The sequence below is a fragment of the Streptomyces termitum genome, from assembly GCF_014650175.1.
Classification (GTDB): domain Bacteria; phylum Actinomycetota; class Actinomycetes; order Streptomycetales; family Streptomycetaceae; genus Streptomyces; species Streptomyces termitum.
Window position 1 is genome coordinate 1 of the sequence record NZ_BMUL01000002.1, and the last position, 113,422, is coordinate 113,422.

Genomic DNA, 113,422 nt, shown 5'->3' on the forward strand with positions numbered 1-113,422 from the left:
AAGACCGCCCAGTCCTACGAAGCAGCCGTCACTCTCGCATCACTCCTGATGTGGGCGTGACATTTGACGACAGAACCTAGGGCCTGTCCGGCGGATCTTCGCGGGCCCGCGACGCCCGGCACGCCCTCTCGCCGCACGCCCGGACCGCCCGAGTACGTCCAGTACGAGGGCGACCCGGGCGCACGCCGAGAGCACGCACCGGACGCCGCGGGCTGATCCACGAAGATCCGCCGGACAGGCCCTAGAGTCGCGGGGTGCCGAACGACCACCGGATTCCCGCGCCCCGTGTCCTGACCACCGCCGCCGTCCTCGTCTGCTCCGCCGTGCTCGCGGGCTGCGGGGCGGGCTCCGGAGCCGCGCAGGGCTCCCCGGGGCCGTCCGCGGCCACCTCCACCACCGCGTCCTCCCCGGCGCCCGCGCCCGCGTCCGCCTCCCCGGCCGCCGCCACCGCCACCGCCGCGAAGCCGCTCGCGGGCCGCACCGTCGTCGTCGACCCCGGGCACAACCCCGGGAACTTCGGGCACGGCCGGGAGATCGCGCGCCCGGTGGACGTCGGCACCCACCGCAAGGAGTGCGACACCACCGGCACCTCCACCGACGCGACCGGCGGGCGGCCCGCGTACACGGAGGCCGCGTACACGCTCGACGTCTCGCACCGGCTGCGGGACCTGCTGGAGGCCCGGGGCGCGAAGGTCGTCCTGACGCACGACGCGGACCGGCCGTACGGCCCCTGCGTCGACGAGCGGGCCCGGATCGGGAACAGGGCGGCGGCCGACGCCGTCGTCTCCGTGCACGCGGACGGCTCCGCGGTGGGGAACCGCGGCTTCCACGTGATCGTCCCCGCGAAGGTGAAGGAGGGGGCGGCCGACACCTCCCCGATCGTCGCCCCGTCGCGTACCCTCGGCGAGCGGATCGTCACCGCCTTCCGCCGGGCGACCGGCACCTCGCCCGCCAACTACCTCGGCGGGGGTACGGGGTTGGACGTCCGCTCGGATCTCGGCGGACTGAATCTCTCGACCGTGCCCAAGGTCTTCGTCGAATGCGGCAATATGCGTGATCCGAAGGACGCCGCACTGCTGACGTCCGGACCGTGGCGGCAGAAGGCGGCCCAGGGCATCGCCGACGGCATCGTGACCTACCTCCAGGGGTAGAACCCGCGAGCGATAGATTCGCTCCGTACGATGGGGCCGCCCCCGTGCCGAGAACCGGCGCCTGCCCGACACGACGACGACCCGACGAAGGACTTCTCACGTGAATATCCGCTCCCTCACCCGAGGCGATGGCGTGCTGATCGGCGCTGCGGTGGTGCTGTTCATCGCCTCGTTCCTGAACCTCTACAGCTGCGACGGCGGCGGTTGCTCCACGTTCGCGTGGGAGGACTCCCCGGTCGGCTGGGGTTCCTTCCTCCTGGGCATCGCGGGGGCCGCGCTCGTCGTCTTCGCCCGCAGCCAGCCGCAGCCCCGCAAGGTCGTGGGCCTGGAGCTCGGCCAGGTCGGCGCCTCCTTCGCGATCGCCTCGGCGTGGACCCTGCTCATGGCGGTCTTCGAGGCCTTCAGCCCCGGCGCGGGCCTGATCCTCGGTGTGATCGCCGCGCTGGTGCTGGCCGCCGCCGCGGTGGCCGGTCCGATGGTCCCGGCCCTCCAGGCCCCGCTCCTCAGCGCTCCCCAGCCGGCGGCCCCGCAGCCGTACGGCGCGCAGCCCGGCCAGCCCGGCGTCCCCGGCGGCTACGGCTACCCGGGCGCGGGCGCCCCGCAGCCCTACCCGGGCCCGCAGCAGGACGCCTCGCAGGGCGGCCAGGGCTTCGGCCAGCAGCCGGCCCCGCAGCCGTCGGCGGCGCAGGCGGCCCCGGCGGCCGACTTCGCCCCGTTCTGGTTCGCGGTCCCGGCCGCGCGCCCGCTGTACGCGGAGGACAACCCCGGCGCGCAGATCGCCGAACTGGCCCCCGGCACCTGGTACCTGGCCGTCGAGCAGCGCGGCCAGGCGCTGGTGGCGCAGACGCAGGACGGGCGCCGCGGCGTCCTCCAGGACTCCACGGGCATCCAGCGCGGCTGATCCCGCGGCCCCGCGCACGGCGGCCCCCCGACCGGAAGCCTTCCGGTCGGGGGGCCGCTGCCGTACAGTCCCGGAAACCGAACTGACACACCGTCAGAAAGGGGTCCGGACCATGCGCCTGGGACTCGCGCTCGGCTACTGGGGCCGCGGCCCCTCCCCCGCCCACCTGGAACTCGCCCGCGAGGCCGAACGGCTCGGCTACGGCTCCGTGTGGACGGCCGAGGCGTGGGGCTCCGACGCCTTCACCGCCCTCACCTGGATCGCCGCCCACACCTCCCGCATCGGCCTCGGCACCGCCGTCGCGCAGATGGCGGCCCGCACCCCGACCGCGACCGCGATGCACGCCCTCACCCTGGACCACCTGTCGGGCGGCCGGCTCCGCCTGGGCCTCGGGCTCTCCGGGCCGCAGGTCGTCGAGGGCTGGTACGGCCGCCCCTTCCCCCGCTCCCCGCTCACCGCCACCCGCGAGTACGTGGACGTCGTCCGGCAGGTGCTGCGCCGCGAGGCCCCCGTCACCCTCGCCGGCCGCCACCACCGCCTGCCGTACGCGGGCGAGGACGGCACCGGCCTCGGCCGGCCCCTGAAGCCGATCACCCACCCGCTCCGCGCCGACCTGCCGGTCCTGCTCGGCGCCGAGGGGCCGAAGAACATCGCGCAGACCCTGGAGATCGCCGACGGCTGGCTTCCTCTCTACTGGTCGCCCGAGCGCTGGCGCGAGGTCTACGCCCTCCCGGAGCGGCTGCCCGCCGGCTTCCTCGTCGCCCCGCTGGTCCGCGCCCGCGTCTGCGACGACGTGGCCGAGGGGCTGCTGCCGGTCAAGGCCATGCTCGGCTTCTACATCGGCGGCATGGGCCACGCCACCCGCAACTTCCACGCCGACCTGATGGCCCGCATGGGATACGGCGCCGAGGCCCGGCGCGTCCAGGAGCTCTTCGCGGAGGGCCGCCGCGAGGAGGCCGTCCTCGCCGTCCCCGACGCCTTCGCCGACGAGATCTCCCTCGTCGGCCCGCGCGCGCGGATCGCGGAGCGGCTCGACCGGTGGCGGACGGGCCCGGTGACGGACCTGCTGGTCACGGCACCGGACCCGGAGACGCTGCGCGTCCTGGCCGAGCTGAACTCCTGACGGCCGGGGTCCGGCCGGTCAGCCGCCGCTGAGCTGGGAGGCCGAGGGGACCTTGTCCTTCACCTCGGCGCCGGCGCTCTTGCCCGCGTCCTTGAGGTCGTTGATGACGCCCTCCAGGCCCTTGACCTCCGCGTCACCGACCTCGCCCTTGCGGAGCTTGGTGCCCAGCTCCTTCAGGGAGTCGATGCCGGAGGAGAGCGGCGCCACCGCCTTCGACAGCAGCGGGTCGCCCTTGGCGTTCTCCACCGCCGCCTTCAGCCGGTTGTAGGTGAAGGCACCCGCCAGGCCCGCCTTCACCAGGGCGAAGGTCCGGCCGTCCGCGCCCTTCTTGAACGTGCCCGCCCTGTACGGCTTCACGATCCACTGGTACGCGGCCCCCGCCGCCAGGCCCGCGTTCGCCACGAAGCGGGTCTTCGCCAGCTTCTGGCGCTCGGCGGACGCCGACGCGGACGGGGACGGCGCGGCGGCGGTCACGGCCGCCGCGGAACCGGTGGTCAGGCTCTGCGTGCTGTCGGCGCCGCACGCCGCGGTGGTGAGGAGCAGGCTGCCGGAGAGCAGCAGCGCGGCGGCGCCGCGACGGAGGGTTCTGGACACAGCGGGACCTTCCTGGGAGTGGTCCCGCCAGCCTCGCCCCGGGCCCCGGGCCCCGCCAGCCGGACGGCCCGTACGGGTGCGGCCCCGAGGCCCGCCCCGGCATCCCTCCTTCCCCCGGCCGCATCGGCGTCTTCGCAGGTCAGAACCGTGGGACGTCCCTCCGCGTCCCTGGGACGACGGCACCTCTGGCACCGGCCCGGGGCCGGGTCGGACAGTGGTGCCGGGGAGCCGGGACGGCTCCGGGCGAGGAGCGGGGGCGGGGAGAGCGATGGTCAGACACCGGGTGTGCTCGGGGGGCGGTCGGTGCGAGTGGTTCATCGGCGAGCCGGACGCCCGGCTGCGCGGCGCCGTCCGGCCGTACCGCGGCTTTCGCGCGCGGGCGGGCGTGCCGCAGGAGCGGCTCGTCGTGCCCAGCGGGCGGGTCTCCCTCCTGATCGGCTTCGGCGGCGAGCTGCGGGTGGGCGGGCCGGGGCCCGGCGCCGCGCGGCACACCTCCGTCGTGTCGGGGCTGCACAGCCGCGCCCGGGTGCTGGGGCACGGCGGGCGGCTGCACGGGGTGGAGCTGGCGCTCGCCCCGTGGGCGGCGTACCGGCTCCTCGGCGGGGGCTCCCTCGCGGACCTCGGCGACGTCCTGACCGACCCGGAGGACGTGCTGGGCGGCCGGTGCCGGGTGCTGGGCGAGCGGCTGGCCGAGGCGCCCGGCTGGGCGGAGCGCTTCGCGCTGCTCGACGAGGCGCTGCTGGCCTGGACGGCGGCGGCGGACCCCGCGCACACGGTCGCGCCGGTGGTCATGGAGGCGTGGCGGCTGCTCCACCGGGCCCAGGGGCACCTGCGGATACGGGAGCTGGCGGACCGGACCGGGTGGAGCACCCGGCACCTGGAGAACCGGTTCCGGGAGCAGATCGGGATCACGCCCAAGCGGCTGGCCCGGGTGCTGCGGCTGCGGCGGGCCGTCGGGGAGCTGACGGCGGGGCGGGGCGCGGCGGAGACCGCCGCCGTGTGCGGCTTCTACGACCAGCCGCACCTGAGCCGGGAGTTCAAGGACCTGACGGGGCTGCCGCCGGGGCGGTTCCTGGCGGCGGCGGGGACGGCGGACGCCGCCTGGATCACCGGCTGACCCGGCGGTGCGCTTTCGTCCAAGACGGGCCGGGGCGGCGGCTGCGACGCTGGCACCGCCGCACGCGCCCGGGACGGGGCCGGGCCCCGGTGCCACAGGGGAGCACCGGACCCCGGTCCCGCCGGACAGGGCCTAGGCCCTGTCCGGCGGATCTTCGCGGATCAGCCCGCGGCGTCCGGTGCGTTCTCTCGGCGTGCGCCCGGGTCGCCCTCGTACTGGACGTACTCGGGCGATCCGGGCGTGCGGCGAGAGGACGTGCCAGNGGGCGTGCGGCGAGAGGACGTGCCAGACGTCGCGGGCCCGCGAAGATCCGCCGGACAGGGCCTAGGGTGCCTGGGCCGCTTCCCGGCTCGGGATGAAGCGGCCGGTGCAGGTGGGCGCGGTGTCCTGGCCGTTCTTCCCGGGCAGGGCGGCGCAGGCGAAGACCGAGCCGTCGTCGGGGGCCGCGACCAGGGGTGTGTAGACGTCCCGGTCGTAGTGGACGACGTCGGCCTGGGCGGCGCCGTCGGAGTTGTTGACGACGACGGTGGCGCCGACCTCCGCGAAGGAGATCCGGCCCCAGGCGGCCTTGCAGGCGCGGCTGTAGCGGAGCTCGATGACGAGGTCCTTGGGGATGGACCCGGTACGGACGGTGACCGCGTCGGCGCCGCAGTTCATCTTCTTGGGGTCGCGGCCCTCGCAGGCGGCGAGGGTGCAGCCGGCGGCCGGGCCCACCACCTTCACGCTCGGCAGCGGCCGGGCGGCGGGCGGCGGGCCGTCGTCGGAGCCGGTGAAGGAGGCGACGGCGTACGTGCCCGCGCCGGCCACCAGGAGGACGGCGAGGACGAGGGCGGCCCACAGGCCGCGGCGCGACGGCCTCGGCAGCGGGGAGGCGGTGGTCCCGTCCCCCTCGCCGGCCCCGCCGGTCCTGTCGGCCTCTCCGGTCCCACCGGTCCCACCGGTCCTGCCTGCCCCACCGGTCCTGCCTGCCCCACCGGTCCTGCCTGCCCCACCGGCCTCTCTGGTCCCGTCGGCCCCCTCGGCCACTTCGGTCCCGTCGGCCACTTCGGCCCCGTCGGCCGGTTCGGTCCCGGTGCGGTCCGTCTGGCGGGTGCGGCGGGCGTCCTCCTCGGCCCAGAGGGCGAGCAGCGGGCCCGGGTCGGTGCCGCAGAGCCTCGCGAGGCTCTCGACGGCGTCGCGGGGCGGGAACTGTTTGCCGTTGACCCACCGCTCCCAGGAGGATTTGGCGTAGTGGGTCTTCTCGCTGAGCTGGGCGAAGCTCGATCCCGACGCCTTCTTCAGCGCGAGCAGCTCGCCCGCGAGGCCAAGGTCTCTGTCCGACCCCGCACCGTCCATCGCGCCCTTTTCCCCTTGCTGTGCGTGCCCATGCCTGTCGTGGGCACGCACATCCTAAAGCGCCCGGTCACCGGGGGTTCACGTGCGTCTCGCGGCGGTCAGCCGCAGCAGTCGGGCTCCAGGCCGCGGGGCAGCCGCTCGCCGCCGAAGACGGCGGTGGTCGCCTCCTCGCCGCCGAGCGCGGCCACCGCGAGCAGCAGCGAGCCCGCGGTCCAGGTGGTCTGCTCCTCCGGCCAGACCGCCCGGTCGCCCTCGAAGACGTACCCCGTCCAGTAGTTGCCGTTCGCGGCCCGCAGGTGGCCGAGGGAGGTGAGGATCTCCAGGGCCCGGTCGGACTCTCCCATCACCCAGAGGGTGAGGGCGAGTTCGCAGCTCTCGCCGCCGGTGACCCAGGGGTTGGGCAGGACGCAGCGGACGCCGAGGCCGGGCACGACGAAGTCGTCCCAGCGGGCGTCGATGCGGGCCTTCGCCTCCGGTCCGGTGACCGCGCCGCCGAGCACCGGGTAGTACCAGTCCATCGAGTAGCGGGACTTGTCGAGGAAGCGCTCCGGGTGGGCGCGTACGGCGTGGCCGAGGGCACCGGCCGCCAGCTCCCAGTCGGGCTGCGGCTCCTCGCGCTCCTCGGCGAGGGCGAGGGCGCAGCGCAGGGCCTGGTGGATCGAGGAGCAGCCGGTGAGCAGCGCGTCGGTGACGGGGGTCCCGTCGGGCTCGCGCTTCCAGCCGATCTGGCCGCCGGGCCGCTGGAGGCCGAGGACGAATCCGACGGCCGCGCGGACCACCGGCCACATGCGGTCGAGGAAGGTGTCGTCGCCGGTGGAGAGGTAGTGGTGCCAGACGCCGACGGCGACGTACGCGGTGAAGTTGGACTCCTTGCCGCGGTCGGTGACGTCGTCGGGGTCGCCGTCGCGGTAGGCGGCGTACCAGGAGCCGTCCGGGTTCTGGTGGCGGGCCAGCCAGTCGTACGCCCGCCGGGCGGCGTCGTGCTCGCCCGCGGTGTCGAGGGCCATGGCGGCCTCGGTGTGGTCCCACGGGTCGAGGTGGTGGCCCCGGAACCACGGGATGGCGCCGTCCTCGCGCTGGACGGCGAGGATGCCGGCGACGGTCTCGGCGGCCTGTTCGGCGGTGAGGACGCCGGGGAGGACGAGGTGCTCGGCGATCCGCTCGGGCGAGGTCACTGGGCGTCGGCCTCGGCCGGGCCGGTGCGGGGCAGGTGCGGCTTGGTGGCGTAGGCGACGAAGCTCTTGCCGACGACCGGGTTGAGCAGCTGCTCGGTGATCCGGGTCAGGGCGGGCTTCTTCATGATGTCCCAGACCAGGAGCTTGTGGTAGGCGCGGACCGGGAGCGCCTTGTCGTTGTCGACGCCGAAGGCGCACTTGAGCCACCAGTAGGGGGCGTGCAGGGCGTGCGCGTGGTGGGTGCCGTACGGGCGCAGGCCGGCCTGGCGGATCCTGGCGAGGAGTTCGTCCGCCTTGTAGATGCGGATGTGGCCGCCCTCGACCTCGTGGTAGGCGTCGGAGAGGGCCCAGCAGACCTTCTCGGGGCCGTAGCGCGGGACGGTGATCGCGATGCGGCCGCCGGGCTTGAGGACGCGGACCATCTCGGCGAGGACGCCCTTGTCGTCCGGGATGTGCTCCATGACCTCGGAGATGATGACGACGTCGAAGGACTCGTCGGGGAAGGGCAGGTTGAGGGCGTCGCCCTCCATGGCGGTGGCGGTGGCGCCGGCCGGGGCCTCACCGGCCTCCTTCATGGCGGCGAACCACTTGGCGACCTCGCGGATCTCCTCGCCGTTCTGGTCGAGGGCGACGACCTGGGCGCCGCGCCGGTAGCACTCGAAGGCGTGCCGGCCCGCACCGCAGCCCAGGTCGAGCACGCGGTCGCCGGGGGCGAGCGGGAAGCGGGTGAAGTCGACGGTCAGCACGGGGTCTGCCCTTCCGAGTGGCGGGGGGTACGGGTGGTGCGGGAGGCGGGGGCGGGTCAGCGCCGGGCCGCGCCCTGGCGGGCCAGGGCCTCCCGGTACAGCTCGGCGGTGCCCTGGGCCGCGCGGGCCCAGGTGAAGCGGTCCAGGACGCGGGCGCGGCCGGCCGCGCCGAGCCGGGCCCGCAGCCCGGGGTCGCCGAACATCCGGCCGAGGGCGGCGGCGAGGGCCCCGGCGTCGCCGGTGGGGACCGCGAGGCAGGTCTCGCCGTCGGGTCCGGCGACCTCGGGGATGGCGCCGCCGGTGGTGGCGACGAGCGGGGTGCCGGTGGCCATGCCCTCGGCGGCGGGCAGCGAGAAGCCCTCGTAGAGGGAGGGGACGCAGGCGACCTGGGCGGAGCGGTAGAGGTCGACGAGTTCGGCGTCGGTGACGCCCTTGACGAACTCGACGGCGCCGGCGAGGCCGTACCGCTCGATGGCCTGGGCGACGGGGCCGTCCTCGGCGCGCTTGCCGACGACGACGAGGTGGGCGGCGGGGTGCTCGGTGCGGAGCTTGGCGAGCGCCTCGATCAGGAAGACGAGGCCCTTGAGGGGGACGTCGGCGCTGGAGGTGGTGACGATCCGGCCGGGGACCTCGGCGACGGACGGGTCGGGGGACCACAGGTCGGTGTCGGCGCCGATGTGGACGACGCGGACGCGGTCCTCGCGGACGCCGAGGTGCTCGACGATCTCCCGGCGGCTGGTGCCGGAGACGGTGAGGACGGAGGGCAGTCGGCGGGCGACCCGCTTCTGCATGCGGGTGAAGCCGTACCAGCGGCGGACGGAGGCGCGGCGCTTCCAGTCGGCGGCGGCGTCGAGGTCGAGCCGGCGGTCGACGGTGATGGGGTGGTGGATCGTGGTGACCAGCGGGGCGCCGAGCGCGCGGGGGCCGCCGAGGAGCCCGTAACCGAGGGTCTGGTTGTCGTGGACGACGTCGAAGTCGCCGCGGCGGGCGGCGAGGGTCCGGCGGGCGCGCAGCGAGAAGGTCAGCGGCTCGGGGAAGCCGCCGGTCCACATGGTGGCGACCTCCAGGGCGTCGATCCAGTCCCGGTACTCCTCGCGCTTCGGGGTCCGGAAGGGGTCCGGGGAGCGGTAGAGGTCGAGGCTGGCGATCTCGGTGAGGGAGAGTCCGCGCAGTTCCTCGCCCTCGTCGAGGACGGGGTAGGGCTGGGAGCCGATGACCTCGACGGTGTGGCCGAGGCGGACCAGTTCGCGGGAGAGGTGGCGGACGTAGACGCCCTGGCCGCCGCAGAAGGGGTTGCCCTTGTACGTGAGGAGAGCGATCCGCAACGGACCGTCACCGGATGCCGTGACGCCCTGTCGGGGGCTTGCCTCTACGGCCTCAGCGGTCATGCGCGACCCCCTTCGAGCGTGCGTTTCGCGGGAGCGTAACCGCTCGCGCTAATGTAGAACAAGTTACAGACTTGATCGTTCTCGATCGTTCGGGAACCACAGAATCTACCGGCAGGTAGCTCGGGCGCGAGCGCCGGAACAGGTGATTCGCACCACGGCCGCGCGGGTTCGCACCGCGCCCGTCCTCCGCCATACTGACGCTCCCCACCGCACGGAACGGGACCTCGATGACCGCAGAGAGCAGAGCGGACCACAGACCCGCCACGCCGCCCCTGACGGAACGGCAGGAGGCGCGCCGCCGCCGCATCCTGGACGCCAGCGCCCGGCTGGCCGCCCGGGGCGGCTTCGACGCCGTGCAGATGCGGGAGGTGGCCGAGGCCGCCGGGGTCGCCCTCGGCACCCTCTACCGCTACTTCCCCTCCAAGATCCACCTGCTGGTCGCGACCATGCAGGACCAGCTCCAGCACATGCACACCACGCTGCGGAAGCGGCCCCCGGCGGGCGCCGACCCGGCCACCCGGGTCGCGGAGACGCTGATGCGCGCCTTCCGCGCCCTCCAGCGCGAGCCGCAGCTCGCCGACGCGATGGTCCGGGCGCTCACCTTCGCCGACCGGGGCGTCAGCCCCGAGGTGGACACCGTGTCGCGGCTGACCACGGCGATCATCCTGGACGCGATGGGCGCCGAGCAGCCCACCCCGGCCCAGCTCTCGGCCGTCCGGGTGATCGAGCACACCTGGCACTCGGCCCTGATCACCTGGCTCTCGGGGCGCGCCTCGATCGCCCAGGTGAAGATCGACATCGAGACGGTCTGCCGCCTGATCGACCTGACGGCCCCGGAGCGGCCCCACCGCTGAGGCCCGGCCCGGCCCGGTCAGGGGCCGACGGCGTCCTCGCCGTACATCGTCTCCAGGTCCTGCTCGCTGAACTGCGCCATGCACGCGTCCTCCGTGGCGTTGAGGGAGATCGCGTCCATCTTCAGGGCCTTCGGCGAGGTGTGCCGGGCGTACAGCGTCCACCCCTCCTTCTTGAACGTGGCCCCGACCACGGTGCCGACCTCGTCGGACGTCTCCTCGATCCGCTGTCCCGGCTCCTTCCACCCCGCCCCGGCCAGCGCGGTGAGCGCCTTGTCGAAGCCCGCCCGCGAACCCGCCACGACCGGACCGGTGTACTGCCACCCGGCGGCGCACCCGGTGGCCTTCGCGAGCAGCCGCTCGCGCGGTGCGGTCGGGGTCGCGGAGGGGGTGGCCTCCCCCGGGCCCGGCAGCCCCGACTCCGGCAGCCCGGACGCGGCGACGACCCCGAGGATCTCCTCGTGCACGGCCTTCCGGTCGAAGCCGGCCGTGCTCCGGACGTCCGCCCCGCCTCCGCCCCCGCAGCCCGCCGCCCCGAACACGACCAGTCCGGCCAGCGCCGCGGCGGCGGCCCCTCGCTTCCTCCGCATGTGCGCCCTTCTCCCTGGTCACGGGCCCGTTCGTCCCGTGATCGAGGTAGGAGTGTGTCACGGGAGGGGGCTACTCCTCCGGTGGGTACACGGGCTCCCCGCCGTCGGCGAGGGTGATCAGGATGGCCTCGACGGGGCAGCCCTCGGCCGCCGCGAGGAGGCGTTCGCCCGCGTCGGCCTCCGGGGCGACGGGGTGGGACTGGCGGGCGGTGTCCAGGCGGAAGCCGTCCGGGGCGTGGTTCACGCACATGCCGGAGCCGATGCAGACGCCCCGGTCCACCTCCACGCGCCAGCGGTCGCCCATCACCGGCCCCCGTACCCGGCCGGCAGGTGGATCATCTTGTGCTCCAGGTACTCGGAGAAGCCCTCGGGGCCGAACTCGCGGCCCAGGCCGGAGTTCTTGTAGCCGCCGAAGGGGCCGAGCATGTCGAGGCTGAAGGTGTTGACGCCGAAGGTGCCGGTGCGGATCCGCCGGGCCACGTCGACGCCGTGCTCGGCGTCCCCGGTCCAGACGCTGCCGCTGAGGCCGTACTCGGAGTCGTTCGCGATCCGCAGCGCCTCGTCCTCGTCCCCGTACGGCAGGAGGCAGACGACCGGGCCGAAGATCTCCTCGCGGGCGATCCGCATGGAGTTGTCGACGTCGCCGAAGAGCGTCGGCTCCACGTACCAGCCCCGGTCGAGGGCGGCCGGGCGGCCGCCGCCCGTCAGGACCTTGGCGCCCTCCTGGCGGCCGATGTCGATGTAGTCGAGGGAGCGGCGCTGCTGGCGGCGGGCGACCAGCGGGCCGATCTGGGTGGCCGGGTCGAGCGGGTCGCCGACGGTGAGGGCGGCGGCCGCGGCGGCGAAGCCCTCGGCGAACTCGTCGTAGCGGGAGCGGGGCACCAGGATGCGGGTCTGGGCGACGCACGCCTGCCCGTTGTTCATCCAGGCGGCGGGGACGATCCCGGCGACGGCGGTGGCCGCGTCGGCGTCGGGCAGGACGATCGCGGCGGACTTGCCGCCGAGTTCGAGGGTGACCCGGGTGAGGTTGCGGGAGGCGACCTCCATGACCCGGCGGCCGGCCGCGACGGAGCCGGTGAAGGAGACCTTGTCGACGCCGGGGTGGCCGACCAGGTACTCGCTGACCTCGCGGTCGGCGGGCAGGATCGACAGGACGCCCTCCGGCAGCCCGGCCCCGGCGGCGATCTCGCCGAGCAGGTACGAGTCGAGCGGCGACTCCGGCGACGGCTTGAGGACCACCGCGCAGCCGGCCAGCAGCGCCGGGCCGAGCTTGGCGGCGGCGGTGAACTGCGGCACGTTCCAGGGGACGACGGCCGCGACCACCCCGACCGGCTCCCGGCGCACCAGCAGCGGCCCGAGCGCCCCGTCCCGCCGCTCCTCGAAGACGAAGCCGCGGGCGACGGTGATCGCCGCGTCCCAGACCATCATGGCGCCGAGGGCCTGCGCGAGGACGGACCAGGAGTACGGGGAGCCGTTCTGCGCGCTGATGGAGCGGCCGATCTCCTCGTACCGGGCGGCGATCGCGTCCTTGATCCGGGTGACGACCGCGATCCGCTCCTCCAGCGACGCCCGCGGCCAGGGCCCCTCGTCGAACGCCCGCCGGGCGGCGGCCACGGCCCGGTCCACGTCGGCCTCGGAGGCGTGCGGCACCCGGCCGATGACCTCCTCGGTGTGCGGGGAGACCACCTCGATGAAGGCGTCACCGAGAGGATCGGTCAACTCCCCCCCGATGTACAGCTTTCCGTGCTCCACAAGCTCGGCCATGCCCGTCGCCTCCCGAGGAACAGCAATTCTCTGACGATGTGTCAGAACTGATACCAGTTCTCGTTATAGTGGGCAACGGTCCCGCCGGTACCCAGAGATGAGGACGCCCATGAACCAGGTGACCGAGCACGGCGGTGGCGTCTGGTCGCTGCGGGTGCCGATTCCCGACAATCCGCTCGGCCACACCCTCGTCCACGTCCTCGACACCGACCGCGGGCCCGTGCTCGTGGACACCGGGTGGGACGACCCCGGGTCCTGGACGGAGCTCATCGGCGGGCTGGGGGCGCTGGGGATCGGGATCGGGGACGTGCACGGGGTCGTCATCACCCACCACCACCCCGACCACCACGGGCTCTCCGGCCGGGTGCGGGAGGAGTCCGGGGCCTGGATCGCCATGCACGCCGCCGACACCGCCGTGGTGCGCCGCACCCGCGAGTCCGACCCCGGCACCTGGCTCGACTACCTCGCCCGCAAGCTCGCCGCCGCCGGGGCCCCCGAGGAGCACCTGGCGCCGCTGCGGGCCGCGCGGTCCGGGGGCCGGACGGGGACCCTGCCCGGCCTCGGCGCGGCCCTGCCCGACCGGGAGATCGTCCCCGGCGAACTGCTCGACCTGGCCGGCCGGCGGCTCCGCGCGGTCTGGACGCCCGGCCACACCCCCGGCCACGTCTGCCTCCACCTGGAGGAGGAGCACCCGGCCGGACTGCCCGGCCGGGGCCGGCTCTTCTCCGGCGACCACCTGCTGCCCGGCATCTCCCCGCACATCGGCCTGTACGAGGACCCCGACGACCAGACGGTCACCGACCCCCTCGGCGACTACCTCGACTCCCTGGAGCGGATCGGCCGGCTCGGCGTCGCCGAGGTGCTCCCCGCCCACCAGCACGCCTTCACCGACTCCGCCGGGCGGGTCCGCGAGCTCCTCGACCACCACGAGGAGCGGCTCACCGGGCTGCTCGCCCTGCTCGCCGTGCCGCTCACCCCGTGGCAGCTCGCCGAGCGCATGGAGTGGAACCGGCCCTGGGACCGCATCCCGTACGGCTCGCGCAACATCGCCGTCAGCGAGGCCGAGGCGCACCTGCGGCGGCTGGTGAAGCTGGGCCGCGCGGAGGCCGTGGCGGGGACGGAGCCGGTGACCTTCGTCGCCGTGTAGGGACACTCCGCGCACGCCCGGCGGGGGCGGTGTGACGCGGCTCGCACGGCCGGGGGGAGGCCGTGGCGGGCCGGTAGAGTGGCCCGGTCGTCTTCATGCCCGAGTGGGGGAAAGCCGGTGCGAATCCGGCGCTGACCCTCCCCCTGTTTCTCGACTTCGCTCGAAGAGGGGGCACCCCCGACCGTGACGTGCCTCCCCGGCACGGAGCCGGAACGCCCCGCTCGGGACGTGAGCGCCGGCACCGTCGAGGAATACGGCGCCGGACGCGGGCCCCGCGGGGCGCCGGTGTCCGGTGCCCGCACGAGAGGCAACCATGATCAGCGTCCGCCGCGCCGCCGCCGCGCTCACCGCCGCCGCGGCCGTGCTCAGCACCGCCGCCACCGGCACGGCGTCCGCCGCGCCCTCGCCGAGCGCGTCCGCCGCCGCGCTCCCGCCCGGCCTGTACGGCACCGGCGACCCGACGTACGACGGCGTCTGGCGGCAGTCGCTCGCCTTCCTCGCCCAGCGCGCCACCGGCTACCAGCCGGCCGACTCCGCGGTGGACTGGCTGCTCGGCCAGCAGTGCGCCGACGGCTCCTTCGCCTCCTACCGGCCCGACCCGGCGAAGCCCTGCGACGGCACGACGCTGCGGGACTCCAACGCCACCGCCGTCGCCGTCCAGGCGCTCGGCGCGGTCCGCCGCGAGGCCGCCGACCCGGCAAAGATCGACGCCGCGGTCAAGGGCGGCCTCGGCTGGCTGCGCGGCGTGCAGAACAAGGACGGCGGCTGGAGCTACACCCCCGGCGGCCCCAGCGACGCCAACTCGACCTCCATCGTCGTCAGCGCCGTCGCCGCCTCCAACACCAAGCCCGGCTCGTTCACCTCCGCCGAGGGCCGCACCCCCTACGACGCGCTGCTCGCGCTCGCGCTGCCCTGCACCGACGAGGAGGGGCCGGGCGCCTTCGCGTACCAGCCCGACAAGGACGGCAAGCTGGCCGCCAACGCCGACGCCACCGCCGCGGCGGTCCTGGCCGGCCTCGGCAAGGGCATCACCGCCGTGAAGGCCGGCCCCGCGCAGGCCCCCACCTGCACCGACCTCGACGAGCCGACCGTCGAGCGGGCCGCCCTCAACGGCGCCTCCTACCTGGCCAAGGCGCTGGTGAAGAACGGCCACCTGTCGACGCCGCCGATGCCCGGCGCCGCCGACACCGCCGAGCAGCCCGACTTCGGCAACACCGCCGACGCCGTCGTCGCCCTCGCCGCCGCCGGCACCTCCCGGCTCGCCGAGCCCTCCCTCCAGTGGCTGGAGCAGAACGCGGAGCCGTGGGCCCGCAAGACCGGCCCCGCCGCCTACGCGCAGCTGATCCTGGCCGCCCGCGCGATGGAGGCCGACCCGCGCGACTTCGGCAAGAAGACCGACCTGGTCGAGCGGCTCAACGCGACCGGACCTGCGCCCAAGACCCCCGACACCTCCGCCGCCTCCACCGACGACGAGGAGGAGGAGTCGTTCCTCGGCTTCGACGTGTGGTGGATCATCGGCATCGGCATGGTCGCCGGCGTCGGCATCGGCTTCCTCGTGAGCGGCCGCAAGAAGTGAGCCGCAACGGAAGGGGCCGGGCCGGAAGGGGCCCGACCGGCGCGCTGGCGGCCGGCGCGGCGGGCCTGCTGCTCGCCCTCGGCACCGCCTCCCCCGCCCAGGCCGCCGGCTACCGGTACTGGTCGTTCTGGGAGTCCGGCGCGGGGACGTGGACGTACGCCACCCAGGGCCCGGCGACCGCCCGGCCCGCCGACGGCGACACCGTCGGCTTCCGCTTCGCGCTCAGCGAGGACTCGGCGAACGCCGCGAAGCCGACCGTCGCCCCCGACTTCGCCGCGCTCTGCGCCGGCGTCCCGGAGAAGCCCGGCGTCAAGCGGATCGCGGTCGTCGTCGACTTCGGCACCGCGAAGGACGCGCCGGCCGGCGAGACCCCGCCGAAGACCGCCCCGACGACCGGCTGCGCCGTCGTCACCGGGAACGGCACCGCCGCCGACGCCCTCGCCGCCGTCGCCAAGCCGCTGCGCTACGACTCCTCCGCCATGCTCTGCGGCATCGCGGGCTATCCGGCGCGCGGCTGCGGCGAGGCCGTCGGCGGCACCGGCCCCGCCACCACCGGCCCCGACTTCACCGCCGACGCCGCTCCCTCGCCCGCCGCGAAGGACGACGGCGGCGGGGGCCCGTCGCTCGGCCTCCTCGTCGGCGGCGGGGCCGTCCTGCTGCTGGGCGCCGCGGCCGTCTGGAAGTCCCGCCGCCGCGCATGACCCCGCCGAGCCAGAACCCGGCGGCCCGGGGCCGGGCCGCCGCCGGCCGCGCCGGTCCGGGCGCGCGGCTGCTCGCCCCGGTCGCCGACCGGGGCAACGCGCTGCACCCGGGGGCCTGGTGGCTGTGGGCGCTCGGGCTCGCCGTCGCCGCCTCCCGGACCACCAACCCGCTGCTGCTCGGGCTGATCGTCGGCGTCGCCGGGTACGTGGTGGCGGCCCGGCGCACCGACGCGCCCTGGGCCCGCTCGTACGGGGCCTTCGTCAAGCTCGGCCTGTTCGTCGTCGCCCTGCGGATCGTCTTCTCGGTGGTCCTCGGCTCGCCGCTGCCCGGCTCCGTGGAGCTGTTCACGCTGCCCGAGCTGCCGCTGCCCGACTGGGCGCAGGGCATCAGGATCGGCGGCCGGGTCACCGCCGAGCAGCTCGTCTTCGCCCTGTACGACGGCCTCAAGCTGGCCGCCCTGCTGATCTGCGTGGGCGCCGCGAACGCGCTCGCCAACCCGGCGCGGCTGCTGAAGTCGCTGCCGGGCGCGCTGTACGAGGCCGGGGTCGCGGTCGTCGTCGCGATGACCTTCGCCCCGAACCTCGTCGCGGACGTGGTCCGGCTGCGCACCGCCCGGCGGCTGCGCGGCCGGTCCACCGGCGGGGTGCGGGCCGTGCTCCGGATCGGGCTGCCCGTCCTGGAGGGCGCGCTGGAGCGGTCGGTGGCGGTCGCCGCCTCGATGGACGCGCGGGGCTACGGCCGCACCGCCGAGGTCCCGCCGGCCGTGCGCCGCACCACGAACGTCCTCACCCTCGGCGGTCTGCTGGGGGTGTGCGCGGGCACGTACGGGCTGCTCGCCGCCGAGGGCGCCGGATACGGGCTGCCGCTGCTCGGCGCCGGGCTCGCGGCGGCGGTCGCCGGGCTGCGGCTGGGCGGGCGCCGCAGCGTCCGCACCCGCTACCGGCCGGACCGCTTCGGTCCCCGGTCCTGGCTGGTCGCCGCCTCGGGCGTCGCGGTGGCCGTCCTGATGATCCGGGCCAATGCCTACGCGCCGGACGCCCTGCACCCGGGGGTGGTGCCGCTGGTGGCGCCCGCGCTGCCGCTGTGGCCGGCGCTGTCGGTGCTGCCCGGCCTGCTGCCCGCCCTGGTCGCCCCGGTCCCACCCGGCCCGGCCCCGTCCGACCCCACTCCACCCGGCCCGGTCCCGTCCGACCCCGCTGCGCCCTCCCCCGCTCCGCCCGACCCCGTTCCGTCCGACCCCGCGAAGGAGCCGTCCGCGTGATCCGCTTCGAGAACGTCTCCGTGACGTACGAGGACGCCGCGGGACCCACCCTCCAGGGGGTGGACCTCACGGTCCCGGAGGGCGAGCTGGTGCTGCTCGTCGGCCCCTCGGGCGTCGGCAAGTCGACCCTGCTGGGCGCGGTCTCCGGGCTCGTCCCGCACTTCACCGGCGGCACCCTGCGCGGCCGGGTCACGGTCGGCGGCCGGGACACCCGCACCCACCACCCGCGCGAGCTGGCCGACCTCGTCGGCACGGTCGGCCAGGACCCGCTGGCCCACTTCGTCACGGACACCGTGGAGGACGAGCTCGCCTACGGCATGGAGTCGCTGGGGCTCGCCCCGGCGGTGATGCGGCGGCGCGTCGAGGAGACCCTCGACCTGCTGGGCCTCGCCGAGCTGCGCGACCGGCCGATCGCGACCCTCTCCGGCGGCCAGCAGCAGCGCGTGGCCATCGGCTCCGTCCTCACCACCCACCCCCGGGTCCTCGTCCTCGACGAGCCGACCTCCGCCCTGGACCCGTCGGCGGCGGAGGACGTCCTCGCCGTGCTCCAGCGCCTCGTCCACGACCTGGGCACCACGGTCCTCCTGGCCGAGCACCGGCTGGAACGGGTCGTGCAGTACGCGGACCGGGTGCTGCTCCTGCCCGACGCGGTCCTCGGCACCCCCGCCGAGATCATGGCCGTCTCCCCCGTCCACCCCCCGGTGGTGGCCCTGGGCCGGCTGGCGGGCTGGGACCCGCTGCCGCTGACGGTCCGCGACGCGCGCCGCCGGGCGGACGGGCTGCGGGAGCGGCTGGACGGGCGGGAGGGAGGGACGGGGACCGCCCGCGCCGGAACCCGGCCGCTCCCCTCTTCTCCTTCTCCCCTCTCTCCCCTTTCCGGGGAGCGGCCCGGCGGGAGGCCCTCCCTCTTCTCCCGGCTGCGCCGCGCCCGCCCCGCCGCGCCCGTGCCCGCCCCCGATCCCGGTGCCCCGCTGCTCGCCGTCGACCGGCTCGCCGTGCGGCGCGGCCGGGTGGAGGCCCTGCGCGGGGTCGGGCTGCGGGTCGCGCCGGGCGAGACCGTCGCCCTCATGGGCCGTAACGGGGCGGGCAAGTCCACCCTGCTGGGCGCCCTGGTCGGCATGGTCCCGCCCACCTCCGGCTCGGTGCGGGTCGCGGGGCTCGTCCCGCACACCACCGACCCCCGGGAGCTGATCCGGCGGGTCGGCCTGGTGCCGCAGGAGCCCCGGGACCTGCTCTACGCGGAGACCGTCGCCGAGGAGTGCGCGGCGGCCGACGCGGACGCGGGCGCGGCGCCCGGCACCTGCCGGGAGCTGGTGGCGGAGCTGGTGCCGGGCGTGGCGGACGGGACCCATCCCCGGGACCTGTCCGAGGGGCAGCGGCTGGCGCTGGCGCTGGCCGTGGTGCTGACCGCCCGGCCGCCGCTGGTGCTGCTCGACGAGCCGACCCGGGGCCTGGACTACGTGGCGAAGGCGCGGCTGGTGGCCCGGCTGCGGGCGCTGGCCGCCGAGGGGCACGCCGTCGTGCTGGCCACGCACGACGTGGAGCTGGCGGCGGAGCTGGTGGACCGGGTGGTGGTGATCGCGGGCGGCGAGGTGGTCGCGGACGGTCCGACGGCCGAGGTCGTCGTCTCGTCGCCGGCCTTCGCCCCGCAGGTGGCGAAGGTGCTGGCGCCCCGGCCGTGGCTCACGGTCGAGCAGGTGGAGGAGGCGCTGCGCGCGTGAGGAACCGTCCCGTCCGGCTGGGGCCGCGCTCGGTCGCGGCCCTCGTCCTGGTCTCCCTGGTGGGGCTGGCCGGCATCGGCTGGCCGCTGTTCGCGGACGCCGGGTCCGCGGTCACCGATCACGCGGCGGACGCGCCGTGGCTCTTCGCCCTGATCCTTCCGCTGCTCATCGCGGTGGTGGTGGCGACGATCGCGGACTGCGGCCTGGACGCGAAGGCGGTGGCGATGCTGGGGGTGCTGGCCGCCGTGGGGGCGGCGCTGCGCCCGCTGGGGGCGGGGACGGCGGGGCTTGAGCCGATGTTCTTCCTGATGGTGCTGAGCGGGCGGGTGCTGGGGCCGGGGTTCGGCTTCGTGCTCGGGGCGGTGACGATGTTCGCGTCGGCGCTGCTCACGGGCGGGGTGGGGCCGTGGATGCCGACGCAGATGCTGGCGATGGGCTGGTTCTCGATGGGGGCGGGGCTGCTGCCTGCGGCGGTGCGGGGGCTGCCGGAGCGGCTGATGCTCGCCGGGTACGGCTTCCTGGCGGCGTTCGCGTACGGCACGGTCACCAATCTGTACGGGTGGGTGACGGTGGGCGGCATGGCGCAGGCGGTGTCGTTCGCGCCGGGGGCGCCGCTCGGGGAGAACCTGGTCCGGTTCCTGGCCTATGTCCTGGCCACGTCGCTCGGCTGGGACCTGGGGCGGGCGGTGCTGACCGTGGTGCTGACCCTGACGGTCGGCGGGCCGCTGCTGCGGGCGCTGCGGAGGGCCACCCGGAGGGCCAACTTCGAGGCCCAGGTCACATTCGAGGGGTCCGAGAAGGGGTCCGCGGGTGAGGCGCCTCATAGGACCCACGTCACGTACGAGGCGAAATAGTAGAGCGGTACGCGTCGGGCGAAACGCCCATCGCCGGGCGTGACCTGCGGAAACGTCCGGAGGGCGGGGAGGGGGCGCGGGGGCGGGAGTCCGATGCTCCCTCGTACCCGGGGGCATTGCACCGATCCGCCGGATTTGTTTCTGTAGTGGACGTCGCCAGGCGGCAGTGCCCACCGGCACAGCGCCTCACACACCGGATCTTCCAGATTCCCGGGTTCCCCCGGGGCCTGGTTCCGGCATGCCGAAACCGGCAGGAGACGCCCGGCGCGCCCCAAGTCCCCGACGTTAGGTACACGTTTTGTTCCGCTCGATCGCCACTCGCGCCGTTGCCCGCAAGAAGTCCATCGCCGCCTCCGCAGCCGTGCTGCTCGGCGCCTCGGGTGCGGTCCTCGGCACGACGGGCTCGGCCTCGGCCGCCAGCCCGCAGGAGCTCGCCCGGCAGATCGTCCCCGCCTCGCAGTACTCCGCCTTCAGCAAGATCGTGTCGCACGAGTCCGGCTGGAACCACAAGGCGACCAACTCCTCGTCCGGCGCCTACGGCCTCGTCCAGGCCCTGCCGGCCTCGAAGATGTCCTCCGCCGGTTCCGACTGGAAGACCAACCCGGCCACCCAGATCAAGTGGGGCCTGAACTACATGAACGAGCGCTACGGCTCCCCGAACGCCGCCTGGGCGTTCTGGCAGGCCAACGGCTGGTACTAAGAGTCACCACGCCGCCTCCCGCGCACCCGCAAGGCCCCGCCCTCCACTCGGAGGGGCGGGGCCTGCGGCGTTCCCCCGTGCGGTACGGCCCCGGTCCCGCACGGCATCGGAGCCGTACGGGACCGGAGTCGTACGGGATCAGAGTCGTACGGGATCGGGGTCGTACCGGATCGAGCCGTCCGGGGTCAGAGGCGCTGGATGATCGTGCCCGTCGCCAGCGCGCCGCCCGCGCACATGGTGACGAGGGCGAACTCCTTGTCGGTCCGCTCCAGCTCGTGCAGGGCGGTGGCGATCAGCCGGGCGCCGGTGGCCCCGACGGGGTGGCCGAGGGCGATGGCGCCGCCGTTGACGTTGACCTTCTCCAGGCCGTCGAGGTCCTTCTCGAAGACCTGGGCCCAGCTGAGGACGACCGAGGCGAACGCCTCGTTGATCTCGACGACGTCGATGTCCCGCAGCGACATGCCCGCCTTGCCGAGGACGGTCCGGGTCGCGTCGATCGGCCCGTCGAGGTGGTAGTGCGGGTCGGCGCCGACGAGGGCCTGGGCGACGATCCGGGCCCGGGGCCGCAGTTTCAGCGCGCGGGCCATCCGCTTGGAGGCCCACATCACGGCGGAGGCCCCGTCGGAGATCTGGGAGGAGTTCCCGGCGGTGTGGACCGCGGTGGGCAGCACCGGCTTGAGGCCGCCGAGCCCCTCCATGGTGGTGTCGCGCAGCCCCTCGTCGCGGTCGACCAGGCGCCACATGCCCTGTCCGGCGCGCTGCTCGTCCTCGGTGGTGGGGACCTGCACGGCGAAGGTCTCGCGCTTGAACCGCTCCTCGGCCCAGGCGGTGGCGGCCCGCTCCTGGGAGAGCAGGCCGAGGGAGTCGACGCGCTCGCGGGTGAGGCCGCGGCGGCGGGCGATCCGCTCGGCCGCCTCGAACTGGTTGGGCAGGTCGACGTTCCACTCGTCGGGGAAGGGCTTGCCGGGCCCGTGCTTGGAGCCGGAGCCGAGCGGCACGCGGGACATGGCCTCGACGCCGCAGGAGATGCCGACGTCGATGACGCCGGCGGCGATCATGTTGGCGACCATGTGGCTGGCCTGCTGCGAGGAGCCGCACTGGCAGTCGACGGTGGTGGCGGCGGTCTCGTAGGGCAGTCCCATGGTGAGCCAGGCGGTGCGCGCCGGGTTCATGGACTGCTCCCCGGCGTGGGTGACGGTGCCGCCGACGACCTGCTCGACGCAGTCGGCGGGGATGCCGGTGCGGCCGAGGAGTTCGCGGTAGGTCTCGCCCAGGAGGTAGGCGGGGTGGAGGTTGGCGAGCGCGCCTCCGCGCTTGCCGATGGGGGTGCGTACGGCTTCGACGATGACGGGTTCCGCGGCCATGAGCTCGGTCCTCTCCTCGACGGGCGGGGTGTCCCGGCACTCCGCCGGCCGGCGTCACGGGAGAACTAGTACGCGTTCTAGTTCTGGATGCAGTCTTATGACTGCTACCGCCGGTACGCAAGGGTCCGGAAGGCAGCAGTTCCACCGCCGGGCGACTCGGGGCGCCCGGAGCGGACCCCTCAAGCCCCTTCTTTCACACCGGAGTTCGCATTCCAGAGGGGGCGCGGGGGACGAGTTCCGTCCGCGCCCCTTGCGACTTGTAGAACTCGTTACTAACTTTCCCGGCAACTTCTGATGGTCCATCAGATATGGAGCGTGCTGCCGATGACCTGCCCCCATCTCCCCGACGGATTCGACGCCACCGACCCCGACCTGCTGCGCAGTCGCGTCCCGCTCCCGGAGTTCGCGCGGCTGCGGGAGACCGCCCCGGTCTGGTGGTGCGCCCAGCCGCGCGGCGTCACCGGTTTCGACGACGAGGGGTACTGGGCGGTGACCCGCCACGCGGACGTCAAGTACGTCTCCACCCACCCCGAGCTGTTCTCCTCGCACGAGAACACCGCCGTGATCCGCTTCAACGAGCACATCGACCGCGACCAGATCGACGTCCAGAAGCTGATCATGCTGAACATGGACCCGCCGGAGCACACCCGGGTCCGCCAGATCGTCCAGCGCGGCTTCACCCCGCGCGCCGTCCGCAGCCTGGAGACCGTGCTGCGCACCCGGGCCCGCGCCATCGCCGAGGAGGCCCGCGCCGCCGCGGCCGAGGACCCGGACGGCACCTTCGACTTCGTCACCCGGGTCGCCGTCGAACTCCCCCTCCAGGCCATCGCCGAACTCATCGGCGTGCCCCAGGAGGACCGCTCCCGGATCTTCGACTGGTCCAACAAGATGGTGGCGTACGACGATCCCGAGTACGCCATCACCGAGGAGGTCGGCGTCGAGGCCGCCATGGAACTCATCGGCTACGCGATGAACATGGCCGCCGCGCGCAAGGAGTGCCCCGCCCGGGACATCGTGTCCCAGCTCGTCGCCGCCGAGGGCCAGGGCAACCTCTCCTCCGACGAGTTCGGCTTCTTCGTGCTGCTGCTCGCCGTCGCCGGGAACGAGACCACCCGCAACGCGATCAGCCACGGCATGCACGCCTTCCTCACCCACCCCGACCAGTGGGAGCTGTACAAGCGGGAGCGCCCGGCGACCACCGCCGAGGAGATCGTCCGCTGGGCCAGCCCGGTCGTCTCCTTCCAGCGCACCGCCACCCAGGACACCGAACTCGGCGGGCAGACCATCCGGAAGGGCGACCGGGTCGGCCTCTTCTACTCCTCCGCCAACCACGACCCCGAGGTCTTCGAGGACCCCGGCCGCTTCGACATCACCCGCGACCCCAACCCGCACCTCGGCTTCGGCGGCGGCGGACCCCACTTCTGCCTCGGCAAGTCCCTCGCCGTGAAGGAGATCGAGCTGATCTTCGACGCCCTCGCGGACGTCCTGCCGGACCTCACCCTCGCCGCCGAACCCCGCCGGCTGCGCGCGGCCTGGCTCAACGGCGTCAAGGAACTCCGGGTCCGCGCCGGCTGACGGCCCCCGGCGCGCCCTGACGGTACGGCCCCGGGACCGCGCCTCCGGGACCGGGGCCGTACCGCCGGAACCGTATCGCCGGAGCCGTATCGCCGGAACCGGAAGGAGCCCCCGTACGTCCGACCGGGCATGCGGGGGACCACACACAGAATCCTGACCACGCTGGCCGCGCTGCTCGCGCTCCAGCTCGGCTCGCTCGTCGCACCGGCCTGGGCCTGCGGCTGCGGGGCCATGATCCCGGACGAGGACCGGCGGATCGGCGTCGACCGGGAGGAGTCCGCCGTCCGCTGGGACGGCCGGACCGAGACCGTCGTCATGCGCTTCCGCGTGCACGGGAACGCCGAACGGGCCGCCTGGATCATGCCCGTGCCGGACCGCGCCGACGTCACCCTCGGCGATCCGGAACTCTTCGACGCGCTGGAGGAGCTGGCCGCGCCCGAGCGGCGCGACCGCACCTACTTCTGGCCCCGCGAGGACGACTGGCCCTTCGACGCCGGGCGCGGCGACGGGGCCTCGGCCGGGGCCGCCCCCGGCGGCCGGGTCGGCGTCGTCGGCCGCGAGCGGCTCGGCCCCTTCGACGTCGCCCGGCTGACCGCCACCGACCCCGACGCGCTCGGCGACTGGCTGCGCGCCAACGGCTTCGCGCTGCCCGACCGGCTCACCCCCGAACTCCGGCCCTACGTCGAGCGGAAGTGGGAGTACGTCGCCGTCCGCCTCGCACCCGAGGAGCGCGGCGCGCCGCTGTACGGGGAGCTGACCCCGCTGCGGATCACCTTCGCCTCCACCGAACTCGTCTACCCCATGCGGCTCTCCCGGCTCGCCGCCCAGCGCCAGACCCTCGGCCTGTCGATCCTCGCCGACCACCGGATGGAGCCCCGCTCCGCGATCGGCGGTGCCCGCCCCGAGGTCGCCTTCTCCGGCCGGATCGACCGCCCGGAGGGCCCGGTCGCCGCGCTCACCGGCGGCGCGCCCGCCCATCTCACGGTCCTGGAGCAGGAGTTCCCCGAGCCGTCCCGCATCGACGACGACCACGTCCTGCGGACCGTCGCCGACACCCCGTACCGCCGGGTCGTCTACACCGACCGGATCGCCACCGTCGCCGGTATCCCGGCCTGGCTGCTCGCGACGGGCGGCGGCGCGGCCCTGGTCGCGGCGGCCGCCGTGCTGACCGCGCGGGCGCGCCGCCGCCGGGTACCGTCGGCCGCATGACACACCCTCAGCCGAACCCCCGGTGGGACGAAGTCGACTCCTACCTCACCGACCTGCTGGTCCCCGCCGACGAGGCGCTGACCGCCGCGCTCGCCGACTCGGCGGCGGCCGGACTCCCCGAGATCGCCGTCGCCCCCAACCAGGGCAAGCTCCTGAACCTGCTGGCCCAGGTGCAGGGCGCCCGCCGCATCCTGGAGATCGGCACCCTCGGCGGCTACAGCACCATCTGGCTGGCCCGCGCGCTGCCCGCCGACGGCCGGCTGATCAGCCTGGAGTACGAGCCCCGGCACGCCGAGGTGGCGCGCGCCAACCTCGCCCGCGCGGGCCTGGCCGACCGCGTCGAGGTCCGCACCGGGCCCGCCCTGGACAGCCTCCCCCGGCTGGCGGAGGAGGGCGCGGGCCCCTTCGACCTGGTCTTCGTCGACGCCGACAAGGCGAACAATCCGCACTACGTGGCCTGGGCTCTGAAGCTCTCCCGCCCGGGCACCCTGCTCGTCGTCGACAACGTGGTGCGCGGCGGGCGGGTCGCCACCGAGGACCCGGCGGACCCGGCGATCACCGGCACCCGGGCCATGTTCGACCTCGTCGCGCGCGAGCCCCGGCTGGACGCCACCGCGATCCAGACGGTCGGCTCGAAGGGCCACGACGGCCTCCTCGTCGCCCGCGTCACGAACTGACCGCCCGCCGCCGGACCGACCGTCGGGCCGACCGTCGGCGCGGGCCGGCCGCCGGCCAGGCGGCCGGCCCGGCACGGCGCGGCCCGGGGGTCAGCCGGCCCGCCACCCCGTGAAGAGCGGCAGCCGCCCCTCGGCGTCGAGGACGACGACGCCGAAGGGGCGGTCGAAGGCGATCCGCTCCACCGGCGCGGGCCGGGCCGCGCTGCGGGTCATCACGACCTGGGTGACGGCCGCCGCCTCCACCCCCTCCTCCGCGACCTCCAGCACCGCCTCCTGGAGCGCCTCGGTGACGTGCAGCGGCTCGGGCGAGAGGCCGGAGAAGTCGGCACCGGGACGGAGCGGGGCGGTCACCCCGAGGGAGGCCAGCAGGGACAGGACGTCGGTGCGCCCGCGCAGCGTGAAGCGGGGCAGCGCCAGTTCGACGGCCCCGGCCCGCACCGGCTCCCGCCCGCCCTCCGCCCAGGCCAGCGGCACCACGGCGGCGGGCCCGGCCCCCTCGGGCCCGAGCACGAAGCGCACCAGCGGCGCCCGCTCCCCCGCGCAGGGCAGCTCCACCACGGTCCCGCCGCCGACCCGCCAGGCGCGGTCGGCGGGCAGCCCGCGGTGCATCGTCGGCACCCCGGTGACGGTCCCGCGCCCGTCGGTGAAGGGCGCGGGCCGGGTCGCGGACCGCGCGAACGCCTCCCGCCAGCGCGCGGCCAGCGCCACCACCCCCACCAGGACCAGGTCCGCCCCGCCGTCCAGGGCGGCGGGCAGCCGCGCGATCCGCCCGCCGGTGGCCCCGGCGACCCACGCGTCCAGCTCCGCCGCCGTCCCCGGCCCCAGCCCGCCGAAGCCGATCCCGGGCAGCGCGTCCCGGTAGGCGGCGTACACCGGCACCCGGCTGCGCACCGAGGTCCCGCACGCGACGCCGCCGGTCCGGGCGAGGAGCGCGTCCATCCCGGCGACGGCCGGTCCGGCCTCCTCCCCGGCGGTCCCGAGCAGCCCCCGCAGCTCCTCGGCCGTCCGCCCGCGCGCCCCGGCCGCGACGGCGGCGAGCGCCGTCCACAGCCCGGCCGGGGAGCCCGCCCAGTCCGCCGCCGGATCGTCCGGCAGCGCCCACTCGGCCAGCTCCCGCACCGCACCCGCCCGTCCCGCGCCCCTGTCGCCGGTCATATCCTGCCTTTCATGAGCATCGTGAAGATCAACGTCCTGACCGTGCCCGCCGAGCAGCGGGAGGTCCTGGAGCGGCGGTTCGCCTCGCGGGCCGGGGCCGTGGAGGGGTCCGACGGCTTCGAGTGGTTCGAGCTGCTGCGTCCGGTCGAGGGCACCGACCAGTACCTGGTGTACACCCGCTGGCGCAGCGAGGAGGACTTCCAGAACTGGATGAACGGTTCCATGAAGGCCGCCCACCAGGGCGCCGCCGGCGGCGAGGGCGGGGAGCGCCCGAAGCCCGCCGCGAGCGGTTCGACGCTGTGGTCCTTCGAGGTCGTGCAGCAGGCCGCGCCCCCGGCGTAGCCGCACCGTTTATCCGGAGGCGGCGGGGGCGGGGCGGGCCGCAGAATGGCGGCCATGACCTGGAGCCTCGCCCCCGAAGCCGTCGACACCCCGGACGCCACCGCCCTGCGCCGCGCCTACTACGGCGACGTCGCCGGGCGGTACTGGGGCCGTCCGGCGACGGAGGCGGAGGTCGACGAGGGGCTCGCGGACGACGGGGTGGCGGCGCTCGCCGCGCCCACCGGGGCCTTCCTGGTCGCCCGGTACGGGGGCGAGGCGGCGGGCTGCGGCGGGCTGCTCCTGCTGGACGGCGGGCGGGCCGAGCTGACCCGCGTCTTCCTGCGGCACGCCTTCCGGGGCCGGGGCGGCGCCGATCTGCTGATGGCCGGTCTGGAGGACGCGGCCCGCGCGCTCGGCGCCCGCCGGACGGTCCTCAACACCCGTCTCGACCTGGTGGAGGCGCGGGCGCTGTACGTCCGGCACGGGTACGGGGAGATCCCGGCGTACTGCTCGGGGCCGTACATGGAGATCTGGTACGGCAAGGAGCTCTGACCCCGCCGGCCGGGCCCCGCCGGGGTGCCGTCAGGCCCGGTGGTCGCGGGGCGGTTCCGGGCCCTGGGGGTGCTCCTGGTCCGAGCCGCACAGTTCGGCGTTGAGCTCCTCGACCAGCCGGACCAGGTCGGTGGGCCGGTCGGGGCCCCACCAGTCGCCGAGGAGTTCGGCGAGGGACTCCTCGCGGGCCGCGGCGAGGCGGGTGGCGGTGGCCACGCCGTCCTCGGTGAGCATCAGCTGGACGCCCTCGCGCGCGACCATGCGCCGTTCCTCGATCTCGCGGGCCGCCTCGGTGACGACCCGTACCGGCAGGGGCACGGTCTCGGCGAGCCGGGCGGGTTCGACGGCCCCGTGGCGGCGGATGCGGAGCAGCAACCAGCCGGCGGCGGGCGACAGGTCGAGCCCGGCGCGGGCGGTGATCTTCTCGTAGATCCGCTTGCGGCCCTCGCGGGAGCCGAGCACGGACAGGGCGCGGGCGGCCTCGTCGCGCGAGGAGCGCTCGACGGGGTTGGCGCCGAGGGTCTGGCCCGCGTCGGGCGCGGTGACGGAGGCCCGGAGCGGGTCCTCCCTGAGGAACCAGGAGACGGCGAAGGCGAGGAGGACGACCGGCGCCGCGTACAGGAACACGTCCGTGATGGAGGTGGCGTACGCGTGCAGCACCTCGGGCCGCAGTTCGGGCGGGAGGTGGGCGGCGGCGCGCGGGTCGGCGGCGACCCGGCCGGCGTCGGTGCCGGGCGGGACCGGGAGGCCTGCCGCGGCGGCGCGGGCGAAGACGTCCTCCAGTTCGCCGGTGAGCCGGTCGGTGAAGAGGGTGCCGAAGACGGCGACGCCGAAGGAGGCGCCGATGGAGCGGAAGAAGGTGGCGCCCGAGGTGGCGACGCCGAGGTCCTCGTATCCGACGGCGTTCTGCACGACGAGGACGAGGACCTGCATGACCAGGCCGAGGCCGGCGCCGAAGACGAAGAAGTACAGGCTCATCTCCCAGGTGGGGCTGGTCTCGGTGAGCCCGTGCAGGAGGAGCAGGCCGATCGTGGTGACGGCGGTGCCCGCGATCGGGAAGACCTTCCACCGGCCGGTCCTCGACACGATCTGGCCGGAGGCGGTGGAGGTGAGCAGCAGGCCGAGGACCATCGGCAGCATGTGGACGCCGGACATGGTGGGCGTGACGCCCTGGACGACCTGGAGGAAGGTCGGCAGGTAGGTCATGGCGCCGAACATCGCGAAGCCGATGACGAAGCTGATGACCGAGACCAGGGTGAAGGTCCTGACCCGGAAGAGGCGGAGCGGGAGGACCGGTTCGGCGGCCCGCCGCTCCACCGCCACGAAGCAGACCAGGAGGACGGCGCCGAGCACGGCGAGGCCGATGATCTGCGGCGAGCCCCAGTCCCAGGTGGTGCCGCCGAGGGAGGCGACCAGGACGAGGCAGGTGGCGACCGAGGCGATGAGGAAGGTGCCGAGGTAGTCGATGGTGTGCCGGGTGGAGCGGACCGGGATGTGCAGCACGGCGGCGATGACGAAGAGGGCGACGACGCCGATGGGGAGGTTGACGTAGAAGACCCAGCGCCAGGAGAGGTGCTGGGTGAGGAGGCCGCCGAGGAGCGGTCCGAGGACGCTGGTGGCGCCGAAGACGGCGCCGAAGAGGCCCTGGTAGCGGCCGCGCTCGCGGGGCGGGACGAGGTCGCCGACGATCGCCATGGACAGCACCATGAGGCCGCCGCCGCCGAGGCCCTGGACGGCGCGGAAGGCGATCAGCTCCGGCATGTTCCGGGCCAGGCCGCAGAGGGCGGAGCCGATGAGGAAGAGGACGATCGCGCCCTGGAAGAGCTTCTTGCGGCCGTACTGGTCGCCGAGCTTGCCCCACAGGGGCGTGGCGGCGGTGGAGGCCAGCAGGTAGGCGGTGACCACCCAGGAGAGGTGCTCCATGCCGCCGAGTTCGCTGACGATCGTCGGCAGCGCGGTGGAGACGATCGTCTGGTCGAGGGCGGCGAGCAGCATGCCGAGCAGCAGCGCGCCGATCGCGACGAGGACGGTGCGGCGGCTCTGTCCCTCCCCGGGCGCCGGGGCCGCTTTTCCGCCAGGTGGGGACGGGCTGGTCTCCTGCGCCATGGGCCTCTCCTCCCGAGTCCCCTCCATCCTGAGTCGTATGTCCGGATATGGCCCGCCGAGGGGCACATCTGTTCCCCCATGGGAAAGATCCGGGCTGCATAATCACTGCCAGTTGCTTGGGGAGGGACACATCATGACCGGACACGCATGTCCTGAATGCGGTGGTCGGAGACCGGGCTGCGCCTGCGCCCGCGCGGAGCGGGCGGCGGCCGAGGACTTCGACCCGCTGCGCATCAGGCCGTACGTGACGCTGGAGGCGCACGACGTCCAGGACCTCCCCGACGGGGCGGGCGACCCGCCCACGGCCCGGCTCGCCGCGATCCGCCCGGACCCGGCCCCCGGCGGGGCCGGTGCGACGCACGGGGGACACGAGGGGTACGGGCCGGACGCGGGGCACGGGAGGGACGCGGCGCATGGGAGGGACGCGGCGTACGGGACGGCGTACGGCTCCGAGGCCGCGCACGGCTCCGAGGCCGCGTACGGCCCCGGCGCGGGCGCCCCGTACGACGCGGGCGTCCCCTATGACTCCACCGTCCCCTACGGCTCCGGCGCCCCGCACGACTCCGGCGCGCCGTACGACTCCGGCGCTCCCGCTCCGTACGGGCACGGCGGCGGGGGTCCGGAGACGGCGCCGCTGCTCCTCGACGGGACCGGCGGCGAGGCGCCCGGACGGGAGCGGGCGCGCCGGCGGCGCGGCGCGGTCGTCGCGGTCGTCGCGGCGGCGGCCGTGGTCGGCACGGCCGCCCTGGCGGCGGCGGTCTTCGGCGGCGAGGAGCCGGAGGACCGGGCGGCCGTCCCCGAGGTGACCACCAGCGCCTCCCTGAACCTCGCCGTGTCGGAGGCCCCGTCCCCCTCCTCGTCCTCCCCCACGCCGACCCGCTCCCCGTCCGCCACGCCCTCGCGGCGCACCTCCTCGGCCTCCCCGACGGCCTCGGCGACGGCGTCCGCGGAACCGACGGCGACGGGCTCGCCGACGGCGACCGGCGGGGCGGGCCCCACCGGGGGCGCGTCCACGGCGGCGACGCCCACGCCCGGCCGCACGACCGCGCCGGTGGCCCCGGTCGCACCGACCCCCACGGACGCGCCGGAGGGGGCGACCCTGCGCCTCGGGGACACCGGACCGGCGGTACGGGACCTCCAGGCCCGGCTGAAGTTCCTGTGGGCCTACACGGGCAAGGTCGACGGCGTCTACGGCAAGGACGTGCGGGCCGCGGTGGCGGACTTCCAGAACCGGTTCTGGCCGATGGAGGACCCGCGGGGCGTGTACGGCCCGTACACGCGGCAGCGGCTGGAGTACGAGAGCGACTGGCGCGGCTACGGGGACTGACGGGGCCGCCGGCCCCTTTGGCGCGGGGCCGGGTGGCCAAGACGCCCCCCGGTTTTGTATCGTGGAAAAACAAAGTGGCCCCGCCCGTATTCCCTGACCGGCGGGCGGGACCGCTTCGTTCTCCGCACCACCCCCCTGGAGACCTCATGGCCGCCACCCCGGCAACGCTCACCGCCCGCGCCCTCCTGCTCGACATGGACGGCACCCTGGTCAACTCGGACGCCGTCGTGGAACGCTGCTGGCGCCGCTGGGCCGACCGCCAGGGGCTCGACGCCGGGGCCGTCCTCAAGGTCGTGCACGGCCGCCAGGGGTACGCCACGATGGCGGTCCTCCTCCCCGACCGCCCGATGGCCGAGAACCACGCCGACAACGCGCTGATGCTCGCCGAGGAGACCGCCGACCTGGACGGGGTCGTACCGGTCGACGGCGCCCCCGCCTTCATGGACGCCCTCGCGGACCTCCCGCACGCCCTCGTCACCTCGGCGGACCTGGCGCTCGCCACGGCCCGGATGGGCGCGGCGGGGCTGCGGATGCCGGAGGTCCGGGTCACCGCCGAACAGGTCGGCGCGAGCAAGCCGGACCCGGAGGGCTTCCTCAAGGGCGCGGCCGAGCTGGGCGTGGACCCGGCGGAGTGCGTGTCCTTCGAGGACTCCGAGGCCGGCATCCAGGCGGCGCGGGCGGCCGGGACGCGCGTGGTGGGCGTCGGCCCGCGCGCGGCGGCCTTCGCGCCGGACGTCCACGTGGCGGACCTGACCGCGCTGCGGGTGGAGCGCTCCGCCGATGGCGGGATCGTGCTCACCGTCCTGCCCGACTGACCGTCAACCCCCTTGCGCACCAAGGGAATCGGCCCCCGTATCGAACGTGATACGGGGGCCGTTCTCCGTCGCGCGCACGCGCCGGCTTCGCTACCCTCCCTACCTCAGCAGTTCGGCAGGCGACGGGAGGGTCCTGCGGTGGCCCAGGTAACAATCAATGAAGGCGTCTTGTGGGTGGGCGGCGAGGCGTATCCGCTCCGCAACATATCCCACGTCGGACAGCGCCGGCTGGCCGTCGACCAGGGGGCGGCCTGGAAGACGTTCATCCTCCGGACGATCGGCTGGCTGATCGTCGGCGGCATCATCGCCGCGGTCGGCGACACGGTGGGGACGCTCGTCCTCCTCGCCGTCGAGGGCCTGTTGATCTGGAGGCTGGTCGCGGCCCTCCAGAAGCCCCCGCTGTACGGCCTGGTCCTCAACACCTCCGGCACCCAGCGCGAGGCCATCTGGTCCACGCGGCAGGAGGAGATCCAGCAGCTGATCTACGAGATCACCAAGGCGATCGGCAATCCGGAGGTCGCGCAGATCGTCATCAACGTCGAGCACGCGGTCCACGGCGACCTGATCAAGCAGTACGGCCCGGGCAGCATCGGCAAGGCCCACCACAGCGGAAGCGGGGACATCCGGACATGACGAGCGGCGACCACATCGAACAGCACGGCGCGGGCAGCATCGGCAAGGCCGAGCACACCGGGTCCGGAGACATCGTGGCCGGCGGCAAGACCGTCGGCGCCACCACGGGAGGGCCTGCGCTGGAGGCCCTGCTGCGGGAGATCGAGAAGCTCCGCCCGCACCTGGACGAGAGCGACCGGGCGGAGGTGGACGCGGCGGCCGACTCGATCGCCGCCGAGACCTCCCCGGACCGGCGGCGCGGCCTGGTGCAGCGCATCACCGGCATCGCGGCCCTGCTCGGCGAGGTCGGCGTCCCGGTCATCGCGGCGGCGAGGGCCCTCCTGACCGGCTGACCCGCCCCGCCCACGGGCGGACCCCACGACCGAGGGGCGCGCCCCGGCCCGCCCGGAACGCGCCCCTCGGCCACACCCGACCCCGAACGGACCCCGCCCCGCCTCTTCACCCCCTATCCCCAACTCCTCACCACCCGGCGGAATCCGACGCTCCGTCAGGGTTCCGCGCACCCCTTGATGTGACGTGCCCATGTCGCCACTCTGTTACCTGGCGCACGCCGCAGCGACATCCGGCGCCGTCACGATGGCCGGGCACCCGCCCGGCACCGCACGGGACCGGACGCATCGCCGAGGTCCCCTCGAACCAAGGGAGTTCCCCCATGCCCGTCGGCAAGGTCTACGCGCGTCGAGCCGCTGTGCTCGCCTCCTCCGCCGCCCTCGCCCTCACCGGCCTGGCGACCGCCGCGCCCTCCGCGCAGGCCGCGATGCCCACCCCCGTCAGCGCCGCCACCGCCCGCACCTACCTCGCCTCCCTCACGGTCAAGGCGGAAGGTTCCCTCAGCGGCTACAGCCGCGACCTCTTCCCGCACTGGATCACCCAGTCCGGCACCTGCAACACCCGCGAGACGGTGCTCAAGCGCGACGGCTCCAACGTCGTCACCGACTCCGCCTGCGCCTCGGTGAGCGGGAGTTGGTACTCGCCGTACGACGGCGCGACCTGGACCGCCGCCTCGGACCTCGACATCGACCACCTCGTCCCGCTCGCCGAGGCGTGGCGCTCGGGGGCCAACTCCTGGACGACCGCCCAGCGCCAGGGCCTCGCCAACGACCTGACGCGGCCGCAGCTCATAGCCGTGACCGACAACGTCAACCAGTCCAAGGGCGACCAGGACCCGGCCAGCTGGCTGCCGTCGCGCACGGCGTACCGCTGCACCTACGTCCGCGCCTGGGTCCAGGTGAAGTACTACTACAAACTCAGCGTCGACTCCGCCGAGAAGAGCGCCCTCCAGTCGGTCCTCAACGGCTGCTGAACAAACGGTTCGGCACGCGCCGGCGATCGTGCGGGAACGGCGCGAGAACGGCGTGAAATCGGCGCGTCGGTGGTCCAGACCATAGGGAACTCTATGACCACCGGCGCGCCGCTCCTCATCGACATGCTTGAACTTGCAAGTACAAGTGAGGGTCACCTAACCTTGCGACGTCCGGCGGCACCCCCACACCCGCCCCCACCCAGGGCGGACCAGCCGAAGGAGTCCCCCTCATGAACCAGTTGACCCCTCGTCTCCAGCAGGCGCAGCCGTACGCGCTCGGCCTGTTCCGGATCGTCGTCGGCCTGCTCTTCGCCTGCCACGGCGCCGCCTCCCTCTTCGGCGTCCTCGGCGGCGCGATGGGCGGCGGCACCATACCCGCCGGCACCTGGCCCGGCTGGTACGCGGCGGTGATCCAGCTCGTCTGCGGCGCCCTGGTCCTGCTCGGCCTCGGCACCCGCGGCGCGGCCCTCCTCGCCTCGGGCTCCATGGCGTACGCGTACTTCTGGGTGCACCAGTCCCACGCCCTCTTCCCGCTCCAGAACGGCGGCGAGACCGCCGCGCTGTTCTCCTGGACCTTCGCCCTGCTGATCTTCACCGGCCCCGGCGCCCTCTCCCTCGGCACCCTCTTCGGCCCGAAGGCACCGGCCGCCGCGTCGGACACCCGGACCGGCCGGGGCCCGGCGGGCACCGAGAGCGCGCCGGGCGGCGAGAAGCGGGGCGCGACGATGGCCGCCTGAGGCCCCGCCCTCTCCCCTCTCCTCTCCGCGAGCCCCCGCCGGCACCCGCCCGGCGGGGGCTCGGGCGTCGCCGCGTAGGCTCTGGCCCTGTGAATCTGCTCGACGACATGGGCTCGCTGAGGTCGCTGGCCGCGGGCCCGTGGATCTATCCGGTGGTGGCGACGTCGATCCTGCTCGACGTCTTCCTCCCCGTGCTGCCGAGCGGCTTCCTCGTGATCTCCGCCGCCACGGCCGCCTCCGCCGCCATCGGCGCGGTCGGCACCGCCCCCTCCGACGTGCCGTCCCTGCTCGCGCTGCTGCTGACCGCCGCCTCGGCCTCCCTGCTCGGCGACTTCCTCGCCTACCGGCTGGCGCTGCGCGGCGGACACCGGCTGGACCGGGCGATAGCCCGCTCCCGCCGCCTCACCCTGGCGCGGGAACGCCTCGGCACCGCCCTGGCCCGGGGCGGCGGACTCCTCGTGATCCTGGCCCGGTTCGCCCCCGCGGGCCGTTCGGTGGTCTCCCTGGGCGCGGGCGCGGCCCGGCGGCCCCCCGAGCAGTTCCTGCCCTGGTCCGCGCTGGCGGCGGTGATATGGGCCTCGTACAGCGTCGGCCTCGGCTGGCTGGGAGGCCGCTGGCTGGGCGCGACGTGGTTCAGCGCGGCGGTGTCCACCCTGGCGCTGCTGCTGGCCGGCGGCCTGGCCGGCTACCTCCTCCGCCGCCCGGGACCGTCCCCGGCCCCGGCGTCCTGACCGGCCGACGCCCCGGGCCGACCGGCTGATCGACCGGCCGCCGCCCCCTCCGATCGACCGGCCGCCCCCCCTCTGACCGGCCGCCTTCTCCCGGCCTCTCAACCTGGCTGACCGCCGGTCCGTCGGCCGGTCGGTCCGTCGGCCTGTCGACCGACCGGTCGGCGTCCCCTACGCCCCTCCGTCGTCCCTACGCCCCGTCGTGCGGCCGGGCGCCGCTCCCCCGTACCTCCAGGGTGTCGAGGAGCCGGGCGGTGGCCTCGGCGATCTCGTCCACGGCCCGCTCGAAGACCTCGCGGTTGTGCGCGGCGGGGGCGCGGAAGCCGGAGACCTTGCGGACGTACTGGAGGGCGGCGGCGCGGACGTCGTCCGGGGTCGCCTCGTGGGGCAGGACGGGCGGGCGGAGGGTCTTGATGCTGCGGCACATGCCTCCAGTGTGGCGCGCGCCACCGACAGTGCCCCTCCGGCAGCGCCCCGCCGACGGCCGCCGCCGGAGGTCTCCACCACTTCCCGGCCCTCCCGGCAAGCGCTAATTCAGGCCACGTCTGCTGCGGGCGTTGATCTCGGCCGCGCGGGCGCGGAGTTCGCGCAGGGGGGTGGCGGGCTGCACGTCGCCGGGTTCTGCCTCCCATACCGTCCCGCCGTGGACGGTGCGGATCAGGAGGCGCCCGGAGGCGTTCCGCACGAAGAAGCCGACCCGCCCCGTGGCGGTGTCGCGGACGAGGTCACCGACCTCGGGCCATGACTGCACGCAATCCCTCCGTCCCGTCCGGATGCCGCGTGGACGCCGCATGGATGCCGCTTGAGGGACACCTAGGGAAGCGCGGCGGCCTCCCCCTGTCAACACATCTCTAGAGATGTCCCCTGATGGATGGAGTACGGGGCGGGACGGCGCACACGTGTGCAGCCCGGCCCCGGGGCGCCCCTTAGGGTGTCCCGCAGACGAAGGGAGTGGTCCATCCGTGACTGACCAGGACGGCGCTCGTCGGCCCAAGTACCAACGCATCGCTGATGAGTTGAGAGAAGCGATCCGCTCGGGCGACTTCGCGCCGGGCGACCGGCTCCCCGGCGAGAACGACCTCATGGCCGCCCACGACGTGGCCCGGATGACCGTCCGGCAGGCGCTCGCGGTCCTGGGCGGTGAGGGCCTCACCGAGGCGCGCAAGGGCTCCGGGGTCTTCGTCCGCTCCTTCCGGCCGCTGCGCCGCCGGGGCGTCTCCCGCCTCGCCGCCGAGGGCTGGTCCGGCGGGCGTTCGGTCTGGGCGGCGGAGACGGAGCGGCGCGCCCTGGCCGTGGACCGGGTCGAGGTGTCGGAGCGGGCCGCGGGGGCCCGGATCGCGGGCGCGCTGGACCTGGCGCCGGAGGACCCGGTCTGCGTCCGCAGCCGCCGCTACGTCCTCGACGACAAGCCGGTCCTGCTCTCCGTCTCGTACCTCTCGGCGGCCCTGGTGCGCGGCACCCCGATCACCGCGCCGGACACCGGCCCCGGGGGCACGTACGCCCGGCTGGCCGAGCTAGGGCACCGGCCGGTCCGCTTCCGCGAGGAGATCCGCTGCCGGATGCCGACGGCGGACGAGTCGGACGGCCTGGCCCTGCCGCCGGGCACGCCGGTCGTCCTGATCGGGCGCACCGCCTACACGGGGCCGGGCACGGCGGTCGAGCTCAACGAGATGACCCTCGACGCGTCGGCGTACATCCTGGAGTACGACTTCGACGCCTGAGCCCCTGCGCCCCGCGCCGCTCCCCCGCCCTCAGCGCTGCGCGGGCACGGCGGCCTCCCGCCCGTCCACGTCGGCGCTGACCTGCCCGCCCAGCGTCATGACGTTGAGGGTGGCGGCGTTCTCGTTGGCGATGGCCTTCTCGACGCGGGCGACGAGCAGGGTGAACGCCTCCCGCTCCGCGAGGCCCCGGTAGGGCCCCACCCGCGCCGCGAAGTAGATCCGCTCGTGCCCGAGCAGTTGCTCGGTGGAGCGGTAGTTCTTCCACTGCTCGCGGTACCGGTAGACGCTCTCCAGCGACACCGCCGCGACCACGACCACGCTCAGCACGGTCGCGGTGACGCGCGCGAAGCCCGCGTCCAGGTTCACGAACACCGGCACCAGCGCCCCGCCGACCACCGAGACGGTCCGCATCCGCAGGTGCATGGCCTTCATCCGGGCGGCCTTGACGTCGTACCACTCCTGATACTGCGCCAGCCGGCTCTCGACGTACTTCCGCGGCGTCATCTCGCCGCCCTCGCCGTCCACTTCGGGTGCGTCCCCCACTTCCACCATGCCCGGAGTAGACCCGCGGCGCGGTCCCCGCGTCAACCCGGGCCCACCCGTTCCCCGGCGGCGGGTGGGCACGATACGTTCACCCCGTCATCACCACCCCACCACACCACCGGGAGTCCTCATGACGACCACCGCCACCCGCGCCGGCGTCCTCCTCGCCGTCCTCGCCGCGGCGGCCGCCGCCCTCGGCACCCTGCTCGCCGCCCCCTCCACCACCACCGACGCCAGCGACCGCGAGACGGGCACGGTCAAGTGGATCACGGAGGCCAAGTCGGCCGGCGACAAGAAGGTCGAGGTCATCAAGTAACCCGGAACCGGGAGACCGCGAAGGCCCGGACCGCCGCTTCGACACCGGCGTCCGGGCCTTCGCCGCGCCACCCGCCGCCGGGTGCGGACGGCTCAGGCCTCCAGCCGAACCGTCACCGCGACTCCCTCACTCCTCGTCGCTCCGCTCCAGCACCAGGCCGACGGACCCCTCCTCCAGCCCGTTGCCGTCTTCGAGATGCAGATGGGCCCCGTCGGAAACACCGTCCCCGGCCAGCACCAGCAAGTGCCCGGCCAGCGTCCTGAGACCCGCCGCATTGGCCTCGATGACGACCTCGCTCCCGAGCCCCCGCACCTCGATGCGCGCGTCCTCGTCCCACGCGAAGACCAGCCCGGCCCCGTCCGCCTTGACCGTGGCACGGGTGCTCTCCGTCGGGGCACCGCCGTACTCGGAGTTCATGCCGTCCATGATGGCACCGCCGGCCGGGGCGTTGCGGGTACCCGGTTCAACCGAACCGGGCCGGCCCCTCCCCCTCCAGAGCCGCGATGGCGCGCCGACGGCATCGGACGGCCTGCGTCACGATGCTCCCGCAGGAGAGCGCGGCAAGGACGGCGCCGCCCCCACCAGAGCGGCGGAGCCGTACCCGAGCTTCCCCGCGTCCCGCGCTCTCCCTCTTCGCCGCCCGCGTCCGGCATGACGACCGGATCCGCGGGCGTCACCGACGCGCGACCGGCACCTCGTAGACGACCTCGCCCAGGGCGGCGGGCACGATGATGTCGGCCGTCTCCACGGCCCGGCCATCGTCGCTGTAGTACGTCCTCCGGATGCGCGTCACCAGCGCGCCCTTCTGGATGCCGAGCAGCGACGCCTCCTCGGCGGTCGCCTGCGTCGGTTCGAGCCGCTCCACGGCGTGGCTGACGGTGATCCCGATGACGGCCATCCGGTTGACGACGCCCGTGCCGGCGTGCGGTCCACCCTCGGGAAGGACGACGAGGGTGCCGGCGGTGAGGGCGTACGGCTCCCAGCTCGTCGAGAGCTGCACGGGGCGGCCGTCGGCGAGGAACTCGTACACGCTCCGGACGCACGGCTCACCCTCCTCGATGCCGAGCCGCGAGGCGATCTCGGCGGGCGCCGGGACCTTGGCCTCCGTCCGGCTCTCCCAGTCGCCGAGCTTGCCCATGGCCTTCATGTCGGCCTGGAACGGCGAGCCGCCGCCCTGCTCCCGCGTCGAGGAGCGCATCATCCGCACCCGCTGGCGGGCCTCGGCGACGTAGGTGCCCGAGCCCGCGCGGCCCTCCAACACGCCGTGGGAGATCAGCAGTTCCTGGGCGCGGCGCACCACGTTGTCGCCGACGCCGTACTCCTGGGCGATCTGCGCCCGCGAGGGGAGCCGGTCCCCGGGCGCCCACTCGTGCGCCGCGATCCGCTCTCGAAGGACATCCGCGATGCGGAGGTATGGCGGCTGCTCAGGCATATGGAAAATCTAGTCCACTAGCTCTAATCTAGTTAACTAGCTTCACGCAATGTGATCACCTGGCGACGGAGGCCCTCTGTGCCCGCTTCGAAGGCAAGCGCCGAGGACATCGCCGCCCGGTTGTCCGCCCTCGGATTCACCCCCCGCGTGGAGCGGCACGCCCACGAGACGACCGTCGAAGCGGAGGTACCGGACCTGGTCCCGTCCGACACCTGGTGGAAGGCGCTGGAGGCGGTGGCCCGGGCGGACCGCTTCGGCCTCCTCGCAGGCAGCGAGAACGGCCGCGTCTTATGGGCCGCCGTCCACGGAACGGCCCCCGCCCCCACCCCCGACGAGAGGAACCGACCGACATGACCCAGCACCCCCGCCACACGACACTCCGACCCCCGAGGCCGGGCCCCCCGACACTCCGGCCCCCGAGGCCCGCCACCCTGACACTTCAGCCCCCGGGGCCCGGCCCCCAAACACCCCAGCCCCCGAAGTCCCGTTCTCTGACGCTCCGGCCCCCGGAATTCCGGCCCCCGACGCCTTGGCCCCTGACGCCCTGGTCTCCAACGCCCCGGCCCCTGGCACCCCGATCCCTGGCACCCCGGTCCCTGACGCCCTGGTCTCCGACTCCTTGGTCCCTGACGCCCCGGCCGGGAACGGCGGGAACCGTCCGATGACCCCGTACCGCTCCTCCGCCTGCCGCATCGGCACCCACCACGCGTGCCCCCACCGCGACCCCGCCCCGGCGGCGCCGTCCACCGCCCCCGGCGTCCCCGACATCCCCGTCGTCTACGAGGCGTGCGCCTGCCCCTGCCACCCGCCGGCCGCCCCTTGCCCGCACCCGGAGGTCGCCCCGTGAGGTCCTGGCCCCCCGGCGGCGCCATGGCCGCCACGATCGAGATCACCACGGCGAACGTGCGGCGCGGTGACGTCATCCAGATCGGCGGACGCCCCTGCCGGGTCGCCGACCTCCGCCAACTCCCCCTCGGCGGCAAGCACCTCCTCTTCGAGACCGGTGAACAACTGACCATGCACGCCCGCACCCGCCTCCTGGCCCTCCGGGTCCACACCGGCTGGTGACCGACTCACCCCGAGAGAACAGGCGCATGACATCCCACGACGAACTACGGCTCCTCCCGTGGTCCGGCCCCGACGGCAAACCGTGCTTCCTCAGCACCGACGACGGCGACAGCCGCCTCTCCCGGCTGGCCGACACCCTCGAAACGGCCCACCTCGCCTCGGCCACCGAGCTCCTCGACGACGCCGCCCGGATCCTCGGCCACCCCCACCCCGCCCCGCGCGACCTCCGCCCCCTGGCCCTCGCCCTCACCACGGCCTTACGCCAGGTCCTCCGCGTCGCCGAGAGCCGTGGCCACCGCCTCCCCCCACCCCCCGACACCCCCGCCTGACCCCACCCGAGCCCCTGCCCGAACCGCCGACGCGGGAGGGCCCGGCCACACGGACGACGAAGGCCCCCGCCATGAACGGCGGGGGCCTTCGTCGGTGTGCCTGCTGGTGGGCGCGGACGGTTTCGAACCGCCGACATCTGCTTTGTAAGAGCAGCGCTCTACCCCTGAGCTACGCACCCGTGGGTGGGCTCAGCCTACATGGCGGGGGCGGGCCGGTCGCACACCGGTGGGCGGGGGGCGAACCGGGTGGGCCGTGTGTTCGTCCTTCCCTGGTGGGAGAATGGTCGTTCGGACGGACGGCAGGGCGGATGCGGCGCGGGAGAGGTACGAGGTACGTGGCGGCGAGCGGCGTGAGGGGCAGGGCGGCGTCCAGGGGTGGGGCGGCGGTGCGGCTCGCGCTGGTGCTGCCGGTGCTCGTGGGGGCGCTGCTGCCGCAGGCGTTCGCGGGCGGGGGGACCCGGCGGTGGTTCGGGGGGCGCGGGGAGAGCCAGCGGGCCGGGGCGCAGGCCGCGAAGGACGCCGCGGCCGCCGCGTTCTACGAGCTGGACACCGCGCAGCGCGGGCTGCGGATCACCCTGGAGACGATCTCCGCCGTGGACGGGTCGCCGGAGGCGCTGCGGGCCGCCGAGGGGTTCGCGGCGCTGGGGCGGCGGATCGACGCGGTGTCGGAGGCGTACATCTCCGCCGTCGACGCCCATGACCTCGACCGGGACGAGCTGGACGCCGCGACGGCGAACCGGGCCCGGACGGAGCTGACCCGGGCCAAGGAGGAACTGGACCGCGTCAAGGGCGAGCTGGACCGCTTCGAGGCGGGGCTCGCGCCGCTGCTGGACCGGGCCGAGACGCAGCTCGCCCGGCTCGCGCCGGCCGTCGAGCGGGCCCGGCAGGCGCTGCGCGGGGCGAGCGACGCGCTCGACTCCGTACGGGCGGCGGGGCTGCGGGCCGACGAGCTGGCCGCGCGGCTCGCGGCGCTCGGGCCCGAGCTGACCCGGCTCAACGAGGGCGCCGGGCGGCACGGCGTCCCCGAGACGCTCCAGCGCGCCGACCGGGTGCTGCGGAACGCGGAGGCGGTGCGGGCGGAGGCCGGGCGGCTGCCGGAGCGGGCCGCCGGGATCGACAAGCGGCTGGTGTCGCTGCGGACCCGGGCGCAGGCCGTGACCACGCGCGCGCAGGCCGTCGAGCCGGTCCTGTCCGAGCTGCGCCGGCGCTACTCGGCCGCCTGCTGGCAGGACCTCCAGCAGGTGCCGGACCAGGCCGCCGAAGCCGTACGGCAGGCGGAGGAGCGGCTCGCGGAGGCCGTGACGGCCCGGTCGGAGCAGCGGTGGGCGGACGCGACCGCGCTGCTCTCGACCGTGCGGGCGCTGCTCGACACGACGGGCGAGGCGGTGGCGGCGGCCGGGGACCGGCTGCGGCGGCTCGACGCGGTCGCCGCGGACCCGACGGCGGAGACGGACCGGGCGAGGTTCGCGGTGCGGGACGCGCAGCGGTTCGCCATGGAGGGCCGGACCCGGCCCGAACCCCGGCACGCCCGGCCGCTGGACGAGGCGGTGGAGCGGATCGAGCGGGCGGTGGCCGGTCTGGAGGGCCGTCACCCCGACTACTGGCACTTCCTGACCGAGCTGGAGGCGGTACGGGCCGAGGCCGGACGCGTGGTCGCCGCCATCCGGGAGGAGCGGGGCGCGGGCGCCCACTGAGCCCTTTCCGGGCCGCCCACTGAGCCCTTCCCTCCTGGCGCCCACAGGCTTCCCCGCGCCCCAGCCGCCCACTGAGCCCCTCGCCCAGGCCGCCCACGGCGGTTCCCCTCCCCCGGGCGCCCATGGAGTCCCCGTCTCCCCGGCCGCCCGCTGAGCCCCCTCGCCCGCCGGGGCTCCGCTCCCGGGCTCCCCGGCCGGGCTCCGGCCGCTCCCCGGCCGGCTTCCCCGGTGCTCGTGCCCGGGGAGGCCCTAGCCTGGGCGCATGCCTCGTTACGAATACCGGTGCCGCACCTGCGACGACACCTTCGAGCTCAGTCGGCCGATGGCCGAGTCCTCCGATCCCGCCTCCTGCCCCGCCGGGCACGGGGACACCGTCAAGCTGCTGTCGGCCGTGGCCGTCGGCGGGTCGGCGTCCTCGCCGGCCCCCGCCGCCGGTGGGGGCGGCGGGGGCTGCTGCGGAGGGGGCTGCTGCGGCTGACCCGTCAGGGCCGGGCGGCGGCGGCGCGGAAGCGGCGGAGGATCTCCTCCCCCGCCGCGACGCCCCGCTCGGCGAGCACGTCGAGGTGGGGCGCGGTCCAGTCGGTGTCGGCGAGTTCGCCGTGGCCGGGCCGCCAGGCGCGGTCGGCGGCGAGGAGCAGGTCGGCGTCGAGGAGCGAGTCGCCCGCGGCGAGGGTGAGCGCGGCGCCGGTGCGCCGGGCGACCTCGCGGACGGCGGCGCCCTTGGTGAGCGGCTTGGGCACCGCGTACACCTTGCGGCCCTGGAGGGAGACGGTCCAGCCCCGGTCCCCGGCCCAGGCGCCGAAGCGGTCGAGCCAGTCGGCGGGGAGCCGTTCCCGTTCCACCACGAGGTAGGCGAAGAGGTCTTCGGCGACCCGGTGCTTGCGGACCCACGACAGGTCGGTGGTGGCGGTGAGGTAGGCGCGGATCTCGGCGAGCGGGGCGCACTCGTCGGCGAGCCGGCGGACGACGGAGTCGTGCCAGTCGCGGTCGGTGGCGCCGTCGACGAGGATGTGCCCGCCGTTGGCGCAGATCGCGTACTCCGGTGTGGTGCCCGGGAGTTGGATGCGCTGGTACTGCTTGCGGGTGCGGGTGGTGGTGGGCACGAAGACGGCCTCGGCGGTGAGCCGGGCGAGGAGTTCGGCCGCTTCCTCGGTCATGTACGAGAGCGGCTTGGACTCGTGGACCTCGACGCAGAGCAGCCGGGGCGCCTGCGCGTCCGGCATGCCGAGGGCGAGGGCGGCGGTCGAGTAGATGAGGGTGCGGTCGAGGTCGCTGGCGACGAGGGTCGGCGCGGTGGTGTTCATCGGGTCGCCACCGCCTTGCCGTCGGCGCCGGTGGCGCCGCGTGTGTAGCGGGGGTGGATGAGGCCCACGCAGGTGTACGGGAGGCCGTCGACCTCCTCCACCGGTACGCCGCGCTGCTCGGCGAGGAGCCGGACGTGGGCGAGGTCGGCGCCGGCGCCGCGCCGGGCGAGGATCTTCCAGGGGACGCGGCGGAGCAGGACGCGGGTGGTCTCGCCGACGCCGGGCTTCACGAGGTTGACGTCGTGGATGCCGTACTCCTCGCTGATGCGCTCCACGGCGGCCCAGCCCTCCCAGGTGGGGGTGCGGTCGGCGGCGAGGAGTTCCTTGACGCCGGTGTCGACGTCGGCGGCGACCTCGTCGAAGCGGGCCTCGACGGCGTCGAGGAAGGCTCCGGAGACGTCGGCGCCGGAGAGTTCGCGGTAGAACTTGGCGCCGTGGAAGTCGTCCGGGCCGACCAGGTCGGCGCGGAGCACGGTGCGCGATATCAGGCCGGAGACGGTGGAGTTGAGGCAGGCGGAGGGGATGAGGAAGTCCTCGCGGGTGCCGTAGGTGCGGACGCAGGAGCCGGGGTCGGCGAGGACGGCGATCTCCGGGTCGAAGCCGGCGAACTCCGCCGACTCTCGCAGGGCGGCGGCGAGTTCGCGGCTGATGGCTCCCTTGCCGGTCCAGCCGTCGACGAAGACGACGTCGGCGGGGTCGTGGTGGGCGGCGAGCCAGCGCAGCGCGTTGGCGTCGATGCCCCGGCCGCGCACGATGGAGACGGCGTAGTGGGGCAGGTCGAGGCCGTGGCGGTGGCGGGCCCAGCGGCGCATGAGGACGCCGACGGGGGTACCTGCGCGGGCGAGGGAGACGAGGACCGGGCGGCCGGCCTTCTCGGCGAGGACGGTCTCGGTGACGGTGCCGACGGCGTGCGCGATGCGGGCGGCGGAGGCTTCCAGGGCGCTGTGGAACAGCTCCTGGTAGGCGGCGGTGGGCTGGTACTCGACGGGCAGCGACTCGGCGTAGTGCGCGCCGCCGCTCTGGATGGCTTCCTCGCGTTCCTCGGTGGGCGCCTCCAGCTCGGCGTCCGAGAGGTCCTGGAGCAGCCAGCCGACCTCTTCGGGGGCGTACGAGGAGAAGGCGGGGCCGCGGAGGGGCTCGGGCAGCATGGAGCTCCTTTCGGGAGCTTCGACGACGGTGACGGGGGCGGTGCCGGTGTCGCTGTCCTCGCCGGTTCGGGACCCGGTGGTCGTGGCGGGGTCCGTGCCGGTTCCGGTCGCGGGCTCCGTCGCCCGCGGTGCGTACGAGGGGAGGACCGCGAGCACCACGTGCGGGATGTGGTCCGCGAGGCGGGCGAGCAGGCCGTCCGGGGCGTGCAGGAGCGGGGTGTCGGCGGCCGAGTCGACGACGGCGACGACGGCGTCGAAGCCGCCGCCCGCCACGTTGTAGGCGTAGCGGTCGCCGGGGCCGTCGGCGGGGTCGTCGTGGGCCGGGAAGACGAGCCGGGTGCGGATGGCGTAGCCGGGGTCGTCGACGGCGAGGACGGGCGAGCGGGTGGTGGTGGAGTAGCGGACGTCGAGTCCGGCGTCCTCCAGCGCCCCGGCGATCCGCAGCGGCGCGTACATCAGCTCCTCGAAGCCGAGGACGAGGACGCGGGGGGAGCCGTCCGCGGCCGGGCCGTCGGCCAGGGCCCGCGTGAGCGTCCCGGTCATCGCCGGGAGGGCGGCCTCCAGGCGGGCGCGGTGCTCGGGCGTGAAGCCGTGACGGCCGCCGTCGGGGACTCCGGCGGGCCAGTCGAGGCCGATCCGGACGGGGCGGGGGGCGGGCCGGGGGGCCGGGGAGCGGCGGGGCGGCGCGGGTACGGGCTCCGCCTCGTGCCGCGCGACGAGGGCCTGCCCCTTCTCCAGGACGCCGTCGGGGAGGAGGACGGTGCCGGCCGCGAGGGTGACGAGGTCGACGCGGGCGCCGAGTTCGGCGGCGAAGGCGGTGAGCCGGTCGCGGTCGGCGGGGCCGCGCATGTCGACCAGGGCGACGACGACGTACCGCTCGCGGGGGTGGCGGGCGTGCAGGGCGCGGAGGGTGTTGAGGACGGTGTTGCCGGTGGAGAACTCGTCGTCGACGAGGACCAGCGGGCCTTCGCCGGAGAGGAGTTCCGGGTCCTCGGGGAGCAGCAGGTGCGAGGTGGCGTGGGAGTGGGACTCCTCGAAGCCGCCCGCGGTGGCGGCGCCGGGGACCGGGCGGCGGGTGGAGTGGAGGTAGGGGGCGGTGCCGATGCCGTCGGCGACGGCGTGGCCGAGGGCGGTGGCGGTCTCCGCGTAGCCGAGGACGACGGCGCGGGCGGCCTCCTCGGCGCCGAGGAGTTCGCGGACGCGCAGGCCGAGGCCGAGGCCGGAGCCGTACACGACGGAGGGGTGCTGGGGGACGTGCTTGCCGAGCACGCTGGAGACGAGCAGGTGGGCCCGCTTGGGGTTGCGGCGCAGGGCGAGGCCCAGGAGGGCCGGCAGCTCCTCGTCGCCGATCAGTTCGACGCCGAGCCGCTCCGCGACCCACGTTCCGGTCCAGACCACGTCGCCGTCGTCCCTTCGTCAGCCGGCGAGGCCGGCGGTGAGCAGTTCCACGAAACCGACGTCCTCGCGGGCGACGCCGAAGACCTCGGCGCGGACGAGGGTGCGTTCGGCCCAGGCCCGGTGCGGTTTCACTTCGTTCATCTTGTTCGTGTAGGCGGAGCGGAGGACCCCGCCGCCGTCCCGCTCCGGCCGCAGGATGTCCTGGGCGTCGCTCCACTCCTCGTGGCTGACCACGGAGAGGGCGTGGACGGGCAGCACGTGGGTGGGGTGGATGCAGGTCTTGCCGAGGAGGCCGTTGGCGCGGTCGAGTTCGATCTCGCGGAGCAGCCCGTCCATGTCGTGCTCGATGAGGGCGGTGCGCAGGTCCTCGGCGCGGCCCTCCAGGAAGGGGCTGCGGCGGAGCTGGGGCTTGAAGATGCGCTCGCCGGGGCGGAAGTACTCCCAGACGGGGCCGGTGATGGTGAAGCCGGTGCCGTCGGCGCGGCCGAGGACGTTGACGACGTCGGCGATGACGTGGGAGACGACCTTGACGTCGTAGGCGGTCATGTCGGGCGAGCGGCGCAGCCCGTAGGCGGAGCAGAAGTCGGTGACGCCGAGGCGGAGCGCGAGGATCCGGTCGCGGTACTTGTCGGTGAGGGCGGCGATGCCGGCGAGGGTCTCGGCCCGGGTCTCCAGGTGGAGGAGTTCGGGGGACTCCAGGACGGGCATGGCGAAGAGGCGGCGGCCGGCGGTGTGCTCGGCCTCGGTGAGGGCTTCGAGGAAGGCCCGGCCGCGGTGTTCGGTGAATTTGGGCAGTACGAATCCGGCCAGCAGGGCGACGGTGTCGCCGAGCCGGGCGGTGAGGTCGGTGATCTGTGCCGGTTCGCGGACCCGGATGAAGAGGAGGGGGACGTCGGGGCCGCCGGCGGCCCGGTCGTCGGCGAGCGCGCGGAACTCGGCGACCAGGTTCGCCTCGCCCGCCGCCACGTCGGCGTCGCCGATCGAATCTTCGAGGCAGAGGACCATGGAGACGACGCCCCGGGCGGCCTGCTTGCGGACGGCGTCGGCGAGCCGGGGCCGGGTGGCGGGGCTGTAGAGGGTGGCGCCGAGGGCGACCGCGAGGGTACGGGCGGGCGAGTCCGCGGTGAACTCGGCCGGCTCGCGGTGGAAGAGCGCGGCCCTCGCAGCGGACGGGATGTGCCCGAAATGACGCATGTGAATCCCCCGTCTACCTCTCTGACCCTAAAGACACGTGGCCGGTAATAGTACGTAGGTACGGGTGTCCTTAGTTCCCGCTCCGTGTGAAATCCAGGTGACCCGCCCGCGTCCGGCACCTCCGCGCGCACCCTCCCCCGCCCGCTCCCGAGCTGCTCCGGAGCGTTCCGCTTCTCCCGCTTCCGTCCTCCTCCGCCCCTTTCCGTCCCTCTCCGTCCCGGTCCGACTCCGTCAGGTGCGGGCCGGGAGCGGAGAGCGACGCTCCGGTCCGGCGGGGTGAACTCGCGCGGCGGACCGGCGGCGGGGCCGTGACGCGGGCGGTACGGGCGGTGACGCGAGGGGCGGGGGCGCCGGGAGGGGTGGCGCGCCCGGCGATGTGACCGGCACCACACCGCGGTGTGACCGGCGCCACACGGCGGTCCCACAGGGTGGGACGGACCGCCCGCCGCCCCGCCCGGTGGCGCCCCTTCCGCTATCCGTGACGCCCCCGCGTTGTCCGGGGGTCGGCGGGGAGGGCAGGATGGCCGTCATGACGCACGCGATGCTGAAGGGCTCGAACGTCCCTCTCGACACCGCGGCCGTACGGGCCGTGCTCCGCTGGACCCCGGGCCCCGGGGTCCCCGACGTGGACGCCTCGGCCCTGGTCCTCGGGCCGGACGGGCGGGTCCGCTCCGACGAGGACTTCGTCTTCTACAACCAGCCCCGCCACCCCTCGGGCCTGGTCCGGCGGCTGCCGAAGAAGCGGGTCGCCGAGGGACTGACGGACACCGTCGAGGCGGATCTCGCCGCGCTCGACCCGGCCGTCGACCGGGTGGTGCTGGCCGCCTCCTCCGACGGGGGCACCTTCCGCTCCGTGACGGACCTGCGGATCGCGCTGTACGACGCGACGGCCGGGCCCGACCGGGAGCCGCTGGCCTTCTTCGACGTGACGGCCGAGACCGGCGAGGAGACCGCCGTCATCTGCGGCGAGCTCTACCGGCGGGGCGACGGCTGGAAGTTCCGCGCGGTGGGCCAGGGCTATCCGACCGGTCTGGTGGGGCTGGCGACGGACTTCGGCATCTCGGTGGACGAGGACCCCGGGGCCCCGGCGCCCGGCCCGGACGCCGGGGACTTCGGCACCGGCGCCGGTACGGCCGCCGGCGGGAACCCCGACCTCGACCTGACCGTCGCCCACGCCCCCGTGCCGCCCGGCCCGTCGCTGCCCGCGGTGCCGTCCGTGCCGCCGATGCCCGAGCGGGCGCCCGCCTACGGCTATCCGCAGGAGCGGCCCGCGCCGGCCTACGGCTACCCGCAGGAGCCGCCGACCGAGCCCGCCCCCGCGTACGGCTACCCGCAGGGGCCCTCGTACGGCTATCCGCAGCCGGTGGGGGCCGCGGCGGGCCCGGAGGCCGCCGACTTCCGGATGCCGCCGATGGGGCCGCAGTTCCAGCGCCCGTGACGCCGCGGCGGCCCGGCGGGGGCCGCCGTCAGGTCCGGCTCTTGTAGCCGCGGCCCCACTGGAGGCCCCAGCCGTAGAGCCGGTCCAGCTCGGCCTGGAAGCCGTAGACGAACCGCACCTCGCGCCGCACCAGCAGCTCGCCCTTGCTGTTGTCCACGGAGAAGACGGCGCAGGAGCGGGCCTGCGGGGCGCGCTCGTCGAGGTCGATCTCGATCCGGGGGCCGTTGCTCGGGTAGAGGGTGATCTTGGCGTGCGTCCGGTCGAAGGCCGGGGTCTGGTCGTAGATGTACGCGAAGAACAGCAGCCGCTTGATCTCGTCCTGGTGGTCGAGGTTGACGAAGATCGTCTCTCCGGAGGGGGAGCCGAACCGGTCGTCGCCGCTGAGCTTCACGTACGGCGCGTCGTTGAGGTCGCCCATGAAGCCGCCGAGCGGCTGCACCACGCCCTTGCTGCCGTCCTTGAGCTCGTACAGGCAGCCGAGGTCGAGGTCGACGTTGACCATGCCCTGGGTGTGGGCCTGGACGACCTCGGGCCGGAAGAGCTGGGCCGGGTTGCGCAGCAGCCGGCCGCTCTGGCGGGAGCGGCCCTCGATGTCGGAGCTCCGCATCCGCCAGGAGAGGTTGACCCGGAGGTTGCCGGTGGCGCCGCCCTGCTTGGCGAGCGAGACCGTCGGCCGGCGCCGGGTCAGGTCGATGGTGTGGGACGCGCCCACCCCCGTGTCGAAGGACGTCGTTCGTCCAGGAAGAAGATTGTCCCAGAAGGCCATCGGCCCCCACCCCCACCGTCGGTCGCCTTGTCCGTCACACGCCTGCGGGGCGGCCGGACGCGCCGGCCGCCCCGCAGGGAAGCGTTCCTCATTGTCCCCGGCGTCACACCCCGGAACGGGGCGCACGCCCGGGTGCAGGGTGTCACACCCCGGAGCTCACCTCGGCCTTGTCCCCGGACGCGCCGGAGCCGCCCTCGGCCGCGGCGAGGGCCTTGTTGCGGCGGACCGAGGACCAGAAGGACCAGGCGATCAGGATGACGCCGATGGAGCCGGTGATGACCTCGGGGATCTCGTACTGGATGGTGACCAGGAGGAGGACGGCCAGGGCGCCGATGGCGTAGTGGGCGCCGTGCTCCAGGTACACGTAGTCGTCCAGGGTGCCCTGCTTGACCAGGTAGACCGTCAGCGAACGGACGTACATGGCGCCGACGCCGAGGCCGAGCGCCATCAGGACGATGTCGTTGGTGATGGCGAAGGCGCCGATGACGCCGTCGAAGGAGAAGGAGGCGTCGAGGACCTCCAGGTAGAGGAACATGAAGAAGGCGGCCTTGCCGGCCAGCTGGACGACGGTGACCTTCTTGCCGCTGCGCTTGGCCGCTTCCTCGGCCTCGTGCTCGCGCTCCTCTTCCTCCTCCAGCTTGTTCTCGAAGTAGCCGGAGAGACCGCCGACGACGAGGTACGTGATGAGGCCGGCGATGCCGGAGATCAGGACGGTCTGCGCCTTGTCGACGTGCATGCCGCCGTGCTGGTGGGCGTGGGTGGCGAAGGTCATGGCGCTGACGAGCAGGACGACGAGCGCGATGCAGACCGACAGCATGTCGACCTTGCCGAGCTTGGCGAGCGGGCGCTCGATCCAGCGCAGCCACTGGATGTCCCGGTCCTCGAAGATGAAGTCGAGGAAGATCATCAGGAGGAACATGCCACCGAAGGCGGCGATCGACGGGTGCGCGTCGGTGACCAGTTCCTGGTAACGGTCGGCGTCGTTGAGCGCCAGATCGACCGCTTCGATCGGGCCGATCTTGGCGCTGACCGCGACGATCACGACGGGGAAGACCAGGCGCATTCCGAAGACGGCGATCAGGACGCCGATGGTGAGGAAGATCTTCTGCCAGAAGGCATTCATCTTCTTCAGGATCCCGGCGTTGACCACCGCGTTGTCGAAGGAGAGCGAGATTTCGAGGATGCAGAGGATCGCGACGACCCCGAACGCTTCCCACCCACCGTACAAGACCGCGGCCACCAGGCCGAGGACGGTGATCGCGAACGACCAGCCGAAGGTTTTCAGAACCACTGTCTACCCCATTGTGTGATAACGCGGCTTTACGAAACGTTGACCCCGAAGTCTAGAGCGATGCCGCGCAGCCCGGACGCGTACCCCTGACCGACGGCCCGGAACTTCCATTCGCCGTTGTAGCGGTAGAGCTCACCGAAGATCATCGCCGTCTCGCTGGAGGCGTCCTCCGAGAGGTCGTAGCGGGCGAGTTCCTGTCCGTCCGCCTGGTTGACCACGCGAATGAAGGCATTGCTGACCTGGCCGAACGTCTGGCCACGGTTGTCCGCGTCGTGAATGGAGACGGGGAAGACGATCTTGTCGCAGCGCTCCGGCACTCTGGTGAGGTCGATGACGAGCGACTCGTCGTCACCATCACCCTCACCGGTGAGGTTGTCGCCCGTGTGCTCGACCGAACCCTCGGGGCTGCGCAGCTGGTTGTAGAAGACGAAGTATTCGTCACCGAGCACCCGGCCGGCCTGGCACATGAGCGCGCTGGCGTCGAGGTCGAAGGGGGCTCCGGTGGTGGACCGCGCGTCCCAGCCGAGGCCCACCAGGACCTTGACGAGATTGGGTGCGGCCTTGGAGAGGGAGACGTTGCCTCCCTTGGCGAGCGTGACGCCCATGGTGTTCGGTTCCTCCCCGGTGAGTGCGGCTGCCATGAGGCACGTCCGGCGCCGCACGAGCGTGCGGCGCCGGACGGTCGGTCGAGCGGACGCGGCCCGGACCCCTGCGGCCCGGGCCGGGCGGCCCTGTGGTGCGACGGATCAGACGTTGACGCCGAAGTCCTGCGCGATGCCGCGCAGGCCCGAGGCGTAGCCCTGGCCGACCGCGCGGAACTTCCACTCGGCGCCGTTGCGGTACAGCTCGCCGAAGACCATGGCGGTCTCGGTCGAGGCGTCCTCCGACAGGTCGTAGCGGGCGATCTCGGCGCCGCCGGCCTGGTTCACGACGCGGATGAACGCGTTGCGCACCTGGCCGAAGGACTGCTGGCGGTTCTCGGCGTCGTAGATCGACACCGGGAAGACGATCTTGGCCACGTCGGCCGGAACGCCCACGAGGTTGACCTTGACCTGCTCGTCGTCGCCCTCGCCCTCGCCGGTGAGGTTGTCACCGGTGTGCTCGACGGAGCCGTCGGCGCTCTTGAGGTTGTTGAAGAAGACGAAGTCCTGGTCGTTGCGCACCTTGCCGGCCTCGCTCACCAGGATCGCGCTGGCGTCGAGGTCGAAGTCCGTACCGGTGGTGGTGCGGACGTCCCAGCCCAGACCGACGGTCACGGCGGTGAGGCCAGGGGCCTCCTTGGTCAGCGAGACGTTGCCGCCCTTGCTGAGGCTGACTCCCACGAGTCCCTCCATAGGTTTTCAGGGGCAGCGCCCCCGGTCGTGCGTTGGCATCGGATCAACGACTGGATCCTAGTGACGGGTTCCCAGTCGAAACAGGCGATTCGCCCGGGGAATCGGAGGTGTCGGCCGAAGCCCGGTGAACACCCGCCGTTCCGAGCGTGCCACTTCAGAGGGTTTCGAGCGCCTTCACGTACGCGTCGAGGTCGCGCGCGTCCGGCAGGGCGTTGACGACGGTCCAGCGGACCACGCCCTCCTTGTCGATGATGAAGGTGCCCCGGACGGCGCAGCCCTTCTCCTCGTCGAAGACGCCGTAGGCGCGGGACGCCTCGCCGTGCTTCCAGAAGTCGGAGAGCAGCGGGTACTCCAGGCCCTCCTGCTCGGCGAAGACGCGCAGGGTGTGGATGGAGTCGTTGGAGACGGCCAGCAGCTGGGTGTCGTCGTTGACGAACGTCGGCAGGTTGTCGCGCAGCTCGCACAGCTCGCCGGTGCACACGCCGGTGAAGGCGAAGGGGTAGAAGAGGAGGACCACGTTCTTCTCGCCGCGGAAGTCCGACAGCCGCACGGTGCGGCCGTGGTTGTCCTTCAGCTCGAAATCGGGGGCCTTCGTGCCGACCTCGATCGCCATCGCGTACGCATCCCTTCGACGGGGCCCGGCCCTCTGGGCCGAACCGGTGAACCCCACCCTACGGCCTGCCCGCCGGCGAACCGGGGACGGCCCGGGAAGGACCGGGGAAGGCCCCTGGGGAAACACTCCCGGGAACCCCCCGAGAACCCCCTGAGACCCCCGAGGAGACCCGCTGGGCCGTCCGGGGCGGGGCGCGGAGCGGGGCACGGTGTACGGCTCCGAGGGCGGGAGCGGGCTTTCCGCGCCGGGGCTTCCGGGCGGGGCGCCCGAAGGGACTTCCGAGCCGGGCTCCCGGGCCCGGGCGGGCGCGCCGGGGGGGCGGGGCGCCGGGCGGGCGGGGGCGCCGGGTTTCCGGGCCCGGGCGGGCGGGCGCGCCGGGGGGCAGGACGCCGCGGGCCAGGGTGCCGGGGGGCGCGCTGGGGGGCGGGGCGCCGGGCGGGCGGTGGGGTGGGCGCGCCGGAGGGCGGTCGGGCGGGCAGGGGGCGGGAAAAGCGGAAGCCCCCGCCGGGGTGCGGCGGGGGCTACGCGCGGTGGAGAGGTCAGCGCTTCGGGGCGACGAGTCGGCTGCCCGCCCAGTCCTTGGCGACGCTGATGCTCTTGGTCTGGGAGAGACCGGCGGTCTGCGCGGCATCGTTGATGTCGCTCGGCTCGATGTAGCCGTCGCGACCGGTCTTCGGAGTCAGCAGCCAGATGATGCCGCCGTCCTCCAGGAAACCGATGCTGTCCACCAGTGCGTCGGTGAGGTCACCGTCCTCGTCGCGGAACCAGAGGACGACGGCGTCGGCGACGTCGTCGTAGTCCTCGTCCACGAGCTCCTGGCCGGTGGTGGACTCGATGCCTTCACGGAGATCCTGGTCGACGTCGTCGTCGTAACCGATCTCCTGGACCACCTGTCCGGGCTCGAACCCCAGCCTCGCCGCCGGGTTGGTCCGCTCCTCCGCGTGGTCCGCGGTCGCGCTCACGGCTTGCCTCCTGATCGTGTATCGGAAAATGCTCGGGCCGCGCATGCGCGCGGCGCTGGCCGTAGTCCACACGTGACGGGGCGGATCGCGCAAGTACCCGGCCGCCGAGACCGCCGAAACGGTGACGTTTGGGGCTGTCTCGCCGCAACTTCCGGCACATTTCGACAGCACTCCGTGATCAAGGGTGCGCGATTCGTCCCGCTTCGCGGGCTTCTACGTCTCCAGTCTGCCCTCAGTCTGCCGAACGCTTTACCGGAACGCATGCGCGGATTGGGCGTAAGGTTGCGATTTGACCGCACTGCGTACACGCGAAAGGCGCGGGGAGGACCGCCTCTCGGTAAAGATGACGTGTGACTCGGGCCGGGTACACGATGGACCTCCCGGCATCGGGACATCCCGGCCCCAACGGGGTACCTCCCTCGTGGGGCTCCCCCCGACCAGCGAAGGAACAGCGTGGCTCCCGGATCCGATCGCAACCCGATCATCATTGGCGGCCTTCCCAGCCAGGTCCCGGACTTCGATCCCGAAGAGACCCGGGAGTGGCTCGACTCCCTCGACGCGGCGGTCGACGAGCGGGGCCGGGAACGGGCCCGCTACCTGATGCTCCGACTGATCGAGCGCGCCCGCGAGAAGCGCGTGGCCGTGCCCGAGATGCGCAGCACGGACTACGTCAACACCATCGCCACCAGGGACGAGCCCTTCTTCCCCGGCAACGAGGAGATCGAGCGCAAGGTCCTCAACGCCACCCGGTGGAACGCGGCCGTGATGGTCTCGCGCGCCCAGCGTCCCGGGATCGGCGTCGGCGGCCACATCGCCACCTTCGCCTCCTCCGCCTCCCTCTACGACGTGGGCTTCAACCACTTCTTCCGGGGCAAGGACGAGGGCGACGGCGGCGACCAGATCTTCTTCCAGGGGCACGCCTCCCCCGGCATCTACGCCCGCGCCTTCCTCCTCGACCGGCTGACCGCGACCCAGCTCGACGGCTTCCGCCAGGAGAAGTCGAAGTACCCGAACGGGCTGTCGTCCTATCCGCACCCGCGGCTGATGCCGGACTTCTGGGAGTTCCCGACGGTGTCGATGGGCCTCGGCCCGCTCGGCGCGATCTACCAGGCCCGGATGAACCGGTACCTGGAGGCGCGCGGGATCGCCGACACCGCCAAGTCCCACGTGTGGGCCTTCCTCGGCGACGGCGAGATGGACGAGGTCGAGTCGCTCGGCCAGCTCTCCATCGCGGCCCGCGAGGGCCTCGACAACCTCACCTTCGTCGTCAACTGCAACCTCCAGCGCCTCGACGGCCCGGTCCGCGGCAACGGCAAGATCATCCAGGAGCTGGAGTCGATCTTCCGGGGCAACGGCTGGAACGTCATCAAGCTGATCTGGGACCGCTCCTGGGACCCGCTGCTCGCCCAGGACCGGGACGGCGTCCTGGTGAACCGCCTGAACACCACGCCGGACGGGCAGTTCCAGACGTACGCCACGGAGACCGGCTCGTACATCCGCGACCACTTCTTCGGCGACGACCACCGGCTGCGGGCGATGGTCGAGTCCATGTCCGACCAGCAGATCCTGCACCTCGGGCGCGGCGGCCACGACCACAAGAAGATCTTCGCGGCCTACACGGCGGCCAAGACGCACAAGGGCCAGCCGACGGTGATCCTGGCCCAGACCGTCAAGGGCTGGACCCTCGGCCCCAACTTCGAGGGCCGCAACGCCACCCACCAGATGAAGAAGCTGACGGTCGACGACCTGAAGCGCTTCCGGGACCGGCTGCACATCCCGGTGACCGACAAGGAGCTGGAGTCCGGCCTGCCGCCGTACTACCACCCGGGCCGGGACTCCGAGGAGATCCAGTACATGCACGACCGCCGCAACGCGCTCGGCGGCTACGTGCCGACCCGCGTCGTGCGGGCGAAGCCGCTGGCGCTGCCGGAGGACAAGACCTACGCGGCGGTCCGCAAGGGCTCGGGCCAGCAGTCGATCGCCACCACCATGGCCTTCGTCCGGCTGCTGAAGGACCTGATGCGGGACAAGGAGATCGGCAAGCGCTTCGTGCTGATCGCCCCGGACGAGTACCGCACCTTCGGCATGGACTCCTTCTTCCCGAGCGCCAAGATCTACAACCCGCTGGGGCAGCAGTACGAGGCGGTGGACCGCGAACTCCTCCTGGCCTACAAGGAGTCCCCGACCGGCCAGATGCTGCACGACGGGATCTCCGAGGCCGGCTGCACGGCCTCGCTGATCGCCGCCGGGTCGGCCTACGCCACCCACGGCGAGCCGCTGATCCCGGTCTACGTCTTCTACTCGATGTTCGGCTTCCAGCGGACCGGCGACCAGTTCTGGCAGATGGCCGACCAGCTCGCGCGGGGCTTCGTGCTCGGCGCCACGGCCGGCCGGACCACACTGACCGGCGAGGGCCTCCAGCACGCCGACGGCCATTCGCACCTCCTCGCGTCGACGAACCCGGCGTGCATCGCGTACGACCCGGCGTTCGGCTTCGAGATCGCGCACATCGTCAAGGACGGCCTGCGCCGGATGTACGGCCCCCACGCGGAGGACGTCTTCTACTACCTGACGGTCTACAACGAGCCGATCCAGCACCCCGCCGAGCCGGAGGACGTGGACGTGGAGGGCATCCTCCAGGGCATCCACCGCTTCCGGCGCGGCGAGGCCGGCGCGATCCCGGCGCAGATCATGGCCTCCGGCGTCGCCGTGCCGTGGGCGGTCGAGGCGCAGCGGATCCTCGCCGAGGAGTGGAACGTGCGGGCCGACGTCTGGTCCGCGACCTCCTGGAACGAGCTGCGCCGCGAGGCCGTGGCCGTCGAGGAGCACAACCTGCTCCACCCGGACGAGGAGCAGCGCGTCCCGTACGTCACCCGCAAGCTCCAGAGCGCCGAGGGCCCCTTCGTGGCGGTCTCGGACTGGATGCGCTCGGTGCCGGACCAGATCGCCCGCTGGATCCCCGGCGCGTACACCTCCCTCGGTGCGGACGGCTTCGGTTTCGCGGACACCCGGGGCGCCGCCCGCCGGTACTTCCACATCGACGCGCAGTCGATCGTGCTGGCGGTGCTGACCGAGCTGGCGCGCGCGGGCAAGGTGGACCGGGCGGTCCTGAAGCAGGCGGTGGACCGCTACCAGCTCCTGGACGTGGCCGCCGCCGACCCGGGCGCCGCGGGCGGCGACGCCTGAGCCGCCCGGACGGCGCGTAACGCCTGGTGAGGGGCGGTGGGACCGGTGGTCCCGCCGCCCTTCGGCACGTCCGGGCCTGGCGCCGGTCAACGCTCCCAGAGCTTGAAGGCCCTGACCTCGTACGGCGTCTGCGGGACCCAGGTGCCCTTGCCCGGGTAGGTCTCGAACTCGCCCGTCTCCGCGCACCGCTCCGACTGGTACGCGGTGACCGGGCGGCCGGTGCGGACCGCGAGGGACTGGGCCGTGACCCCGGCCGGCAGGGCCACGCAGCTCTCGATGTCGGTGGAGGCCAGCTCGTACGTCCACGGCCGGCCCTTGAAGTCGGGCCGGGGCCACAGGCAGAGCCGTCCGGGCCCGCAGGCCCCGAGGGCGGCGGCGGGCACGGTCACCGCCGGGGCCGGGGTCACCGCCGGGGCCGCCGACGCGGTCGGCGCGGTGGCGGGGAGGGCGGGCAGGAGCACCGCCAGTCCCGCGAGCACGGTCGTCATCCTCTTGTTCATGCAGTTCATCCCCCATGTCGTCACTCTCTGTAATCACGAGCATGGGGCAGGGCGGGCCCCGAACGGAAGGGGGGCCGCCCCCGTTCCTTCGAACGGGTGACGGCCCCCACGGAAGCCCAGGGCGCGCCCGGGGGCGCGGGAGGGGTCAGATGTGGCCGCCGCCCATGCCCGACTGCGCGTTCGCGCCGCGCTTGGTGAGCGTCGCGACCAGGGCCGCCACCACCGCGACGACGCCCGCGACGGTGAAGGCCAGGCCCATGCCGTCGAGGAAGGTGTCGTGGATGACATCGGCGATCTTCGCGGCGAGTTCCTCGGTCATGCCGGGGGCCTTGTCCATGCCCGCGGGCGCCATGCCGAACTCGGCGGCCTCCTGGAGGCGCGGGTCGGGCGGGACCGGGATGCCGGCGGCCTTCCAGTTCTCCCCGAAGGCGGTGGAGACCTTGGAGGCCATGACCGCGCCGAGCACCGCGGTGCCGAGCGCGCCGCCGACCTGCATGGCGGCCTGCTGGAGGCCGCCGGCGACGCCGGAGAGCTCCAGCGGCGCGTTGCCCACGATGACCTCGGTGGCGCCGACCATGACCGGGGCGAGGCCCAGGCCGAGGAGGGCGAACCAGAGGGACATGGCCAGCGTGCTCGTGCCGGCCGAGAGCGTGATCATGCCGAACATCGCGGCGGCGGTGCAGACCATGCCGCCGACCAGCGGGACCCGCGGGCCGAACTTGGTGATGAGCGCGCCGGCCAGCGGCGAGGCGACGATCATCATGGCGGTCAGCGGCAGCAGCCGCAGACCGGCGTCGATCGGGCCGAGGCCCTGCACGCCCTGGAGGTAGAAGGTCACGAAGAACAGGCCGCCCATGAAGGCGAAGGCCATCAGGACCATCAGCACCACGCCGGCCGAGAGCGGCACGGAGCGGAACAGGCCGAGCGGGATGAGCGGTTCGGCGACCTTCGTCTCCCAGAGGGCGAAGATCCCGAAGAGGACCAGGGAGCCGATCAGACAGCCCCAGGTGTTGGCGCTGGTCCAGCCCCACTCGGCGCCGGCCTGGATGAGGCTCCAGACGAGCAGGCCCATCGCGCCGGAGAGCAGCGCGATGCCGAGGACGTCGAAGGAGCGCGGCGCGTTCTCCGCGCGGTGGTCCTTGAGGATCAGCAGGCCGAGGGCGAGCGCGAGGACGCCGACCGGCACGTTGATGAAGAAGACGGACTGCCAGCTGACGTGCTCGACGAGGAAGCCGCCGAGGATCGGGCCGCCTGCGGTGGAGGCGCCGATGACCATGCCCCAGATGCCGATGGCCATGTTCAGCTTCTCGGCGGGGAAGGTGGCGCGGAGCAGGCCGAGGGCGGCCGGCATGAGCAGGGCGCCGAAGAGGCCCTGGAGGACGCGGAAGGCGATGACGGCGGCGATCGAGTCGGAGAGCCCGATCGCGCCCGAGGCGGCGGCGAAGCCCGCGATGCCGATGAGGAAGGTCTGGCGGTGGCCGAAGCGGTCACCGAGCTTTCCGGCGGTGATCAGCGCGACGGCGAGCGCGAGCAGGTAGCCGTTGGTGATCCACTGGAGCTGGTCCAGGGAGGCGCCGAGGTCGGCCTGGATGGCGGGGTTGGCGATGGCCACGATGGTGCCGTCGAGGGCGACCATCATCACGCCTGCTGCAACGGCAAACAAAGTCAACCAAGGGTGGCCGCGCAGGCCCTTCGCCGGGGCCGGACCAGGCTCCCCGGCGCCCCCCTGGCCCTGCGGGGCCTTTTCCACTGTGATCTGACTAGTCATGAAAGCAGGCTAGTGACAGTGACTGACAATTGACAAAGCGATTCATGCGCCGGTAACTGTCATATAGCTCACAGGTACCCTGAACAGGGAAAAGATCCCGATTCCTCCCCCCGACAAGCACATGCGAACGAAAGAGGCCCCCTTGACCGTGCGTGCCCCCGGGCCGCCCGCGCTCGGCCTGCGCGAGCGGAAGAAGCAGCGCACGCGCGACGCCCTCATCCGGGTCGCCCTGGAGCTGTTCACCGAGCAGGGGTACGAGCGGACCACCGTCGACGAGATCGTCGACGCCGTCGAGGTCTCCCAGCGGACCTTCTTCCGCTACTTCTCCTCCAAGGAGGAGGTCGCCTTCGCCGTCCAGCGGATGGTGGAGGAGGAGTTCGTCCGCTCCCTCGCCCTGCGCCCGCCGGAGGAGGGCCCCCTCGACGCCATGCGCAACGCCGTGCTGGGCTCGTGGGACAGCGTCGGCGAGGTCATCGACCGGATCGTGCCGGTCGACCTCTACCTGCGGACCTTCCTCATGATCGAGTCGACCCCGGCGCTGCTCGCCGTCCACCTGCGCCTCTCCAGCGAGATGGAGGAGGGCGTCGCCCGGCTGCTCGCCGAGCGCGAGGGGCTGGACGTGGACGCCGACCCGCGCCCCCGGATCGCCGTGGCCGCCTTCTGCGGAGTGATGCGCGTCACCGGACAGATCTGGGGAAAGGGGACGGACCCCACGCTGGAGGGCATCCGGAACCTGACCGAGCGGTACCTCGACCAACTGGGCCCCGCCCTGGCCCCGCACTGGCGCGGGCCGCGCACGGGGGTCTGAGCGGCCCCGGGAACGCCTTCCGGCGCAGGTCACCGGAGCGATCCGCTCCGGCGGCCGGGGCGCCGGACCCGTCACCTTCGCCGTCTAGGGTGTCGGCCCGTGACCTCCGCCGACGCCCCGCCGTCCCTCGTCGTCCTGCGCACCCTCCTCGTGCTGGGCGTCGTCCTCGTCATGCTCGCCACCACCGGCTGGACCACCGTCCGCCACCGGCAGGCGTCCGGGACCGCCATGGAGGCCGCGCTCGCCGCCTGGGCGGGAGAGCGCACCGGCGGCGGGCCGCCGCCCGACCCGGCCGCCGCCCCGCCCCGTACCGTCGCGGCCTGGTTCGCCGCCCTCGGCCCGGCCCGCGCACGGGGGCTGGCCGACCGGCACCCGCTCGTCGTCGGCAACCTCGACGGGGCGCCGCCCGCGCTGCGCTACCGCGCCAACCGGACCGCCCTCGCCCGCACCCTGGCCGCCGAGCGGGCCCGCCCGTACGACCCCCGGCTCACCCCCGAGGGGCGGCACGAGGCCCGCCGCCGGGTGGACCGCCTCGCCTCCCTGCTGGCGCCCGGCCGCCACGTCCTGGCCTTCGACCCGACCGGTACGGGACGCGTCGCCGAGGTCCTGGGCGACCTGGACCGGGCCCGGCGGGTGACGGTGGTCGTGCCCGGCGTCGACACCAACCTGCTCACCTTCCAGAAGACCGGCGGCCCGTACACCGCGCCGGTCGGCATGGCCCGCGCCCTGTACGAGACCGAGCGCCGCACCGCGCCCGGCACCCGGGTCGCCGTCATCGCCTGGGCCGACTACACGGCGCCCGCCCGGGTCGGCGTGGACGCGGCCACCGGACGGCTCGCCGCGCTCGGCGCCGACCGGCTGGTCCGGCTGACCGAGGGCCTGCCCGGCACCGCCCGGATCGCGCTCGCCTGCCACAGCTACGGCTCCGTGCTCTGCGGCCTCGCCGCGTCCCGGCTGCCCGACCGGGTGACCGACCTGGCGGTGGCCGGCAGCCCCGGGATGCGCGCGGAGACGGCGGCCGACCTGGGCACCCGGGCCCGGGTCTGGGCGATGCGGGACGCCGGGGACTGGATAGCGGACGTGCCCCACCTGGAGGTCGGCGGGATCGGGCACGGACCGGACCCGGTGGAGCCGGAGTTCGGGGCGCGGATCCTCTCGGCGGCCGGTGCCGAGGGCCACACCGGCTACTTCACTCCCGGCACGGAGAGCCTCGCCAACTTCGCCGCGATAGGGGCGGGGGCTTTCGGCCGCGTGGTCTGCGCACGTGCCGACAGCGCCTGCCGCGGGGGAATCTCCGGCGGCCCGGGGTCCGGACGCGCGTAGATCACGGAATTTCAGGACAGTTCCGAGGGGCGACGCGGAGCCACGCGCCGCATACGATGAGGCGCATGGGTGAGGTGCTGGCCGGAAATCATGCCACCTGGGAGTTGGAGAGCGACGCCCTCGTCATCCGCTTCGAACGGGGGATCCGCACGCCGAGACTGTTCCAGACGCTGCGCGAACGACGCGTGCCGTACGAGGCGCTGGCCTCGGTGACGCTCACGCCGGGCAGGCGGGGCACCGTCGTGCTGCACGCCGTGCCCCGGCCCGGCGCCGATCCGCTGATGACGGCGGCGGCGGGGCAGCTGAAGGAGACGTGCGACCCGTACCGGCTGGCGCTGCCGGGCGACCGGGAGGCGCTCGCCGCGCACTGGCGCGAGGAGCTGGCCGCGCTCGTCCCGCCCGGCCCGGCGGACCCGGAGGAGCGGTGCGAGGGGGGCTTCCTCGTCGCCCCGCCGCAGGGGCCGCTCTCCTTCAAGGCGTACGACGGGAAGGCCGTCTTCGACGGGTCGTCGGAGGTCTCCTTCCGCTGGTCCTCGACCGGGGCCACCTCGGAGAAGTGGAAGAGCGGCGACCGGTTCTATCCGGTGCGGGAGCTGAGCGGCGTCGAGTGGCGCACGCCGGACGCCCCCGGCGGGTGCCTCCGGCTGCTCCTCCGGGGCGCCGAGGTGACGGCGGAGCGGCCCGACCACGACCCGGCGTCGGTCGTCTTCGGGCTCGGGTACGGCGCCGTGCACGAGTCCCTCCCGTTCGCGGCGGCGGTCCTCGCGGCGGTCCGCGGCAAGGAGCGCGCGCCGGTCCCGGCGGGCGCGCGCGGTGCGGCGCACGGAAACCCCGGCGTCGTTGCCGAAAGGATTCGGCACCTGGGCGAACTGCACCGGGCGGGACTGGTGACGGACGAGGAATTCGCGGCGAAGAAAACGCAACTCCTCGCCGAGCTGTAGGGCCCGCCCGGGAGGTCCCGCCCGGGAGGTCCCGCCGACGGCGCCCGGTGTCATACCCCGGTCTCCCCCGCGACCACCCCCCTGGTACGACGACGGGGCCGCCGTACCGAACCTAGGCTGGCCCGTCATGGAAGCGATCGAGAAGCGGCCGGCGGCACGGCTCGCGGCACGGCTCGGCGGCTGGTCGCGGGCCGCCCTGCGGGCCCTGGAAGCCGCCTTCACCGAACCCGCCCCCGCCGGGAGCGCCCCCTTCGCGGGGGCGTCCTCGCGGTGGGTGCGGCTGCTGCCGTACGGGATCGGGGTCGCGCTCGTCGCCTCCCTGCTCCCGGTCACCGTCCACCTGCTCATCCACGACTACGACGTGCCCGGCGCGCTGGCCGGGGCGCTCGGCACCGCGCAGACCGCGCCGCTGCTGCTCGCCCTCACCCGGCCGCTGCGGGCCTGGTGGGTGGTGCTGCCCGCCGACGTGGTGGGGGCCTTCGTCCTCCTCGCCTCCGACGGGCCCCGCGCCCAGCTGTGGCCGTGGACCCCGCCCGCCGTCGTCGGGTACTGCGCGCTGATGCTCGCGCTCGGGCTGCGCGAACCGCGCCGCACCCTGATCGGGGTCTGGCTGGCGACCGGCGCGGCGGGCTACCTCCTGGAGGTCCTGCGGCCGTACGGCGACCCCGGCATCACCACGCTCCTCTTCGTCCTCAGCGGCGTCCTGCTGCTGCTCACCTCCTCGCTCCGGGCGCGGGGCGAGGCGCGGCGGCTGCTGGCCGAGCAGGAGACCATCAGCGAGGCCGAGCGGGCCCGCCGCACGCTCCTGGAGGAGCGGGCCCGGATCGCGCGCGAGCTGCACGACGTGGTCGCCCACCACATGTCGGTGATCACCGTGCAGGCGGACTCCGCGCCGTACCGCATCCCGGGGCTGCCGGAGGCGGCCCGCGAGGAGTTCGCGTCGATCGCGGGCGGCGCGCGGGAGTCGCTGGCCGAGATGCGGCGGCTGCTCGCGGTGCTGCGCAGCGACGGCGGCGAGGGCGAGCGGGCCCCGCAGCCGGGCCTCGACCGGCTCCAGCAGCTGGTGGAGGCGACCGTACGGGCCGGGGTGCCGGCGGAGCTGTCGCTGGCGGCGGACCTGGCCGACGGGCGGGCCGGGGTGGGGCAGGCGGTGGGGCTCTCCGCGTACCGGATCGTGCAGGAGGCGCTGGCCAACGTGGTGCGGCACGCGCCGGGCGCGCCGACCCGGGTGTCGGTGCGCGCCGACGAACCGGGCGAGCTGATGGTCCTCGTGGTCAACGGGCCCGCGCCGGAGCCGGCCGTGCCGCTGGAGGGCGGCGCGGGCACCGGGCACGGCCTGGTGGGGATGCGGGAGCGGGTCCGGCTGACCGGCGGCTCCCTGGACACCGGCCCCCTCCCGGACGGCGGCTTCCGCGTCGCCGCCCGCCTCCCGCTCACGGCCCCGGACCCGGACCCGGCCTCCGCAGCGGACCCCGGCCCGCACCGCCCCGGACCGGCCTGACCGGGGCGGCGCGGGCCGGGCCGGGAAGGAGGCCGGGGGTCCGGCGGCGGACCGCCTAAGGTCGGCGGGGGAAGCCGTCCAGTGAACGAAGGTGCCGCGTGACCATTCGGGTGATCATCGTCGACGACCAGGCCATGGTGCGGGCGGGGTTCGCCGCGCTGCTCGCGGCGCAGGCCGACATCGACGTGGTGGGGGAGGCGCCGGACGGGCGGCGGGGGATCGAGGTGGCGCGGGCCGTCCACCCCGACGTGGTCCTGATGGACGTGCGGATGCCGGAGCTGGACGGGCTGGCGGCGGCCCGGGAGATCCTGCACCCGCCGGCCGGGGTGACCCACCGGCCCCGGGTGCTGATGCTGACCACCTTCGACGTCGACGACTACGTGTACGAGGCGCTGCGCGCGGGGGCGTCCGGCTTCCTGCTGAAGGACGCGCCGCCGGCCGACCTGATCGCCGCCGTGCGGGTGGTGGCGGCGGGCGACGCGCTGCTGGCGCCGTCCGTGACCCGGCGGCTGATCGCCGACTTCGCCGCCACCCGCCCGGCGGCCCGGAAGGACGTGACGGCGCTCCGGCTCAACGGGCTGACGCCGCGTGAGACCGAGGTGCTGGAGCTGATCGCCCGGGGCCTGTCGAACCAGGAGATCGCCCAGCGCCTGGTGCTGGCCGAGCAGACGGTGAAGACCCACATCGGGCGGGTGCTCGCCAAGCTGGACCTGCGGGACCGCGCCCAGGCGGTGGTCTTCGCCTACGAGTCGGGCCTGGTGACCCCCGGGGGCTAGCCCCACCCCGGGCCGGGGGTGGGCCGCTCGTCCACCCCCTACCCGGGTACGGGACGGGAGTTGGCCCCCCGGTGTGACGTGCCGTCACCCGTCTCCTTCCTACCTTCCTCTCGCCCACCGAGGGCCGAGCGAGAGGGAGGGAACGATGCGTCGCTTCACCAGGGGTCTGGTCACCGCCGTCGTGGTGGGGGCCGTGGTCGCGGGGACGGCCGGCTGGGCGGCCGGGAGCGCCCAGGAGCCGGTGACGGGACCGCCGCCGGGGACGGCGGCGTGGAAGGCGGCCGGACTGCCGGACCCGGAGCGGACGGACCCGGCGGGGACGGCCCGGTTCTTCGCGGGGCTCGGGCCCGCGGAGCGGCGGGCGCTGGTCCTGGCCCACCCGTCGGTGGTCGGGAACCTGGACGGGGCGCCGCTGGAGCTGCGCTACGCGGCCAACGCCCGGACGGCGGCGGGCCGGTTCGCGGGGGCGCGGGTCCTCGCCTACGATCCGCGCGGGCGCGGCCAGGCGGTGCTGGTCTACGGGGACCTGGCGCGGGCCCGGCGGGTGGCGGTGCTGGTACCGGGGTCCGACGTGGACGCGGGCCGGATGGAGTCGCTCACCCGGAAGGCGACCGCCCTGCGGGAGGCGACCGGCGGGCGGACCGCGGTCGTCGCCTGGGCCGGCTACACCACCCCGGTCGGAGTGGGCCCGGACGCCGCCGCCGGGGAGCTGGCCGAGGCGGGGGCCGGGCGGCTGGTCCGGTTCACGGAGGGGCTGCGGGCGGCCGGGGTGGCAAACGCGCCCTCGCTGTTCTGCCACAGCTACGGCTCGGTGGTCTGCGGGCTGGCGGCGCACCGGCTGAAGGCGAAGGACCTGGTGGTGTTCGGCTCCCCGGGGATGCGGGCGGCGAACGCGGCCGCGCTGGGGACGACGGCCCGGGTGTGGGCGGCGAAGGACCCGACGGACTGGATCGACCGGGTGCCGAACGTGGCGGTGGCGGGGTACGGGCACGGGCCCGACCCGACGGCGCCGGAGTTCGGGGCGCGGCGGGTGCCCGCGGCGGACGCGGTCGGCCACGACGGGTACTTCGCGCCCGGCACCTCCTCGCTGCGCGCCTTCGCCGCGATCGCGGAGGGGGACGCGCGATGAGGACCCTCGTACAGAAGATCGAGGCGGGCACGCCGGCCCATCGGGACCGGGCGGTGGACGGGCTGCGCGCCCTGGCGCTGCTCGCGGTGCCCACCGGGCACTGGCTGCTCGGCGGTTTCACCCGCTCCGCCGACGGGGCGCTGCACAACGCCTCGCCGCTGTCGGCGTTCGGGGCGCTGGCTCCGGCGAGCTGGGTGCTCCAGATGCTGGGGATCTTCTTCCTGGTCGGCGGGTACGCCTCGGTGCTGTCCTACCGGCGGCGGAAGGGGTCCGCGCGGGCCTGGCTGGGCGGCCGGCTGGCCCGGCTGGGGCGGCCGGTGCTGGGGGTGACGGCGGTGTGGGCGGTGCTGCTGCCGGTGCTGCACCACGGGTTCGGGGTGCCGGTGGACACCCTGCGGACGGCGTCGACGCTGGTGGTCCAGCCGCTGTGGTTCGTCGGTGTGTACACGGTGGTGACGGCGCTGACGCCGCTGTGCGCGCGGGCCGCGCGGCGGCTGGGGGCGTGGTCGGCGGCGCCGCTGCTCGGCTCGGTCGCCGTGGTCGACTTCCTGCGGTACGGGCCGTACGCGGACGCGGTGCCGTCCTGGCTGAGCCTGCTGAACATCCTGCCGGGGTGGCTGTTCGCGTACCAGCTCGGGGTGGCCTGGGGCGAGGGCCGGGTGACGCGGCGGCACGCGTGGGCGCTGCTGGCCGGCGGGGCGGCGCTGTTCGCGGCGCTGCTGCTGGTCTTCGGCTATCCGGCGTCGATGGTCGGGGTGCCGGGCGAGGCGCGGACCAACTCGCACCCGCCGTCGCTGCTGGTGCTCGCGCTGGCCGCCGCGCAGAGCGGCGCGGCGGTCCTGCTGCGGGACCGGCTGGGCCGGCTGCTCGCGCGGCCCGCGCTGTGGGCGCCGGTCGTGGTGGTCAACCTGTCGGCGATGACGATCCTGTGCTGGCACCAGACGGCGATGCTGGCGGCGGCGGTGCCCGCCTCCTTCCTCGGCGAGGTGCCCGGCCTGGTGGGGGCGCCCGACTCGGTCGGCTGGATCCTGGCCCGGCTGGCCTGGATGCCGGTCTTCGCCGGGCTGCTGGTCCTCATCGGCCGGTACGCGCGCGGCTTCGAGTCGCCGTGGGCGCGCACCGGCCCGGCCCGCCGGGCGCTGGCGGGCCTGCTGGCGGCGGGCTTCGCGGTCTTCGCCCTGGGCCTGGCGTGAGGTCCCCCGGCCGGGGGCGGCGGTCAGCCCTCGCGGGAGACCGAGGTGAAGCTCATGTCGGGGTAGCGGTCGCCGGCGACGAGGCCCGCGATCGGTTCCAGGGCGGCGAGTTCGGCGTCGGTGAGGGTGAGGCGGGTGGCGGCGGCGTTCTCCTCCAGGCGGGCGCGACGGCGGGTGCCGGGGATGGGGACGACCGTCAGGCCGTGGACGGCGGACCGCTGCTGGACCCAGGCGAGGGCGATCTGCGCGGGGGTGGCGCCGTGGGCGGCGGCGATCTTACGGACCGGGTCGAGGAGGGCCGCGTTCCGTGCGGCGTTGTCGCCGGTGAAGCGGGGCTGGTGGCGGCGGAAGTCGTCCTTCGACAGGTCCTTGCCCGCGTCGGCGAAGGCGCCGGTGAGGAAGCCCCGGCCGAGCGGCGAGTACGGGACGAAGGTGACGCCCAGTTCGGCGGCGGCGGCCACGGCGGAGCGCTCGACGTCCCGGGAGAAGAGGGACCACTCCGACTGGAGGGCGGCGATCGGGTGCACGGCGTGCGCCTCGCGCAGTTCGGCACCGGTGACCTCGCTGAGCCCGAGGCGGCGGACCTTGCCCTCGGCGACCAGTTCGGCCATGGCGCCGACGGACTCGGCGAGCGGCACGGCGGGGTCGCGGCGGTGCATGTAGTAGAGGTCGATGGTGTCGGTGCCGAGGCGGCGCAGGCTGCCCTCGACGGCCTGCCGGATGTAGGCGCGGTCGTTGCGGATGCCGCGGTGCTGGGGGCGGGCGGGGTCGCGTTCGATGGCGAACTTGGTGGCGAGGACGATCTCGTCGCGGTGGGCGGCGACGAAGGGGGCGAGGAACTCCTCGTTGGCGCCGCTGCCGTAGATGTCGGCGGTGTCGATGAGGGTGACGCCCTGTTCCAGGGCGGCGTCGAGGGTGTCGCGGGCGGTGGCCTCGTCGGTGGCGCCGTAGAACTCGCTGATGCCCATGGCGCCGAAGCCCTGGACGCCGATCTCGGGGCCGTCGGGGCCGCCGAGGCGCACGGTGTCGATCTTTCCGGTGCCGCCGGTGGTGCCGGTGCCGTCGTTCATGGGGAAACGCCTCCGCAGATGGTTCCGTAGTGGTCGATCTTGAGGTCGAGCACGGCGAGCGTGGACTGGAGCTCGGCGATCCGGCGCACGACGTCGCTCCGGGTGGACTCCAGGAGGGCCCGGCGCTCGGCGTGGGTGTGGTCGCCCTCCCGGACCAGCTCGGCGTAGCGGACCATGTCCGCCACCGGCATCCCGGTCAGCCGCAGTTTGCCGACGAACGCCAGCCAGCCGAGGTCGCGTTCGGTGAAGCGCCGCTGCCCGGTGTGCGACCGGTCGACGTGCGGCATGAGGCCGATCCGCTCGTACCAGCGCAGGGTGTGCGCGGTGAGGCCGGTGAGGGCGGCCACCTCGCTGATCGTGTAGCGGTCCTTCCCCCGCGGCGCGGTCGTGCTCTCGACGCTCTGGACGCTCTCGGTCACGCTCATGCCCCCACGCTAAAAGGTTGGAGTGCACTTCAAGCAAGTAGGCTCGGCTCCATGAACAGCAGCGTGCCCAGCCTGGCGGCGATCGAGAACTGGCCCGTCCCGACCGCGGCGGCGGCCGTGGTCCGCGCCGACGGCACGGTGGCCGGGAGCCACGGCCCCACCGGCCACCGCTTCCCGCTCGCCTCGGTGACCAAGCCGCTGGCGGCGTACGCGGTGCTCGTCGCGTACGAGGAGGGGGCGATCGACCTCGACGAGCCGGCCGGTCCGGAGGGCGCCACCGTGCGCCACCTGCTGGCGCACACCTCGGGGCTCGCCTTCGACGAGAACCGCGTCCAGGCCGCGCCCGGCACCCGCCGGATCTACTCCAACACCGGCTTCGAGGTCCTGGGCGACCTGGTCGCCAAGGCCACCGACATCCCCTTCGCCGACTACCTGCACCAGGCGGTCCTGGAGCCGCTGGGCATGGCGGCGACGAGCCTGGAGGGCTCCCCCGCCAAGGACGCGGTGTCGACCGTGGACGACCTGGTGCGGTTCGCGGCCGAGGTGCAGGCGCCCCGGCTGCTCGACGCCCGCACGGTGCTGGACGCGATGACGGTCGCGTACCCCGGCCTCACCGGCATCCTGCCGGGCTACGGGCACCAGCGGCCCAACGACTGGGGGCTCGGCTTCGAGATCCGCGACGGCAAGGCGCCGCACTGGACGGGCGCCGCGTCCTCGCCGCGCACGTTCGGCCACTTCGGCCAGGCCGGGACCTTCCTGTGGGTCGACCCGGACGCGGGGGCGGCGTGCGTGGCGCTGACGGACCGGGCGTTCGGGCCGTGGGCGGTCGAGGCGTGGCCGCCGTTCACCGACGCGGTCCTCGCCGACCTGCGCCGCTGACCCGGGGGCGGGGGCTCAGACCTCGCAGGAGGAGGCGGGCAGCGAGCCGTCGGTGCCGGTGACGGTCACCCGGGCGGTGCCGGAGCGGTCGGCGGAGAAGGCCATCGTGCACACCAGCTGCCCGACCGCGCCGGGCGGCAGCGAGCGGACCGGGAAGCCCACCCGGATCAGGAGGCCGTCCGGCCCGTCGGTCCTGACCTGGGCGGCCCGCAGGCCGTCCGGGGGCAGTGCGGTGGTCAGGCCGGCCGCGCGCTCGGGCGGGCGGGGTCCGGCGAAGAGCGCGGCGAGCGCCTTCGCCGGGGCGATGCCGGCGGCGTACGGATGGCCGGCGTCGATCTCGTACCCCTGCCCGAAGCCGTCGAAGGGGACGGTCTCCCCGGTCGCGGCGTCCGGGTCGCCGCCCGGCCCGCTCCGGGTGGGGACCGGCACGCCGATGCGGCCGACGTCCCGGGAGACCGGCATCAGCCGCCCGTCGGGGCCGAGGAAGTACAGCAGCAGCCGGCTCTCGGGGAAGGGCGCGACGACGACGGTGGGCGCCCCGCCCGCCTCCACGACGTCGCTGCCCCGGATGCCGCAGCCGGCGAGCGCCAGCAGTCCGGCGGCGCACAGGGCGAGCCGGGCGGCCCGCCGGGTCACAGCGGGATCCGGACCGTGAACACGGCGCCGCCCTCCGGTCCGTTGGCGGCCTCGACGGTGCCGCCGTGCAGCCGTACGTTCTCCTCGGTGATGGCCAGGCCGAGGCCGCTGCCCGCCGAGCGGGCGCGGGCCGGGTCGGCCTTGAAGAAGCGGTCGAAGACGTGCGGCAGGACGTCGGGGTGGATGCCGGGGCCCCGGTCGGAGACCTCCGTGACGAGGGTGTCCCCCTCCGCGCGCACCCGGACCGTGACGGGGGCGGCGCCGTGCCGGAGCGCGTTGCCGACCAGGTTGGCCACGACGACGTCGAAGCGGCGCGGGTCGAGGTCGGCCCGGACGCCCTCGGCGAGCAGCGGGACGACCTGCGCGGGGTCGGTCCAGCGGCGGCCGGCCAGGGTCCTGCGGACGCAGTCGGCGACGTCCACCTGGTCGGTGTGGAGCTCGGCGGCGCGGGCGTCGAAGCGGGAGATCTCCATCAGGTCCTCGACGAGCACGGCGAGCTTGACCGTCTCGGCGCTGATCAGCCGGACCGCGCGGGCCGTGTCGCTGTCCAGGGCGCCGGCGTCCTCGTCGAGGACCTCGGTGACGGCGAGCATCCCGGCGAGCGGGGTGCGCAGTTCGTGCGAGACGTCGGAGGCGAAGCGGCGGGCGCGGGCCTCGGCGCGGCGCAGCTCGGTGACGGAGCGCTCCAGTTCGGCGGCGGACTCGTTGAAGGTGCGGGCCAGGTCGGCGAGTTCGTCGCTGCCCTTGGCGTGGATGCGGGTGTCGAGGCGGCCCCGGCCCATGCTGTGGGCGGCGTGGCGCAGTTCGCGTACGGGCCGCAGGACGCCCCGCGCGGCGATCAGCGCGGGGACGAGGGCGACGGCGAGCGCGGGCAGCGCGCCGTCGCGGGCGGCGGTGACCAGGGCCTCGATGTTCGCCTCCTCCTCGCCCAGCTCCATCACCGCGTAGACGACGAGGCCGGTGGGCTGGCCCGCGCCCGCCACCGCGTCGGTGCGGAAGACCGCGGGCACGGCGATCGTCAGATACGGTACGCGGCCCTTGACCACCCGCTGGAAGCCGGCCTGCGGGGTGGCCGTGCGGGCGTGGGCGCGGTCGCGCAGTTCGGGGGTGATGACGCTGGAGGTGGGGCGGTCGGTGGAGGAGACGCGGAGGGAGCCGTACTCGGCGTAGACCCGCCAGGGGCGGGGCTTGCCCTGGCGGGCGATGCGCATGAGGGCGTCGCGCAGCGAGTCCGGGTCGGGGGGCAGGGCGAGGTTGAGGTCGTCGACCTGCTGGCGGAAGGCGGAGACGGCGGTGTTCTGGGTCTGCTCCAGGATCGCGTTGCGGGCGGCCCGGTAGGTGAGGGCGGCGGTGGTGCCGCAGCCGACGGCGGCGACCAGGAGGAAGGCGAGGACCAGGCGGGTGCGCAGGCCGAAGGGGCGGGGGCGGCGGCGCCGGGCGCGCCGCGCGGCGCGCGTGTCCGGCGCGGGCGTGCGCTCCGGCTCCGGTGCGGCCGTCCGCTCCGCGCGGCGGGTCCGGCCGCGCCGGAAGCGGCGGCCCGGGGTGCCGGACGGTTCCCCCGCCGCCGGGCCGGCCGGGTTCACACAGGTCTTCACAGCGGTCCGAAGCGGTAGCCGAAGCCGCGCAGGGTCTGGATGTAGCGGGGCTCGCCGGGGGTGTCCTCGATCTTGGCGCGCAGCCGCCGCACGCAGGCGTCCACCAGCCGGGCGTCGCCGTGGTAGTTGTGCTCCCAGACGTGCTCCAGGAGCTGCTGGCGGCTGAAGACCTGCTCGGGGGCGGCGGTGAGGTGGAGCAGCAGCTTCAGCTCGGAGGGGGCGAGGGCGATCCGCTCGCCGTCCTTGGCGACGGTGAGGCCCGCCCGGTCGACGGCGAGGGCGCCGTGGTGCTCGACCGCCGGGCGGCCGCCGCCGAGGTCCTCGATGCGGCGCAGCACGGCCCGGATGCGGGCCTCGATGACCTCGGTGCGGGCGGGTTTGACGATGTAGTCGTCGGCGCCCGCCTCCAGCCCGACGACGACGTCGAAGTCGTCGCCCCGGGCGGTGAGCATGATGATCGGGAGCTGGCTGCCCTCGCGGACGCGGCGGCAGACCTGGACGCCGTTCATGCCGGGCAGCATGAGGTCGAGGAGCAGCAGGTCGGGGCGGAACTCGCCGAGGGCGGCGAGCCCGGCCTCGCCGGTGGCGGCGGTGCGCACCTCGTGGCCGCGGCGCCGGAGGCCGAGCTCGACGCCTTCGCGGACCGAGGGGTCGTCTTCGATGAGGAGCACGCGGGGCATTCGTGGAGTATCCCAAGGTCGGCGGGGGTCCCGGCGGGGAGCCCCGGGCGGGGTGGGTCAGGCGCGGCGGGCGAGCCGGGCGGTGGCGGCCGTCAGGAGCGCGGACACCTCGGTGAGGCGCAGCGGACGGGCGAGGAGGACGAAGACGGCGAGGACGGCGGCGGCCCCGGCGAGACCGGAGACGACGGCCCCGGCCTGGGCGGTTCCCTCGGCGGCGGCCAGGCCGTATCCGGCGGCGGGGACGGCGGCGAGCAGCAGCCGGCCGGGGCCGGAGCCGCCGTCGGCGGCCGGGAGGCGGCGGCGCAGGACGCGGGCGGTGAGGGCCCAGCCGGCCCAGAGGGCGAGCGAGTACCCGGCGGCCATGCCGGTGACGGTCCAGCGGGTGGGCAGCCACTGGTGGGCGGCGAGCGCCAGGAGCGCGTTGAGACCGGCGATGACGAGGTTGAGCAGGAAGGGGGTGCGGGTGTCGCGGAGCGCGTAGAAGGCGCGGGTGCACACGTACTGGCCGGAGAGGGCGATCAGGCCGGGGGCGAGCGCCATCAGGGTCCAGGCCATGGCCCGTACGTCGGCGTCGCCGGTGGCGCCGTAGCCGAAGACGACCGACATGAGGGGGACGGCGAGGGCGAAGAGGGCGCAGGCGGCGGGGACGACGGCGGCGGCGGTGGTGCGCTGGGCGTAGCCGATGTCGCGGCGGACGGCGGCGAGGTCGCCGTCGGCGGCGGCGCCGCTCATCCGGGGCATGAGGGCGGTGACCAGGGAGACGGTGACGATGCCGTGCGGGACGGCCCACAGCAGGTAGGCGTTGTTGTAGGCGGCGAGGCCGGCGCCGCCGGTGCCCGCGCCGGCGCCCGCGGAGGTGGCGACCCAGGTGGTGACCCAGTAGGCGGCCTGGTTGGTGAGGACGAGGAGGACGAGCCAGCCGGCGGCGCGCAGCGGGGCGGCGAGGCCGCTGCCGCGCCAGTCGAGGCGGGGCCGGAAGCGGAAGCGGGCGGCGCGCAGCGAGGGGAGGAGGGCGAGGGCCTGGGCGGCGATGCCGGCGGTGGTGCCCCAGCCGAGGAGGGCGGTCTCGCCCGCCGTGAGCGCGCCGCCGTCGCTGACGGCGAGGAAGAGGCCGAAGACGGCGACGGCCACGACGTTGTTGAGGACGGGGGTCCACATCATGGCGCCGAACCGGCCGCGGGCGTTGAGGACCTGGCCGAGGAGGGTGAAGAGGCCGAGGAAGAGGATCTGCGGCAGGCAGGCGCGGGTGAAGGCGATGGTGAGGTCGCGCTGGCCGCCGGTGTAGTCGGTGTACGCGTCGACGAGGGCGGGCGCGGCGAGGACGGCGCCGGCGGTGAGGACGAGGAGGGCGAGCCCGCAGAGGGTGAGGAGCCGGTCGGTGTAGGCGGCGCCGCCGTCCTCGTGCTCCTTGGCGGCCTTGACCAGTTCGGGGACGAAGACGGCGTTGAGGGCGCCACCGAGGAGCAGGGTGTAGACGATGGTGGGGACGGAGTTGCCGACCGCGTAGCCGTCGGCGACCAGGCCCGCGCCGAGCGCGGCGGCGACGACGGCGGCGCGGACGAAGCCGGTGGCGCGGGAGACGAGCGAGCCGGCGGCCATGACGGCGCCGCTGCGGAGCGCGGACGGCTTCTTCGGGGGTGCGGGCGGCGGGGCGAGCGTCGTCACCGGCGGGCCAGGTACGCCTGGAAGGCGCGGTACAGCGCGTGGTTGGTCGTGCCGTGCATCGGTGTCTCCCACTCCCCCAGCGTCTCGACGACCTGTCCGCCCGTGCCGAGCTTCCAGCGCAGCAGCCCGTGGGCGCGGTCGTCCGGATCGAGGGTGGAGGGTACCCCGCGCAGGTCGTAGACGTCGGCCCCGAGGGCGTGGGCGTCGAGGAGCATGCGCCACTGGAGGGCGTTGGAGGGGCGGACCTCGCGGCGGTGGTCGGCGGAGGCGCCGGTCTGGTACCAGACCCGGCCGCCGACGGTGATCATGGTGTGGGCGGCGAGGATCTCGCCCTCGTGGCGGGCCAGGTAGAGCTTCATGCGGCCGGGGTGCTCGGCGTTGAGGACGGCGTACTGGCGCTCGTAGTAGGCGAGGGAGCGGCCGAGGCGGAAGCCGTCGCGCTCCTCGGTGATCCGCAGCAGGCGGTGGAACTCGGGGAGGTCGGCGGCGGAGCCGAGGGTGATCTCGACGCCGGACTTGCGGGCCCTGCGGACGTTGCGCCGCCATTCCTGGTTGAGGCCGGCCCACAGGTCGTCGGGGGTGCGGCCGGTGAGCGGGACCTGGAAGACGTGCCGGGGCTGGGCGTCGGCGCCGTCCTCGGAGTCGCCGCCGCAGCGCTTCCAGCCGCGGGCGCGGAGGCGTTCGGCGACGGCGGTGCCGAGCGGGTCGACCTCGTCGGCGAGGGCGTCGCCGAGGCGGCGGCCGGGGCCGGTGGCGGCCTTGACGGTGGCGGCGTGCCAGCGGCGGTGGGCGGGGGTGGGGCCGATGCGGACGGCGAAGGCGCCGGCGGCCCGCAGGTGGGCGAGGAGCGGGTCGAGCCAGTGGTCGAGGTCGGGGTCGGCCCAGTCGGCGACGGGTCCCTCGGGGAGGTAGGCGAAGTACTTGCGGGTGCCGGGGAAGGCGCGGAGCAGGACGAGGGCGACGCCGGTGAGGCCGCCGTCGGCGGGTCCCCAGCCGACGAGCTGGTGGCACCAGCCGTCCTTGACCCGGGCCCAGGCGGGCAGTTGGAGGAAGCTGGGACCTTCGGGTCCGGTCCGGGCGGCGAGGAAGGCGCGGTACGCCTCCGGGGTGACGGTGGCGAGCCGGAGCGGTCCGGCGGGCGGGCGGGCGCCCCGGTGCTTCACGGGTGCGGGCGTCAGGAGCAGCGCTGACACGGCGGGAGCCTCCTCGGGGTCGCGGCCGTGCCTCGGTGGCGCGGCGGACAGCAGGCTCACAGCCGGATGAGACCGGTCCGCGCGGCGTGTGTGACGGGACGGTGACCGTTTCTCCGCAGCTGCCGTCACAGGGGTCCGCGGGCCGCCGCGGGGGCCCCGGGGGCGCCTAGAGTCCGGGCATCCCGCCCTTTCCTTCCTCTTCCCGGAGGTGCTCCGTGCCGTCCATACGCCCGTCCCGGCCCGTGCTGGCCGCCGTCGCCCTGGCCGTCTCCCTCACCGCCTGCTCGGCCGGGTCCGGGGGCGGTCCCGCCGCCCCGTCGGCCGCGGCGGACGGGGCGCCCCCGAAGGTGTCCGTGGTGGCCCCGGCGGCCGGGAAGCAGGTGACGGTGACGGCGTCCGGCGGGACGCTGGCGTCGGTGACGGTGACCGACGCGGCGGGCGGCCGGCTCGCGGGCCGGGCGGCGGCGGGCGGGGCCCGCTGGACGTCGGACCGGAAGGCGGCGCCGGGGGCGTCGTACACGGTCGCGGTGGTGTCGCGGAGCACCGGCGGGAAGGAGACGACGACGCGGTCCGCCTTCACCACGCAGAAGGCCGGGGCGGTCAACCGGCTGACGCTGGCGCCCGGGAAGGACACCACCGTCGGCATCGGGCAGCCGCTGTCGATCGTCTTCGACCGGCCGGTGCGCCGGAAGGCCGACGTGGAACGGCAGTTGAAGGTCACGACGTCGAACGGCACCGAGGGCTCGTGGGGCTGGATCACCGACCACTCGGGCCGCGACCGGGTCGACTGGCGGCCCCGGGAGTACTGGAAGCCGGGCACGAGGGTCGTCCTGGAGGCGGACCTCAACGGGACGGACTCCGGCGGCGGCTGGTTCGTACGGGACTACCGGACCTCCTTCACGATCGGCGCGGCGCAGGTGGTGAAGGTGGACCTCGACGCCAAGCGGCTCTCCCTGGTGCGGGACGGGCGGACGGTCCGCACGGTCCCGGTCTCCGGCGGCACGCCCGGCGGCGACAAGCGGTCCTGGCGGGGAACGGCCGTGCTGATGGCGAAGGAGGGCACGATCCGGATGAACTCGGAGACGGTCGGGCTCGGCGACGCCTACGACAAGATGGTCGACTACTCGATGCGGCTGACCTGGTCGGGCATGTACACGCACGCGGCGCCGTGGAACGCGGCGTACTTCGGCCGCGCCAACAGGAGCTCCGGCTGCATCGGGATGAGCACGGCCGACGCCCGGTCCTTCTACGACGCGGTCCGCGTCGGCGACCCCTTCGAGATCAGCGGCGGCGACACGAAGGGCGTGGTCGCGGAGGGCAACGGCTACGGGGCGTGGAACACCCCCTGGGCGAAGTGGCGGGCCAAGAGCGCGCTGCGCTGAGCCGCGCTGCGCTGAGCCGCGCCGCGCCCGCCGCGCCCGCTGCGCCCGGCCCGACCGGCGCGGCCCCGGGAAGCGGCGCGGTCTCAGGGGGCGGCGCACTCCCAGACCAGCACCTCGGCCGGGTCCGCCGCCGCGAGGACGAGGCCCCGCTCCCCGGTGGCCCGGACCGCGTCGCCCGCCGCCAGGGCCGTACCGCCCAGGGCGACCCTCCCCCGGACCACGTGGACGTACAGCGCGGCCGCGTCGGGCAGCGGCACCTCCTCGCCCGCCGCCGGGCGGTGGACATGCAGGACGGCGCCCGCCGCGGGCAGCGCGTACCGGCCGGGAAGCTCGCGGACCAGCTCGTACGAGGGCTCCCCACCGGGCTCGCGCGGGGCCAGCCACATCTGGACGAAGACCAGGGGGGCGGCGCCGTCGTTGCGCTCGGTGTGCCGGACGCCGGCCGCCGAGGAGAGGTGCTGGAGGTCGCCGGGGCGGACGGTCGTGCGGTGCCCGGCCGAGTCGCGGTGGGTGAGCTCGCCCTCCGCCACCCAGGTCACGATCTCGGTGTGGGAGTGCGGGTGCTCACCGAAGCCGGCGCCCGGCGCGAGCCGCTCCTCGTTGACCGCGAGGAGCGGGCCGAAGCGGAGGTTGTCGGGGTCGTAGTACGGCCCGAAGGACAGGGCGTGCCGGGTCTCGACACCGGCCTCGGGGTCGCCGCCCGGATACCGCTCGCCGGCGCGCTGGATGCGTATCACCCCACGTACGGTAGCGCGGCGACCGGCGGCGAAACCGCCCCGACCCCGCACGTCGGCGCCCGGATGAGGCAGTCTTGTCCCCGTGTCTGAACCCGCGAACGCCGCTCATCCCCACGCCGCGACCCTGAAGCGACTCGAACAGTCCTCCGGGCGGCTGGCCGCCAACGCCATCGCCCGCATGGACGAGACGCTGCCGTGGTACCGGGCGATGCCGCCCGAGAACCGCTCGTGGATCGGCCTGGTCGCGCAGGCGGGCATCGCCGCGTTCACCGAGTGGTTCCGGCATCCGGAGACCCCGCAGGCCATCTCGACGGACGTCTTCGGGACCGCGCCGCGCGAGCTGACCCGGGCGATCACGCTGCGGCAGACCGTGGAGATGGTCCGCACCACCATCGAGGTGATGGAGGCGGCCATCGACGAGGTCGCCGCGCCCGGCGACGCGTCGGTGCTGCGCGAGGCGCTGCTCGTCTACGCCCGGGAGATCGCCTTCGCGACGGCCCAGGTCTACGCGCAGGCGGCGGAGGCGCGCGGCGCCTGGGACGCCCGCCTGGAGTCGCTGGTGGTCAACGCGGTGCTGTCCGGGGAGGCCGACGAGGGCGCCGTCTCGCGGGCCGCCGCGCTCGGCTGGAACTCCCCCGACCACGTCTGCGTGGTGCTCGGCACCGCCCCCGACGGGGACAGCGAGCTGACCGTGGAGGCGATCCGGCGGGCCGCCCGGCACGCCAAGCTCCAGGTGCTCACCGGGGTCCTCGGCGCCCGCCTGGTGGTGATCGCGGGCGGCTCCGACAATCCGCTGGCGGTGGCGAAGGCGCTGATCGGGCCGTACGCGCCGGGGGCGGTGGTGGCCGGCCCGGTGGTGCCCGACCTGCTGGCGGCGACCCGCTCCGCGCAGGCGGCGGCGGCCGGCCTGAAGGCGTGCACGGCCTGGCAGGACGCACCCCGGCCGGTGCTCGCGGACGACCTCCTGCCGGAGCGCGCCATCGCCTCCGACCCGTCGGCCCGCGAGCAGCTGGTGGAGGAGATCTACAGACCGCTGGAGGAAGCGGGCTCGGCCCTGCTGGAAACTCTGAGTGTCTACCTGGAGCAGGCCAGCAGCCTGGAAGGCGCGGCGAGGATGCTCTTCGTCCACCCGAACACCGTGCGCTACCGGCTTCGACGTGTGACCGACGTCACCGGCTGGTCACCCTCCGATGTCCGATCCGCCTTCACCCTGCGAATCGCGCTCATCCTCGGACGCTTGGCCGACGCGGATCAGCCGTCCTAGACTTTTGTGGGACACCGACAATTCCCCCGACGGTTCTTCGTCCCTGTCCTCACGGGCGCGGGACACCGTCCCCAAGAGAGAGTGTGAGGGTGCTCGTACTCGTCGCTCCCGGCCAAGGCGCCCAGACGCCCGGCTTCCTGACCCCCTGGCTCGAACTCCCCGGTGCCGCCGACCGCCTCGCGGCCTGGTCCGAGGAGATCGGGCTCGACCTCGTGCACTACGGCACGAAGGCGGACGCGGACGAGATCCGCGACACCGCCGTCGCCCAGCCACTGCTGGTCGCGGCCGGTCTCCTCTCCGCCGCCGCCCTCGGTGAGACCGCCCCCGGCGCGATCGCCGGTCACAGCGTCGGCGAGTTCACCGCCGCGGCGCTGGCGGGCGTCCTCGACGCCACCGCCGCCCTGAAGCTGGTCCGCGCCCGCGGCCTGGCGATGGCCGACGCCGCCGCGATCGCCCCGACCGGCATGGCGGCCCTGCTCGGCGGCGACCCCGAGGTGACCGTCCCGCACCTGGAGAAGCTCGGCCTGACCCCGGCCAACGTGAACGGCGCGGGCCAGATCGTCGCCGCCGGCACCCTGGAGCAGCTGGCCGCCCTGGAGGCGGACAAGCCCGAGGGCGTCCGCCGGGTGATCGCCCTGAAGGTCGCCGGCGCCTTCCACACGCACCACATGGCCCCCGCGGTCGCCACCCTGGAGCGGGCGGCGAAGGAGCTGGCCCCGGCCGATCCGAACGTGACGTATGTCTCCAACAAGGACGGCCGGGCCGTCGGCACCGGCGCGGAGGTCCTCTCCCGCCTGGTCGGCCAGGTCGCCAATCCGGTCCGCTGGGACCTGTGCATGGAGACCTTCCGGAGCCTCGGCGCCACCGCGCTGGTCGAGGTCTGCCCCGGCGGCACCCTCACCGGCATCGCCAAGCGCGCGATGCCCGGCGTGGCCACGGTGGCGCTCAAGACTCCCGACGACCTGGACGCGGCCCGTACGCTCGTCGCCGAGCACACGGCCGTCTGACGAGGAGTGTCGAGAACCATGTCGAAGATCAAGCCCAGCAAGGGCGCCCCGTACGCGCGCATCATGGGCGTGGGCGGCTACCGCCCGGTCCGGGTCGTGCCCAACGAGGTGATCCTCGAGAAGATCGACTCGTCCGACGAGTGGATCCGCTCGCGCTCGGGCATCGCCACCCGCCACTGGGCCTCCCCCGAGGAGACCGTGACCGCGATGTCGGTCGAGGCGTCCGGCAAGGCGATCGCCGCGGCCGGGATCTCCCCCGAGCAGATCGGCGCCGTCGTCGTCTCGACGGTCTCGCACTTCAAGCAGACCCCGGCCGTCGCCACCGAGATCGCCGACAAGATCGGCGCCGGGAAGCCGGCCGCCTTCGACATCTCCGCCGGCTGCGCGGGCTTCGGCTACGGCCTGACCCTCGCCAAGGGCATGATCGTCGAGGGTTCCGCGGAATACGTGCTGGTCATCGGCGTGGAGCGGCTCAGCGACCTGACCGACCTGGAGGACCGCGCGACGGCCTTCCTGTTCGGCGACGGCGCGGGCGCCGTCGTGGTCGGCCCTTCCGACGAGCCGCACATCGGCCCCAGCGTCTGGGGCTCCGAGGGCGACAAGTCGGAGACCATCAAGCAGACCGTCCCGTGGAACGATTTTCACGTGGGCGACGTCACCAACCTCCCCCTCAACGAAGCGGGCGAGATCAAGTTCCCCGCCATCACGCAGGAGGGCCAGGCGGTCTTCCGCTGGGCCGTCTTCGAGATGGCGAAGGTGGCCCAGCAGGCGCTCGACGCCGCCGGCATCACGGCGGACGACCTGGACGTCTTCATCCCGCACCAGGCCAACATGCGGATCATCGACTCGATGGTGAAGACCCTGAAGCTGCCGGAGCACGTCACCGTCGCCCGCGACGTCGAGACCACCGGCAACACGTCGGCCGCCTCGATCCCGCTCGCGATGGAGCGGCTCCTGGCCACCGGACAGGCGAAGAGCGGCGACACCGCGCTCGTCATCGGCTTCGGGGCGGGTCTCGTCTTCGCCGCGACGGTCGTTACTCTCCCCTAGGCGACCGGGATCACCCGGCCGCCAACCCACCGAAGCAACCACAGAAGGAGCGCCACCATGGCCTTCACCCAGGAGCAGCTCGTCGAAGGTCTCGCCGAGATCGTGAACGAGATCGCCGGCATCCCGGTCGAGGACGTCAAGCTGGACAAGTCCTTCACCGACGACCTGGACGTCGACTCCCTGTCGATGGTCGAGGTCGTCGTCGCCGCCGAGGAGCGCTTCGACGTCAAGATCCCCGACGAGGACGTCAAGAACCTCAAGACCGTGGGCGACGCCGTCGACTACATCCTCAAGCACCAGGCCTGATCCGGCGCCCGCCGGCCCAGCCCTCCGCTGACGGCCGGCCCGGTCCGCCACCCGGCGGTGGCGCCGTCTTCCGACCATCACCACACATGGAGAACGAATTCCTGTGAGCTCGACCAATCGCACGGTGGTCGTCACCGGTATCGGCGCAACCACACCGCTGGGTGGCGACTCCGCCTCGACCTGGGAAGGTCTGATGGCAGGGCGCTCCGGCGTCAAGCCCCTGGAGGGCGAGCGCTTCGCCGAACTCCCGGTCCGCATCGCCGCGCTCGCCGCGGTGGACCCCGGCGACGTGCTGCCCCGCCCGCTCGCCCGCCGACTGGACCGCTCGGCGCAGTTCGCGCTGATCGCGGCCCGCGAGGCGTGGGCCGACGCGGGCTACACCGCCCCCGCCGGCGAGGACTCCGGCCTCGCGCCCGAGCGCCTCGGCACCGTCATCGCCTCCGGCATCGGCGGCGTCACCACCCTGCTCGACCAGTACGACGTGCTCAAGGAGAAGGGCGTCCGCCGCGTCTCCCCGCACACCGTGCCCATGCTGATGCCGAACGGCCCCTCCGCCAACGTGGGCCTGGAGGTGAACGCCCGCGCCGGCGTCCACACCCCGGTCTCCGCCTGCGCGTCCGGCGCCGAGGCGATCGGCTACGCCGTCGAGATGATCCGCACCGGCCGTGCCGACGTGGTCGTCGCCGGCGGCACCGAGGCCGCGATCCACCCGCTGCCGATCGCCGCCTTCGCCAACATGATGGCGATGTCCAAGAACAACGAGTCGCCGACGACGGCCTCGCGCCCCTACGACACCGGCCGCGACGGCTTCGTGCTCGGCGAGGGCGCCGGCGTCGTGATCCTGGAGTCCGAGGAGCACGCCAAGGCCCGCGGCGCGCGGATCTACTGCGAGGCGCTCGGCCAGGGCCTGTCGGCCGACAGCCACCACATCGCGCAGCCCGAGCCGTCCGGCCGGGGCATCGCCGCCGCGCTCCAGCACCTGTTGGACTCCACCGACCTGAAGCCGTCCGAGATCGTGCACCTCAACGCGCACGCCACCTCGACGCCGCAGGGCGACGTCGCCGAGATCAAGGCGCTGCGGAAGGTCCTCGGCGAGGACCTCGACCACGTGGCCGTCTCCGCGACCAAGTCGATGACCGGCCACCTCCTCGGCGGCGCGGGCGGCATCGAGACCGTCGCGACGGTCCTCGCCCTGCACCACCGCCTGGCCCCGCCGACCATCAACGTCGACGAGCTGGACCCCGAGGTCGACGCGGACATCGTCCGCGGCGAGCCCCGCCCCCTCCCCCAGGGCACCATCGCCGCGGTCAACAACTCCTTCGGCTTCGGCGGCCACAACGTGGTCCTGGCCTTCCGCAGCGTCTGACGCGGAGCGGTTCGCCGCACGTACGCGGGAGCGGCCCCCCGGTTCTTCCGGGGGGCCGCTCCCGTAGGGGCGTACGGGGGGTCAGACGACCTGGTGGAGCCAGCGGACGGGGGCGCCCTCGCCGGCGTAGCGGAAGGGCTCCAGTTCGTCGTCCCAGGGCTTGCCGAGGAGTTTGGCGACCTCGGTCTCCAGGACGGTCTCGCCCCGGGCGGCGCGGGCGAGGGCGGCGCGGAGCCGGTCCTCGGGGACCAGGATGTCGCCGTGCATGCCGGTGACGGCGTGGAAGATGCCCAGGTCGGGGGTGGCGCTGTAGCGCTCGCCCTCGGCGGTGGGGCAGGGTTCGGCGGTCACCTCGAAGCGGAGCAACTGCCAGCCGCGGAGGGCGGAGGCGAGTTCGGAGGCGGTGCCGGTACGGCCCTGCCAGGAGAACTCGGCTCTCCAGGTGCCGGGGGCCGCGGGCTGGCGGATCCAGTCGAGCTGGACCCTCGCACCGAGGACGCCCGCCACCGCCCATTCGACGTGCGGGCAGAGCGCGCGCGGTGCGGAGTGTACGTACAGGACTCCACGTGTCGTCACCGGGACCTCCAGTGTGGGACGAGGTACGCCTTCCCAGCGGCCTCGGTGGACATCATCGGAAACGATAACCACGCGAGCCCCCGGGAAAGGGGCAGCGCGGGGCGTGATGTCGTGCACCGGAGCCGGTCGGCACGGGCGCGCCGCTGGTTCGACGGGGGAAAAGCTACCGTGCCGCGCCGCCGTCGGGGTGACGTACGGTCGGTCGGGGGCGGGTGGACACCAAGCTTTCACCCGCCGGGACATCCGCAGGACGCAGGACAGGACGAAGGAGGGGCCGGTGCCGTACGGCCGTCGCCGTTTCCGGACCACCGCCGTGGGAGCGCTGCTCGCCGCGACCGTGCTGGCGGGCTGCGCGGGCTCCCCCGCGCCCGCGCCCTCCAGCGCGCCCTCCGCGCCCGCCTCGACCGCCGCGCCGACGCCGTCCCCGCCGCCCGCGCCCTGGGTCTCCTCGCCCGCCTCCGTCGCCGCCGTCGGCGACTCGATCACCCGCGCCTTCGACGCCTGCGCGCTGCTCGCGGACTGCCCGGAGGCGTCCTGGGCGACCGGCACGGACCCGGCGGTGAACAGCCTGGCGCTGCGTCTGCTGGGCCCCGGGCGGGTCGCGGAGCACAGCTGGAACCTCGCGGAGAGCGGGTCGAGGATGGCGGCGCTGCCGGAGCAGATGGCGCGGGCGGCGGCCCGGCGGCCCGCGCTGGTCACGGTGATGTCGGGGGCCAACGACGCCTGCCGGCCGACGCCGGGCGGGATGACGCCGGTGGCGGATTTCCGCCGGTCCTTCGAGGCGGCGCTCGCCCGGCTGCGGCAGGACGCCCCCGGGGCCCGGGTGTACGTGGCGAGCGTGCCGGACCTGCTGCGGCTGTGGGAGACCGGCCGGGCGAGCCCGCTGGTGCGGCGGGTGTGGGAGCTGGGCGTCTGCGGCTCGATGCTGGCCGACCCGGAGGACCTGGGGGCGGCGGCGGCCGGGCGGCGCGCGGCGGTGCGGGACCGGGTGGTGGCGTACAACCGGGTGCTGGCCGAGGTGTGCGCCGCCGACGCGCTGTGCCGGTACGACGGCGGCGCCGTGTTCGGCTTCCGCTTCGACGGCACGCTGCTGAGCCGCTGGGACTGGTTCCATCCGAGCCGGGACGGTCAGGCGCGGCTGGCGGAGCTGGCGTACCGGCGGATCACCGCGCCCTGACCGCCGGGGCGGCTTCGGTGATCAGTTCGCCGGGTGCGTCGGCGGGGCCCGGGGTGGACGGGGCGGACGCGGCGGCCGGGGAGCTGCGAGCATGGCCGGCATGAGGATCGCCGCCGCGCAGTTCGCCCCGGTCGCCGGGGACGTCGAGACCAATGTCCGCACGGTCGCCGGGCTGGTCCGGGAGGCCGGGGCGGCCGGGGCCCGGGTGGTGGTCTTCGCCGAGCTGTGCCTGACCGGGTACGTGCCGGCCCGGATCGGCCGCGAGCCGGGGCTGGTGCTCGGTCCGGACGATCCGCGGCTGGCCCCGGTGCGGGCGGCCTGCCGGGAGGCGGGGGCGGCGGCGGTGGTCAACGGGCCGGTGCGGGGCGGGGGTCCGCGCCCCGGTCTGACGACGCTGGTGATCGGCCCGGACGGCGGGACGGCGGCCCGCTACGACAAGCGGCACCTGTACGGGGTGGAGGCCGAGGTCTTCGAACCGGGCGCGTCCGACGGGCGGTTCGCGCTGGACGGGGTCCGGTTCGCGCTGGCCACCTGCTACGACAACCGGTTCCCCGAGGTGGCGGAGCGGGCGGCGGCGGACGGCTGCGCGGTGTACCTGGCGAGTTCGGTGCTGGGCGCGGGGAACGACTCGTTCGAGACGGTGTATCCGGCGCGGGCCCGGGAGTTCGGGCTGTACGTGGTGCTGGGCAACGCCCTGGGGGCGAACGAGGACGGCACGGCCTGCGGCCGGTCCGGGGCCTGGGGTCCGGACGGGGCGCGGCTCGCCGACGCGGGCGGCGAGGGTCCCGGCTTCGTCCTGGTCGAGACCGGCCGGGCGGGCTGAGCGGGCGGGACCGGGGGCGTACCGGCGGGAGAACGGGGAAGGGGCCGGGCCGCCGCGGGACTACGGCGGTCCGGCCCGGGGGCGGTCCGGCGGCGGAACCCCCGGTCCGCCGCTCGGCCGCCCCGCCCCGGGGCGGGGTGTCAGGTCTCCGCCCCGGGGTGGTCGTCACCCCGTCAGGGGGCGCTCAGGCCCAGGGTGTAGGAGCCGGAGCCGCTGTAGGCGTGGACGACGTAGCGGTAGTAGCCCGCGGTGCCGTAGTAGCTGGTGTTCTCGTCGGCTCCGGCGGTGCCGCCGACGGCCACGTCGGCCCAGCTCGCCCCGTTCCACTTCTGGAGGTAGAGGTCGAAGTCGGTGCCGGCCGGGCCGCGCAGGCAGCCGGTGTGGGTGCCGGCGGTGGCCGAGTAGTAGTACGAGCCGTCCGGCTGGGCCACGGCCTGCCCGGAGGTCAGGCTGCCCTGGTAGGTGTACTCGGAGTTGGCGCACCCGGTGGGCGGGGTGCTGGTGCCGACGGCCAGCTGGTAGGTGACCGTGTGGGTGGCGGAGCCCGTACCGGTGACGGTGATCGGGTAGGTGCCGTTCGGCGTGCCCGCGGCGACCTGGAGGGTCATCGTGGAGCTGTTGCCGGAGGTCACCGAGGAGGGGCTGAAGGAGACCGTGACGCCGCTGGGGGCGCCGCTCGCGGTGAGCTGGACGGTCTGCGCGCTGCCGCCGGTGGTGCTGGTGGAGACGGTGGAGGTGACCGAGGCGCCGGCCTGGACCGAGCCCGAGGACGGGTTCAGGGAGAGCGTGAAGTCCGGGGTGGAGGTGCCGCCGCAGTCGGTCTCGCCGGACTGGGCCGGGACGCCGATCGCGTTCCAGGCCGCCTTCACCGCGTTGCACTCGGTCGCGCCGTAGGTGTTCTTGGCGGAGGTGAGGGTGGCGCGGCGGGCCGCGAGGTGGTTCCAGGAGGAGGTCTTCATCAGCAGGGCGCCCATGAAGATCTTGCCGGCCTTCTGGATGCCGATGCCGGTGACGGAGGAGGGGCCACCGGAACATATCGGGCTGCTGGGCTTGCCGCCGCCGGGGTTGGAGCCCTCGGCGAGCAGGTAGAACCAGTGGTTCTGCGGGCCGGCCGCCGCGTGCACCTCGGTGTTGGAGCTCAACTGGGTGTAGCAGTTGGGGTCGCCGCCGACGAGGGAGGGGTTGTACATGTTCCGGATCGGCTTGCCGTCGCCGAAGAAGTTGACCTTCTCGCCGACGGTGTAGTCCGGGGTGTCGTTCGGGTTGTTGGCGTAGTGCTCGGTGAGCGCGCCGAAGATGTCGCCGGTCGACTCGTTCATGCCGCCGTTCTCGTTGGACGAGCCGGCGGAGCCCGGGGTGCGGTCGAAGATCTCGTGGCCGTACTCGTGGGCGACGACGTCGATGCCGGTGAGCTGGTTCGAGCCGGTCTGGGCCCGCCCGTAGGTCGTCTTCGTGCCGTCGTAGTAGGCGTTGACCTCGGAGAGTCCGGCGCGGGCCGGGACCATGCCGCCCTGGCCGTTCTGGCCGTTGTAGCCGAACCACTCCTTGAGCATGGAGTGTTCCTTCTGCGCCGCGTACATGATGTCGACGCAGGCGGTCACGAGGTCGTTGGCGCCGCCGCTGCCCCACGGGGAGGAGCCGGTGTAGGCGCTGCCGTTCTGGCCGCCGCACTTGAAGGAGCCGCGGCTGGTGTCGGTCATCGAGGAGGCGGCGGTGTCGATGGTGACGTTGCCGTTGTGGTAGCCGCGGCCCTCGGCGTGCATGACCTTGTCGACGGCCTGGGCGACCTTGCCGGTGCGGGCGTCGACGTAGGTGTCGAGCGAGCTGGGGAGGTTCTTCGCGGTGCGGCCGACGACCAGGGTGTGCCAGGCGAGGACGGGCTTGCCGCCCTTGAGGAGCACGGTCAGTTCGGGGGTGCTCGCGCTCTCCACGGCGGCGAGCTGGCCGCGCGCGGTGGCGAGGGCCTTCGCCGAGGTGACCTTGGCGCTCGTCGAGAGCTTCAGCGCCGGGGCGGCGGAGCCGGTGACGTCGCGGACCTTGCCGCCGGAGTCGGAGAGGACGACGGCGTCGCCGCCGCCGTGGACCGGGAGGCCCTTGTACGTGCGCTGGTAGGCGGCGTAGTAGAGGCCGTTGGACCAGGGGGTGACGGAGGTCCGGACGAGGTCCTCGTCGGGACCGTGCCGCAGCTCGTCGAGGCCGCTGGCGGCGGCGGTGTCCGCGGCGGCGAGCGCGAGGGACTTGCCCTGGCCCGGGGGAATCGGCTGCGCCTGGGGTGCGGCGGCGGTGGCGGTGCCGGCGAGGGCGGTGGCCAGGCTCGCCGAGAGGGCCAGGGCGGCCACGGCCGCCGTGAGTCTGTTCGGGTGCAACGGCGTGCTCCGTTCAGGGTGGGGGAGACGGATCGTCGCGCCGAGTATGGGCGTGGACATGTCCGGTCGGGGACATCTCACCGTGCATAAGACACGAGTTATGGTGCGGCCGTCCGGTGCTGCGTACGCTGCTGAAATGCAGCTGGAGTTGAGGCATCTGGAAGCCGTCTGCAGGATTGCGGAGGCGGGCAGTCTGGGCAGGGCGGCAGGGCTGCTCGGCGTCTCCCAGCCCGCGCTCTCGGCCCAGTTGCGGAGGATCGAGAAGGTCGCGGGCGGGGAGCTGTTCCTCCGGGGGCGGCATGGTGTGGAACCCACTCCGCTGGGCGAGTTCGTGCTCTCCAAGGCGCGTCTCGTGCTGGGCGAGATGGACGCGCTCACCGCCGGGGCGCGGGCCGCGGCCCCGGACACGCCGCTGCGGCTCGGCTGCATCCTGCTGGTCCTCGTGGACACCCTGCTGAACCGGCTCGACCAGGTCGTGGCGGGCCGGGAGATCTCCGTGACGGTGGAGCAGTCGGCGACCACGCTGACCCGGCAGCTGGGCGCGGGCCGGTACGACGCGGTGCTGTACGGGGAGGTCAACGACCACGAGGTGCCGCTGCCGCAGGGGACGACGGCCCGGACGCTGGTCCCCCGGGAGCCGTTCTGCGTGCGGCTCTCGGCCGGTCACCGGCTCGCCGGGAAGGAGCGGATCGCGCTGGCGGAGCTGGCGGACGAGTCGTGGATGACGCTGGTGGAGGACGATGACGGCGGCCCCGAGGCGCTGGTCGCGGCCTGCGAGCGGGCGGGTTTCGCGCCGTCCCTGCGGCACCGGGTCGCCGACCGGAAGATCCACTACGACCTGATCGCCTCGGGCCGGGCGATCTCGCTGAGCCAGCCGACCGCCCCGGCCACCGAGGGGACGGTGCTGCGGCCGCTGGAGGGCGATCCGGTGACCGGCCGGATCCGGATCGCCTGGAACCGCGCGGCCGTCTCGGCCCGGCACGCGGAGCTGCTGTACCGGGCGGCGGCGGAGGCGTACCTCGCGAACGTCGGCAACAACGCCTTCCACCGGGAGTGGTGGGAGGCCCGCCCGGAACTCCACCCGGTCCTGGACGACTAGTGGCCGGTGGCCGGTGGCCGGTGGCCGGTGGCCGGTGGCCGGTGGCCGGTGACGAACGGTCAGGACAGGTGGTCGGTGGCCTCGCGCGCGGCGGCGTTCCCGGTCGCCCCGGCGCCCCCGGCGGTCTCGTCGGACTCGTCGGACTCGTCGGCCTCGCCGTCGGACGGGCCGTCGGGCTCGCCGCGCAGGTCGCGGGCCATCAGGGTGGCGCCGGCGACGGCTCCGGGCATCAGGAAGACCGCGACGAAGGGGACGAGGAAGGCGAGGGTGAGGGGGACGCCGAAGCCGAGCGCGGCCCCGCGCCGGCCGCGCAGCAGCGCGAGGCGCTCCTTGAACTCCACGCCCCGGCGCTGGAGGGCGACGGCGGTCAGCTCCTCGGCGAGGAAGAAGCCGGAGACGCAGAAGCCGAGGACGGGGACGACCGTCTGGCCGACGACCGGGATGAAACCGGCGGCGAAGAGGAGCACGCCGTAGAGGAGGACCCGGAGCAGGACCCGGACGCTGTCGCGGGCCGAGATCCACAGGTCGCGCCAGAGCGGCAGCCCGGACTCGGGCACCTCGCCGCCCCGGTCCCGGTCGACGTCCTCGGAGAGGGACTCGTAGAAGGGCTGGCCGACGAGGAGGGTGACGGCGGTGAAGGTGATGACGGCGAGGAAGAGCCCGAGGACGAAGACGAGGGCGGTCAGGCCGGTGCGGAGGAGGCCCTGCCACGGCGAGGACCAGTCGTCGGCGAAGGGGGTCGCCCAGGCCACCAGGTCGTCCGCCCCGAAGCCGAGGCCGGTGAGGGCCCCGAGGTAGAGGACGAAGGTCAGCAGGCCGGGCAGCAGCCCGAATCCGAACCGCCGGCCGTGCCGGGCCACCCACTTCTGGCCCTGGATCAGATGACCGAAACCCACCCCGAAATCGCGCATGGGGGCAGCCTAGCGGGGCTGGTCACCGGTCTCGTACGCATGTGCGTGCGGGCCGCACCCCGGTCGGTCGGGGTGCGGCCCGCACTCAGTGTGCGCCGGTCCGGCTCAGACCGCGAGCTCGACCGTGATGTTGCCGCGGGTCGCCTTGGAGTACGGGCAGACCTGGTGGGCCTTCTCGATGAGGCTCTTGGCGGTCTCGGCGTCCACGTTCGGGATGGAGGCCGAGATCTTGACGATGATGCCGAAGCCGTCGTCGTTCTTGCCGATGCCGACCTCGGCGGTGACCGTCGAGCCGGAGATGTCGGCGTTCTCGTTCCGCGCGACGACGCCCAGGGCGCCCTGGAAGCAGGCGCTGTAGCCGGCCGCGAAGAGCTGCTCGGGGTTGGTGCCCTCGCCGGAGCCGCCCATGGCCTTCGGCGGGTTGACGACGACGTCGAGCTTGCCGTCGTCGGTGGCGACGCGGCCGTCCCGGCCGTTCTCCGCGGTGGCGACGGCGGTGTAGAGGACGTCGGAGTGCTGGATGGACATGCGGGTTCCTGCCTTCTTCTTCCCCGTCTCGACTCGCGCCCACGATCGCGACGGCTGGGGGCAGCCTAACGGGTCAGCGAGACGATCATCTTTCCGGTGTTGTCACCGCGGAGCAGACCGAGGAAGGCGTCCACCCCGCTCTCGATGCCCTCGACGGAGGTCTCGCGGTACTTCAGCTCGCCGGAGCGCAGCCAGCCGCCGACCTCCTCGACGAAGCGGGGCTGGAGGCCGTAGTGGTCGCCGACGAGGACGCCCTGGAGGCGGAGCCGCTTGCCGATGATCAGCGCCATGTTGCGCGGGCCGGGGACCGGCTCCGTGTCGTTGTACTGCGCGATCATGCCGCAGATGGTGGCGCGGCCGTGCACGTTGAGCGAGGAGATCGCGGCTTCCAGGTGCTCGCCGCCCACGTTGTCGAAGTAGACGTCGATGCCGTCCGGGGCGGCCTCGCGGAGCTGGTCCTTCACCGGGCCGTTGCGGTAGTTGAAGGCGGCGTCGAAGCCGAGCTCCTCGACGAGCCACTTCACCTTCTCGTCGGAGCCGGCCGAGCCGATGACCCGGGAGGCGCCCTTGAGCTTCGCGAGCTGGCCGACCTGGCTGCCGACCGCGCCGGCCGCGCCGGAGACGAAGACGGCGTCGCCCTCCTTGAAGGAGGCGGTCTCGAAGAGGCCCGCGTAGGCGGTGAGGCCGGGCATGCCGAGGACGCCCAGGTAGGTGGAGAGCGGGGCGACCTCCGGGTCGACCTTGGTGGCGTGCCGGGCCGGGACGTCGGCGTACTCGCGCCAGCCGAGGCCGTGCAGGACGTGGTCGCCCTCGGCGAAGCCCTCCGCGCTCGACGCGACGACCACGCCGACGGCGCCGCCGTCCATCGGGCGGTCCAGCTCGAACGGCGGGACGTACGACTTCACGTCGTTCATCCGGCCGCGCATGTAGGGGTCCACCGAGAAGTGCAGGTTCCGCACCAGGATCCGGCCTTCGGCGGGGGCCTCGACGGGGCTCTCGCGCAGGGCGAAGTCGGTCGGGGCGGGCCAGCCGTGCGGGCGGGCGACGAGGTGCCAGGCGCGGCTGGTGGCGGGCAGAGCGGTCATCTCGGGGGACCTCCGGGAAAAAGCTTCACTTGATGAAACAACCATGCGCCTCAATATTTCATGTTGTCAAGCATCCGGGTACGATGGTCCCCATGTCCACCTCACACACGGACCCCGTGACCCTCGAAGTCGTCGAGCTGATCGGCACGGTCGTGGCGCGGTACCACCAGGAGTACGAGGAGGCCGCCGCCTCCCACTCCCTCACCGGCGCCCAGGCCCGGGTCCTCGGGCTGCTCACCCTGGAGCCCACGCCGATGCGGAAGATCGCCGAGAAGCTCAAGTGCGAGCCGTCGAACGTCACGGGGATCATCGACCGCCTGGAGTCCCGGGGCCTGGTCGAGCGGCGCCCCGACCCGGCGGACCGGCGGGTCAAGCTGGCCGCCCCCACCGACGAGGGCCGCGACACCGCCCGCCGGCTGCGCGAGTCGCTGCGCTTCGCCCGCGAGCCCCTGGGCGGGCTGACCGACCTGGAGCGCACCCTCCTGCGAGACCTGCTGCTGCGCATGCTCGGCGAGGAGACCGCCTGACGGGGCCGGTACGGGGCCGGGGACGGGACCCGGGAGGCGCGGGGCGCGGACGAGCCGGGGGCCGGGCCCCGGGCGGCTCAGCCCAGCGCGCGCGGCGGGCCGGGTGGTCGCACCATGCGAAGCAGGAACCCGAACCGCGACACCTCGCCCGTGTCAGCACCGCACCCCGGAGGATCCGCCGTGACCGTCAGCCTGGAACAGCTGCGCCGTTGCCATGTCGCCGTCGACCTGGGTGCCGCCCGCACCCGGGTCTTCGTCAAGGGGGCCGGACTCGTCGTCGACGAGCCGAGCGTCGCCGCCGTCAACACCCGCACCGGCGCGCTGATCGCGGTCGGCGCGCTCGCCGAGAAGATGACCGGCCGCACCCCGGACTACATCCGGGTGGTGCGCCCCGTCTCCGGCGGCACCGTGGTGGACATCGAGATGGCCCAGCGGATGCTCCGCCACCTGCTCGGCGAGAAGCTGCGCCGCCAGCTGCGCCGCAAGCCCCGTCTGCGGGCCGCCGCCTGCACCCCGCACGACAGCGACCCGCTCGCCCAGCGCGCCGCCGTGGAGACCCTGGTGGGGCTCGGGGCGCGCCGGGTCGAGCTGGTCGACACCCTGATCGCCGCGGCCGTCGGCTGCGGGCTGCCGGTGGAGCAGCCGACCGCCACCATGATCATGGTGTGCGGGGCGGCGACCACCCAGGTCGCGGTGCTCTCGCTGGGCGCGATCGTGACGGCCGAGCGGATGCCGGTCGGCGGGGACGCCATCGACCACGCGATCATCCAGCACCTGCGCCACCACCACGAGCTGATGCTGCCGAGCCAGTCGGTGCGCCCGCTCCAGCTCGCGCTGAGCGGCAACGGCCTCACCCCGTCCGGCCCGGTCTCGACCGAGATCCACGGCCGGGACGTCGCCACCGGCCTGGCCCGCTCGGTCATCGTGGACACCGCCGCCGTCCGGGAGGCCATCCACACCCCGCTGACGGCCGTCCTCGACGGGATCGGGAAGGTGCTGCGGGACTGCCCGCCGGACCTGGTGGCCGACCTCGCCGACCGCGGGATCATGATGGTCGGCGGCAGCGCGCTCCTGCCGGGCCTGGACCAGATGCTGCGGGAGGCCACCGGCATGCCGGTGCACATCGCCGAACGGCCCGACGTCTGCGCCGTGCTGGGCCTCGGCGCGATGCTGGAGGGCAAGGTGCAGCCGATGGTCCTGGACCCGCTGGGCGGCCACCGGGGCCTCGACGACGACCCGTTCACCGGCCGCGACCGCGACGACCGCGACTACGCGGACGGAACGGCGGGCTGACCGGGCGCGCCGGACCGCCCCCGGAAACCGGACGGACCGTGGAGGACACCCGCACGAGACCGACCGGACCGGCCGGACGCACCGGGCGGAGCGGAGACGGCACCGGAGCCGACGCCGGGACCGGAACCGGAGGCGCGGCCGGGGCCGGGACCGCGATCGAGCCCGGGAGCGCCCAAGGCGGCGCGGCCCGGCTGTCTCCGCTGCTCGAAGCGGTCCTCGCCGTCGGCACGGAGCTCGAACTCCGCGCCACCCTCCAGCACGTCGTGGACGCGGCGACCGACCTCACCGGGGCCCGGCACGGCGCGCTCGCCGTCCTGGACCCCGAGCGCCCCCGCCTCACCGGGCTGCTCACCGCCGGCGCCACCGAGGAGGACCGGAGCGGTGCCGCCCGCCTCCCCGCCGAGGAGCCCGGCCCGGCCGGGCCGCTGACCGTCCCGATCCGGGTGCACACCCAGGTCTTCGGCCACCTGTACCTCGCCGGGAAGCCCGGCGGCTTCACCGGGGAGGACCGCGCCCTGCTGCGGGTCCTCGCCGCCCAGGCCGGCATCGCCGTCGGCAACGCCCGGCTCTACGAGACCGCCCGGCTGCGCGAGCGGTGGATCGAGGGCGCGGCGGCCGTCACCACGGCCCTGCTGACCGGCGAGTCCGCCGAGGACGCCCTGATGACCGTCGCGGAGGGGGCCCGCGTCCTCGCCGGGGCGGCGGCCGGGGTGATCCTCCAGCCCACCCCGGAGGGCGGGATGGAGATCGTGACGGCCTCCACCGCCGGCGACCCCGGCGACCTCGTCGGCGCGACGATCCGGCCCGGCTCCCCCGTCCTCGTCCAGCTCCTCGGCGGGGAGCCGGTCTTCGTCGAGGACTCGGCCACCGACCCCCGGATGACCACGCACGTCCGCTCCCGGTTCGGGCCGTCGATGATGCTGCCGCTGCGCAGCGGCGGGAAGCTGATCGGCACCCTCGCCCTCCCCCGGCACCGGGGCGCGGAGCCGTACTCGGCGGTGGACCGGCTGCTCGCCGCCCAGTTCGCCTCGCAGGCGGCGCTGGCGCTGGTCCTGGCGGACGCCCGGCACGACCGGGAGCGGCTCGCCGTCTACGAGGACCGCGACCGGATCGCCCGGGACCTGCACGACCTGGTGGTCCAGCGGCTGTTCGCCACCGAGATGATGCTGGAGTCGACCCGCCGCCGCGCCGGGGCCGGTGCCGGGGAGGACGAGCTGATCGGGCGGGCGGTGGACGAGCTGGACTCGACGATCCAGGAGGTGCGGACGACGATCTTCGCCCTCCAGCAGCCGCCCGCCGACGCCCCCGCCACCTTCCGCGGCCGGGTGCTGCGGGAGACCGACGGGGCGGCGGCGCTGCTCGGCTTCCGGCCGTCGGTGCGCTTCGCCGGACCGGTGGACACGCTGGTCGACGAGGCGTCGGCGGGGCGGCTGACGGCCGTGCTGCGCGGGGCCCTCGCCGCCGCCCACCGGCGGCCGGGGGTCGGCCGGATCACGGTGGACGTGGCGGCGGGCGGGCAGGGCGCGGTCCGGCTGCGGGTCGAGGACGACGGCACCCCGCCGACGGTGGTCACCTGGCCCTGACCGACCGCCCCCGCCCGTACGCCCCGCCGCCTCCACCCGGCCGCCCCCACCGGCACGCCCGCCGCCCCGCCCCGGCCACCCCCGCCGACGCGTCCCGGGCCCCGCCCCGTACCGACCGCCCCGCCCCTCCCGTACCGACCGCACCACCCGTACCGCCCCTCCCCCGCCGCCCCCCGTACGGAGCAGTCCCGCGCGCCGTGCGGGCCGGGCGGATCTTGACTGGAGGGGTGACCCCCGACACCGCCTCCCCGCCCGCGGCGGCCTACCGCAATCTGGTGGTGGCCACCCTCGGCTTCACGCTCACCTTCTGGGCGTGGAACCTGATCGCCCCCCTCGGCAGCTGGTACGGCGAGCACCTGGGCCTCAGCTCGTTCCAGCAGTCCTTCCTCGTGGCCGTGCCGGTGCTGGTCGGTTCGCTGGGCCGGATCCCGGTCGGCGCGCTCACCGACACGTACGGCGCGAAGCTGATGTTCCCGCTCGTCTCGGCGCTGACGATCGTCCCCGTACTGCTGCTGATCGTGGTGAAGGACTCGTACGGGCTGATGCTCGTGGTGGGCTTCCTGCTCGGCCTCGGCGGCACGACCTTCGCCATCGGCATCCCGCTGGTCAACTCGTGGTTCCCGCCCGCCAAGCGGGGTCTGGCGCTGGGCGTGTTCGGCATGGGCATGGGCGGTGTGGCGCTGTCCGGCTACTTCACGCCCCGGATCGCCAAGCACGGCGAGAACCTGCCGTTCATCGTGGTGGCCGCCGCGCTCGCCGTGTACGCGGTGCTCGCCGTCCTCCTCATCACCGACCACCCCGGCCGCCCGGTGCCGACGGCCTCGCTGGGCTCCCGGCTGGGCACGGCGGGCCGGCTGCGGGTGACGTGGGAGCTGTCCGCGCTGTACGCGATCGGCTTCGGCGGCATCGTCGCCTTCGGCGTCTACCTGCCGACCTATCTGAAGACCTGGTACGAGCTGGATCCGACCGACGCGGGCACCAGGGCGGCCGGGTTCGCGGCGGTCACGGTCGTCTTCCGGCCGATCGGCGGCTGGCTGTCGGACCGGATCCATCCGGCGGTGGTGACGGCGTGGGCGCTCGGCGTCGTCGCCCTCCTCGCCATCGTCCAGGCCTTCGACCCGGAGCTGGTGCCGGGCGGCACGATCGCCCTGCTGGTCATGGCGGCGGGCCTGGGCACCGCGAGCGGTTCGGTCTTCGCGCTGGTCTCGCAGGTCACCCCACAGGCGCAGGTGGGCTCGGTGACCGGCATCGTCGGCGCGATGGGCGGCCTGGGCGGCTTCGTGCCGCCGCTGGTCATGGGCGCGATCTACAGCGCCAAGGACTCGTACTCGATCGGCTTCATGCTCCTGTCCGACCTGGCGCTCGCCGGCTGCGTGTACGCGTACGGGCGGATGCGCGGACTGCGGCCGGGCGGGGAGCCCGCTCCGGCGGCGAAGGCGGCCGGGAAGCCCTGACGGCCCGGCAGAATGCCTCCCGGTGCCCCCCGGCGAGCCGTCCGCTCGCCCCGATCCGAGGAGGACGCCCGGTGTCCGCTCTCTTCCCGGCCCTCGCGGCCCCGACCGACCGCCCCGCCCTGCGCTGCGGCCCGGACGCGCTCTCGTACGAGGAGCTGCTCCGGGCCGCCGGTGCGCTCGCCGCCCGGATCGGGGACGCGGGGCGGGTCGCCGTGTGGGCGGTGCCGACCGCCCGGACGGCGGTCGCGGTGGTGGCGGCGCTGCTCGCGGGCGTGCCCGCCGTGCCGCTCAATCCGCGCTCCGGGGAGCGGGAGCTGGCTCACGTGCTGGCGGACAGCGCGCCGGACGCGGTCCTGGCGGGTCCGGCGGACGAGCTGCCGGCCGCGCTCGCCGGGCTGCCCCGGATCGACGTGGGGCTGACCGGCCCGGCGGGGGTGCGGGTGCCGCCGGAGCCGGATCCGGAGTCCACCGCCCTGATCGTCTACACCTCCGGCACCACGGGCCCGCCGAAGGGGGTGCTGCTGTCCCGCCGGGCGGTGGCCGCCTCGCTGGACGCGCTGGCGGAGGCGTGGGCGTGGACCGGGGACGACGTGCTGGTGCACGGGCTGCCGCTGTTCCACGTGCACGGTCTGGTGCTGGGGGTCCTGGGGCCGCTGCGGCGCGGCGGGGAGGTCCGGCACCTGGGGGCCTTCTCGGCGGAGGGCGTCGCGCGGGAGCTGGCGGACGGCGGGACGGTGCTGTTCGGGGTGCCGACGATGTACCACCGGCTGGCCGACGCCCTGCCCTCGGACCCGGCGCTGGGGGCGGCGCTGGCGGGGGCCCGGCTGCTGGTGTCGGGGTCGGCGGCGCTGCCGGTCCACGACCACGAGCGGATCGCGGCGGCGACGGGCCGGACGGTGGTGGAGCGGTACGGGATGAGCGAGACGCTGATGAACACCAGCGTGCGGCCGGGCGGGCCGCCGCGCCCGGGGACGGTGGGGACGCCGCTGCCGGGGGTGGCGGTGCGGCTGGTGGAGGAGGACGGCGCGGTGCTGGCCGGGTCGGACGGGGAGACGGTCGGCGAGGTGCAGGTGCGCGGGCCGAACCTCTTCTCCGGCTATCTGAACCTGCCGGAGGCGACGGCCGCCGCCTTCGACGGGGAGTGGTTTTGCACCGGGGACGTGGCGGTGCGGGAGGCGGACGGCACGATCCGGCTGGTGGGCCGCAAGGCGACCGATCTGATCAAGAGCGGCGGGTACAAGATCGGGGCGGGCGAGATCGAGAACGCGCTGCTCGACCACCCGGGGGTGCGGGAGGCGGCCGTGACCGGGGAGCCCGATCCCGATCTGGGCGAGCGGGTCGTCGCCTGGGTGGTGCCGGCGGACCCGGCGCGGCCCCCGGCGGCACAGGAGCTGGCCGGGCACGTGGCGCGGCTGCTGGCCCCGCACAAGCGGCCCCGGGAGGTCCGCTTCCTGGACGCGCTGCCCCGCAACGACCTGGGGAAGGTGCTGAAGAAGCGGCTGCCCCGGGGGTGACGGAGGGGCCGGGCCCCCGGCGGGGGCCCGGCCCGGTCCCGTCCCCGTGGCGGGGCGCGGGGGTTACTTCACGCCGACCGCGCGGATCAGCTCCTGGGTGACGGAGCCGCCCCGGTCGTCGGTGGCGGCGGCCCGCAGGGAGACGGCGGTGGCGCCGGACGGGACGCGGAGCTCGCCGGTCCAGGCGGCCTTTCCGGCCCCGGTGGTCCTCCCGGCCTTCTTGAGGGCGACCTTCGTCCAGGTGGCGCCGTCGTCGTAGGAGACCTCCAGGCTGCCGCCGGTGAGGGCGCCGGTGCCCTCGGCGCCCGCCACGTACTGCGCGAAGACGCCGACGGGCAGCCGCTTGCCGGCCCGCACGTCGCCGTACAGGTCGGTGTCGAGGTCGAAGCCGAGGTTGAGCATCGGCAGGAAGGTCTCGCGGTCCTGGGGGGTCTCGGCGGAGCGGAAGGTCCACTCGCTGTGGCCCCTGGTGCCGAGCCGCCAGCGGGCCGGGTCGAGGGCGGTGTCGGTGACGACCCGGTAGGCGGCCTCCTCCGCCGGAGCGTCCCAGGCGTAGGCGCCGGAGCTGGTCTTGCGGTCGACGCGGGCGCCGTTCACGTACACCTCGGTGGTCTGGCTCATGGTGTCGTCGCTCCACACGTCGCCGAAGCCGGTGTGGTCGGTGCCGGAGTCGCCCCAGCCGGGGGTGTTGAAGCGGAGGTCGTTGCCGCGCCGCTGCTGGCCCCAGCCGAGGCCGGTGCCGAGCCAGGGGTGCCAGACGGGGCCGAACCAGTCGAGGGCGGTGGTGGTGCCGCCCCGGTAGACCGAACGGCCGCCGCGCTCCTCCAGGGACTCGCCGAGGTCGACGGACTCGTGCCACTGCTGGCCCGCGGTGGTGGAGACGTACTCGGTGCGCTCGGCGGGGAAGGCGATCCACTCCTTGAAGCCGACGCCGATCGGGAAGGTGTCGGTGAGGGAGTAGCGGAACTCGCCGCCGAGTTCGGCGCGCCGGGTGGGGGCGCGGAAGGTGGAGCGGACGGTGGCCAGGTCCCGGGGGCCGGGACGGAAGACGAGGTCGGTGCCGATGCGGCCGGGGTGCCCCTCGGAGAGGTCGTAGGTGTACGGGGTGAAGCGGGTGCCGGTGAGGTCGAGGGACCGGCCGCGGGCGGCGCCTGCGGCGAGGCGGGCGGCGTCGGCGCGGTTCACGGTGGCGACGGGCAGCGGCCGGTCCCGGTAGTCGTCGGTGCCGAACCAGTCCATCAGCCGGCCGGGGGCGTCGTCGGTGACGAACAGGGCGGCGGCGCCGGCGTCCTGGGCGGTCTGGGCGGCGGCGACCGGGTCGGCGCCGGCGGCGAGGCGGACGAGGACGGCGCGGCCCTTGACGTCCTTGCCCGCGTACGCGGCGGGGGTGCCGTCGCCCGCGTCGGCGAGGGCGAGGCGGTGGCGGCCTTCGAGGAGGCCGCCGCCGGCCTGCGGGCGGGCGTCGGCGAGGCGGGCGCCGTCGACGGCCGCCTCCAGGACGGGCTTGCCGAGCCGCCAGACCGTGCGGTACTCGAAGGTGCCGTCGGCGACGGGCGCGGTGGGGGCGGCGAAGAGGGAGTCGTAGGTGAGCGGGACCTGGACGATGTCGGTGTAGCCGGCGCCGTTCGCCCGGCGGTCGTACTCCATCAGGAGCTGGCGGGTCTCGGTGCGCTTCCCGACGTCGGCGCGGACCTCGCGCAGGGTGCGGCCGTCGAGGGTGATCTCGCGGTCGCGGTCGAGGACGACCTCGGGGGCGGCGAGGAAGCCGAGGCCGAGGGAGTCGGCGCCGCGGGCACCGCGCACGTCGAGGAAGGTGTCTACGGTGTACGTGCCCGGCTTCAGGCGCAGTTCGAGGGTGCCGGAGTCGCCGACGGAGGCCGGGAAGGGCTCCTCGCCGGGGGTGAGCTCCCCGATGCCGAGGCGGGCGGCGGCGGGGGCGCCGTCGCGGTCCTTGACGTGCACGGTGAGGGTGTAGCGCTCCTCCTCCTTGACCAGGCCGAGGGCGGTGCGGGCCACGGGGGCGCCGTGCGCGGTGGCGGTGATCCGGCCGGAGCTGGTGCCGACCGGGGCGGCGGCGCCGTCGCCGGTGACGGTGGTGGACGCGGTGCCGTGGGCGGGGACGGTGAGGGCGGTGTCGGCGAGGGCGGCGGTGCCGGCCGGCATGCCCTCGACGGCGAGGCTCAGCGCGACGGGGGCGTCGGAGGAGTTGGTGTAGGTGACGGTCCTCGTGACCGGCTTGTTCTCCTCGTAGGGCCAGGCGAAGAAGCCGAGGTCGGCGGAGCCGGTGGCGGTGACGTCGGCGGTGACGGCCGCGGCGGCGTCGACGCGTCCGGCGCCGAGGTCGTAGGCGGAGGCGTCGAGGGCGGCGGAGCTGGACATGAGGGCGTCCTTGAGGCGGGCGCCGGTCCAGTCGGGGTGCTTCTCGGCGAGCAGGGCGGCGACTCCGGCGACGTGCGGGGTCGCCATGGAGGTGCCGTTCATCGCGGTGTAGAGGCCGGTGCCTTCGGTGAGCTGCGAGCGGGCGGCGAGGATGCCGACGCCGGGGGCGGAGAGGTCCGGCTTGAGGGCCTGGTCGCGGTAGCGGGGGCCCTTGCTGGTGAAGTAGGCGGCCTCGTCGGCGGAGTCGACGGCGCCGATGGTGAGGGCGGCGTCGGCGGCGCCGGGCGAGCCGATGGAGCCGGGGGCGCCGGAGTTCCCGGCGGCGATGACGAAGAGGGTGCCGGTCTCGGCGGAGAGGGTGTTGACGGCCTGCGCCATCGGGTCGGTGCCGTCGCTGCCCTCCGGGGAGCCGAGGCTCATCGAGACGATCTTCGCGTCGATGTCCTTGGCGGCCCACTCCATGCCGGCGATGATCTCGGACTCGGAGCCGTAGCCCTCGTCGCTGAGGACCTTGCCGACGGCGAGGTCGGCGCCGGGGGCGACGCCCTTCTCCCGGCCGTCGGAGCCGGCGCCGCTGCCGCCGACGGTGGAGGTGACGTGGGTGCCGTGGCCGTTGCGGTCGGCGACCTCCTCGCCGGCGATGAAGGACTTCGTCTCGGTGACGCGGCCCGCGAGGTCGGGGTGGCCGGCGTCCACGCCGGTGTCGAGGACGGCGACCTTGACGCCCTTGCCGGTGAGTCCGGCCTCCCACGCCTTCGGGGTGCCGATCTGGGCGTTGGACTCGGCCATGGCGGCCTTCACCCGGCCGTCGAGCCAGACCTTGGCGGGGGCGGCGGAGCGCGCCCGGGGGCCGGTGAAGGAGGCCCAGAAGGCGGCCGGGTCGGTGGCGGTGACGGCGGTGCCGCCGACGCTGGGCAGCGCGCGGACGGTCCGGGTGCCGTGCGGGGCGGGGAGGGCGGCGCGGGCGTTCTTCCCGCCGTACGTGACGATCAGCGGGAGCGTGCCGGTGACGCCCTGCTCGGCGAGGCCGGTGACGTCGAAGAGGCGCGGGTCGAGGGCGCCGGAGTCGAGGTAGGGGCGGGCCTCGTCGGGGACGACGGTGACGCGGCCGTCGGAGACCTGGGTGCGGACGGCGCCGGTGGCGCCCTTCGCCCGGTCGACGGTGACGGTCCGGCGGCCGCCGTCGAGCGGGGTGAGGGTGACCCGGTCGCCGGTGACGAGGGTGACGGTGGTGCTCGCCGCGGGGCCCGCGAAGGTGTCGGGGACGGGGGCGGCGGGGCCGGCCGGCGCGGCGGCGGTCTGCCCGGCCGAGAGCATCACGAGGGAGACACCGGCGGCGAGCAGTCCGGCCCTTCCTCTGAACAGGGGTGCGGTCATGGGGACGACGACTCCTCGCGGATCCGGGGCTCGGGGGTGGGATTCCGGATCCGCGGGAAGTCTGGTCCCGGGGAGGGGAGTTGATTCCTGTCGCAGGCGGCGGCTATGCGCCGTGGCGGGGGCCCGCCAGTCGGGCGAAGACGTCCCAGGACGGGCGTGTCCGGGACGCTCCGGACCGGCTGTGCGTCAGGGCTTGGGGTCGAGGGAGTCGTACCGCCACAGGCCGCGCGCGTACAGCGAGAAGAGGACGATGGCGAGGGCGCAGGCGAGACCGCCGCCGGTGATGGCGAGCGCGGGCGAGGTGAGGTCGGCGACCGTGCCGGAGACGAAGTCGCCGAGGCGGGGCCCGCCGGCGACCACCACGACGAAGACGCCCTGGAGCCGGCCGCGCATCTCGTCGGGGGCGGCGACCTGCATCATCGTGTTCCGGAAGATCATCGACGAGGTGTCGGCGTATCCGGCGACGGCGAGGCAGAGCAGGCCGACCCAGAGGTTCCGGCTGAGGCCGAAGGCGGCGATGGCCAGGCCCCAGGCGGCGACGGCGATGAGGATGGCCTGCCCGTGGTGGCGGACGCGGCTCTGCCAGCCGGAGACCACTCCGCCCATCAGCGCGCCGAACGCGGGGGCGGCGACGAGGAGTCCGGTGGTCTTCGCGTCGCCGCCGAACCAGAGGACGGCGACGGCCGGGAAGAGGGCCTTCGGCTGGGCGAGGATCATCGCGAAGAGGTCGGAGACGAAGGTCGCGCGCAGGTTGGGCCGGGTGCCGAGGAAGCGGAGCCCGTCCAGCACGGAGGCCCTCCTCCGGGTCCCCGCCGCGTCGCGCTCGGGCGGCATGGAGGGCAGCCGCCACATCGCGTACAGGCTGGCGAAGAAGGCGAGGGCGTCGATGAGGTAGGCGGTCTGGTAGCCGGCGAGTCCCACGATGACGCCGCCGAGGCTGGGGCCGATGAGGGTGCCGAAGGTCATGACCATGGAGTTGAGCGCGTTGGCGGCGCGCAGCTGCTCGGCGGGGATCAGGCGGGGGATCATCGCGCTGCGGGCGGGCGAGTTGAGCGCGGCGCAGACGGCCTGGAGGGCGACGATCGCGTAGAGGAACCAGACGTGGTGGAAGCCGGCGAAGGCGGCGCCGGCGAGGGCGGCGGAGAGGACGGCGGCACCGGAGGCGCCGGCCAGGCCGAGGGCGCGCCGGTCGACGGTGTCGGCGATGGCCCCGCCGTACAGGCCGAAGACGACGAGCGGGACGAGGGAGAAGAGGCCGACGAGGCCGACCGAGAAGGCCGAGCCGGTGATGTCGTAGACCTGGAGGGAGATGGCGAGGGCGGTCATGCCCTGGCCGATCCAGGAGACGGTGTTCCCGAACCAGAGGCGGCGGTAGTCGGCGGAGGTGCGCAGCGGGGTGAGGTCGGCGAAGACCCGCCGCTTCTCCTCGGCCTGCGGCCGGACCCCGGTCACGCGGCGGCCGCGGCGGAATCGTCGGCGGCGGTGCCGTCCGCGGCTATGCCGGGGGCTCCAGCGGAGGCGGCGGAGGGGCCGTCGGCGGACGCGGTGGTCAGGTCGTACGTCAGCTCGGGGCGGTCCCAGTGGATGCGTCCCGCGGCGGCGACGGTGCCGGTGCGGCGGGCTCCGGTGCGCAGGTAGAAGGGTTCGGCGGGCGGGTGGGCGACGACCCGGACGGAGTCGAGGCCGGCCGCCCGGGCCCGGTCCTTCATGTGGGCGACGAGCAGGCGGCCGATGCCGAGGCCCTGGGCGTCGTCGGCGACGAAGGCGAGGTCGAGTTCGGCCTCGTCGAGGAGGAGGGCGTAGAAGCCGAGGACGCGGCCGTCGGCGTCGGTGGCGGCGAAGACGGGGTGGTGCTCGATGTAGGCGCCGCCGACCTGGTAGCCGTCGACCATGACGGCGTACGGGCCCCGGTAGGCGCCGGAGCGGCGGACGAGCCGGGTCAGTCGCCGGGAGTCGGCGGCCGTGGCCCGGCGGATGGTGATCTCGGACATGGGCCGAGTATAGGACCGTCAAACTGTGACGGTCCTTACATTTTCCGGGAGGAGCGACGGGCCGGCCGTCAGCCGCAGGCGGGCCGGAGCGCGCCGGGGTCGACGCCGTCCAGGCGGGCGGCGAGGACGGCCAGCCGCTCGCGCAGTTCGCCGATCTCCTCGACGCCGAGACCGGTGGCGGCGGCGATCCGGCGGGGCACGCCGAGGGCCCGCTCCCGCAGGGCGGCGCCCCCGGGGGTGGTCCGGACGGTGACCGAGCGCTCGTCCTCGGGGCTGCGCCGGCGCTCCACGAGTCCGGCCGCCTCCAGCCGCTTGAGCAGCGGCGACAGGGTGCCGGAGTCGAGCCGGAGCCGCTCGCCGATGCCCTTGACGGGCAGTTCGCCCTGCTCCCACAGGACGAGCATGACGAGGTACTGGGGGTAGGTGAGCCCGAGCTCCCCGAGGGCCTCGCGGTAGACGCCGTTGAACGCGCGGGCGGCGGCGTGCAGCGAGAAGCAGATCTGCCGGTCGAGCCGGAGGAACTCCTCGTCGGGGAGGCCGTCGAGGACTCCCGGACCGAGCACCCCCGCCTCGGGCGCCTCCGTACCGGCCTTCTCCGTGTCGGGCTTCTCCATGCGGTCAGGATACGCCGCCGACCCCTCACACGCCATTCAGTTGTGCACAATTGAATTGTGGGCTATCAATGAAGGGCGGGTCACCGCACCCCCCGAAGACGGAACCGAGAGACCGGAGAACCCCCATGGACGCGCTCTACACCGCCGTCGCCACCGCCAACGGCCGCGAGGGCCGCGCCGTCAGCTCCGACGGCCTGCTCGACCTGCCCCTCGCCCACCCTCCGGTCCTCGGCGGCGACGGCCGCGGCACCAACCCCGAGCAGCTGTTCGCCGCCGGGTACGCCGCCTGCTTCGCCAGCGCCATGGGCGTCATCGCCCGCCAGGAGCGGATCGACGTCTCCGAGGTCTCCGTCACCGCCGAGGTCTCCCTCGGCAAGGACGCCGCGGACGGCGGCTTCGGCCTCGCGGTCGTCATGCGCGCCGAGTTCCCCGACCACCTCCAGGGCGAGGCCGGCCGCGCCCTCCTGGAGAAGACCCACGCCTTCTGCCCCTACTCCAAGGCCACCCGGGGGAACATCGCGGTCGAACTCGTCGTTGAATGACCCGAGTCGGACGGCTCCGGCCCGGCGGGCAAAACCGCCGGGCGGCTCCCGTCCGGCGGCGGACGGCCGCAAGGAACCCGGCCGGTGGGGTGGCGACTCCTCCGGCCCGCGCCATACCCTGGACACCGGGGGCGATGGTGTGCGTACGACCCGTGCCCGACAGGGAGTTGGAGACACCGGAGCCGCGACGGGGGGGCTTGTGCACGAGGAGGGGCGCAGCGCCCACACCAAGGAACTCTGGCGCGAGCTGATCAACCAGCTGTGCGCGATGCAGAGCCTCGACACCCCCGACGGCCGGAACCTCTTCATCAACCTGCTCTCCGAGCAGTTACCCGACATCAGCGACGTGCCCCGGCACGGGCGGACCCGGCTGGACATCCTGGAGATCGTCCACCTCTGCCAGCGCCTGGACCAGGGACCGCGGCACCTGGCCGACGCCGTGGAGGACATGGCCCCCCGCTCCGGCCCCGCCCAGAAGGTGCGGGAGCTCGTCGACGCCCTCACCTCCGCCTCCGCCGTCCCCGGGGTGCTGCCCGCCCTGCCCGAGACCGACGCGGACGAGGTCCGCGCCCTGCTGGCCCGGCTGCCGCACCTCGACGCCCACGGCCTGCTGTACGCCGCCGCGGGCGACCTGCCGCTGCCGGACCGCCCCGTGACCGGCCTCGGCGCCGCCTTCGACCACCTGGTCCGGGCCAACGCCCGGCCCGACGGCCTGCTCCCCGTGACGGTCCTCGTCGAGCACGTGGCCGCCGCCCTCGACCGCGCCGGGACCCACCCCGGGGACGCCGCCGCCCTGCGCGAGTGGAACGACGCCCGCACCGCCGGGGCCGCCCTCGGCGCCCCGCTGGCCGCGCTGCGCGCGGAACTCGGCCGCGCCCCGGCCGCACAACCCGCGCCCGCCTGCCTCGTTGTCCAGTTGTGCAGAAGCGGAATGGACCCGGACCGGTACCTCCTGTCCCACTGGCGGCAGCTCCGGCCGGGCCCCTGGCGCCCCGAGCGCGGCGAGGACCGGCTCGTCACCCTCGCCGAGGTGGCGGGCGCCGTGGACCGGCTGGTGCAGCGGACCGAGGAGGAGTGGGCCGCGCGGACCGGCCGGCCCGTCCTGGAGTTCATCCTCCCCTTCCACCTGCTCAACCAGGAACTCGAATGGCCCGCACCGGCCCCGGGCACCGACCTCCCCGAACCCCTCGGCCTGGTCTACCCCGTGGTGCTGCGCAGCCTGGACCGGATGCGCGCCAAGGCCCACCACCGCAAGTGGCGCAACCGCTGGCAACAGCTCCTGGACAGCCCGGACACCGCCTGCCACTGGGACACCGCCGACCGGCGCGACCACGACGCCGTCCGCTGGAGCAGCGAACTCGTCGCCGACGAGAGCCTGATCGCCGTCGCCCTCGCCGCTCCCCCGGTCCAGCGCCCCGGCACCCGGTCCTCCCTGGAGGTCGCGCTGCGCGCCGGGGTGCCGACCGTCTTCTGGGACCGGCGCCCGCAGCCCGCCGCGGACTTCCGCAAGCGGGCCAGAAAGCTCCTGAAGGGAAAGGCCGTGGACCTTCCGCAGCGCGTGCAGCTGCTCCGGAAGGAAGCGGCCACCGCCACCGCGGGCCAGCGGGACACCCACGTCGGACGGCACCTCGCCGTCCTCTTCGACGACCCCGACCGGCTCGTCGACTGGGCCGGAGCGCCCCACCCGGGCGCGGCGTCCGGAGCGCCCCACCGGGGCGCCGGGACCGTGGGTGGCGGACACGACGACGAGGGGGAAACATGAGCGGTGTCCAGCATCCGGCCGACGGCGGCCGACCCACCGGACACGTCAGCAGCCGCAGCTGGTGGATCTACCGGGGCACCGGACAGCCCCTGGCCGACGTCCGCCTCGGCGATGTCCTGCCGCCGCCGCCCGGCTGGCGGGACTTCGACGGCGGCCCCGTGCTGCCCCCGGTCCCGGCCGAGAGCACCGAGACCGACCGGCGGCTCGGCGCCGCGGGCCGCACCACCCCCCGGCAGGACCCGCACGACATCGACATGATCAACACGGCCCTGCTGCTCCGCCGGCCCCTCCTGGTGACCGGCCGCCCCGGCATCGGCAAATCCACCCTCGCCTACCTCGTCGCCCGCGAACTGGGCCTGGGCCGCGTCCTGCACTGGGGCATCACCTCCCGCAGCACCCTGCGCTCCGGGCTGTACGAGTACGACGCGATCGGCCGCGCCCAGGCGTCCCTCGGCCACGGCCGCACCGGCGCCCCGGTCCCCGCCCAGCCGACCGGCGGGACCGACGGGACCGACGGCCCCGGGGGCGCGCCCCGGATCGGGGACTTCGTCCGGCTCGGCCCGCTGGGCACCGCCCTCCTCCCGTACGAACTGCCCCGCGTCCTGCTCATCGACGAGCTGGACAAGAGCGACATCGACCTGCCCAACGACCTCCTGCACGTCCTGGAGAACGGCTCCTACGCCATCCCCGAGCTGGTCCGGGCCCGCCACCAGGAGGCCCGCGCCCGGGTCTTCACCGACGACCCGGACGGCACCGCGACGGTCGCCGACGGCCTGGTCCGCTGCCGGGCCTTCCCCTTCATCGTGATCACCAGCAACGGGGAGCGGCAGTTCCCCGCGCCGTTCCTGCGCCGCTGCGTCCGGCTGGACGTCTCCGCACCGCGCGAGGACCAGCTCGCCGCCATGATCGCCGCGCACTTCCGGGACCAGGGCGGCCGGCACGACGCCATGATCCGGGCGTTCGTGGAGCGCAGCCGGGAGCACGGCGGCCTGGCCACCGACCAGCTGCTGAACGCCGTCTTCCTGCGGACGGCCGGGGTACGCGACGACGACGAGGCGTGGGGCGAACTGCTGGAGGCCCTCTGGCGGCAGCTCTCGGGAGCACCCTGATGGACGACGAAGACCGTTCGCTCCCGGAGCCCTTCGAAGTGGCGGAGGCGCTGTGGCTGCACGCGTACCAGACGCTCGCCGCCCGGCTGCCCCCGGCCACCGATCCGCCGCGCCCCCGCCCGGCGGCCTGGCCCGACCTCCCCGGGGCACCGGCGGACCCGGACGCCCCGGACGGCGGACTCCCGGACGGCGGGCCCCCGTCCGGGCGCTCCGCCGTGCCCGGCGCCGACGGCCCGCCGCCGCCCTGGACCGCCGGCCCCCCGGGCCCGACCCCACCGGAGGACGGGCCGGAGCCCGACCACGACACCGCGCCCGCCGTCGCCCCCAGACCCGGGCCGGGAGCGGACACCCTGCCGGCGCCGCCGCCCGGCTCCCCCGCCGACGCGCCGACCGCCCGCCGCGTCACCGGACGACTCGCCCTCCTCCGCGAGTTCCCCGACGACCGCCCCGGCGCCGAGGCGCTGCCCGACCTGCCCGACGCCCCCGCCATCGCCCGGGCCCTGCGCCCCCTGCGCCGGCGGGTCCCCTCCGCGACCGCGTACGAGCTCGACGAGGAGACCACCGCCGAGCGCGCCGTCGAGGACGGCTTCTGGCTGCCCTACACCCGCCCGGCGACCGAGCGCCGCTTCACCCTCACCCTGGTGGTGGACGACCACGCGACGATGGCCGTCTGGGAGCAGACCGTCGCCGAGTTCACCGCCGCCGCCGAGCAGTCCGGCGCCTTCCGGGACGTCCGGGTCCGGCGGATGGGCCCGCACACCCCGCCCGGCGGCGAGCCCGCCGCCGCCGTGCTGCGCGGCCCGGCCGGCTCCCCCGCCGAACTCGTCGACCGGACCGGCCGCCACCTCGTCCTCGTCCTCACCGACGCCCTGGGCCCGCTGTGGCGGACCGGGGCCGGCACCCGGGCCCTGGAGACCTGGGCCGGCGCCGGGCCGACCGCCGTCATCCACCTGCTGGGCCAGCGGGACTGGCACCGCACCGCCCTCGTCCCGCGCCGGGTCCGGCTGCACTGCCCCCGCCCCGGCGCCGCCCTCGCGGTGGCCTTCCCGCCGGAGGAGTACGACCCCTTCGACCCGCCGCCGGCCGACTGGACGGCGGCCGTGCCCGTGCTCGAACTGGACGCCGACTGGATCGGCCGCTGGGCCTCGCTGGTGGCCGGCGAGGCGCCCGACGGCACCGACGCCCCCGTCCTGCTCCTCGGCGTGCCCGCGCCCGAGGAGGAGGGGGAGGCGGAGTCCGGGCCGCCGGACGGCCCCCCGCCGCCGACCGTGCAGGAGCGCATCCGCCGCTTCCGCAGCCACGCCACCCCGACCGCCTTCCGGCTCGCCACCCACCTGGCCGCCGCCGTCCTCGACCCCCGGCTGGTGCGGACCGTGCGGCACCGCTTCGTCCCGGAGGCCCAACCGGTGCACGTGGCCGAGCTGTTCCTCAGCGGGCTGGTCGAGGAGCCGGCGCGGGGCACCGCCGCGCGGCCCCCGCTGGACTTCGTCGACGGCGCCCGCGAGGCCCTGCTCGCCGGCGCGATGCGGGCGGACACCGCGCGCGTCGCCCGCTCCGTCTCCGACTTCTTCGGCGCCCGCTCCCCGGCCGCGCGGAGCCTGCACGGCGCCCTGCTCGCCCCGGAGGAGGCACCGGTCCCCCGCCCCAGCGACGAGGAACTGCCCTTCATCCGGGTCGAACTGGCGATCCTGCGCGCCCTGTCCGGCCCCTATCTGACCCGCGCCCACCGGATCAGCTCCGCCCTGGAGAGCACCACGGCGGGAGCGTCATTCACCCCGACAAATGACTCTTTGGTCCACGATATCCGCGACACCCACGTACATTCCGACACGGGCGGCCCCTCCATGACCGACACCACTGCCAGCCAGCATCAGCGCGAGGAAGGAGGGGCCGTGAACGGGACCCCGGCCCATCCGACGTCCGGCACCCCGACCCCGGCCTCGGGCACCCCGATCCCGGCCGGCACCCCGATCCCCGGCCAGCACGCGCCCGGGGTCCACCCGTCCCGGCCGCCGCACTCCGCCGTCCCCGCCGTCTGGGGCAGCGTCCCCCCGAACAACCCCAACTTCGTGGGCCGGGAGGACCTCCTCGCGCAGATCCGGGAGCAGTTGCTGACCGGCGACACCTCCGCCGTGCTCCCCCACACCCTGCACGGCATGGGCGGCGTCGGGAAGTCGCAGATCGCCATCGAGTACGTCTACCGGTACGCCTCCGACTACGACGTCGTCTGGTGGATCCCCTCCGAGCAGCCCGCGATGATCCTCACCGCGCTCACCGAACTCGCCCAGCGGATGGGCCTGAACGTGGGCAGCGAGGCCAACCGGGCCGTCCCCGCCGTCCGCGAGGCGCTGCGGCGCGGCGAGCCGTACGACCGCTGGCTGCTGGTCTTCGACAACGCGGAGAACGTGGAGGCCGTCCGCCCCTACTTCCCCACCGGCGGCACCGGCAAGATCCTCATCACCTCCCGGAACCAGGAGTGGGACCGGGTCGCGCGGACCCTCTCCGTGGACGTCTTCACCCGCGAGGAGAGCAAGGCGCTGCTGCGCCGCCGCGCCCGCGACCTCACCGACGAGGACGCCGACCGCCTCGCCGAGGCGCTGGGCGACCTGCCGCTCGCCATCGAGCAGGCGGCGGCCTGGCAGGCCGTCACCGGCATGACGGTCCCCGACTACCTGCGGCTGATCAACGAGAAGATCGCCGAGCTGATGCTCGAACTCGTCCCCTCGCCCGACTACCCGATGTCGGTGGCGGCGGCCTGGGACGTCTCGCTGCGCCAGCTCGAACAGCGCAACCCCGCCGCGCTCCAGCTCCTCCAGGTCTGCTCGTTCTTCGCCCCGGAGCCGATCTCCCGCTCCCTCTTCAACAACTCGCGGACCACCACCATCGCCCCCGAGCTGGACGAGGTCCTGCGCCACCCGATCAAACTGGGCCGCGCCATCCGCGAGATCAACATCTACGCCCTGGCCCGGATCGAGCACCGGCACGACACCATCCAGCTGCACCGCCTGGTCCAGGCGGTGCTGGTCAACCGCATGTCCCCGCAGCAGCAGGCCGACATGCGGCACGGCGCGCACCTGCTCCTCGCCGACGCCAACCCCAACAGCCCCGGCTCGCGCGAACTGTGGCCGCGCTACCAGGCGCTGCTGCCGCACGTGGTGGTCTCCCGGGCCGTCGAGTGCGACTCCCCGTGGGTGCGCGGCCTGATCCGCGGCATGGTCGAGTTCCTGCACATGTGGGGCGACCACGCGGGCTCGGCGGCGATGGCCCGGGAGGCGCTGGAGATCTGGACCGGGAAGTTCGGCGCGGAGGACCAGCAGACCCTGGAGATGGCGAAGTGGCTGGCGTTCACCCTGCGCACCCTGGGTGAGTACCAGGAGGCCGCCGCCATGATGGAGCGGACCGCCGACACGTACCTGCGGACCGCGGGCGAGGACGACGAGGGCACCCTCGACGCCCTGATCCAGCTGTGCAGCGGACTGCGGCTGCGGGCCGAGATGGCCCGCGGCCTGGAGATCAACCGCTCGGTGTACGAGCGCTCGCTGCGGTCCTTCGGCGAGGACGACCCGGCCTCCCTGCGGGCCGCCCACAGCCTGGGCGTCGGCCTGCGCCTGATGGGCCTGTACCGGGAGGCGCGGGCGTACGACACCGAGACCGCCCGGCTGCGCTCCCTCACCCTCGGCGAGCAGCACTTCGACACCCTCAACACCCTCAGCGGCCTGTCCATCGACATCCGCGAGACCGGTGACTACCTGGAGGCCGTCGCCCACCAGGAGGACGTCTACGCCCGCTACGTCACCCACTTCGGCGAGGACACCCCCGCCAGCCTCGGCTGCGCCCGCGTCCTGGCGGTGTGCCGGCGCCGCGCCGGCGACCACGCGGGGGCGCTCGCCCTGAGCGAGGCGGCGTGGACGAAGTTCGCCAACCGGTACGGCCACGACCACCCGGACGCCGTCGCCTGCGCGGCCAACCTGGTCGTGGACCTGCGGCAGGACGGGCAGCTGCGGCGCTCGCGGGAGCTGGGCGAGGCGACGGTCGGACGGTACGCCGCCAAGCTCGGCGAGGCGCACCCGTACACCCTCTCGGCCCGGGTCAACCTGGCCATCACGCTGCGGCACCTCGACGAGCCGGCGGGCGCCGGGGAGCACCTGGCGGCGGCCCTGCCCGGTCTGCGGGAGAACCTGGGCGAGGACCACGTCCTGGCCCTGACCGCGGCCATCGGCGCCGCCAGCCAGTACGCCGCCGAGGGGCGCCACGAGGAGGCCCTGGAGCTGGACCGGGCGACCCTGGAGGTGCTGCGCCGGGACCACGGCGAGGACCACCCGACGGCGCTGGCCTGCGCCACCAACCTGGTGCTCGACCTGCGGGCGCTGGGCCGGGACGACGAGGCGACCGCCCTGCACACCGAGACGCTGGCGGGCTTCCGCCGCCGGCTCGGCGAGGACCACCCGGCGACGGTGGCCTCCGCCTCCGGCAAGCGCGCCGACGTGGACATCGCCCCGGTGCCCTTCTAGCGGCCCGAGGGGGCGGGTCCGCCCGCCCCCTCGCCCCGGTCACGGCTCCGCCCCGGCGGCGGACACCGGGGGTGCGCCGGCCCCGTCCCGGGCGGCCGGCGGCCTTCCCGGCTCCGGCCCGGCCGGGGCGTCCGCCGGCGGGTCCGGCACCGGGCGCGCCGGCCGGCGCAGCAGCCGGATCAGCGGCCCGGTGGCGGCGGTGGTGACCAGCGCCATCACGACGAGCAGCGCGTAGAGCCGGGGGCCGATGATCCCGGCCTGGAGGCCGACGTTGAGCACGATCAGTTCGGTCAGGCCCCGGGTGTTGAGCAGGACGCCGATCAGCAGCGCCTCCCGCCAGGAGTGCCGGGCGCCGCGCGCCGAGAGGGCGCCCGCGCCGACCTTCCCGGCCACCGCGGCGACCACTATCACCAGCAGGATCAGCAGGTCGGAGCCGTGCAGCCCGCCGAGCACGACGGCCATGCCGGAGATCGCGAAGAACATCGGGAGCAGCAGTTCGCCGGCCTCCCGCAGCGGGCGCAGCAGCTCCTCGTCGGGGGCGCCGTCGGGCCGCCGGGGCATGATCACGCCGGCCAGCAGCGCGCCGAAGATGACGTGCAGGCCGAGGGAGTCGGTGGCCCAGGCGGAGGCCAGGGCGACGGTGACGGCGACCGGGACCCGGTGGGCGGCCGAGCGGCCGGGCCGGGCCGACCAGCGGGCCAGCAGCGGCCGGACGGCGAAGACCATCACGAGCACGTACAGGACCGTGAGGGCGGCCTTGACCGCCCACTGGCGGACCGAGCCGCCCTGCGTCCCGCCAACCAGGATCACGGCGAGGACGGGCCAGCTCAGCGCGTCGATGACACCGGCCGAGGCCATCGCGATGGTGCCGGCCCTGGTCCCGGACAGGCCCTGGTCCCGGATGATGCTGGCCAGCACGGGCACGGCCGTGACGGAGAGGGCGACCGCCATGTAGAGGACGAAGGTGGCGTCCCCCGGCCGGCCGTCGTTGACCTCGGCGAAGCCGCCGGGGAGGAGGAGCACGATGGCCGCGCCCAGCAGCATGGGGAGGGCGAAGCCCGCGACGGAGACCGGGACGACGGCCTTCTGGTGGCGGAGCATCCCGAGGTCGAGTTCGTAACCCACCGCGAACAGGAAGAGGACCAGGGCGACTTGGGCCAGGGCCGTCAGGACGGGATGGATCTGCGGCGGGAAGAGGGTCTCCTGGAGCTGTCCCGGCAGCAGGCCGAGCAGGCTGGGACCCAGCGCGATGCCCGCGAACAGCTGTCCGACGACGGGGGGTTGGCCGAGTCTTCGGGCCACCGCGCCGGCGGCGTGGGAGGCGGCGATCACCACGGCGAGCGCGGCGACGACATGGGTGATGACGGAGTCCGGACTCACCGGCACGCTCCTTCCGGCACGCGCCCGCACGGTGGCGCAATCCCTACGCAGTGTAGCCGCCGGAGGGCCAAGTGCCCTATCGTGAGAGCCATTTGGCGTATGCCGAATCGAACGGGGGTCAGCGGTGACGACAGTGCTGTTCGTCCACGGCACGGGGGTGCGCGAGCCCGGGTACTCCGAGGGGCTGGAACGGGTCCGCGAGGGATTGCGGCCGTTACGGCCCGAAGTGACCGTGACTCCCTGTTATTGGGGTGGACGTGCCGGATCGGCCCTGCGCGCCGGCGGCCTCTCGGTGCCGGGGTACGGCACCGGGCGGGACGTGCCGGAGGCCGGCCCGGACCCCGCCTCCGCCTCTGCCTCTGCCTCTGCCTCTGCCGACGAGGACGTCGAGTTGTGGGGGCTGCTCTACCTCGACCCGCTGCTCGAACTCCGGCTGCTCGGCGACGGGTCCGGCCCGCGCGCGGAGCTGGCGCCGGGCGCGGTCCCGCCCGGCGAGGCGCTCTCCGCGGCGGCGCTCGCCCTCGGCGCGGACGACCGGCTGCGGGAGCTGCTCGACGCGGCCGGGATCGGGGCGGAGTTCGCCGGGGCGGTGGCCGCCGTGCTCACCTCGCCCGACGGGCGGGACTTCCTGCGCTCCCCCGCCGCCGGCGCGGGGGCGGAGGTGCTGGCCCGGGCGTGCGCGGCCGAGGCGG

General features: G+C 74.6%; 106 protein-coding genes and 1 tRNA gene (1 of these 107 cut by a window edge). 61 read left to right on the forward strand and 46 right to left on the reverse strand.

Annotated elements, in window-relative coordinates:
- Positions 1-254: 254 nt before the first annotated feature.
- The 3 genes from IE219_RS03365 to IE219_RS03375 all read left to right on the forward strand — a co-directional run bounded on the left by IE219_RS03365 (position 255) and on the right by IE219_RS03375 (position 3,175).
- The gene (locus IE219_RS03365; RefSeq protein ID WP_189974998.1) at positions 255-1,151 is read left to right on the forward strand and encodes an N-acetylmuramoyl-L-alanine amidase; all 897 of its coding nucleotides are present in this window, start codon (positions 255-257) and stop codon (positions 1,149-1,151) included.
- A 100-nt stretch (positions 1,152-1,251) separates the two neighbouring features.
- Complete coding sequence (locus tag IE219_RS03370; protein WP_189974999.1) at positions 1,252-2,052, forward strand: hypothetical protein; 801 nt, start codon at positions 1,252-1,254, stop codon at positions 2,050-2,052.
- Positions 2,053-2,164: 112 nt separating this feature from the next.
- Positions 2,165-3,175, forward strand: coding sequence for an LLM class F420-dependent oxidoreductase (locus tag IE219_RS03375; protein WP_189975000.1), 1,011 nt, complete (start codon positions 2,165-2,167; stop codon positions 3,173-3,175).
- An 18-nt stretch (positions 3,176-3,193) separates the two neighbouring features.
- On the opposite strand, the gene IE219_RS03380 is transcribed toward IE219_RS03375, so the two are convergent.
- On the reverse strand, positions 3,194-3,769 hold the full coding sequence (locus tag IE219_RS03380) for a hypothetical protein (protein WP_189975001.1): 576 nt from the start codon (positions 3,767-3,769) through the stop codon (positions 3,194-3,196).
- Positions 3,770-4,037: 268 nt separating this feature from the next.
- Here IE219_RS03380 and IE219_RS03385 point away from each other — a divergent pair, with 268 nt between their 5' ends.
- Positions 4,038-4,886 (forward strand): helix-turn-helix domain-containing protein, encoded by an 849-nt coding sequence (locus tag IE219_RS03385; protein WP_189975002.1) that lies wholly within the window; start codon positions 4,038-4,040, stop codon positions 4,884-4,886.
- Positions 4,887-5,210: 324 nt separating this feature from the next.
- On the opposite strand, the gene IE219_RS03390 is transcribed toward IE219_RS03385, so the two are convergent.
- The 4 genes from IE219_RS03390 to IE219_RS03405 form a co-directional block, all read right to left on the reverse strand.
- The gene (locus IE219_RS03390) at positions 5,211-6,221 is read right to left on the reverse strand and encodes a helix-turn-helix domain-containing protein (protein WP_189975003.1); all 1,011 of its coding nucleotides are present in this window, start codon (positions 6,219-6,221) and stop codon (positions 5,211-5,213) included.
- A gap of 98 nt (positions 6,222-6,319) precedes the next feature.
- Positions 6,320-7,396: a prenyltransferase/squalene oxidase repeat-containing protein gene (locus tag IE219_RS03395; RefSeq protein WP_189975004.1), complete on the reverse strand. Its 1,077-nt coding sequence runs from the start codon at positions 7,394-7,396 to the stop codon at positions 6,320-6,322.
- Positions 7,393-8,142, reverse strand: a complete 750-nt coding sequence (locus IE219_RS03400; RefSeq protein ID WP_189975005.1) for a class I SAM-dependent methyltransferase — start codon at positions 8,140-8,142, stop codon at positions 7,393-7,395. The genes IE219_RS03395 and IE219_RS03400 overlap by 4 nt, the downstream gene beginning before the upstream one ends.
- Before the next feature lie 56 nt (positions 8,143-8,198).
- Positions 8,199-9,530, reverse strand: coding sequence for a glycosyltransferase family 4 protein (locus tag IE219_RS03405; protein WP_189975006.1), 1,332 nt, complete (start codon positions 9,528-9,530; stop codon positions 8,199-8,201).
- 227 nt (positions 9,531-9,757) lie between these two features.
- Between IE219_RS03405 and IE219_RS03410 the strand changes: the two genes are divergently transcribed.
- Complete coding sequence (locus IE219_RS03410) at positions 9,758-10,384, forward strand: TetR family transcriptional regulator (RefSeq protein ID WP_189975007.1); 627 nt, start codon at positions 9,758-9,760, stop codon at positions 10,382-10,384.
- 17 nt (positions 10,385-10,401) lie between these two features.
- On the opposite strand, the gene IE219_RS03415 is transcribed toward IE219_RS03410, so the two are convergent.
- The 3 genes from IE219_RS03415 to IE219_RS03425 all read right to left on the reverse strand — a co-directional run bounded on the left by IE219_RS03415 (position 10,402) and on the right by IE219_RS03425 (position 12,735).
- Complete coding sequence (locus tag IE219_RS03415; RefSeq protein WP_189975008.1) at positions 10,402-10,971, reverse strand: hypothetical protein; 570 nt, start codon at positions 10,969-10,971, stop codon at positions 10,402-10,404.
- Between the two features lie 70 nt (positions 10,972-11,041).
- The gene (locus tag IE219_RS03420; RefSeq protein WP_189975009.1) at positions 11,042-11,275 is read right to left on the reverse strand and encodes a ferredoxin; all 234 of its coding nucleotides are present in this window, start codon (positions 11,273-11,275) and stop codon (positions 11,042-11,044) included.
- Positions 11,275-12,735 carry an aldehyde dehydrogenase gene (locus IE219_RS03425; RefSeq protein WP_189975010.1) on the reverse strand — a complete coding sequence of 487 codons (1,461 nt, stop codon included), beginning with the start codon at positions 12,733-12,735 and terminating at the stop codon, positions 11,275-11,277. The genes IE219_RS03420 and IE219_RS03425 overlap by 1 nt, the downstream gene beginning before the upstream one ends.
- 109 nt (positions 12,736-12,844) lie before the next feature.
- Here IE219_RS03425 and IE219_RS03430 point away from each other — a divergent pair, with 109 nt between their 5' ends.
- From IE219_RS03430 to IE219_RS03460, 7 genes are all read left to right on the forward strand, one after another.
- Complete coding sequence (locus IE219_RS03430) at positions 12,845-13,882, forward strand: Strvi_7410 family MBL fold metallo-hydrolase (RefSeq protein WP_189975011.1); 1,038 nt, start codon at positions 12,845-12,847, stop codon at positions 13,880-13,882.
- A 313-nt stretch (positions 13,883-14,195) separates the two neighbouring features.
- On the forward strand, positions 14,196-15,458 hold the full coding sequence (locus IE219_RS03435; RefSeq protein ID WP_189975012.1) for an SCO2321 family membrane protein: 1,263 nt from the start codon (positions 14,196-14,198) through the stop codon (positions 15,456-15,458).
- Entirely contained in the window at positions 15,455-16,159 is a 705-nt protein-coding gene (locus tag IE219_RS03440; protein ID WP_229849571.1) for an SCO2322 family protein, read from the forward strand. Before IE219_RS03435 ends, IE219_RS03440 begins: the two co-directional genes overlap by 4 nt.
- Positions 16,156-17,421: an energy-coupling factor transporter transmembrane component T gene (locus tag IE219_RS03445; RefSeq protein ID WP_189975013.1), complete on the forward strand. Its 1,266-nt coding sequence runs from the start codon at positions 16,156-16,158 to the stop codon at positions 17,419-17,421. Before IE219_RS03440 ends, IE219_RS03445 begins: the two co-directional genes overlap by 4 nt.
- Complete coding sequence (locus IE219_RS03450) at positions 17,418-19,142, forward strand: ABC transporter ATP-binding protein (protein WP_189975014.1); 1,725 nt, start codon at positions 17,418-17,420, stop codon at positions 19,140-19,142. The genes IE219_RS03445 and IE219_RS03450 overlap by 4 nt, the downstream gene beginning before the upstream one ends.
- Positions 19,139-19,996, forward strand: coding sequence for an ECF transporter S component (locus IE219_RS03455; RefSeq protein ID WP_189975015.1), 858 nt, complete (start codon positions 19,139-19,141; stop codon positions 19,994-19,996). The genes IE219_RS03450 and IE219_RS03455 overlap by 4 nt, the downstream gene beginning before the upstream one ends.
- Before the next feature lie 298 nt (positions 19,997-20,294).
- On the forward strand, positions 20,295-20,696 hold the full coding sequence (locus IE219_RS03460) for an aggregation-promoting factor C-terminal-like domain-containing protein (protein ID WP_189975016.1): 402 nt from the start codon (positions 20,295-20,297) through the stop codon (positions 20,694-20,696).
- A 185-nt stretch (positions 20,697-20,881) separates the two neighbouring features.
- Here the strand turns inward: IE219_RS03460 and IE219_RS03465 are convergent, their stop codons facing one another.
- Positions 20,882-22,060, reverse strand: coding sequence for a steroid 3-ketoacyl-CoA thiolase (locus tag IE219_RS03465; RefSeq protein ID WP_189975017.1), 1,179 nt, complete (start codon positions 22,058-22,060; stop codon positions 20,882-20,884).
- Positions 22,061-22,384: 324 nt separating this feature from the next.
- On the opposite strand from IE219_RS03465, the gene IE219_RS03470 reads away from it, so the two are divergent.
- From IE219_RS03470 to IE219_RS03480, 3 genes are all read left to right on the forward strand, one after another.
- Positions 22,385-23,635, forward strand: a complete 1,251-nt coding sequence (locus IE219_RS03470; RefSeq protein WP_189975018.1) for a cytochrome P450 — start codon at positions 22,385-22,387, stop codon at positions 23,633-23,635.
- 129 nt (positions 23,636-23,764) lie between these two features.
- The gene (locus tag IE219_RS03475; protein ID WP_189975019.1) at positions 23,765-24,844 is read left to right on the forward strand and encodes a DUF2330 domain-containing protein; all 1,080 of its coding nucleotides are present in this window, start codon (positions 23,765-23,767) and stop codon (positions 24,842-24,844) included.
- On the forward strand, positions 24,841-25,521 hold the full coding sequence (locus tag IE219_RS03480; protein WP_189975020.1) for an O-methyltransferase: 681 nt from the start codon (positions 24,841-24,843) through the stop codon (positions 25,519-25,521). Before IE219_RS03475 ends, IE219_RS03480 begins: the two co-directional genes overlap by 4 nt.
- Before the next feature lie 90 nt (positions 25,522-25,611).
- Here the strand turns inward: IE219_RS03480 and IE219_RS03485 are convergent, their stop codons facing one another.
- On the reverse strand, positions 25,612-26,676 hold the full coding sequence (locus IE219_RS03485; RefSeq protein ID WP_189975021.1) for a serpin family protein: 1,065 nt from the start codon (positions 26,674-26,676) through the stop codon (positions 25,612-25,614).
- Between the two features lie 12 nt (positions 26,677-26,688).
- On the opposite strand from IE219_RS03485, the gene IE219_RS03490 reads away from it, so the two are divergent.
- Together IE219_RS03490 and IE219_RS03495 are read left to right on the forward strand one after the other, a co-directional pair.
- Positions 26,689-27,018: an antibiotic biosynthesis monooxygenase family protein gene (locus IE219_RS03490; protein ID WP_189975022.1), complete on the forward strand. Its 330-nt coding sequence runs from the start codon at positions 26,689-26,691 to the stop codon at positions 27,016-27,018.
- A gap of 45 nt (positions 27,019-27,063) precedes the next feature.
- Complete coding sequence (locus IE219_RS03495) at positions 27,064-27,549, forward strand: GNAT family N-acetyltransferase (protein ID WP_373298754.1); 486 nt, start codon at positions 27,064-27,066, stop codon at positions 27,547-27,549.
- 30 nt (positions 27,550-27,579) lie between these two features.
- Here the strand turns inward: IE219_RS03495 and IE219_RS03500 are convergent, their stop codons facing one another.
- Positions 27,580-29,655, reverse strand: coding sequence for an MDR family MFS transporter (locus IE219_RS03500; RefSeq protein WP_189975024.1), 2,076 nt, complete (start codon positions 29,653-29,655; stop codon positions 27,580-27,582).
- A gap of 133 nt (positions 29,656-29,788) precedes the next feature.
- Here IE219_RS03500 and IE219_RS03505 point away from each other — a divergent pair, with 133 nt between their 5' ends.
- The 7 genes from IE219_RS03505 to IE219_RS03535 all read left to right on the forward strand — a co-directional run bounded on the left by IE219_RS03505 (position 29,789) and on the right by IE219_RS03535 (position 35,201).
- On the forward strand, positions 29,789-30,982 hold the full coding sequence (locus tag IE219_RS03505) for a peptidoglycan-binding domain-containing protein (RefSeq protein WP_189975025.1): 1,194 nt from the start codon (positions 29,789-29,791) through the stop codon (positions 30,980-30,982).
- Between the two features lie 146 nt (positions 30,983-31,128).
- A complete protein-coding gene (locus IE219_RS03510; protein WP_189975026.1) occupies positions 31,129-31,797 on the forward strand; it encodes an HAD-IA family hydrolase in 669 nt (222 codons plus the stop codon).
- 138 nt (positions 31,798-31,935) lie between these two features.
- Complete coding sequence (locus tag IE219_RS03515; RefSeq protein WP_229849572.1) at positions 31,936-32,430, forward strand: DUF6232 family protein; 495 nt, start codon at positions 31,936-31,938, stop codon at positions 32,428-32,430.
- Complete coding sequence (locus IE219_RS03520; protein WP_189975027.1) at positions 32,427-32,762, forward strand: hypothetical protein; 336 nt, start codon at positions 32,427-32,429, stop codon at positions 32,760-32,762. Before IE219_RS03515 ends, IE219_RS03520 begins: the two co-directional genes overlap by 4 nt.
- 320 nt (positions 32,763-33,082) lie before the next feature.
- Complete coding sequence (locus IE219_RS03525) at positions 33,083-33,733, forward strand: HNH endonuclease family protein (protein ID WP_189975028.1); 651 nt, start codon at positions 33,083-33,085, stop codon at positions 33,731-33,733.
- Positions 33,734-33,963: 230 nt separating this feature from the next.
- Entirely contained in the window at positions 33,964-34,470 is a 507-nt protein-coding gene (locus IE219_RS03530) for a DoxX family protein (protein WP_373298755.1), read from the forward strand.
- 107 nt (positions 34,471-34,577) lie between these two features.
- Positions 34,578-35,201, forward strand: coding sequence for a DedA family protein (locus IE219_RS03535; RefSeq protein WP_189975484.1), 624 nt, complete (start codon positions 34,578-34,580; stop codon positions 35,199-35,201).
- A 187-nt stretch (positions 35,202-35,388) separates the two neighbouring features.
- On the opposite strand, the gene IE219_RS03540 is transcribed toward IE219_RS03535, so the two are convergent.
- Together IE219_RS03540 and IE219_RS03545 are read right to left on the reverse strand one after the other, a co-directional pair.
- Entirely contained in the window at positions 35,389-35,625 is a 237-nt protein-coding gene (locus IE219_RS03540; RefSeq protein ID WP_189975029.1) for a DUF2277 domain-containing protein, read from the reverse strand.
- Positions 35,626-35,727: 102 nt separating this feature from the next.
- A complete protein-coding gene (locus IE219_RS03545) occupies positions 35,728-35,949 on the reverse strand; it encodes a hypothetical protein (protein WP_189975030.1) in 222 nt (73 codons plus the stop codon).
- A 211-nt stretch (positions 35,950-36,160) separates the two neighbouring features.
- Here IE219_RS03545 and IE219_RS03550 point away from each other — a divergent pair, with 211 nt between their 5' ends.
- Positions 36,161-36,919 (forward strand): GntR family transcriptional regulator, encoded by a 759-nt coding sequence (locus IE219_RS03550; RefSeq protein ID WP_189975031.1) that lies wholly within the window; start codon positions 36,161-36,163, stop codon positions 36,917-36,919.
- Positions 36,920-36,949: 30 nt separating this feature from the next.
- Here IE219_RS03550 and IE219_RS03555 read toward each other — a convergent pair whose 3' ends face one another.
- Positions 36,950-37,471, reverse strand: a complete 522-nt coding sequence (locus tag IE219_RS03555) for a DUF4231 domain-containing protein (protein WP_229849573.1) — start codon at positions 37,469-37,471, stop codon at positions 36,950-36,952.
- A gap of 121 nt (positions 37,472-37,592) precedes the next feature.
- On the opposite strand from IE219_RS03555, the gene IE219_RS03560 reads away from it, so the two are divergent.
- Positions 37,593-37,778, forward strand: a complete 186-nt coding sequence (locus IE219_RS03560) for a hypothetical protein (RefSeq protein WP_189975032.1) — start codon at positions 37,593-37,595, stop codon at positions 37,776-37,778.
- A 126-nt stretch (positions 37,779-37,904) separates the two neighbouring features.
- On the opposite strand, the gene IE219_RS03565 is transcribed toward IE219_RS03560, so the two are convergent.
- Together IE219_RS03565 and IE219_RS03570 are read right to left on the reverse strand one after the other, a co-directional pair.
- On the reverse strand, positions 37,905-38,195 hold the full coding sequence (locus IE219_RS03565) for an Imm32 family immunity protein (RefSeq protein ID WP_229849574.1): 291 nt from the start codon (positions 38,193-38,195) through the stop codon (positions 37,905-37,907).
- 256 nt (positions 38,196-38,451) lie between these two features.
- Positions 38,452-39,210: a GntR family transcriptional regulator gene (locus IE219_RS03570; RefSeq protein WP_189975033.1), complete on the reverse strand. Its 759-nt coding sequence runs from the start codon at positions 39,208-39,210 to the stop codon at positions 38,452-38,454.
- A gap of 78 nt (positions 39,211-39,288) precedes the next feature.
- Here IE219_RS03570 and IE219_RS03575 point away from each other — a divergent pair, with 78 nt between their 5' ends.
- The 4 genes from IE219_RS03575 (at position 39,289) to IE219_RS03590 (ending at position 40,607) form a co-directional block, all read left to right on the forward strand.
- Positions 39,289-39,564 carry a hypothetical protein gene (locus IE219_RS03575; RefSeq protein ID WP_189975034.1) on the forward strand — a complete coding sequence of 92 codons (276 nt, stop codon included), beginning with the start codon at positions 39,289-39,291 and terminating at the stop codon, positions 39,562-39,564.
- Between the two features lie 307 nt (positions 39,565-39,871).
- Complete coding sequence (locus IE219_RS03580; RefSeq protein WP_189975035.1) at positions 39,872-40,057, forward strand: hypothetical protein; 186 nt, start codon at positions 39,872-39,874, stop codon at positions 40,055-40,057.
- A complete protein-coding gene (locus IE219_RS03585; protein WP_189975036.1) occupies positions 40,054-40,278 on the forward strand; it encodes a hypothetical protein in 225 nt (74 codons plus the stop codon). Before IE219_RS03580 ends, IE219_RS03585 begins: the two co-directional genes overlap by 4 nt.
- 26 nt (positions 40,279-40,304) lie before the next feature.
- Positions 40,305-40,607 carry a hypothetical protein gene (locus IE219_RS03590; RefSeq protein ID WP_189975037.1) on the forward strand — a complete coding sequence of 101 codons (303 nt, stop codon included), beginning with the start codon at positions 40,305-40,307 and terminating at the stop codon, positions 40,605-40,607.
- A gap of 104 nt (positions 40,608-40,711) precedes the next feature.
- Here the strand turns inward: IE219_RS03590 and IE219_RS03595 are convergent.
- Positions 40,712-40,786 (reverse strand) — tRNA-Val (locus tag IE219_RS03595).
- A gap of 129 nt (positions 40,787-40,915) precedes the next feature.
- On the opposite strand from IE219_RS03595, the gene IE219_RS03600 reads away from it, so the two are divergent.
- Positions 40,916-42,301 carry a hypothetical protein gene (locus IE219_RS03600; protein WP_373298756.1) on the forward strand — a complete coding sequence of 462 codons (1,386 nt, stop codon included), beginning with the start codon at positions 40,916-40,918 and terminating at the stop codon, positions 42,299-42,301.
- A gap of 262 nt (positions 42,302-42,563) precedes the next feature.
- A complete protein-coding gene (locus IE219_RS03605; protein ID WP_189975039.1) occupies positions 42,564-42,779 on the forward strand; it encodes an FmdB family zinc ribbon protein in 216 nt (71 codons plus the stop codon).
- Between the two features lie 4 nt (positions 42,780-42,783).
- Here IE219_RS03605 and IE219_RS03610 read toward each other — a convergent pair whose 3' ends face one another.
- Genes IE219_RS03610 through IE219_RS03620 form a run of 3 tightly spaced genes read right to left on the reverse strand, consistent with a single transcriptional unit; the run spans position 42,784 to position 47,345 of the window.
- The gene (locus IE219_RS03610; protein ID WP_189975040.1) at positions 42,784-43,605 is read right to left on the reverse strand and encodes an HAD family hydrolase; all 822 of its coding nucleotides are present in this window, start codon (positions 43,603-43,605) and stop codon (positions 42,784-42,786) included.
- The gene (locus IE219_RS03615) at positions 43,602-46,151 is read right to left on the reverse strand and encodes a phosphoribosyltransferase (protein WP_189975041.1); all 2,550 of its coding nucleotides are present in this window, start codon (positions 46,149-46,151) and stop codon (positions 43,602-43,604) included. The genes IE219_RS03610 and IE219_RS03615 overlap by 4 nt, the downstream gene beginning before the upstream one ends.
- A gap of 18 nt (positions 46,152-46,169) precedes the next feature.
- A complete protein-coding gene (locus tag IE219_RS03620) occupies positions 46,170-47,345 on the reverse strand; it encodes an HpcH/HpaI aldolase/citrate lyase family protein (RefSeq protein WP_189975042.1) in 1,176 nt (391 codons plus the stop codon).
- A 520-nt stretch (positions 47,346-47,865) separates the two neighbouring features.
- Between IE219_RS03620 and IE219_RS03625 the strand changes: the two genes are divergently transcribed.
- Complete coding sequence (locus IE219_RS03625; protein WP_189975043.1) at positions 47,866-48,783, forward strand: TerD family protein; 918 nt, start codon at positions 47,866-47,868, stop codon at positions 48,781-48,783.
- A 28-nt stretch (positions 48,784-48,811) separates the two neighbouring features.
- Here IE219_RS03625 and IE219_RS03630 read toward each other — a convergent pair whose 3' ends face one another.
- The 6 genes from IE219_RS03630 to IE219_RS03655 all read right to left on the reverse strand — a co-directional run bounded on the left by IE219_RS03630 (position 48,812) and on the right by IE219_RS03655 (position 53,749).
- Positions 48,812-49,549, reverse strand: a complete 738-nt coding sequence (locus tag IE219_RS03630; RefSeq protein ID WP_189975044.1) for a TerD family protein — start codon at positions 49,547-49,549, stop codon at positions 48,812-48,814.
- 142 nt (positions 49,550-49,691) lie between these two features.
- A complete protein-coding gene (locus IE219_RS03635) occupies positions 49,692-50,840 on the reverse strand; it encodes a DUF475 domain-containing protein (protein WP_189975045.1) in 1,149 nt (382 codons plus the stop codon).
- Positions 50,841-50,869: 29 nt separating this feature from the next.
- On the reverse strand, positions 50,870-51,445 hold the full coding sequence (locus IE219_RS03640; RefSeq protein WP_189975487.1) for a TerD family protein: 576 nt from the start codon (positions 51,443-51,445) through the stop codon (positions 50,870-50,872).
- Between the two features lie 141 nt (positions 51,446-51,586).
- Entirely contained in the window at positions 51,587-52,162 is a 576-nt protein-coding gene (locus tag IE219_RS03645) for a TerD family protein (RefSeq protein ID WP_189975046.1), read from the reverse strand.
- A gap of 166 nt (positions 52,163-52,328) precedes the next feature.
- Complete coding sequence (locus tag IE219_RS03650) at positions 52,329-52,787, reverse strand: peroxiredoxin (protein ID WP_189975047.1); 459 nt, start codon at positions 52,785-52,787, stop codon at positions 52,329-52,331.
- A gap of 539 nt (positions 52,788-53,326) precedes the next feature.
- The gene (locus tag IE219_RS03655) at positions 53,327-53,749 is read right to left on the reverse strand and encodes a DUF3052 domain-containing protein (protein ID WP_189975048.1); all 423 of its coding nucleotides are present in this window, start codon (positions 53,747-53,749) and stop codon (positions 53,327-53,329) included.
- Between the two features lie 453 nt (positions 53,750-54,202).
- Here IE219_RS03655 and aceE point away from each other — a divergent pair, with 453 nt between their 5' ends.
- Positions 54,203-56,935: a pyruvate dehydrogenase (acetyl-transferring), homodimeric type gene (aceE, locus tag IE219_RS03660; RefSeq protein WP_189975049.1), complete on the forward strand. Its 2,733-nt coding sequence runs from the start codon at positions 54,203-54,205 to the stop codon at positions 56,933-56,935.
- An 86-nt stretch (positions 56,936-57,021) separates the two neighbouring features.
- Here the strand turns inward: aceE and IE219_RS03665 are convergent, their stop codons facing one another.
- Both IE219_RS03665 and IE219_RS03670 read right to left on the reverse strand, forming a co-directional pair.
- Entirely contained in the window at positions 57,022-57,435 is a 414-nt protein-coding gene (locus IE219_RS03665; RefSeq protein WP_189975050.1) for a peptidase inhibitor family I36 protein, read from the reverse strand.
- 145 nt (positions 57,436-57,580) lie between these two features.
- Positions 57,581-59,074 (reverse strand): MFS transporter, encoded by a 1,494-nt coding sequence (locus IE219_RS03670; protein ID WP_373298774.1) that lies wholly within the window; start codon positions 59,072-59,074, stop codon positions 57,581-57,583.
- A 250-nt stretch (positions 59,075-59,324) separates the two neighbouring features.
- Between IE219_RS03670 and IE219_RS03675 the strand changes: the two genes are divergently transcribed.
- The 7 genes from IE219_RS03675 to IE219_RS03705 all read left to right on the forward strand — a co-directional run bounded on the left by IE219_RS03675 (position 59,325) and on the right by IE219_RS03705 (position 66,874).
- Complete coding sequence (locus IE219_RS03675) at positions 59,325-60,011, forward strand: TetR/AcrR family transcriptional regulator (RefSeq protein WP_189975052.1); 687 nt, start codon at positions 59,325-59,327, stop codon at positions 60,009-60,011.
- 99 nt (positions 60,012-60,110) lie between these two features.
- On the forward strand, positions 60,111-61,334 hold the full coding sequence (locus tag IE219_RS03680; protein WP_189975053.1) for an alpha/beta hydrolase: 1,224 nt from the start codon (positions 60,111-60,113) through the stop codon (positions 61,332-61,334).
- 65 nt (positions 61,335-61,399) lie between these two features.
- Positions 61,400-62,275, forward strand: coding sequence for a DUF4429 domain-containing protein (locus IE219_RS03685; protein WP_189975054.1), 876 nt, complete (start codon positions 61,400-61,402; stop codon positions 62,273-62,275).
- A 127-nt stretch (positions 62,276-62,402) separates the two neighbouring features.
- Positions 62,403-63,776 (forward strand): sensor histidine kinase, encoded by a 1,374-nt coding sequence (locus IE219_RS03690; protein WP_189975055.1) that lies wholly within the window; start codon positions 62,403-62,405, stop codon positions 63,774-63,776.
- 98 nt (positions 63,777-63,874) lie between these two features.
- Positions 63,875-64,552 (forward strand): response regulator, encoded by a 678-nt coding sequence (locus tag IE219_RS03695; protein WP_189975056.1) that lies wholly within the window; start codon positions 63,875-63,877, stop codon positions 64,550-64,552.
- A gap of 145 nt (positions 64,553-64,697) precedes the next feature.
- Positions 64,698-65,681 (forward strand): alpha/beta hydrolase, encoded by a 984-nt coding sequence (locus IE219_RS03700; RefSeq protein ID WP_189975057.1) that lies wholly within the window; start codon positions 64,698-64,700, stop codon positions 65,679-65,681.
- On the forward strand, positions 65,678-66,874 hold the full coding sequence (locus IE219_RS03705; RefSeq protein WP_189975058.1) for an acyltransferase family protein: 1,197 nt from the start codon (positions 65,678-65,680) through the stop codon (positions 66,872-66,874). The genes IE219_RS03700 and IE219_RS03705 overlap by 4 nt, the downstream gene beginning before the upstream one ends.
- A 23-nt stretch (positions 66,875-66,897) precedes the next feature.
- Here the strand turns inward: IE219_RS03705 and IE219_RS03710 are convergent, their stop codons facing one another.
- Complete coding sequence (locus IE219_RS03710) at positions 66,898-67,944, reverse strand: aldo/keto reductase (RefSeq protein ID WP_189975059.1); 1,047 nt, start codon at positions 67,942-67,944, stop codon at positions 66,898-66,900.
- On the reverse strand, positions 67,941-68,369 hold the full coding sequence (locus tag IE219_RS03715; RefSeq protein ID WP_189975060.1) for a MerR family transcriptional regulator: 429 nt from the start codon (positions 68,367-68,369) through the stop codon (positions 67,941-67,943). The genes IE219_RS03710 and IE219_RS03715 overlap by 4 nt, the downstream gene beginning before the upstream one ends.
- 51 nt (positions 68,370-68,420) lie before the next feature.
- On the opposite strand from IE219_RS03715, the gene IE219_RS03720 reads away from it, so the two are divergent.
- Positions 68,421-69,248 (forward strand): serine hydrolase domain-containing protein, encoded by an 828-nt coding sequence (locus IE219_RS03720; RefSeq protein WP_189975061.1) that lies wholly within the window; start codon positions 68,421-68,423, stop codon positions 69,246-69,248.
- Between the two features lie 15 nt (positions 69,249-69,263).
- Here the strand turns inward: IE219_RS03720 and IE219_RS03725 are convergent, their stop codons facing one another.
- Genes IE219_RS03725 through IE219_RS03745 form a run of 5 tightly spaced genes read right to left on the reverse strand, consistent with a single transcriptional unit; the run spans position 69,264 to position 75,017 of the window.
- On the reverse strand, positions 69,264-69,884 hold the full coding sequence (locus IE219_RS03725) for a hypothetical protein (protein WP_189975062.1): 621 nt from the start codon (positions 69,882-69,884) through the stop codon (positions 69,264-69,266).
- Positions 69,881-71,479, reverse strand: a complete 1,599-nt coding sequence (locus IE219_RS03730; protein WP_373298759.1) for an ATP-binding protein — start codon at positions 71,477-71,479, stop codon at positions 69,881-69,883. Before IE219_RS03730 ends, IE219_RS03725 begins: the two co-directional genes overlap by 4 nt.
- Positions 71,476-72,159, reverse strand: coding sequence for a response regulator (locus tag IE219_RS03735; protein ID WP_189975063.1), 684 nt, complete (start codon positions 72,157-72,159; stop codon positions 71,476-71,478). Before IE219_RS03735 ends, IE219_RS03730 begins: the two co-directional genes overlap by 4 nt.
- Before the next feature lie 57 nt (positions 72,160-72,216).
- Complete coding sequence (gene murJ / locus IE219_RS03740) at positions 72,217-73,824, reverse strand: murein biosynthesis integral membrane protein MurJ (protein ID WP_189975531.1); 1,608 nt, start codon at positions 73,822-73,824, stop codon at positions 72,217-72,219.
- The gene (locus IE219_RS03745; protein WP_373298760.1) at positions 73,821-75,017 is read right to left on the reverse strand and encodes a lipid II:glycine glycyltransferase FemX; all 1,197 of its coding nucleotides are present in this window, start codon (positions 75,015-75,017) and stop codon (positions 73,821-73,823) included. Before IE219_RS03745 ends, murJ begins: the two co-directional genes overlap by 4 nt.
- Positions 75,018-75,232: 215 nt before the next feature.
- On the opposite strand from IE219_RS03745, the gene IE219_RS03750 reads away from it, so the two are divergent.
- Entirely contained in the window at positions 75,233-76,399 is a 1,167-nt protein-coding gene (locus IE219_RS03750; RefSeq protein WP_189975064.1) for a L,D-transpeptidase, read from the forward strand.
- A gap of 83 nt (positions 76,400-76,482) precedes the next feature.
- Here IE219_RS03750 and IE219_RS03755 read toward each other — a convergent pair whose 3' ends face one another.
- Positions 76,483-77,136, reverse strand: coding sequence for a pirin family protein (locus IE219_RS03755; RefSeq protein WP_189975065.1), 654 nt, complete (start codon positions 77,134-77,136; stop codon positions 76,483-76,485).
- 82 nt (positions 77,137-77,218) lie between these two features.
- On the opposite strand from IE219_RS03755, the gene fasR reads away from it, so the two are divergent.
- The 5 genes from fasR to IE219_RS03780 all read left to right on the forward strand — a co-directional run bounded on the left by fasR (position 77,219) and on the right by IE219_RS03780 (position 82,129).
- Positions 77,219-78,400, forward strand: coding sequence for a fatty acid biosynthesis transcriptional regulator FasR (fasR, locus tag IE219_RS03760; RefSeq protein ID WP_189975066.1), 1,182 nt, complete (start codon positions 77,219-77,221; stop codon positions 78,398-78,400).
- Positions 78,401-78,489: 89 nt separating this feature from the next.
- Positions 78,490-79,407 carry an ACP S-malonyltransferase gene (locus IE219_RS03765; protein ID WP_189975067.1) on the forward strand — a complete coding sequence of 306 codons (918 nt, stop codon included), beginning with the start codon at positions 78,490-78,492 and terminating at the stop codon, positions 79,405-79,407.
- An 18-nt stretch (positions 79,408-79,425) separates the two neighbouring features.
- A complete protein-coding gene (locus IE219_RS03770) occupies positions 79,426-80,457 on the forward strand; it encodes a ketoacyl-ACP synthase III (protein ID WP_189975068.1) in 1,032 nt (343 codons plus the stop codon).
- 57 nt (positions 80,458-80,514) lie between these two features.
- Complete coding sequence (locus tag IE219_RS03775) at positions 80,515-80,763, forward strand: acyl carrier protein (protein ID WP_189975069.1); 249 nt, start codon at positions 80,515-80,517, stop codon at positions 80,761-80,763.
- Between the two features lie 103 nt (positions 80,764-80,866).
- Positions 80,867-82,129, forward strand: coding sequence for a beta-ketoacyl-[acyl-carrier-protein] synthase family protein (locus IE219_RS03780; protein ID WP_189975070.1), 1,263 nt, complete (start codon positions 80,867-80,869; stop codon positions 82,127-82,129).
- 81 nt (positions 82,130-82,210) lie between these two features.
- On the opposite strand, the gene IE219_RS03785 is transcribed toward IE219_RS03780, so the two are convergent.
- Positions 82,211-82,705 carry a DUF3145 domain-containing protein gene (locus IE219_RS03785; protein WP_189975071.1) on the reverse strand — a complete coding sequence of 165 codons (495 nt, stop codon included), beginning with the start codon at positions 82,703-82,705 and terminating at the stop codon, positions 82,211-82,213.
- 277 nt (positions 82,706-82,982) lie between these two features.
- Here IE219_RS03785 and IE219_RS03790 point away from each other — a divergent pair, with 277 nt between their 5' ends.
- Positions 82,983-83,882, forward strand: a complete 900-nt coding sequence (locus tag IE219_RS03790; protein ID WP_373298761.1) for an SGNH/GDSL hydrolase family protein — start codon at positions 82,983-82,985, stop codon at positions 83,880-83,882.
- A gap of 91 nt (positions 83,883-83,973) precedes the next feature.
- Complete coding sequence (locus tag IE219_RS03795; RefSeq protein ID WP_308434005.1) at positions 83,974-84,705, forward strand: carbon-nitrogen hydrolase family protein; 732 nt, start codon at positions 83,974-83,976, stop codon at positions 84,703-84,705.
- A 173-nt stretch (positions 84,706-84,878) separates the two neighbouring features.
- On the opposite strand, the gene IE219_RS03800 is transcribed toward IE219_RS03795, so the two are convergent.
- Positions 84,879-87,071 carry a M4 family metallopeptidase gene (locus IE219_RS03800; protein ID WP_229849576.1) on the reverse strand — a complete coding sequence of 731 codons (2,193 nt, stop codon included), beginning with the start codon at positions 87,069-87,071 and terminating at the stop codon, positions 84,879-84,881.
- Between the two features lie 136 nt (positions 87,072-87,207).
- Here IE219_RS03800 and IE219_RS03805 point away from each other — a divergent pair, with 136 nt between their 5' ends.
- Positions 87,208-88,170, forward strand: a complete 963-nt coding sequence (locus IE219_RS03805; RefSeq protein WP_189975072.1) for a LysR family transcriptional regulator — start codon at positions 87,208-87,210, stop codon at positions 88,168-88,170.
- A gap of 59 nt (positions 88,171-88,229) precedes the next feature.
- Here IE219_RS03805 and IE219_RS03810 read toward each other — a convergent pair whose 3' ends face one another.
- The 3 genes from IE219_RS03810 to IE219_RS03820 form a co-directional block, all read right to left on the reverse strand.
- The gene (locus tag IE219_RS03810; protein WP_189975073.1) at positions 88,230-89,081 is read right to left on the reverse strand and encodes an EI24 domain-containing protein; all 852 of its coding nucleotides are present in this window, start codon (positions 89,079-89,081) and stop codon (positions 88,230-88,232) included.
- 105 nt (positions 89,082-89,186) lie between these two features.
- On the reverse strand, positions 89,187-89,609 hold the full coding sequence (locus IE219_RS03815) for an organic hydroperoxide resistance protein (RefSeq protein WP_189975074.1): 423 nt from the start codon (positions 89,607-89,609) through the stop codon (positions 89,187-89,189).
- Positions 89,610-89,674: 65 nt separating this feature from the next.
- Positions 89,675-90,694 (reverse strand): NADP-dependent oxidoreductase, encoded by a 1,020-nt coding sequence (locus tag IE219_RS03820; RefSeq protein WP_189975075.1) that lies wholly within the window; start codon positions 90,692-90,694, stop codon positions 89,675-89,677.
- A gap of 92 nt (positions 90,695-90,786) precedes the next feature.
- On the opposite strand from IE219_RS03820, the gene IE219_RS03825 reads away from it, so the two are divergent.
- The 5 genes from IE219_RS03825 to IE219_RS03845 all read left to right on the forward strand — a co-directional run bounded on the left by IE219_RS03825 (position 90,787) and on the right by IE219_RS03845 (position 97,065).
- The gene (locus IE219_RS03825) at positions 90,787-91,221 is read left to right on the forward strand and encodes a MarR family winged helix-turn-helix transcriptional regulator (protein ID WP_189975076.1); all 435 of its coding nucleotides are present in this window, start codon (positions 90,787-90,789) and stop codon (positions 91,219-91,221) included.
- A gap of 180 nt (positions 91,222-91,401) precedes the next feature.
- Positions 91,402-92,514, forward strand: coding sequence for a rod shape-determining protein (locus tag IE219_RS03830; protein ID WP_229849577.1), 1,113 nt, complete (start codon positions 91,402-91,404; stop codon positions 92,512-92,514).
- A gap of 155 nt (positions 92,515-92,669) precedes the next feature.
- Entirely contained in the window at positions 92,670-94,097 is a 1,428-nt protein-coding gene (locus IE219_RS03835) for a sensor histidine kinase (RefSeq protein WP_189975493.1), read from the forward strand.
- Positions 94,098-94,324: 227 nt separating this feature from the next.
- Positions 94,325-95,551 carry an MFS transporter gene (locus IE219_RS03840; RefSeq protein ID WP_189975077.1) on the forward strand — a complete coding sequence of 409 codons (1,227 nt, stop codon included), beginning with the start codon at positions 94,325-94,327 and terminating at the stop codon, positions 95,549-95,551.
- Positions 95,552-95,622: 71 nt separating this feature from the next.
- Positions 95,623-97,065 (forward strand): acyl-CoA synthetase, encoded by a 1,443-nt coding sequence (locus IE219_RS03845; RefSeq protein ID WP_189975078.1) that lies wholly within the window; start codon positions 95,623-95,625, stop codon positions 97,063-97,065.
- A 63-nt stretch (positions 97,066-97,128) separates the two neighbouring features.
- Here IE219_RS03845 and IE219_RS03850 read toward each other — a convergent pair whose 3' ends face one another.
- The 4 genes from IE219_RS03850 to IE219_RS03865 form a co-directional block, all read right to left on the reverse strand.
- Entirely contained in the window at positions 97,129-100,821 is a 3,693-nt protein-coding gene (locus IE219_RS03850; protein WP_189975079.1) for a S8 family serine peptidase, read from the reverse strand.
- Between the two features lie 186 nt (positions 100,822-101,007).
- Complete coding sequence (locus IE219_RS03855) at positions 101,008-102,273, reverse strand: MFS transporter (RefSeq protein WP_189975080.1); 1,266 nt, start codon at positions 102,271-102,273, stop codon at positions 101,008-101,010.
- Entirely contained in the window at positions 102,270-102,812 is a 543-nt protein-coding gene (locus IE219_RS03860; protein WP_189975081.1) for a GNAT family N-acetyltransferase, read from the reverse strand. The genes IE219_RS03855 and IE219_RS03860 overlap by 4 nt, the downstream gene beginning before the upstream one ends.
- Positions 102,813-102,880: 68 nt before the next feature.
- On the reverse strand, positions 102,881-103,426 hold the full coding sequence (locus IE219_RS03865) for a MarR family winged helix-turn-helix transcriptional regulator (protein WP_189975082.1): 546 nt from the start codon (positions 103,424-103,426) through the stop codon (positions 102,881-102,883).
- A 125-nt stretch (positions 103,427-103,551) separates the two neighbouring features.
- On the opposite strand from IE219_RS03865, the gene IE219_RS03870 reads away from it, so the two are divergent.
- From IE219_RS03870 to fxsT, 4 genes are all read left to right on the forward strand, one after another.
- Entirely contained in the window at positions 103,552-103,968 is a 417-nt protein-coding gene (locus IE219_RS03870; RefSeq protein ID WP_189975083.1) for an organic hydroperoxide resistance protein, read from the forward strand.
- A gap of 199 nt (positions 103,969-104,167) precedes the next feature.
- Positions 104,168-105,730, forward strand: a complete 1,563-nt coding sequence (locus tag IE219_RS03875) for a VMAP-C domain-containing protein (RefSeq protein ID WP_189975084.1) — start codon at positions 104,168-104,170, stop codon at positions 105,728-105,730.
- Complete coding sequence (locus IE219_RS03880) at positions 105,727-106,839, forward strand: AAA family ATPase (RefSeq protein WP_189975085.1); 1,113 nt, start codon at positions 105,727-105,729, stop codon at positions 106,837-106,839. Before IE219_RS03875 ends, IE219_RS03880 begins: the two co-directional genes overlap by 4 nt.
- Positions 106,839-111,350, forward strand: a complete 4,512-nt coding sequence (fxsT, locus tag IE219_RS03885; RefSeq protein ID WP_189975086.1) for an FxSxx-COOH system tetratricopeptide repeat protein — start codon at positions 106,839-106,841, stop codon at positions 111,348-111,350. Before IE219_RS03880 ends, fxsT begins: the two co-directional genes overlap by 1 nt.
- Positions 111,351-111,389: 39 nt before the next feature.
- On the opposite strand, the gene IE219_RS03890 is transcribed toward fxsT, so the two are convergent.
- Positions 111,390-112,730 (reverse strand): cation:proton antiporter, encoded by a 1,341-nt coding sequence (locus IE219_RS03890; protein ID WP_189975087.1) that lies wholly within the window; start codon positions 112,728-112,730, stop codon positions 111,390-111,392.
- 232 nt (positions 112,731-112,962) lie between these two features.
- Here IE219_RS03890 and IE219_RS03895 point away from each other — a divergent pair, with 232 nt between their 5' ends.
- On the forward strand, positions 112,963-113,422 hold the 5' end (the start) of the coding sequence (locus IE219_RS03895; RefSeq protein WP_308434007.1) for a hypothetical protein. 659 nt of this gene lie beyond the right edge of the window; 460 of the gene's 1,119 nt are visible here — the first part of the coding sequence; it begins with the start codon at positions 112,963-112,965; its stop codon lies beyond the right edge, outside the window.

Coding starts and splice junctions, on each gene's coding strand:
- IE219_RS03465 (WP_189975017.1), bottom strand. CDS start 22,060: ATGGCCGCGGAACCCGTCATCGTCGAAGCCGTACGCACCCCCATCGGC.
- IE219_RS03710 (WP_189975059.1), bottom strand. CDS start 67,944: ATGAACGACGGCACCGGCACCACCGGCGGCACCGGAAAGATCGACACC.
- IE219_RS03565 (WP_229849574.1), bottom strand. CDS start 38,195: ATGAACTCCGAGTACGGCGGTGCCCCGACGGAGAGCACCCGTGCCACG.
- IE219_RS03805 (WP_189975072.1), top strand. CDS start 87,208: ATGCAGCTGGAGTTGAGGCATCTGGAAGCCGTCTGCAGGATTGCGGAG.
- IE219_RS03490 (WP_189975022.1), top strand. CDS start 26,689: ATGAGCATCGTGAAGATCAACGTCCTGACCGTGCCCGCCGAGCAGCGG.
- fxsT (WP_189975086.1), top strand. CDS start 106,839: ATGGACGACGAAGACCGTTCGCTCCCGGAGCCCTTCGAAGTGGCGGAG.
- IE219_RS03560 (WP_189975032.1), top strand. CDS start 37,593: ATGACGACCACCGCCACCCGCGCCGGCGTCCTCCTCGCCGTCCTCGCC.
- IE219_RS03590 (WP_189975037.1), top strand. CDS start 40,305: ATGACATCCCACGACGAACTACGGCTCCTCCCGTGGTCCGGCCCCGAC.
- IE219_RS03430 (WP_189975011.1), top strand. CDS start 12,845: ATGAACCAGGTGACCGAGCACGGCGGTGGCGTCTGGTCGCTGCGGGTG.
- IE219_RS03870 (WP_189975083.1), top strand. CDS start 103,552: ATGGACGCGCTCTACACCGCCGTCGCCACCGCCAACGGCCGCGAGGGC.
- IE219_RS03605 (WP_189975039.1), top strand. CDS start 42,564: ATGCCTCGTTACGAATACCGGTGCCGCACCTGCGACGACACCTTCGAG.
- IE219_RS03525 (WP_189975028.1), top strand. CDS start 33,083: ATGCCCGTCGGCAAGGTCTACGCGCGTCGAGCCGCTGTGCTCGCCTCC.
- IE219_RS03530 (WP_373298755.1), top strand. CDS start 33,964: ATGAACCAGTTGACCCCTCGTCTCCAGCAGGCGCAGCCGTACGCGCTC.
- IE219_RS03610 (WP_189975040.1), bottom strand. CDS start 43,605: ATGAACACCACCGCGCCGACCCTCGTCGCCAGCGACCTCGACCGCACC.
- IE219_RS03540 (WP_189975029.1), bottom strand. CDS start 35,625: ATGTGCCGCAGCATCAAGACCCTCCGCCCGCCCGTCCTGCCCCACGAG.
- IE219_RS03625 (WP_189975043.1), top strand. CDS start 47,866: ATGGCCGTCATGACGCACGCGATGCTGAAGGGCTCGAACGTCCCTCTC.
- IE219_RS03640 (WP_189975487.1), bottom strand. CDS start 51,445: ATGGGCGTCACGCTCGCCAAGGGAGGCAACGTCTCCCTCTCCAAGGCC.
- IE219_RS03860 (WP_189975081.1), bottom strand. CDS start 102,812: ATGTCCGAGATCACCATCCGCCGGGCCACGGCCGCCGACTCCCGGCGA.
- IE219_RS03825 (WP_189975076.1), top strand. CDS start 90,787: ATGTCCACCTCACACACGGACCCCGTGACCCTCGAAGTCGTCGAGCTG.
- IE219_RS03775 (WP_189975069.1), top strand. CDS start 80,515: ATGGCCTTCACCCAGGAGCAGCTCGTCGAAGGTCTCGCCGAGATCGTG.
- IE219_RS03670 (WP_373298774.1), bottom strand. CDS start 59,074: ATGATGGTCGCCCTCGACGGCACCATCGTGGCCATCGCCAACCCCGCC.
- IE219_RS03510 (WP_189975026.1), top strand. CDS start 31,129: ATGGCCGCCACCCCGGCAACGCTCACCGCCCGCGCCCTCCTGCTCGAC.
- IE219_RS03600 (WP_373298756.1), top strand. CDS start 40,916: ATGCGGCGCGGGAGAGGTACGAGGTACGTGGCGGCGAGCGGCGTGAGG.
- IE219_RS03850 (WP_189975079.1), bottom strand. CDS start 100,821: ATGACCGCACCCCTGTTCAGAGGAAGGGCCGGACTGCTCGCCGCCGGT.
- IE219_RS03865 (WP_189975082.1), bottom strand. CDS start 103,426: ATGGAGAAGCCCGACACGGAGAAGGCCGGTACGGAGGCGCCCGAGGCG.
- IE219_RS03735 (WP_189975063.1), bottom strand. CDS start 72,159: ATGCCCCGCGTGCTCCTCATCGAAGACGACCCCTCGGTCCGCGAAGGC.
- IE219_RS03410 (WP_189975007.1), top strand. CDS start 9,758: ATGACCGCAGAGAGCAGAGCGGACCACAGACCCGCCACGCCGCCCCTG.
- IE219_RS03665 (WP_189975050.1), bottom strand. CDS start 57,435: ATGAACAAGAGGATGACGACCGTGCTCGCGGGACTGGCGGTGCTCCTG.
- IE219_RS03880 (WP_189975085.1), top strand. CDS start 105,727: ATGAGCGGTGTCCAGCATCCGGCCGACGGCGGCCGACCCACCGGACAC.
- IE219_RS03770 (WP_189975068.1), top strand. CDS start 79,426: ATGTCGAAGATCAAGCCCAGCAAGGGCGCCCCGTACGCGCGCATCATG.
- IE219_RS03485 (WP_189975021.1), bottom strand. CDS start 26,676: ATGACCGGCGACAGGGGCGCGGGACGGGCGGGTGCGGTGCGGGAGCTG.
- IE219_RS03700 (WP_189975057.1), top strand. CDS start 64,698: ATGCGTCGCTTCACCAGGGGTCTGGTCACCGCCGTCGTGGTGGGGGCC.
- IE219_RS03690 (WP_189975055.1), top strand. CDS start 62,403: ATGGAAGCGATCGAGAAGCGGCCGGCGGCACGGCTCGCGGCACGGCTC.
- IE219_RS03475 (WP_189975019.1), top strand. CDS start 23,765: ATGCGGGGGACCACACACAGAATCCTGACCACGCTGGCCGCGCTGCTC.
- IE219_RS03505 (WP_189975025.1), top strand. CDS start 29,789: ATGACCGGACACGCATGTCCTGAATGCGGTGGTCGGAGACCGGGCTGC.
- IE219_RS03685 (WP_189975054.1), top strand. CDS start 61,400: ATGGGTGAGGTGCTGGCCGGAAATCATGCCACCTGGGAGTTGGAGAGC.
- IE219_RS03385 (WP_189975002.1), top strand. CDS start 4,038: ATGGTCAGACACCGGGTGTGCTCGGGGGGCGGTCGGTGCGAGTGGTTC.
- IE219_RS03435 (WP_189975012.1), top strand. CDS start 14,196: ATGATCAGCGTCCGCCGCGCCGCCGCCGCGCTCACCGCCGCCGCGGCC.
- IE219_RS03425 (WP_189975010.1), bottom strand. CDS start 12,735: ATGGCCGAGCTTGTGGAGCACGGAAAGCTGTACATCGGGGGGGAGTTG.
- IE219_RS03580 (WP_189975035.1), top strand. CDS start 39,872: ATGACCCCGTACCGCTCCTCCGCCTGCCGCATCGGCACCCACCACGCG.
- IE219_RS03495 (WP_373298754.1), top strand. CDS start 27,064: ATGGCGGCCATGACCTGGAGCCTCGCCCCCGAAGCCGTCGACACCCCG.
- IE219_RS03620 (WP_189975042.1), bottom strand. CDS start 47,345: ATGCGTCATTTCGGGCACATCCCGTCCGCTGCGAGGGCCGCGCTCTTC.
- IE219_RS03390 (WP_189975003.1), bottom strand. CDS start 6,221: ATGGACGGTGCGGGGTCGGACAGAGACCTTGGCCTCGCGGGCGAGCTG.
- IE219_RS03420 (WP_189975009.1), bottom strand. CDS start 11,275: ATGGGCGACCGCTGGCGCGTGGAGGTGGACCGGGGCGTCTGCATCGGC.
- IE219_RS03650 (WP_189975047.1), bottom strand. CDS start 52,787: ATGGCGATCGAGGTCGGCACGAAGGCCCCCGATTTCGAGCTGAAGGAC.
- IE219_RS03405 (WP_189975006.1), bottom strand. CDS start 9,530: ATGACCGCTGAGGCCGTAGAGGCAAGCCCCCGACAGGGCGTCACGGCA.
- IE219_RS03570 (WP_189975033.1), bottom strand. CDS start 39,210: ATGCCTGAGCAGCCGCCATACCTCCGCATCGCGGATGTCCTTCGAGAG.
- IE219_RS03445 (WP_189975013.1), top strand. CDS start 16,156: ATGACCCCGCCGAGCCAGAACCCGGCGGCCCGGGGCCGGGCCGCCGCC.
- IE219_RS03470 (WP_189975018.1), top strand. CDS start 22,385: ATGACCTGCCCCCATCTCCCCGACGGATTCGACGCCACCGACCCCGAC.
- IE219_RS03795 (WP_308434005.1), top strand. CDS start 83,974: ATGGCCGGCATGAGGATCGCCGCCGCGCAGTTCGCCCCGGTCGCCGGG.
- IE219_RS03630 (WP_189975044.1), bottom strand. CDS start 49,549: ATGGCCTTCTGGGACAATCTTCTTCCTGGACGAACGACGTCCTTCGAC.
- IE219_RS03675 (WP_189975052.1), top strand. CDS start 59,325: ATGCGAACGAAAGAGGCCCCCTTGACCGTGCGTGCCCCCGGGCCGCCC.
- IE219_RS03555 (WP_229849573.1), bottom strand. CDS start 37,471: ATGGTGGAAGTGGGGGACGCACCCGAAGTGGACGGCGAGGGCGGCGAG.
- IE219_RS03520 (WP_189975027.1), top strand. CDS start 32,427: ATGACGAGCGGCGACCACATCGAACAGCACGGCGCGGGCAGCATCGGC.
- IE219_RS03720 (WP_189975061.1), top strand. CDS start 68,421: ATGAACAGCAGCGTGCCCAGCCTGGCGGCGATCGAGAACTGGCCCGTC.
- IE219_RS03480 (WP_189975020.1), top strand. CDS start 24,841: ATGACACACCCTCAGCCGAACCCCCGGTGGGACGAAGTCGACTCCTAC.
- IE219_RS03375 (WP_189975000.1), top strand. CDS start 2,165: ATGCGCCTGGGACTCGCGCTCGGCTACTGGGGCCGCGGCCCCTCCCCC.
- IE219_RS03535 (WP_189975484.1), top strand. CDS start 34,578: ATGGGCTCGCTGAGGTCGCTGGCCGCGGGCCCGTGGATCTATCCGGTG.
- IE219_RS03705 (WP_189975058.1), top strand. CDS start 65,678: ATGAGGACCCTCGTACAGAAGATCGAGGCGGGCACGCCGGCCCATCGG.
- IE219_RS03500 (WP_189975024.1), bottom strand. CDS start 29,655: ATGGCGCAGGAGACCAGCCCGTCCCCACCTGGCGGAAAAGCGGCCCCG.
- IE219_RS03715 (WP_189975060.1), bottom strand. CDS start 68,369: ATGAGCGTGACCGAGAGCGTCCAGAGCGTCGAGAGCACGACCGCGCCG.
- IE219_RS03415 (WP_189975008.1), bottom strand. CDS start 10,971: ATGCGGAGGAAGCGAGGGGCCGCCGCCGCGGCGCTGGCCGGACTGGTC.
- IE219_RS03810 (WP_189975073.1), bottom strand. CDS start 89,081: ATGCGCGATTTCGGGGTGGGTTTCGGTCATCTGATCCAGGGCCAGAAG.
- IE219_RS03820 (WP_189975075.1), bottom strand. CDS start 90,694: ATGACCGCTCTGCCCGCCACCAGCCGCGCCTGGCACCTCGTCGCCCGC.
- IE219_RS03815 (WP_189975074.1), bottom strand. CDS start 89,609: ATGTCCATCCAGCACTCCGACGTCCTCTACACCGCCGTCGCCACCGCG.